Consider the following 111,710-nt stretch of genomic DNA (forward strand, 5'->3'; position numbering starts at 1 on the left):
GCCCCCCCCCGGCGGGTGGACCTCGCAAGGTGACCTTCAACTGGTGGACAGTACCCACGGTGCCCGCTGTGCCCACGGCGGACCTTCCCTCGATGTGTCCGGCGGTGGGCGCCACGGTAGTGGCGCCCACCCACGCTTCCCCGCCGAACACCACCAGCGGATCCGCCACTCCAACTTCATCGAGCGTACCTTCGGCGAGACCCGCCGCTACGCCAAGGTCATCGACCGGTTCCCGGGTGAGACCAGCTGCGTCAGCATCGCCTGGGCCGCCCTTGACCGTGCCTCTCGCGGCTGGCGCGGACCGACCATGACACCCGCAGGGCTCCGGCTCGTGCAGGACCTGCGCCACTCGCTCCTCGACCCGCCTCGCCGGCTCCGCCCCCGACACACCGCCCCACTCCACCCTGCCGATCACCAAGCCATCTCCGCGACCGCGTAACCAGCTCGCGGACGGTCAGGTGGTCGTGGCCAAGGACTTGAGGATCGTGCGCCATCCGGCCCTGGCCCGGCGCCGACTCGTTAGATCATGCCCCCGGCCGCGTTGATGGTCTGGCCGGTGATCCAGCGGGCGGCGTCGGAGGCCAGGAACGCGACGACGTCCGCGATGTCGGCTGGTTCGCCCAGGCGGCCCAGCGGTGTGCGGGCCTTGGCGTCGTCAATGACGTGCGGGGGCACGGTGGCGATGACGTCGGTACGGGTCAGGCCGGGCAGGACGCTGTTGACCGTGACGGATCTGGAGCCCACCTCCCAGGCCAGGGTACGGGCGAGCTGGTCACCGGCGGCCTTGCCGGCGGCCAGCAGCGCCATGCCGGGCAGCGGCGACACGGTCAGCGCGGAAGAGATCAAGATGATCCGGCCGTGATCGTTGATCCGCTGCGCGGCCTCGCGCAGGGCGATGAATGTGGCCCGCACGTTGGCGTGCAGGTACTGGTCGAAGTCGTCATCGGTGGCGCGGGCCAGCGGCCCAGCGGTCGCCGTGGCCGCGTTGTTCACCCACACATCCACCCGGCCGTACCGGCACTCGGCCGCATCGAACAGCTCCGTGACCGCCTCGGGGCGGGTGATGTCGGCGCGGACCGCGGTGGCCTGCCCGCCCGCGCCCTTGATCTGGTCCACCGCCTGCGCGGCCGTCTCCTGGTCGCGGGAGCCGATGACGACACGCATTCCCGCCGCGGCGAGCCGGTCGCTGATCGCCCGTCCGATGCCGCGCGATCCGCCGGTGACGACTGCGACCCGATCGTCGATACGCATGACCACTCCAATTAGTCGATTCTATGGATAGTCCACAGCATCGACTAGTTTGGTAGAGAGTGTCAACTGTCCAGGTAGTAGACTGCCTGCCATGGCCGCCACACCCGATGACGAACTCGTCGAGACGCTGATCGGCGTCTTCATGGAGATCGACGGCCTGTTCAGCACGGCGAGCCGCCGACTGGGACTAACCCCCCAGCAAGCGCAACTGCTGTGCTTCGCCCAACATCTGCAGCCATCTTTCGGCGAGCTCGCGACCCTGCTGCACTGCGACAAGACCAACATCACCGGCCTGGTCGACCGGCTTCAGCGACGCGGCTTGCTCACCCGCGAAAGCGACCCCAACGACCGCCGGATGACCCGCGTCCACCTCACCCCCCAGGGCGAGGCGGTCACCGGCCAGTTCCAGCAGGCCATCAACACCACCCTGACCACCCGCTTCAGTTCCTGGCCCAGCACCCAACGCGACAGCCTCGTCCGCTTGCTCCAATCCGCCACGACAGCACTACGTCCCTGATCTCAGCGGTCACCTCCGGCCCCAACACGCCACCAGCCCCGCAAAGCCGATCACGCCGAATCGCCACCGCACCGCGTACCTCACCATGAAGCCGGAACCACACCCCCTTTACACCGGACTCCGGACGCCACCAAGAAACGCGACCATCCAAGGTCTCGAGCAGAAGCTCCCGAGGGTTGAACCGAGGGCTCGCGGGGCCTGGTCACCGGGGCGTGATTTGCCGGGGGTAGTGCTGGGTCTACCTGAGTTCTCGCTCCTGCGCCCATGTGCTGCGATCCTCGCGCCGGTTGGATCAAGGCATGACATCGACAGATATGGTCCAGTTGTGGTCGGTGAGCAGGGTCTACGGCTCCGGCGACCAGGCCGTGGCGGCACTGGACGGCGTGACCACAGGATTCGCGCCCGGCACCTTCACCGCGGTGATGGGCCCGTCCGGCTCGGGCAAGTCCAGGTTGCTGCACTGCACCGGGCGCGACCGGCCCAGCGACGGCAACGTGGTCATTGACGGCACCGCGGTCATCGGCCTCTGCCTCCTGCTCGCCGTCGCCGCCTCGGTCATCCCGGCCAGAACCGCGCTCCAACCCTCCCGGTAGCGACGAGCCGTACTGGGCAAGCGAGCTCACTCAGAGGACGTCGTACATCACCGTGGCCTGAGAGCTGCCAATCGGGTCGTGCGCAGGCAACGTATCGATCCGACATGACACCTACGACGACACAGTCCCAGTGTGGGGCAGTGCTGCTACTTCTCACCGACGGAATCATGCTCCACGCGCGGCCGGCCGCCGACGCCGGCGGCGGCCAGGCCCTGGTGTACGACGGACACGCCGTCGACCGCCCGGGTGAACAGCGGCCGTATCGAGCCGCTGTGAGCGGGCCGATCAGCCCTGGACACACCCCTTGATCATCACACCGACCCCGCATCACCTCGATCCGGGGCCGGCCTCATGCAGCACCCCTGCTAGCACCCGATCGGGGCTCTGACCAGGCCGCCAGCAGCTAGCACCCGAGCTCGCGCGGCCCAGGCAGATGCGGCGGGCCGGGCCGAAGATGCCGCCGACCTTGCCCGGGTCTCCACGTCGACGCAGGTCAGCGGCATAGCCGTTGGAAATTTCTGCATTACTCCCGGGACCTCCTGTCCGCCGTGGGTTCACGGAGAGTGAAGGTGCTTCATCCAGGCCAGCACCGATCAGAGGAACCCGGAAACTCACGTGAACCGACACATCTGCCCCCAGCCTTCTGCTCCTCAGCGCGAACACGTATAGTGAGGCTACTTGCACTCAGTGTCACCATCGAGTGGATGTGGCCCGAATCTGGAGTACGCGCCGCGCCGGTCGGTGAACGTCCGGCGAGTGGTGTGTCCCGCCCGCCGGCGGAAGGTGATCATCGGAGAGGCGCACCCGAGGAAAGGGGATAGTTCGTGAGTCGTGCACTGATCATCGTCGATGTGCAGAAGGACTTCTGCGAGGGCGGCAGCGTTCCGGTGAAGGGCGGCGCGGATCGAGCCGCCGCCATCGCCGAGCTGGTCCGGCGCGCCGAGGGGCAGTACGCCTTCGTCGTCGCGACGCGTGACCACCACATCGATCCGGGCGCCCACTTCTCCGACAACCCCGACTTCCAGGACTCCTTCCCTGTGCATTGCGTCGTGGGTAGCGAGGGAGGCGAGTTCCATCCGGATTTCGCGCCCGCCGTCGAGTCCGGGCACGTCGACGAGGTCTTCTTCAAAGGCGCCCACTCCGCCTCCAAGAGCGGTTTCGAGGGCTCGACCCAGGACGGCACGACACTGTCCGCCTGGCTGAAGGCCCGTGACATCGCCGACCTCGATGTCGTCGGCATTGCGACCGATCACTGCGTGAAGGCCACGGCACTGGACGGAGCGCGCGCGGGCTTCACGGTGCGGGTCCTGCTCGACTACACCGCCGGCGTCGCTGCCGACACCACGCGCACCGCACTGGACGAACTGCGCAGGGCCGGTGTCGCTCTGAGCGGCGAACCTGTCGTCGCCTGAACGGGCCGGTCCGGCCTGTTCGCCGGCGGTTCAGATGACCCCGCAGATCAGTTCTTGGCGTTACCGCCCGCGAGGAGAGTCCCAGGGCCCTGGCACGCCTGGGCGTTCCGGCGTGGCCCGCATCCGCATGGGGTCTCGGCCGTAATGGCGGAAAATCCACCGGATATAGCCTCCTGACCTGCTCCGATGTGAGGGCGCCGCGGGATCAGTGTGCCGGTTGGCAGATGCGGCGGGCCGAGCCGAAGATGCCGCTGACCTTGCCCGGGTCTCCACGTCCACGGAGAAGCGCCTCGTTGGAGCCGGGCGGGCCGGGCCGCACGGTGGCGCGAGGCTGGAAGCCGTCCTGCTCGCGCATCACGATCTCGTGGATGAACGGCGAAGCCTGATCATCAGGCAACGGAAACGCGACCGGTGTCGCGTTCCTCCGCCCGGCGCCGACACCTCCACGGGACTGCTTGGTCCATGAGGCACGGACCCACTGAACCACTGTCTCCACCCCGTGATCATCGACCATGGCGGTCGGTAGGGAAAGCTCCGGAGGACGACGTGCTGATGTCGGGGTCGTTCCGATGGTCGCGGATGACGACGGTTCCAGGCCCGTCCGCCGCGGCACAGTACGGCCCGTGGACGTCGAGGCCGCCCAGGTCGGCCGGGAACGCGGCGCCCGGCGGAAGGCCCTGCGCGTCGAGGGCGAAGGTGATCCGGGTACCGCTTCCGGTGGGCGGATCGAACCGCTGCACCGCGGCACGAGGCCGGAGACCGGCGAGTCCTTGGCTGAAGCCCCGGCGGTCGCACCACATTTCGACGGTCGTCGTTTCGCAGAGCGTCGCGATGGCTGCCAGGAGCCACCACTCGGGGCCGATCAGGGAGTCGTAGTAGCCAAGGGGCGGCGAGTCCGGCCAGGTGTGCTGCTGGTTGATCGTCACTCTGAAGCGGAGTCCGCCGAGGATTTCGATCACAGAGGTCAGCGAGTGCTCCTCTGCAACGCTTGTCGCCGGGTGCAGTGCGTGCCGAGCCGCAGCAGACAGGAGCATGATCGGCAGTCTCGGGTCGTCCAGTCCGACGCCGAAGTACATGCCGGGCCACTCGCGGACCGCTGCGTCGAACTCGAGCACGGTGATGTCGGTCGCACTGTACTCATGCTTCACCACAGACCACACGCTACCCGTCGGCGGCCGATCAGCGCGTTCCATCGCCGAGTTGAAACGGACCTTCACCGCCGAACGGGCCGCCCATGCTCACACCGTCGCTGAAGCCCACGGCCGCCCGCCCCGTCGCCCACCCGCAGACAAGATCGAACACGCTCGGCTCCGCAAAGCCCAAGGCGACTCCCCCGGCGTCATCGCCACCAAGACCGGCATCCCCACAACCTCACTGCACCGCTAGAGATCTTTAACGGTGCGGGTTACGTCCGGTCGTGACGGGTGTCGTGGGCCGCGCTATGCCGGAAGAATGAGGTATCCCGATGGCGGTGGATTGACGGCCGTGGAACGGGCTCGGCGTGAGCAAGTCCGGCTCGCAGCCGCTGACCTGATCGAAGCCGGGGCCAGTGACCGGGAGGTCGCCCGGCGGTTCACGGTGACCCGGATGTCGGCGAATCGCTGGCGACGGGCATTGGCTTTAGGCGGTCGGCAGGCCTTGGCCTCCAGTGGCCCCGGCGGCGCCCGTTGCAAGCTCGATCCGGGACAACTCCGCGTTCTGGAGACGGTGCTGGATGCCGGACCGGTCGCGTCCGGCTGGAGTGACCAGTGCTGGACGCTGGTCCGGATCGCCGAGATTGTGCTCCGCCGGTTCGGCGTCGAGTACACCCTGGCCGGGCTCGACCTGCTGCTGCACCGCATCGGCTGGAGTGTGCAGGTGCCCTCCCGCAAGGCCACCGAGCGGGACGAGGCGAAGATCGCCGCCTGGAAGGACGAGCAGTGGCCCCTCATAAAAAGGAAGGCGGCGGACTTGGGCGCCTGGCTCTGCTTCGAGGACGAGGCCGGCCAGGGCCTGAGGCCGCCCAAGGGTCGCACCTGGGGCCGACGGGGCCACACCCCGGTGGTGCGGGTTTCGGCCGCAGGCACCAAACGCGTCTCCATGGCAGCGCTGATCTGCACCAAGGCCGGCCGCAGATCACGGCTGATCTACCGCATCCACCTCGACCGCGGTCCCGCTAAAGGCCGTCGCAAGGGCTTCACCGAGACCGACTACGCCCACCTGCTGGATGCCGCGCACCAGCAGCTCGGCGGCGCCATCGTCCTGGTCTGGGACAACTTGAACACGCACGTCAGCCGCGCCATGCACGAGCTGATCGCCGCCCGATTATGGCTGACCGTCTATCAGCTGCCGCCGTACGCTCCCGAGCTCAACCCCGTCGAGGGCGTGTGGTCGCACCTGAAGAGGTCGCTGGCCAACCTCACGAAACACAGCCTCGAGCAGCTCACCGCGCTGGTGAAGACACGGCTCAAACGCATGCAGTACCACTCCCGCCTCCTCCAGGGTCTCATCGCCAAGACCGGGCTCGACCTCCAACTGTGACTCAGCGCCGTACTTGGATCTGACCGCGCTTCGGTGCCTCCTACGCCGGGGCACGTACCTGGGGGCACCTGCACCAGGCGGAGGCTTCATGAAAGCGCGGCCAAGCCCCCGGACGGAAGGGCTCATCCGAGTGCGGGATCGAGACGCCCAGGCGGATCAGGTCTCGATGACCAGACGCTCGATCAGGTCGTCGCGGAGGGCGAACTGATAGCGCAGGTCGACACTGCCTCCAGGGAAGTTGCCTTCAAGGTGGTGTGTGGCGACGTAGTGGGTCGGATCAGTCTGCTGCGCATCGGTGAGCTCGATGGTGTAGGTGAATTCGGTGGCGGAGCGGTTCAGCCACTGTTCGATTGCCGTGGCGCCCTGGTACGTCCTGCCGTCGTCGGTCACGGTGGCGTCGCTGGTGAAGGCGGTGACTGCGGTGGCGGTGTCGTGGTCTTTGTGGGCCCTCAGGTAGCGTGTGATCGTCTTGGGCAAGTCGCTCGGGGCGATGGTGTGGGGCTGATGGCTCGGCATGACGGTCCTCTTGACTGGGGCTCAGACGGTGGGGGTGGTGCCGCCATCGATGACGTGTTCGGCGCCGACGATGGCCGAGGCGCGGTCGGAGACGAGGAAAGCGACGAGTTCAGCAACTTCCTCCGGTCGGTTGGGGCGGCCGAGGGGAATGCCGCCGAGCGAGTCCATGAGCCGCCCCAGGGCGGCTTCCTGGGTGACGCCGGCCTCCTGGGCGATCCGGGCGACCAGGTTGTCGGCGGCGGTGGTCTGGATGAAGCCCGGAGAAACGGTGTTGACACGGATACCATGTGGGGCGACCTCGTTGGCCAGGCCCTTGCTGTAGGTGGTCAGCGCCGCTTTGGCTGCTGCGTAGGCCAGGGTGCCGTTCCACAGTGGCATGCGGCGCTGGATCGAGGTGACGTGCAGGATCACGCCCTTGCCGCTCGCGATCATGCCAGGCAAAAGGCCGCGGTCCAGGCGGACGGCGGCCAGCAGGTTCACGTTGAGCTCCTTTGCCCAGTCCTCCTCGCCGAGCGCCGCGAATCCGCCGGCCGGCGCCTCGGAGCCGCCGAGTGTGTGGACCAGGACGTCGACACCTTCCAGGCGTGCTCCCACTTCGGCGATCACCCGGTCGGCCCCTTCGGCGGTCGACAGGTCGGCGGCGATGAAGGTCTTATCCTCGACCTTGTCGGGGCGGCTGCGGGCGGTGACAAGCACGTCGGCGCCTGCCTCGGCGAGCCGCCGGGCGATGGCGGCTCCAGTGCCCTTGGTGCCGCCGGTGACCAGGGCGCGGCGGCCTTCGAGTGATTCGTTGATGGGGCTGGTCATGGTGTCTTCCGATCCCTGGTGCGCACGTACGGCGCGACGCTCGGTTACTGCTAAACTAGAAGCTACTGACTTCGACTTTAGCAGTAACCGAAGGGATGGTTACCGTGGCGAGCCGCATCAGGCTGGAGGACCGGGAGTGCCCGCTGTCCACGACGGTGGAGCATGTCGGCGAGTGGTGGACGCTGCTGATCCTCCACGACGCCTTCGACGGCTACACCCGCTTCGATCAGTTCCATGAGAACCTGGGCATCTCCTCGAGCATGCTCTCGGCCCGCCTGAAGTCCCTCGTGACGGACGGATTGCTGGAGCGTCGGCCTTACCAGACCAACCCGGTCCGCCGCGAGTACGTGCTGACCGACCTCGGGCGCTCCCTGCGCCCGGTGATCGTCGCCCTGGCCGCGTGGGGCAATTCCCGGCTGGAGCCGCACGAACGCAGCATGATTCTCGTCGACGCGGAAAGCGGCGAGGAGGTCGAGCCCGTGGTCGTTGACGCCAGGACCGGCCGCCGACTCGACGACAGCCATGCCTACGTCTTCGCAGCGGGTCCTGCGGCCAGCGACGCCATGCGCAACCGCTACGCCCACGGGCGACCAGCGGTCCCAACGGCGGGTACGTAGGCGGGCCACGGACCGCTCGCCCGCATCCCGAGCCATCGCACAGCCTGTATCCGCCCGGTGCCGAGATCCGGGTATGCCGCGCGCCGTGCTCGTCACGCAACCGCGGTCAGGACCAGGTAGAACGCTCAGTCACGCCAACCGCTTTAACGTCAGCCGTTAAAGATCTCTAGCTCACCGCCGATCAGGATCATCCACGCCTCCCTGTCCACCGACATCCGCTACCAGTCGACCACCGAGGTCATCGACCCGCGCCGGCAGAACCACCGGGCCGAGAACGACGGACTCTGACCGGCACGTCCTTGGCGGCTCCGGCCAGGTTCCCGCCCAGGTCAGCTGTCCGCCATGGCCGGCCGTACCGGTGCGAAGGTCGCCTGACCGGCGCGGCGGAAGCACCAGAGGCGACGGCCGAGTGCGACCGCCCCGAGCACGCAGCAGGTGAGGCAGAAGAGCGCCAGCAGCGGCAGCAGCCAGGCGGTGATGATCCAGTACTGGAAGCTGAACGCCCCCCAGATCAGCGTCGGCAGCACGGCGCCCAGCACCGTCACCAGAGCAAGGGGCACGAGCCGCAGAACCAGCATCGGCCGGCGCGCCGCGCGGCGTCGCGAGGCCCAGCGACGCGCTCGGACGACTGCGGTGACCAGCAGTGCGGCCATCCCCACCGTGAGCCCGAGCAGGACCGCGTTCACGACGGTGAGCGGGTTGCTCATCGGCGTTGCCGGTGCCCCGATCCGTTCGGCGAGAAGGTTGGTCGAGAGCAGGCTGGGATCGCCGCCGCTGTTGGTGAGGACGAGGGCGGCCACACCGGTCTTGGGCGAGAAGACCATGTCCCCGGTCCACGTCGCCAGTGTTCCGCCGTGGCCGATCACCGACGGCGGGGCGCCTGCCGTGACGGGGCGGGCCTGCCAGCCGAGGGCATAGTCGCCGGCCTCCGGCTGGACGGTGTGCAACTCGGCCAGGGAGCCGGCACTCAGCAGGTCCGCACCGAGGCTTCCCTGGTTGAACCGCAGCCACCGCACCATGTCGTCCAGGGTCGAGATCACCCCGCCGTTGCCGACGCAGATCCCCGGCATCTCCGGTGCCGCGACGGCCACCCCGAGGACGACCTCGTACGCGGACGGCAGGCCCTCGGCACGATCGGAACACCCCAGCGTCGAGCTGGTGCCGGTCATGCCCAGCGGCGTGAACAGCTCGGTGTGGAGGAAGGCGTCGAAGGACTTGCCCGACACCACCTCGACGATCCTCGCCGCGATCGAGTAGTTGGTGTTGTGGTACTCCGAGCGGGTGCCCGGATCGGCGGCCAGGGTCTTGTCGGCCAGCCTGGCCACGACTTCCTGCGCGCCGCGCGGGGGCGGGAACACGTACTCGTTGTTCGTGCTGTTCGACAGCCCCGAGGTGTGGCTGAGGATCTGGCGCACGGTGATCCAGGTGAAGCGGGGATCGGCCATCCTGAAGTCGGGCAGGACCTTGACGACCGAGTCGTCCAGGGAGATGCGGTCACGGTCGACCAGCAGCATGATCGCCGCCGCCGTCATCGACTTGCTCATCGACGCGATCCGGAACCGTGTCCGAGCCGTCACCGCATTGCCGTCCCCGTCCCGGCCGCGGACGATCGCCTCGACCGACGACCCGTCGATCACGGCCGCCGCGACACCCGGCGTGCCGTAGACGGAGCGGTAGTCGTCGACCAGCCGTTCGCCGGTGGCATGGGCCGGTACCGTCCAGCCGAGCAGCACGGCGACGAGCACACCGCCGAGGACGATGAGGGAGGTGACACGAGCGAAGCGCAGACGTAGGAAATGCACGACGTCGAACCTAGGCCGGGCGTCACCGGCCGACATCACCCGAAGGGGTGAGCCGGGACCACCCGGCAGGATGGAATCTCAGTCAGGCAGTTCGCTGCGACCGACGAGCCCGTTCTCGTACGCGTGGATCACCGCGTGCACGCGGTCGCGCAGGTTCAGTTTCTGCAGGACGGCCCGGACGTGCGACTTCACCGTGTTCTCGCTCAGCACCAGTTCCGCGCAGATCTCGCTGTTGGACCTGCCGCGGGCGAGCAGGCCGAAGATCTCGACCTCGCGCGGGGTGAGGCCGTCCAGGGCTGCCGTCCTCCGCATCGGCACCTGCCGTACGAGATCGAGAATCGTCGCGGCCACCCCCGGGGCCAGCGCCGACGTCCCGGAGGCGACGTCACACACGGCCTGGGCCAGGGCGGCGGGCCGGACGTCCTTGGTCAGGTAGCCGCTCGCACCGGCCCGGATCGCAGCCACGACCAGTTCGTCATCATCGAACGTCGTCAGCATGAGCACCCGGGTCGCCGGTGCGATCCTGACGATCTCCGCCGTGGCGGCGACCCCGTCCATGCGCGGCATGCGGATGTCCATCAGTACCACGTCCAGGCGGTGCTGCCGGACGACCTCGATCGCGTCGCTGCCGTTCGCGACGTCGTGCGTGACCTCGATGCGTTCGTCGGCCGACAGCACCGTACGGAGCGAGGCCCGCAGCAACTCCTGATCGTCGACGAGCATGACGCGAATCCCGGTCATGTCCCCTCCTTCGTGGGGAGCCGCGCCCGCAGCACCCACCCGTCGTCCCCGTCGTCGATCGACAGGGTGCCGCCTGCGGTACGCACACGTTCCTCGATCCCCATCAAGCCGGTCCCCTGGCTGCCGACGTCGCGAAGCGCCTTGCCGCCGTCGTCGCGCACCTCCACCACCACCTCGGCCGGGGTCCAGCACACGCGAACGGTCACCGCGACCGGTGGCTCGAGGTGGCGCAGCGCGTTGGTGATGCCCTCCTGCACGGTACGGACCGCCGCGACCTCGGCACTGAGGCTCAGTGGCCGTCGCTCACCCACCTCCGCGAACGTCACCGCATGGAGCGGGCTCGCCGCCGAGGCCACGAGGTCAGGGAGGGCATCGAGCGAGATCGGGACATCTCTGGGCCGGGCGTCGACGCGCGGCGCCACGGTGGCCGGGCCCAAGGTGGCCAGCATCGCTCGCAGACCTTGGTGGGCGTCCCGGCCGGCCTCGGCGATGGCGCCGAGTTCGCTGCGGGTCGCCGGATCCGCCGTCGTCACCGCCGCGGCCTCGATCCGCGCGACCATGACGGTGACCGTGTGGGCGATCACGTCGTGCAGGTCGCGGCGGATGCTGGCCCGTTCGTCCGCGACCGCCGCGGCCAGTCGTTCGCTCTCGGCTCGTCGGCCGGCCTCGCGCCTGCGGCGTAGCAGCAGGGCCGCAAGCCACACACCGCCGACCACGAGCATCAGCAGCCCGCCCTCGACCAGGCGGGTCCATCCAGGGACGTCAGAGGGCATCCGGGACCACGCCACCAACTCGGTGAGGACGATCCCGAGAGCGGCGACGGCCAACGCGGCCACCGAGGCCCTGACCGAGACCCGGGTGGTCAGCCGCCACAACGTCAGGAGGAAGCACGCAGCCGAGGGCAGCATGGTCGGTGACCAACCCAGGAAGGGCGTCGTCACCAGGACGAGCATGGCCATTGCGCCGACCGCGTAACCTGCCCACGGCCGTCGATGGGCCACCGCCGCTCCCACATGCAGCAGGACGGCAGCACCCGCCGCGGCGAAGATCTGCCACAGGTCCACGCCGAGGTGCCAGACGCCCGCCAGGATGAGCACCGTCAGGAGAGCCATGACCACATGCGCCACCAGCGTCGTCGCCGCCCATGTGCTCCGGCGCTGGGAGGCTGTCACGGTCGTCGTCTCCCGGTGGGCTCGTGGTGGAGAGCCGTACCTGGCTCGACGTGCCACAGGATAGCCAGCAGCGGGCAGGCCGATCCTGGCGCCCCGCCACGAACCCGCCGGCGAAGCCCGTCGATGAGCTGCCTCATCGAACGCCGCGACATCCGCAGCCTTTACGACGCCGAGCTCGTCGCCTTCTTCATGCAGCAGCTCATGGGATGAGGCCGCGCCGGGATCCGGAGTCGGATCCCGGCGCGTCAGCTCAGTACACCTCGCTGTTGTTGTTGTTTATCTCGTCGAGGGCGCGGATCGCGTCACTGTAGGTGCCGGTGTTGCCCTCCACCGGGAGCGCCAGCGTGCTGATCCCGAACAGGGCGGCGCCGCGGACGTTGCGGAGGTCGTGCCGGTCGGCCGTCTCGGAACTGATGACCGTCGAGGCGTTGATCCTCCTGGTCGCCAGGTTGAAGTACGTCCCGAGCAGCTGAACGCGCAGGATGCCCACGTGCGGCGGCCCGGGCGAGAACACCGCCGTGACCTCGGCGGCCGACAGCGCGCCGTCGCCTCCGGTGTCGAAGCGCTGGTCGGTCGCCTGGATCCGGGCCAGGATCTCGGCGGTCCACTCCTGCTCGTGCGTCCTCCAGTACCCCTGGCTGCGCGGGTTGCGCGTGGCAGGCACCTCGGTGATCTCGGTGGTCGCCGACGCCTTCACCGGCTCGTAGGTGCAGCCGTTCCCGTTGGTGAAGGTCAGCGTCGCCGCGTTGGTGATCTCGGCGCCGGGCAGGAAGAGCAGGCTCGGCCGGGCGGTGTACTCGATCGTCTTCTCGCCCGACCCACCGGCCGCGGCGCCGATCTGCCAGGTGAGCGTGGTCGTACCGTCGGCGTTCCGCACCACCGTCGTCGGCTGGGGTCCCGCTCCGGTGTCCAGGGCCTTGCTGTAGTAGACGTCCTTCGGCAGTACGTCGGTGACGACGACCCCGGAGGCGTCCCCGCTGCCCGTGTTCTCGTAGCTGATCCGGTACGTGATCGCCTCGCCCGCGTTCACCCGGGCCGTGGCGGTCTTCCCGGCGGTCAGCTTCGGCGCGTGGACGGTGGTGGTCAGCGAGTCCTCGCCGGTGACCCGGTTGCCTATCATGTCCTCGCCGCCGGCGGACGCCTCGCGGGTCAGGACGGTCCCGTCGGCGGTGTCGCAGGGCACCTCGACGGTCGCGGTGCGCGAGAGCGAGCGGCCGACGACGAGCGTGTCCACGTCCTCGGTGCCCAGCCGGGTCTGCAGGGACGGGCCGCGGCCGGGGTTGGCGAGCGTGGTGGCGTAGGTCAGCGTGTCGCCGGGGGTGGCGTCGGCCGGTCCGGTGAGATCCACCTTGAGCTCGGGCTTCACGAGGGTGGCCAGGTTGGCGCGGGCCGCCTGGATGATGTCCCAGTCCGGCTCGTTCTCGGTGGGGGTGCCGGCCGTACGGAAGTTCTCCCTGGTGCGGAAGCCGTAGTCGAGCCGGTTCCAGTCCTCGAAGCCGTCGAGGCGGCTGAGGAGCGGCGGCTCGCCGGGGTCCCAGTCGCCGTCGTTGTTGAGGTCGTTGCCGGTGTCGTCGTTGATGTTGGCCGAGACGTTCGCGTTCGCCGGTGATGGGCAGGTCACGCCGGTCATGCCGCCGACGCCGTCCCAGTCCATCCAGCCCAGGGCGGGGATGCCGTTGCCCTGGCACTCGTCCAGCCCGGGGGGAAGCACCTCGTTCAGAGGGGCGACCGCGATCCGGGAGTAGTCGCAGCCTCCGGGCAGACCGGCCGCGGCCACCGCGGTGACGCTGCAGTCCTGCATGGTGTAGTTCATGACGCTCAGGTAGTTGGGCTTGTTGTTGAACTCGTCGCGGCCGCCGTGCTGGAGTCCCAGCGCGTGGCCGAACTCGTGCATGAGCGTGCCGGCCTGCTGGTTCTGGTTGCCGACGGACAGCCCGTTGGCGTTGACGCCCCAGCACTGGTTGCCCGTCGTGCCCCTGGTGCCGCCGAGCGTGACCATGAAGTTGACCGCGGGGATTCCCTTGGCCCAGCCGGTGGTGCAGTCGTTGGTCGCGGCGCGGTAATTGGTCTGGTGGCCGAACAACGCGTAGCGGAAGACGAAGTCGCGGGCGGCGTTCATGTTCTTCAGCGTGAAGAAGTTCGTCCCGGCGCGGCCCGCGGCGCCGTCCCAGTCGATGACCTGGTTGCCCGCCTCGTTGATCTGGTCGCCGCCTCCGCCGTAGTTGCCGAAGGTGCCGACGGCGCCGCCTCCTGCTCTGGGCACGTTCGTGGCCACGCCGGCGGCCTGGCCGTAGAAGCCGCCCATATCGATATGCAGTTGGATGCCCGAGGAGCCGTCGGCGTTCACCACCGGCGCGTCGGCGAAGGACTGCACGACCGCCTGCACCGCGCCCTGGACGGGGCAGTGGTTGTGGTTGGTGCCGAACAGGCAGTCGATCTCCAGGTAGAGGTCCTTGCGCCGGAAGTTGGCGCCCATCGCGGGCAGGTCCACGTCGATGGTGGCGTCGCCGTCAGCGTTGTAGCCCCAGCGCTCCCACCCGTCGAGCAGGAAGTCGCCGTCGGTGTCGCCGTTGCTGGAATCGATGCTGATGTCGAAGCACACCTTGACGCGGGGCTCGTCGTCATCGCCGCCGTCGCCGACCGAACAGGACTGCGGCCAGCTGACCTTGTCCTCCTGGCCGGTGTGGTCGATCCACTTGCCGGTGAGATGGTCCACCCGGAAGTCGAGGTTGTTGTCGCCGTTACGCGGGCTGATGTCGCCCAGGTCGTCACCCGAGGTGCTGTCGTGGTCCCAGATCTGGATGCTGACCGGGATGTTCAGCACCGTGTCCGGCACCTGCGCGGGCAGCACCCAGTACGGGGTGACGAGGGACTTGTCGTCCTCGTGCGGCGTCGAGGGATCGTCGTCGCTGCTTCCCGGCGGCTGTTTCTGCCCGTTGATCCACACCTTGGCGTAGAGATCGGCCGGGCCCTCTCCCGCGGCTTCGAGCCCTTCGTTCCTGCAGTTGTCGATGCATTCAACGTGGGTGATGGTGACGGTGACTGTTCGGGTGGCGACGGCCTGGGCCGCCGTGCCCGAGACGAGATTCACCGCCAGCAGGCTGATGAGTCCGGCGAGGGTTGCTAAGAATCTGCTGCTCATGGCGCCCACTGTCACACCCACGGGAAGTGAGCACATGAGTACGGGGTGCTCATTTTTACCGCCGCACGATGAACGGCAAGTCATTCAGCGTGGGCGCCTCCAGGAAACCGAACGCCTACAACCCCGGGCCGCCGCCGACAAGGAGCCCGAACCGTGGCGTGTAGAGGCGCTACGCCGGCTGCGCTCCCCCATCGTGCCCGCCCGGATGCGGTCGCGGGTCATGGCCGCGTCGCCGGAGAGGTCGCTCTTCAGACCGTGCGCCGACACGTTCATCCCGAAATGCTCGCCGAGGGCGTCGCGGCCGAACGGCAGGGTCGGGTTGGTGGAGGACCCGATCACGTTGGGCAGGCCGGCCATGGTGAGCACATCGGGGACGTGGCCGCCACCTCGAGGTGCCCGGAGGCCTCGACCTGGCGTGGGGTCCATCCTTTCCAACCGATGGAGCCTCCATCAATCCCGGCGCGACTCACAACGCCCAATCCGGCTGACCAGCCAAGCGGAGCCGTATCGATCACGAAATATGGGCCAGATCCCATTTTTGAGGCGATATTGACACTCTCTATTCTCCGAGCAAATCGCCCTGCTAATACTTGATCCATGGAGAGCAGCGGCCCCGCGGGCAGGAGCAACAAGTGGCAGGCCATCGCCGCCGTGTTGGCCGCGCTGGCCGCAGTAGCCACCGCTACAGTTGGCGTCTTTGCCTATGTGGATGGACGGCCGTCCAGTCCCACATCGTTTGAAGGCACCTGGCGGGCAACGGAGAATGACCGGCCCGGAGGGAGCAGCCTAGCCCTGACGATCAGCAAGGACGGCGACTCCTACGACATCACCCTCGACGACGATTTCGCAGGCGGGGAATGGTGTCATGGCCAGAAGGTACGTCTTTCCGGACACGGAAGAAAATCCGGTGACATGCTGGCGGTTGCCTATACCTTTCCCTGTCCAACCGAGTCCACCAGGTCGGTTGAGGCGTCCTACCGTCATCGTTCGGACAGTGACACTTTGGTGGACAATGACAACCTCGTGTGGGAGCGAGATTAGCGTGCCCGCGGCCCGAGCGACCTGCATCTGCTTAGCGGGCGGTTCGAGAGTCGATGTCCGGGATTCCGTCATTCTGGCTGGCGGGCTCGGTTGTGCTGGGAGGGCCGGGTGAGTGAGCGCACGCTGCTGGACCGCCTCGCCGCTCGGGGTGCGCGACTTCGAACACCACCCTGCCGGCTCCGAATGGCGCGTGTACCGGGCGATGACCGACGTGATGACCCGACGCCTGACCGGCACCTCCACCCCGACCTGGCGCGGCGCATGACCAGTCCCGACGCCGGCTCCGACCCGGGCACCTGGCTGCTCGGGTAGATCGACACGCGCGAGGCGGCCATCCCCAGAACACCGAGAACATCCGGTCCTAGCTGAAGCGCCCGATCAGCAAGGGCATCCTCGGTGAAGCCGGGCCGGGATTGTTCGCTCAGCCGCGTCCGTAGCCCGGCAGCGAGCCCCCTGATGAGCTCGCCTCACCCCACGCCAACGACGAAAGGAACGTCAACTCTCGAACCGCCCTCTCAGGAGTACCAGTCGCCGGCGATCTCGTGGATCATCTTGCCGTTGCCGCGGGTGGCCACGCCCAACGTGAGAACGGCCGTGATGGACTTGGGGTCGTTGAGCATGCTGAAGACGTGGAACGAACCGCCGTCCGCGGTGCGGAAGCCGTACGGTCGGCTGTAGGAGTGGTAACCCATGTACATCCCCTTGGAGACGATGCGGTAGGCGCGCCTGCTGTAGTTGTCCTTGGCCAGCCGGTAGCCGTTCCTGCCCTCCTGGTCGTGGATGTCGTAGTCCCAGAAAACCATGTACTCCTGGGCGACGAGCCTGCCGAAGACCCCCGGCATGGCCGTGACGTAGCCCTCGGCGTCCCGCCGCGGCTCGGGCATCCGCTGGCCGTAGTGCAGCGGGCTCTTGGCCGCCAGCCGGAACCCGCCGCCCGTGGGCCGCCAGAACGTCAGGATGTGCGCCCGGTCCTGGCCCGCGTAAGTGGCCTGGAGCAGGAACCACTGCCCGTCGGGCATGGTCTGCTCACGGGGCACGTAGTAGACCTGGCCGGTCAGCCGGATCGGCTTGCGGATCTTGCGCTTGTCGCCGTCCTCCACCGCCCCCCGGTCGATGACCGCCTCATGCCTGGTGCCGTCCCAGAACAGCTCGTCGATCGCGGCCGGATCGTCCCACCAGGCGCGGTTCCGCACCGTTCGGTTGTGCTTGGCCAGCCAGTCGGCGGCGGCCCGCTTGGCGTCGGCGATGGTGAGGCCTGCGGAGGGCGACGGCGACGGCGTGGCCTGCGGAGTGGCGGTGGAGGTGGCGGGGGATGACGTGCCGGCCGAGGCGGACGGCCGGTCCTTGCCGGTGGGCAGGGTCAGCGGCGGCAGCATTCCGCAGCCTGCGAGAGTTGCCGCCAGGACGGCGAGGACCGGTGCCGTGCGCACAGTGCTGGAGCCCTTCGTGGAACGGTGTTGGGGGTCAGCGACTGTCCGGACACCAGCGTGCCCTCGCGGACGGCGCGCACCGGATGCCTTGTCGCTGCCTCCGGTGATGACCGCCCCCGCGCGCCTCCCGTCGTGGATGGCCGAACCGTACCATCCCGATCTTTCACACATTTCAGGCACCCTGTGCGACTACCTGGCCAACTACGGCCTGAGCTGGCAGCCGGCAACCAACAAAAGCTTCAGTGACGGCCCTCTTCAATGAGCTGCAGCAAGAGGATCGCCTGCACGAGGGCGGTCGCACGATGCGGGCAACAGCGCAGCTTGGTCAGCACCTTCCAGGGCTTCAGGGTCGCGATGACACGCTCCCCGATGGCTCGGATACGGGCATGCGAGCGGTTCACATCCCGCTGCCCGCGAGACAACCAGGGCCGATGGCGATGCCGCTTGAACGGCGTCCGGACCGTGCCGCCCGCTCCTTGATAGCCCTCATGGGTTCCGAACGGGCTCGGTCCAGACGGTGGGCTCCTTTGATATCCCCGGCTCGAAGAGGCCTCAAGACAAGGCGGGAGTCGCCGCCGGGACTGCGCCCGTTCCTGTGTCGCAGACCAATTGTGCGCTTGGATCGGTTCCGTGGTTCGAGCCCGCCAGCGCGGAAGATCCCTCGGTTGTCTCAGGGCGTGCAGCCCTCAACGAAGACGGGGAGCTGTGATGGCCGCCGGGATCACGGACGACTCATCGGATGTCAGACCGCCAGGGCACGGACCGGTGACAACGCCAACACCCGCCCCGATCCCCCTCATGATCGAAACACCCCGCGGCCTCCTGGTCGCCGGGCTTCGTGCGGCCCGTCGGCAGATCTACCCGATCAATCCCATGGCTGTCGCCCGCTGTCGCGAGCGCCACTCAGCCTCGGGCAAGAAGTCCGACCATGCCGACGCGATGGTCCTGGCGAACATCTTGCGCACCGACGCGCACGTGCATCGGCCGCTGCCCGCAGACACCGAACTCGCCCGCTCGATCAAGGTGCTTGCCCGCGCCTGCCAGGACGCGACGTGGAGACGGACCCGTGCAGGAAACAAGCTGCGCTCCCTGCGACGCGAGCACTGTCCCGCGATGCTCCAACGCCGTCGCCGACCACGTGCGGGTGCTGGGTGACGCCGAGAGATGTCTCCTTGAGAACGCAAGTCAGAGCGAGGCTGAGAAGAGCGGACCAGGTAGGTCGTGGACCAGGAAGCATCCGCGCCCGAAGCAGGCAGACCGGGAAGCACGCCGGGGCGGGGAAGGGAGAACTGAGGTCAGGCGATCCAGGCCGGGACGCCGTAGTCTGCGCCGTCGGCGCTCATGGCGCGGGCGCCTGCGGCGGCGGTGACCACGGCGGTGTAACCAGCCTCCGCGTCGGCCGACACCTGGCGGACCGTGCGCGCGGGCATGATCACGGTGTCTCCCGCGGCGACGGTGAACGACTCGCCGCCCAGTTCGACGGTGGCGCCGCCGACGATCCAGGTCCACACCTGCTCGACGTCGAAGTCGTGCACAGGGCCCGCAGCGCCGGGCTGCGCATCGACCCGCCACACGGAGCGGCTCGCACCACCCTGGGTCGGCGAGGCGAAAGTGGTCATGACGCCGCTGGGGGTTTCGGAACGGCGGGCTTCGGCATTGCGGATGACGGTCAAGGCGATGACTCTCGTTAAGATGGACAATGAAGTTGTCTAAAACAGTAAATGAGGTTGTCTATCGTGTCAAGTGATCCGCCCGGCTTCGAGCTTCCGCTCCGCCTCCTGATGGGCTTCCGTGTGATCATCGACGAGCTGAACGCCGAACTGGCCCGCCAAGGGCACCCCCACACCCGTCCGATGTACGGCTTCGTCATGCAGTCCATCGGCAACGGCACCACGGCCGTGGAGCTCGGCCGCACCCTGGGTGTGTCGAAGCAGGCCGCGGGCAAGACGATCGAGACCCTCGAACGCCTCGGCTACGTAGAACGCAGCGTGGATCCCCAGGACACGCGTCGGAAGATCGTCCGCCTGACGCCGTGGGGCATCGACGCCCTCACCCGCTCCGCCCGCATCTTCGACCAACTACGCCAACAATGGGCGGACCGGCTCGGCGCCGACCGTCTCCGCGCCCTGGAGTCCGACCTCCGCAAGGTCACCCCGCCCGACTTCTTCCGCCTCGACCTCCCGGGCTGGTTCGGCACGATCTAGTGCTGCGGACCGGAATGATCACCGGGTTGCGTGATGGTTTCAGGCTGCGGGCGTGAGTGGTCGGCCGCCCCAGCGGATGCCCTTCTATTCAACGGTGACAGCCTGATGCTGAGCCGCGGTCAAGCGGCGTGGTGGTATTCGTTGATCGTGCCTGCGACGACGGGTCTTCTGCGGATGGATCGCAGGTCGTTGAGGTGGGTCACGTCGCGGGCGGGCTGCGTTGCGGTGTCCGGGCTAGTTGTTTCCGGGACTGGTGCGGCCGGTGCTCGTTGTAGTGGTTCAAGTACTGGCGGAGCACAAGGGCCAGACGGCGTTTACTGAGGATCAGGAGTTCGCGGCGCAGGGTGCCGATGCGCCCGTCACCGTTGCTGTGCAGGATCGTCGTGCTCTGCACCCAGCGATCCACGTCTTCCGGGCGAAGCCCTTCGCGCAGGTAGGAGTCCACGCGTACCGGCCACGCCTCCCCCGCCCTGTAGGGCGTACGGCTCCCCCAGGGATCGGCGATCCTGTCCACTCGTGACATACGCCCTCCGACGTCGCATGGTTCCGGAACGCATGCCCTGAGGTGCCGCGCCCATACCTACTTCCGGCCACGCGGCCGAGCCCAGCCACGCTGCCGGATGCCGGGCCAGATGTTCGACCTGTCCGAGATCGGTCGCCGTCCTATACGGCTCGCGCGCAGCCATGGTCACACGCCGCTACCCGGAGCGGTCCGGATGGCAGGCACCTACTGCTCCAAGTCGACAGGTGACAGCACGGCGCCGCGACGCAGATCGCCTGTGGATGCCGCCGCCGAAGCCCAGGTGCTCGTTGTGCTCGGGATCGGGGTCGAAGCGGTCGGGGTCGAAGCGGTCGGGATCGGGTTCGTCGCCGCGGCGCAGCCGGAACCGTGACCGGGAACGGATAGGCGAAGTCGTCGACGATGCCGACCCGAGCAGGGCGGACTTGCCGATCCCCGGCTCGCCGCGCACGACCAGGACGCCGCTCGGACCCGACCGCGCCTCCGCCACCAGCCTCGCGACCTCGGCCGGCTCCGTGTCCCGCCCCCGCAACCCGCCCAGAATCTACCGGCTGAGAGAAGGAACTACCGGGAGCCGGCCTCGGCCTGGTCCACCCCGTTGGCTTGGTTCGCAGCTCGTCCACTTGCCGAAGGTGGTCCACGGCGCGCAAGCCGCCGGCGACTGACGCGTGCCCGATTCTCCTGACGGCGCTCTGGCTACACGAGCGTCCCGCCGGAGACGTCCAGGTGGTGCCCGGTCACGTAGCGGCTGTCGCCCGAGGCCAGGAAGGCCACCGTGTCGGCGACGTCCTCCGGCGTGCCCAGCCGGCCCAGCGGCGAAAGTGACGACAGCCAGGCCAGGGCCTCGCCGACCAGGCGTCCCTGGTGCATGTCGGTGTCGATGACGCCGGGTGACACGGTGTTGACGGTGATGCCGCGCGACCCCAGTTGCTTGGCCAGCACCGAGGTGAGCACGTCCAGTGCCGCCTTGGACATGGCATAGTCGATCGCTCCGGGCATGGCCATGCCCCGCGTCAGCATCGTACCGATCGTGATGATCCGGCCGCCGTCACGCAGCCGCAGCAGGCCGAGCTGGGTGATGAAGAACGGCGCCGCGGTGTTGACCGCGAACAGCCGCTGGAAGCCCTCCCGGGTCACGCCCTCGATCTCGGCCTGGCCGCCGAGGATTCCCGCGTTGTTGACCAGGATGTCCAGGCCGTCGGCCTGCGTGTCGAACGCGGCCCACAACGCCTCGGCGTCTCCCGGCACGCCCAGCTCGGCCCGGAGTGCGAAGGCCTGTCCTCCTGCCGCCTCGATGCCCGAGACCGTCTCCTTGGCCGCCGTCTCGTTGCTGCCGTAGTGCACGGCCACCCGGGCGCCCTCCCGTGCCAGCCGAGCGGCGATGGCCCGGCCGATTCCCCTGCTCGCGCCGGTCACCAGCGCCGTCTTGCCGGTCAAGGTCGTCATGATCATGCCTTTCTGTCAAACGGTGTAGGGGGGTGGTGGCCTTGGCGTCGCGCAGCACTCGCGCCCACCAGGTCACCTGGTCCAGGAGGGTCTTGGCGGCGGTGGCGGGCCCGTGCGGGTCCTTGGGCTGTCCGTCACTCCTGAAGGACTCCCACACGCCGTGGAAACTGATCGTGTCCCGCGTGGTGACGGCGTGCAGCTCGGCGAAGACCGCGCGCAGGTGCTCCACCGCCCGTAGGCCTCCCGACCGGCCGCCGTAGGACACGAACGCCACCGGCTTGGCGCGGAACCGCCTGGCCGGCGAACCAGGTGGCCATGGTCGGGCCGATGCGGCCGTCGCGGACGCTGCCGACGATGACGGCCAGCCTGAGCTGCCTATCGGACATGGTGTTCTCCGTTCATCTGTGCGGCCTCTTTCAGGACCGCGAACAGCGTGTTCTCGCTCTGGGATCCGACCAGCGGAGGCAGTCGCTCGATCAGGAAGGCCGGGACGCCGGTGATGCCGAGCCGGCGTACACGCTCGAGCCGGGCGTGCAGTTCGCCGGTCGGCACGCTGTCCATGACGACACCGACCTCGGCGGCCAGCCGGGCCAGGACGGCGGGGTCGCCGATGTGCAGCCCGTCGGTGAAGTGCGCGCGGAAGAGGCGTTCCACCATCGACTCGGCCTTGTGTTGGAGGGCGGCGCTCGCGATCAGACGGTGCGCCTCGAAGGTGCCGGTGGCGATGGCTTTGCCGTACTCGAACCGCAGGCCCTCCAGTGCCGCGTGCGCGGCGAAGCTCGCCGTGCCGGCGGCGGCCTCGGGGCCGAAGGTCTGCTCCAGGACGGCGAGCAACGGCCGCCCTTCGGTGGAGGCACCAGGGGCGAGTTCAAAGGGCAGTAACTCGACCGTCACCGCGACGTCCTCGCTCCGAAGCCGGTCTGCCGCGCGGGTGAAGCGGCTGTAGCCGAGGTAGGAGTGCGCGCAGATGACGTCCAGGGCGATCCCCACATGCACGCTCTGTCGTGTGTCCGGCATGCGGGCCCTCACGCTGCCGCGGTGGCGGGTTCGGCGGGAGTCCGGTCGCGTAGCGGGACCTCGCGGATGAACCAGGAGAGCGCGAACGCGATGACTCCCAGTACGGCCGCGCCGAGCGCCATGGCATGGATGCCGCTGGAGACGGCCAAGTGAGCCACTTCCCGCACGGGTGCCGGGAGCTGCTGGAGCGCCTGTGCCGTCAGCTGACCGGAGGCGATCCGGCTACCGGATTCGGCGCCGAGGCCGGCGATGAGCGTGTCCTGCAGCCGGGTGGTGTACAGGGCGCCGAGCGCGGCCACACCCAGCGAAGCCCCCATCGTGTGCCACAGGGTGACCGAGCCGCTGGCCGCTCCCATGTCACGCGGCTCGGCGCTGTTGACGGTGATGATCGTGGTGCTCTGCATCAGCAGGCCCACTCCTACGCCGCTGATCAGAGTGAGACCCGAGGCGAGCGCCAGGTTGGTGCCGGGCCGCAGGAGGAGCAGCACGAGCATGCCGGCGGAGAAGGCGGCACCGCCGAGGATGGGATAGACCCGGTAGCGGCCGGTGCGGCTGATGAGCTGGCCGGTGCCGATCAGCACGACCACCATGCCGAGCATCGAGGGCAGGATCAGCATGCCGCTGGCGATCGGCGAGGCGCCCTGCACCAGCTGCATGTACTGGGGCAGGAAGGTGGCCGTGACCACCATCCCGACGCCGCCCAGGAAGCGCACGACCTGGGCGAGGGTGAAGTTGCGGTCGGCGAACAGCCGCAGGGGGACGATCGGCTCGGCGGCGCGCCGCTCCACACGTACCAGCGCCAGCAGCGCCACCAGCCCGGCCAGGGCCAGCGCGAGGATCGGAGCAGAATCCCAGGCGTACTGCGTGCCGCCCCAGCTCGCGACCAGACTCAGCGCCACCAACGCGACGGTCAGCAGCAGCGCCCCCAGGTAGTCGATCCTCGCCTTGATCCGCCGCGGCTCCAGCCGTACGGCGGTGCCGATGAGCAGCAAGGCGGCGGCCCCGATGGGGAGATTGACGTAAAACGCCCAACGCCAGCCGAACTGCTCGGCGAACAGGCCGCCGAGCAGCGGTCCGGCGATGAAGGCGATGGGCATCATCGTCCCGAACAGCCCCATCAGCTTGCCGCTCTGCCGGGGTGGCACCAATTCGGCGATGAGCGCCAGGGCGCCCACCATCAGCCCTCCCGCGCCCAGCCCCTGCAGCGCCCGGAAGCCCACGAGCTGGATCATGTCCTGCGACATCCCCGACAGCCCCGACCCCAGCAGGAACAGCACGATCGCGGCCATGTAGACCGGCTTGCGCCCGTACAGGTCACCGACCTTTCCCCAGATCGGCGTCGAGGCGGCCATGCAGATCAGATAGGCCGTCGCCACCCAGGAGAAGTACTCCAGGCCACCGAGATCTCCCACGATCACCGGCAGGGCCGGGCCGAGCATCATGCCGTCCAGCGGGGCCGTGATCATGCCGAGCATCACGCCGATCACGCCTGTGCGAAGCGATCTATCCACGCGTTCCTCCATTCGCGTACTGCGTACTTGAAATGGGACCATAACCATTCAGGTACCATGTACGCAAATGGGGAGAGGGGCGCATGTGGCCGACGAGAAACCGACCAGCATCTGGTTGCAGCCGGAGCGGCAGGAACGCTCCGGGCCGGGGCGGCGCCCCGGCTACAGCCGCGAGCAGATCACCCGGGCGGCCGTTCAGATCGCCGACGCCGAGGGAGTGGAAGCCGCGACCATGCGGCGTATCGCGTGCGAGCTGGGCACCGGCGCCATGTCGCTCTACCGCTACGTGCCCCGGCGCGACGACCTGTTCGATCTCATGATCGACATGGCAATGGGCGAGATCGAGCTCCCCGGCAGCCCCTCAGGTGACTGGCGCTCCGACCTGACGCTGCTGGCCCGGCAGATCCGTACCGCGGGTCTACGTCATCCCTGGCTCATCGCGCTGCTCACCAGCCGGCCGACGCTGGGCCCCAATCTGCTGCGCGTGCACGAGTTCGCGCTCGGCGCGCTCGACGGGACCGGACTCGACATCGACGACATCACCGGCTTCGCCGGCATGCTCAACGACTATGTCCACAGCGCGATCCGCCGCGAAATCGGTTGGATGGAGGAGGCCCGCCGCACCGGCCTGGACCCCGAGCGCTGGAAGCGCGACTACATCGGGCCGTACGTGCGCCAAGTCGTCGTGTCCGGTGCCTTCCCCCTGTTCAGCCGGTCCGTTCTGGACTCCCGCACCGCCCATCTCGCCCCCGTCGAGCGCTTCCAGCATGGGCTCGACCGCATCCTCGACGCCATCGCCGCGCTCATCCGCTCCCGTTGACCAGGAAGATCGTGGCCACCCCTCGGGAGGAGCGGCGGGACCAGGCGAGAGCGGACCGATCGCGTCGACGCCGACACGGACTCTCCTAGCGGGGTCCAAGGTCGCCTTGCCGTCGTCGACGGCGGCCCGTTCACCGTAGGTGAGCGGGACGGCGGCGAGCATACGCTGCAGGTTGTCTTTCGCCTCCACCAGCAGCACGCCGAGCACGAACGCCCCGGGCACCAAGCCGGCTCCGGCGGATGTGACCGCCGCGCTTTCGGTTGCGTGCCGTGCAAGGTCCGGCGGGGGCTGACAGAGCGGTCTCGTCACGCGCGCGCTGCTGCGGCTCGCGGTAACGTCGGAGGCGGGTTCTGAGCGGCGATGTCGCTTTCGGCCCTGGCATGTCGTGCGCGGAATCGGAGGTGATCACGATGCACCCGGTCCCATGACGGCCCCATCCTGGGGCGTCACGGAGCCGAAAGGTGACCGTATGAGCAAGACCGACAAGACCCGGCCCTGGTGGGTGCGGATGGCCGACCGGCCGATGGTGACCTGCCTGCCCGTGCATGATCATCGGTTCGGGCCGTGCACGTTGCCGGACGAGATCACCGCGGAGAGCGCGTCCCTGGGCCACCGCAAGGGCGGCTGCCACTGGGGTGCCCCCGCCTTCTACGTGTTCGGTTGCGGTACCAGGGGTGGGAATCGGGAGTGGTACTCCTTCCGACGGGAGGAGCGTCGGCGCAGCCGTCATCAGGCGCGCCGCGAGCTGCGCGCCTACGACAGCGAAGAGTGAAAGAAGGCGGCGGGCGCTGCTCCGTCCTCGTCGGGCCGATGTGGAACGGGAGCGTCGAGCCATAGCCGACAGCGCTTGATCTTGTGAGGTTTCGTGGGGGTTCCGCTTGGACCCTCCACGAAAGGTCCGCCGCCCTGCGCAACCGGCTCCGCGCCTGCCGATCCAGCTTGCACGGCCACCAACGGCACCTGGCCGATCTGCCTATCGGCGACGGCTGTGAAAGAGGCGTTCGTGTGCCTCGACGTCACGCCTTGATCGACCCTCTGGTCCACCTCTACCTGGTCCGCACGGCGCAACAACGTGACCAGCCCGTACGTGACAGTGAGTCCTCTTCGTGGCCGGCGACTTCCTCGTCCCCCGCCGCACACGAGGAGATCAACATGCAAGCCCGTTCTGGATGGACGCCGCCGAGCGCGGCGTCCGGGCGGCCGCGATCGCGGCCCTGGGCATCATCGGCGGAGAGGCCGTCGGCCTGTTCGACGTGGCGTGGGCTACGGCGGGCAACGTGGCCGCCGGCGCGGCCGTGGTCAGCCTGCTCATGTCCACCGTGGCCGGCTCCGGCGGCGACCCGACGACCCGACGACCCGACGACCGCAGGATTCACGACGAGCACGAGATGGCGGCGCGCTTCGGGCAAGAACACGATGACGCCTCGCTCATCCTCGCAAGGGGTGGATGGAGTGGTCTTTTGCCGCGCATGGGATAAATACGCACAAACGGGTTAAGGATCGACGAGTGGGGAACGAACCTCTCGTTCAGCCGCCTGCTGAGCGGCATCCCGTCGCTTCGTCACTCGATTAGGCCCCGGCTTGTCGGAGGGCGCACACAGGGTCGAAGTGACCCGGAATCGAGGTCATGGATCAGCCGAACGCATCGCCCGCCATACGGGCGTCCACGGCGATGCGTTGGGGGTCGGCACGATCACGTGTCGGCCATGAGACGTGCGGGCGACACACGTCTCCCCTCGAACAGAAGGAGGAGGTCATCCATGACCATCCTCACGGCCGACGTGCGCTTCCATGATGGCTATTCGGTGGTGCGTGTGGCCGGCGAACTTGATGTGAACACGACCTCGACGCTGCTGGACGCCATGGAGACGGCCTTGTCGAATCGGCCCCGCTTCGTCGAGATAGATGTTGCGGCGCTGACGTTCTGCGGCTCCGAGGGGCTGCGTGCGCTGTTGCACGTACAGCGTGCTGCCCTGCAAGCGGGATGCAGACTGCGCCTTTGCCACGTCCATGGTGTGCTCCAGCGGGTGCTGGACGTCACCCAGCTCTACAAGGCATTCACCATCGATCCCGTGCAGGTGCCGCGCTGACCGCGGCCCCGACTCGACCAGCGGTCTTCTGGGGTGAACCGCGTCCGCTCCTCAGCGATCAGGTCAGCCCGCGCGGGATCTCGCGGTCCTCCATGACGCCCCGGTTTACCGGGAGCCGGTGATCGTTTGCGTGAACGGCGCTTTGCCCCGATCTGGAGGACCTCGACGAGGTCGTCCAGCTCGACGTAGCGCGCGACCTCTTCGACCGTCCAGACGTAGGCCACGAAGAAGAGGGCGCCAGTGGGAGCGCGCCTTGAGATGCGCAACCGCCGGCTTCCGTTGAGGCTGATCGGCTCGATCTCGTGGCCATCCGGGGAGCACCACGTCGCATACATAGCGAACTGGACAAATCGTCATATTCTGGACTTAGTGGTGCCCTCGTCGGGGGGAAGCTGCGGGGGCACCGCCGGACCTTCGAGCGCCCCCGGCCAGCAGGGGGCGCTCACGTCCTGAGTCGAGCAGTAGGCAAGCATGTCTTCCAGCGTCACCGGACGAGCACGGCACACCCACCGCCAGTCGAGAGCGGCCCGTTGGAATCGGCGTTCATAGCGCGGTCTTTTCGTGGACGGCGGCTTGGGCGAAGGCGCTGACCCGGGTGGTAGCGCCGGTGGTACGCCAGACCAGCCCCCATTCGAACGGCGGAGCGTCGTCAAAGGGCACGTAGACGACATCGGGACGGGCGTAGTAGCGGACGGCCTGCGCGCCCACGACGAGCATTCCGGCGCCCGCCCCGACCAGAGCGAGTGCTTCCTGGACTGTTTCCGTGGCCTGGCCCTGGCGGATGGGCTTTCCTGAAGGGGTGGTCTGCGGCGCCCGGTCCAGACGCCAGTAGGCGGGCAGGGAGGTGGGCGGCTGCAGGAGGACGCCGCGGGCCAGGTCCTCCAGGCTCACCGAGGCGCGACCGCTGAAGGGGTGTCCGGCGTTGACCGCCAGCATGCGCTGCTCGGTGAACAGGACCGGGCCAGTGGTCAGATCGGGTTCCCTGACAGGAAAGCAGACAATCGCCACGTCCACCTCCTCGGTGCGCAGCCGCTGTAGGAAGTCGGACATGTGCAGTTCGTGCAGCCGGACCTGGCAGTCGGGATGGCGCCCGCGGAACGCGGTGACGGCTTCCAGCGCCACCTGGCCGGCTGCGGCTCCGGCGAACCCGAGGTGCAGCAGGCCGCTGATCCCTCTGGCCGCCGCGATGGCCCGGTCCAGCCCGACCTGGATCTGCGCGTGCGCCGGCGCGAGGTCGTCGTACAGCCTTCGACCGATCGAAGCGAGGGCTACCCGGCGGCTGGTCCGTTCGAACAGCGGGGCGCCGATTCGCCGTTCCAGCTTCTGGATGGTCTGGGTGACGTGCGAGCGCCTGACTTACGTGCCCTTCACCCCGGACGACGCCGCTGTGCTGCTGATCGATCACCAGGTGGGGACGATCGGCTGGGTCGGCTCGGCCGATCACGACGAACTGCGGGCCAACACCGTCCGCCTGGCCAAGACGGTCAAGGCGCTGGGCATGCCGACCGTGCTGACCACCAGCATGGAGGACCAGGTTCAGGGGCCGCTGATCCCCGACCTCGAGCAGATCATGCCCGCGGAGTACTTCGCGCGGATCCAGCGCACAGGAGTGGTCAACGCGATGGCCGACCCCACCTTCGCCGCCGCCGTCAAGAACACCGGTCGCCGACGTCTGATCGTCGCCGGTGTGACCACCGACGTGTGCGTGGTCTACCCGGTCCTCAGCGCGCTCGCCGACGGCTACGAGGTCCAGGTCGTCGTAGATGCCTCCGGGTCGCTCAGCCCGGTCAGCGACGAGATGGCGCTGCGCCGCATGGAACGCTCCGGCGCCGTGCTCAACACCACCCGTCCGCTGCTGGCAGAGCTCGCCGACAACTGGGCCGGCCCGGCCGGTCAAGCCGTCCTGGGCGTTCACGCCGAGCTTGAGGCACAGCGCTGATCCACCTCGGGCGCGTACTCGGCCGGAGCCTCGCACTCGGTCGAGCACGCGCTCGGAGCGCGAGCAGCGGATTGGGCGACCCCCACCGCCCCCTGAGCCGGTACGAAGGCTTGACCCCCAGTCCGGCGCCAGATCCACGGGCGGCCCCATCACTTCGGGCACCGCCTTGCCCAGGTGGACAGTGGCGGGAAGCGTTATTTGTCCATGATCCGCTTCAGCGCCTTGCGCCCCCGGGCCAGCGTGTCGCGCGCCTGGTTGAGGTCCCCGATCACGGTCGCCTTTTCCACCTGCTCCCTGGCCTGCTCGTAGGCGTCCAGGACGCGGTGCCAATCCGTGGCGCTCGCCTCCCGCGTGCGGTCGTCCGCCGCGTCGATCTCCTCGCCGAAGCGTGTCACCTCCTCAGTCAACTCGGACCTGATCTCAGCCAGCCGGACGGCAGCACGGGCCTCACGCTCACGGCGAGCGCGGCGGCGCTTGGCCGAGCCTCTCGCGATGCCGTAGGCGATCAGGAGCAGCAGCCCGGCGAGGATCCCCCAGAAGATCTTCCACCCGAGCGCGAGGGTAGCGTGCGAGCCGGACAGGTCGGCACCGGTGTCGCCGTGACCGAGGTCGAGGTCGGTGACGTCGGCCCCGGCGAAGCGGGCTCCAGAGAGCATCCCGCTCTGGAAGTCCGCACGGATCAGCGTGGCGCCGCGGAAGTCGGCATTGCGCGCGTCCGCGCTGGTGAAGCGGGCATCGGTGAGGTTGGCGTCGACCAGCCGCGCGCCGTCCAGCTTTCCGCTGGTGAACTGGGCGCCGCTGAGCTGAGCTCCGGTCAGGTCGGCGCGGCTCAGATAGCGCAGCGAGGCGCCGTTGGCCGAGACGCGCCGCAGGACCGTCTTGCGCAGCTTGACCGAGGACAGGTCGACGCCGTCCAGCCGGGCGCCGGTAAGGTCGGCGCAGCTCAGGTCGTCGGGGAAGGCGGTGACCTGAGTGAAGTCCTGCCCGGAGAAGTCGGGGCCGCTGCCCGGCGCGCAGTCCTCGGCCGGTTCCGGCAGGTCGGCGGGCATGCCTTTGCTCCCAGCCAGGTTGATCCCACGCGAGCGGCGCAGGTCCACCCGGCTGATGTTGGCCCCAGTGAAGGTGGCGCGGGTCAGGTCGGAGCCGTCCAGCCGGGAGTGGGTCAGCACGGCACCGTCGAAGACCGTCCCAGTCATCGTGGAGCTGTAGAGCATGACCTCGCTCAGGTCGGCGCCGCGCATGACCGTGTCGATGAGCAGACTGTCGTACATGATGGCCTGACCCAGCTTGGCCTTGCTGAAATCCGCCTTCCTCGCGTCCATGCCGTAGAGGGTGGCGGAGACCAGGCTCGCCCCGTTCAGGCGGGCGCCGTCGAGCTGGGCGGAGTGGAGGGTGGCCCGGTCCATCTCAGCCTCGCGGAAGTCGGCGCCCTCCAGGCGTGCGCCGTACAGCTTGGCATCCTGCAACTGCGCCTTGGTGAAGAGCGCGGAGCGGGCGTCGACGCCGGACAGGTCCGCCTCGGTGAGGTCGGCGCCGCGCAGGTCGGCCTGGTAGAGGTTGTGCGGCAGACGCACGCCGGCCAGCTTCGCGCCGCGCAGGTTCGCGCAGCTCAGATCCGGAGGGAGGGTAGCGCGGGTGAGGTCGCGGCCCGACAGGTCGGGGCCGCTGCCGCGCGAGCAGGTGGCGGCATGGGCGGTGCCGGTCAGGGAGCTGGTGGACACCAGGCCGGTGAGGGCCAGGGATAACAGGGCGAGCGAGGCGGCCAGACGCATGGCGGCAGCGTAGAATCGCCGACTTGCAGTCCGGTTGATCCAGCTCCAACGCACAGGAGAAGCCGGCCATGGCCCGTGGCGTGGCGCCCGGGCACTATTTCGAGAACCCACATGCGGAGACCGGTCGCCTACTCGGCCTGCTCGCGAAGTCGTGAATTCCTCACTGTCTCCGCCGCCGCCCCTGGCGAAGAATCAAGGCGTGCCAGCCATACAGGTGAACCACCTCGGCAAGAGCTACGGCAGATTCCAGGCGGTCAACGACATTTCGTTCGAGGTTGAGGCGGGAACGGTCTTCGCCCTGCTCGGCCGCAACGGCGCGGGCAAGACCACGACGATCGAGCTGCTCACAGGGTTCCAGAAGCCGGACACCGGTACGGTCAGGGTGCTGCGCCTCGACCCGATCAGGGACCGCGCCCAGGTGCGTGGCAACGTCGGCATCATGCTGCAGGAGGCCGGATTCTTCCCCGAGCTGACAGCCGGTCACACGGTCGAGATCTGGCGTGACTTCACCCCCGCCGCGCGCCCCGCGAGCGAGGCGCTGGAGTTGGCGGGCCTGACGGCGAAGGAGAAGACGAAGGTGCGGCAGCTGTCCGGCGGCGAGAAGCGCCGCCTGGACCTGGCACTGGCCCTGCTGGGCCGACCCGACGGGCTGTTCCTGGACGAGCCGACAACCGGCATGGACCCCGAGGCCCGCCGCAACATCTGGCAGGTCGTCCGCGACCTCGCCGCACGAGGCACGACCGTGCTGCTGACAACCCACTACCTGGAGGAGGCCCAGCAGTTGGCGACGAAACTGGCCATCATGGACAGGGGTGAGATCGTCATCGGCGGTGACATGGCCGAGACGCTGGCCGCGCGGGTGGGGCGGGTCTCATTCGAGCTGCCGTCCGTGATCCGTCCCGGAGAGCTGCCGCTGCCCGCGACCGTGCGGGGCAGCCTCGCCGTCGTCCAGGCCGCTGACCCCGACCTGGCCGCCCAGACGCTGCTGAGCTGGGCGAGCGAACGCGGCCTGCGCCTACGCCGCCTGGAGGCCCGGACGGCGTCACTGGAAGACCTGTTTCTGGAACTGGCCCAAAGCTACGAAATTCCCCAAAACGATGTATCTGCCGGAAGCGACCGCCCTGGCCGGAGTGGTGACGCCCGTGCGTGAGGTGTTGGCCGTGGCGCGGCTGGGCGGGCGGCTGTTCTGGGGCGACGGACGGGCCGTCGGTGGCATCGCGCTGCTCAGCGTCTTCCTGGGCGCGGGCCTGCCGCTGCTGATCGCCGCCTCACTCCGAAGCCGCGACATGGAAGTGGTGCTCGGCATGCATCTCGGCATGCTCGCCATGGTCCTGACCATCGTCGCGACCACCCAGACGGCCGTGGCGCTGTCGACCAGGCGGGAGCTGCTGGTTCTCAAGCGGCTACGCGCCTCGGGCCTGCGCGGGCGGGCCATCATCGGTGGCGAGCTGGTCAACATCGTTACGCAGGCCACTCTCCTGTCGGCCCTCGTCTCGGTGATCCTCTACATCTGCACCTACCTCCCGCCACCCAAGCTGCCGGTGCTGTTCGCGGCGTGCGTCGTCGCAGTGGCCGGGGTACTGGCGCTGATCGGGGTCGTCTTCTCGATCGTGACCCGCCGCCCCGATCTCAACGCCCCCGCCACGATCCCGTTCATGCTGGCCAGCGTGGTCGGAGCCGGAGGATATGGGCCGTTCGTCACCGGACTCCTGCCCGGCTGGGTCCAGTGGACACTCGACCTGCTGCCGACCGGAGCGATGGTCGAGATCGCCGGACTCGCCTACCGGGGCGGCGAGCTCACGACACTGACCGGGCCCGTCCTGAACCTGACCTTGTGGGCCCTCCTCACTCTGGTCACCATTCGCTTCCGCTTCCGATGGGACCCACGCCGATGAGCCTCACGGCCACCTACAAGCTGAGCGCTCGGCTGTTCTGGCGCGACAAGGGCATGCTGCTCGCCTCCGTGATCACCCCGTTGGGGCTGGCGATCGGGATGCCGACGCTGATGCGCAACGTTCAGGCCGACGGCACCACGGCCGCGGCGCAGATGTTCGTGGGGACGCTCGCGCTCATCCTGTCGGGGACCGCGTTCCTGAACATCACCGTCGCCCTGACCATGCGACGCGACCAGCTCCTGCTCAAACGGCTGCGCACCACCCTGCTCACCGACCGGCAGATTCTCCTTGGCGAGGTCGCAAACACCGTCACGCAGACGGTCGCCCTGATGATCGTGTCGGCCGTGGCCGTACACCTCCTGGCCGATCTGCCGCTGCCGAGGAGTCCGGTGCTGTTCGCGATGTTCGCGGTCGCGGGTTCGGCGGTGCTGGCGACGCTGGGGGTGGCGTGGACGGCTGCGATCCCACGCGGGGAACTCGCGGCTGCCATGACGATGCCGCTTTTCTTCCTGGCGGGATTCGCCGCAGGGGCGATGGGCCCGATCATGAACCTGCTGCCTTCCTGGCTGCACCCACTCCTCGCCGCCCTGCCCACCACCGCGGTGGTGGACGCGGTCCGCCCCGCCTACGGGGCTGGAACACTCGGCTCCGACCTAGCGGCGGCAGCTGTGCCGACTCTGGTTCTGGCGGTGTGGGCGGCGGTCGCGCTGTTCTCGATCAGGAGGTGGTTCCGCTGGGAGCCCAGGAAGTCGTAATGGGCCGATCATGAACTCCATCCTCGCGCGGCGGCTCGGGATCGCGCTGATCGTCCTGGTCTCGGTCGGCTACACGATCATCCCCCTCGTGGCTTCCCTCACGACCGCCTCCACCTCGGTCAACGCCGGGCGGCTCGTGGCGCTGACCGCTTTCTACTGGCCGCATCTTCTTCATGTACGGCAGGCTCTCACTGGCACCCGGTCCCGGTGGCTCCCCGCGACACTGGCGGTGCAGGTGCTCGCCACCTACCTGCCGGAGGCCCTCGGGTTCACAGGCTGGTCGGCCGGAACCGCGCCGCTGCTGGCCGGGCCGATGCTCCTGCTGCTCCCGCTGCGCTGGGGCGGCGTCCTGGTGATGACGATGATGGCGGTGGAGTTCTGGTGGCTACAAAGCATCTTCCACAACGTGACCGGCTCGTACTTCTACGCCCTTACCATCCTCATCACCGGCGCCATGATCTACGTCGTCGTGCGACTGGCCCGGGTCACCGCCGAATTGGAACAGGCGCGGGCCGACCTGGCGGAGGCGGCGGTGCTGAAGGAGCGCTTGCGGATCTCCCGCGACCTGCACGACGGACTGGGCCACAGCATCACCGCGATCGCGTTGAAGGGCGACCTGGCCACCCGGCTCATGGACCGCGATCTCCCCGCCGCGAAAACCGAGATCGGCGCGCTGGTCCAGGTGGCGAGGGAGGCCGCGCAGGAGGTGCGTCAGGTGGCTCGCGGCTACCGGCGGATGTCGCTCGCCGGTGAGGTGCACCGGGCCGCGGCGCTGCTGGAATCGTCCGGAATCAGCTGCCGGGTCAACCTCGCCGAGATCACCCCGTCCCGCGAGCCGGACGAGGCCCTCGCCTGGGCCGTGCGCGAGGGCGTCACGAACATCCTGCGGCACAGCCGCGCCACCACCTGTTCGATCACCACCTCGAACCGCGCGGGACGCACCCAACTGGAGATCGTCAACGACGGCCTCCCACCTAATGACGCGCAAACAGCTACCGAGCCGGTCGGCGACGGGCCTGTTGGTGCCCAATCTGTTGGTGGCGGGCTGGTCGGACTGGTGGAGCGGGCCGCGCAGGTGGGGGGTGCGGTGGAGGCCGGGCGCACGTCCCAGGGTGGGTTCCGGCTGATGATGGAGGTACCCACCTCCTGACCGAGGACATGCACAAGATCCGGGCCGCACTCACCGCTCTGCTTCGTCTGGAGTCCGGCCTGGAGGTACGGGCGAGGTGACCTGCGCACGCACGGCACCCACGCGGGTTGATCGTCTGCAATCCCTAAGTCGCCATCAGTGAGGCAGTCAGGTGGTCGCGGAAGCGGCGGGCCGCCTCGGACACGTAGGCCCCCTCCCGCCAGAACAGCCGCAGTACCCGCTCGGCGCCGGGAGCGGCCAGCCGTACGGGAGAAAACGGCGCCCGCGATGCCGCCAGCGGCGAGCGGAGATACCATGCGGGCCCGAACCCTACACCGAGCCCGGCGCTGACCATCTCGATGGCCGTGGTGGCCTCGTCGATCTCGCACGCGACCACCAGCTCCAGCCCGGCCTCGGAAAACAGCCGCTCGGCCAGCGTGCGCTGCCATATCCCCGGCCGGGTGGTGACGACGGGTTCGCCCGCGAGGTCGGCCATGGTCCCCGTCGACACTGTTCGTCGCGGGCAGCTCAGCCAGCGCGCACATGGCGGCGCTGGCCGCTCTCACCCAGGACGATCCCGCCCTCCAGCCGGGCTTCGAGGACGCCGACACCTCGGTCACCGGTGCCATCTGCCTGAACGCCTGGTACGGCACCTACTACGGCCAGGGCCCCGAGTCCTCGCCGCTGTCCCACATCGCACCGGACGCACCGCCGTTCCTCAGCTGCGCTCCGCCGCGGAGCCGAGGTGCTCCGCGGCGACTTGAACGCCCTGCGCGCCCGGGGCGACCGGGCCGTGACGAGGTCGTCCATCTGGCGTTCATCCACGACTTCACCCAGTCCGAGGCCTCGATCCGGCCTCACGCGACCATCTTGTCGACATGCCGCCAAAGCTCAATGGACGGATGGCGACATGTAGGGGAACATGACGCAGGCTGAGACCGGGTCGCCGGCAGTGTCGCTGGCGGGGTTCCGGCCGAGGTGTCCTCATGAGGGGCCAGGCGTCCGACCGACGCAACGCCGCTTCAGCGTTCGGCAGGATGGAAGTCGTAGGGCTGGGAGTCGTACACGTAATAGACGCAGTCGGCACCCGGGGCGCACTTGCCCCAATGCGTCGCCTTCGACGGGTAGTAGAGGTAATCACCTGCGCCGACCCGGTAGGTCTTGCGCCCTTCCAAGTGCCACAGCATGACACCCGAGACCCCCACGACGCGTTCTGGGCTGGTGTGCCAGTGAGGGGAGAAGGGGGTACCGGCCTTGAGGGTGAACATCGCCTCCGAAGGGCCGGTCTTCGGGTCGCCCTTCAGCTGGACGAAGGTGCATCCCTCCAATCCTTCACAGGGGGAACCTTTCTCCTTGTGATGGTGGTAGATGACCTGGTCCGCGGCCTGTGTGGGGCGTGACTCGGCGAGCGAAACGGCCGTTCCGCCCGCCATGACGGCCAGCGCGCCGGCCATCATGGCGAAAGGCAATGTCTTGCGCATGCTTCATCTCCTGCTGCGAGATCCGGCTCAACCGGACCCTGGTCCGAATATGCTGCGAAATTATCGGACTACGGTCCGGTTAGTCAAGGGTGTGCTGGAAGTGGCCATCCGCTCCCCCACGCTCGACGTGTCCATGGCCGGCAGTCAGGGCCGGATCCACCCGCCAGGGGCCCTGTACAAGATCGAACGCGGGCCAGCTGACCGGCTGGATGACGCCGACCATGCCGATCGAGCAGGCCGAAGATCCTGCGCCGCCCGTGCGGCTCGAAGGTCTGGATCGCGCTACAGCAGGCATTGACCGCCGAGCTCGCGCGCGTGGATACCCCTTCCAGCGGCTCCCCCAGCTGAACCACCACGACCTCCGGCGAGGCCGGCCGCACCTGCCCCGCCTGCGACGCTGTCGTCGACGTGCCGCTGGACGCTGACGGTCATCCTTGGCTCCCCCACGCCGGCAACCCCCGTCCGCTGCGGCCCGAGAGCGGACGCCTCGCCCGGCTCGGCGCCTGGGAGAACAGCGGCGCCCAGTGACGCCCGCCTGTCTGGGCGCGGAGTAGCAGGCGGGTGAGCTCGCCTTTCCCGACGAGGTCGGCCATCCCTGGCGTACAGGCGCCCGCGGGCTCCGTACCGGCCGCCGTTCTCTACGTCCGGCCGGTGCGCGATGGGGCCCGGCCTCGCCGGCACAAGGGTCTCCAAGGTGAGGGCGGGAGCGGCGACGCCACCGGTCGGCCGGCGCTTCGGCGGCGACAGCGCCGCCGGGATCACGCCGCGGCACGCTCGCGCTGGAACGTGCGCACGCCGGCCACCGCGAGCGGGAGGAACAGCATGCTGAACACGCCGCCCACCACGTACGTCAGGTGGATCGGGATGAACATCATCGCGACGAAAGCGCCTAGATAGACGGCGGTCTGCCACCAGCCGGCGACACCGGCGCGGGCGAGCCCGGCGCTCAGCGCCAGCAGGCCCACGAAGGCGAACATCTCGGTGCCGCTCCACAGGGGCATGAACGCCGACCCGTCCACGGTGTCCGAGATCCGCCCTGCGATGTCCATCGGGAGCTGCTGGCCGATGACCATCCGCCACCAGTCGTCGCGCACGGCGCCGGAGACGTTCAGCAGCCCGAGCGCGGCGGCCAGCGCACCGAACATGGTCAGCCACCGCCCCTTTCGACCGCGTATGAGCCCAGGCACGACCATCGCGCCCAGCGCGCCGACGATCAGGCCGTAGTGCAGGAGGATCGCCGACAGCTCCGTCAGGACACTGTCGCGGGCAAGCGAGGTGACGTAGTCGACCGTCGAGTCGGAGCTCTGCGGCGGGCAGGTCATCATGCCGGCGAACATGAGCAGGGGGCCGGCGATCAGGGCGCAGCCGCCGACGCGACGCAGGAACCGGCCGGCTTGATCGGCGGTTTCGGGGACCACGTCCGTGATGGCCGTCGCGGTGTGGGCAGGGGCGGTCATGTCGTACCTCCGGGGTTGCGTGTCGTTGGCGAAAGAACTCTCCCGCCGGGACACCGGGCGGCGCGTCAGCCGTTGCGTACCGTGATCGCTCCACGCTTCGACGGACCGGCTCTCCCGTGGGTCAACCGTTCGAGGGACCCGGTACGCGGCGGCGGTCCGCCATTTGGCGGACTCGGCGGGCACCGGGCATGGTTACCATCGGTGGCCATGACGATGACCAGGCTGAAGGACCCCCGCCTCGTCCCGCTGGTGTTCGGACCGCTGATCGGCATTCTGTCCGTCCTGGAGACGAACCTCGACGACTTCTTCGGCGCCAGTTCCGCGGCCATCTCGGTCTCGGGGATCGTCTTGGGCGTCGGCGTGGTGGTGGCGACCTGGTACCCGCTCGTCGGTGCGGTCGTCGCGGCCGCCTGCTTCCCCGTCGGCGTGGTGGCGTTCGACGCGCCGGGTGCCGGCGGCGCGGCGATGATCGGTCTCATCGGGGCGGTCGCCTGGGCCGGATGGCGGGAGCCGCCGCGGCGTTCGGCCGTCGCGCTGTGCGTCGCGGCTGTGTCCTTCGCGGGCACGTCGGTCCTCGGCGGCGAGTCGTTGTGGGAGCTGTTCTTCGTGCCGGCGATCCTGCTGCCGGGTTGGTACATGGGGCTGCTCGCGCGGCGCAGCGGCGAACGGGCGGTGAAGCTGGCCGAACTGGCCGCGGCGCTCGACGCCGAACGGGAGGCGAACGCCCAAACCGCGGTCGCGCAGGAGCGCACGCGCATCGCGCGGGAGGTGCACGACGCCGTCGCGCACTCGGTCAGCGTGATGACCCTGCAACTGGGCGGCTTGCGCCGCCTGCTCGCCAACCGCCCCGCCGAGCAGGAGATCGTGGCCGGGCTGGAGCGGCTCGGGCGGCAGACGGTGGAGGAGATGCGCGGCCTGGTCGGCATCCTGCGCGAGCGTGTCGACGGCGAGCGGCCGACGCCCGTCCCGTCGCTGGCCCGGGTCGACGAGCTGATCTCCGACGTCCGCGCCGCCGGTCTCGTGGTACACCTGGACTCCCCGGCCGACCTGCCGCGGCTGCCGCCGGTACTGGACCTCACCGCCTATCGCGTGCTGCAGGAAGCGCTGACGAACGTGCTGCGGCACGCCGGGGCGGCTCCGACCGCGGTCGTCATCGGGTACACCGAGCAGGCGCTGACCCTGGAGGTGTGCAACGAGCCGGGACCGGTGGCGCGCGAATCGGCTGGAGCACCCGCGAAGCGCGGCGGCCACGGGCTGGTCGGCATGCGCGAACGGCTGGCGATGGTGCACGGCAGCCTGCATGCCGCGCCCGAACCGGACGGTGGCTTCGCCGTCCGGGCCCGATTCCCGCTCCCCCGAACACGGTAGGAATAATGATGCGACACGGATGAATCCGGGGATTCCCGTTCTCACGGGTCGGATCTTCCTGCTTGACAGGCGACTGCCACCGCACACCCGTCCTACGTGGCCTCGACAGGCTTCACCTCCCGTCGGCCCGGCGGTAGGCCCGGGCCGGCCGGCCTGGTCATCACCAGCCCATCCGAACAGCTGAACCACGCCAAGAGAGGGGTTGCCGTCATGCGGAACAGCACTGCTCGGTTCTTGAAGGCCCTCCCGTGCTCCCGATTCCGCTTCAGGTCTGAAGCTCGGGAGCTCCTCGGGAGTCACCGATGACCATCTCGGTGGCGCTCGTCGACGACGAGGCGATGATCCGGGTAGGCCTGCGGATGGTGCTCAGCGGCGAGCCGGACATCGAGGTCGTCGGCGAGGCGTCCGACGGCGTCGAGGCTCTCGGCCTCATCGCGCGTACCCGCCCCGACGTCGTCCTGATCGACGTACGCATGCCGCGCATGGACGGCTTGGAGGCATCGCGGCAGCTCGTACGGGAGCACCCGCAAAGCAAGGTCATCGTGCTGACCACGTTCGACGAGGACGAGCACGTCGCGGCCGCACTGCGTGCCGGAGTCAGCGGCTTCCTGCTGAAGGTGGCCCCGCCCGAGGATCTGATCGAGGCGGTGCGGACGGTCGCGGCCGGCGGCGGCCTGCTGGACCCGGCGGTCACCCTCCGGGTGATCGCGGCGTTCGCCGGGCAGCCGGACCCGACCCGTGTGACGAGCCGGGCGGCCGAGCTGGAGTCGCTCACCGGCAGGGAGACCGACGTGCTGAAGCTGCTGGCGCAGGGACTGACGAACACCCAGATCGCCGCCCGGCTCTACCTGGGAGAGGCGACCGTCAAAACGCACCTGTCCCGGATCCTGATGAAGCTGAACGTGACCACCCGTGTCCAAGCGGTCGTCTTCGCCTACGAGAGCGGGCTCGTCCGCCCTGGGACCGGTTGATCGGCCCGCGCCTCCACCGTGGGCGAGTCATGGTCGCGCCGCCTTGACCACGCGAGGACGGCCCGCGTCCCATCGGGCGCGGGCCGTCAACGACTGATCGGTGCGCGGAGCACGGCCGGGCCGCCGGGTACGGTGCTCAGGCCGAGCGCGACCGCCTCGTCACCCTGCACGGCCGCCGACAGCTCCATGGTCAGGCCCATGCCCCTCGCGGTGAAGCTCCCCGCAGGGATCCGGCTGCCGTCGCGGTGCTCCAGCCAGACGAGGTAGCGCTGGCCGGTGGTCAGGCCGCTGACCGACAGGTCCACGGCCGTGCCCCACTGGCGGGCGTCCAGCTGGGCGGAGACCCGCATGCCGCCCGATCCGTACGTCACCATCGGCCTGTCCGTGCCGGACAGCCCGGCAAGCAGCGCCACGCCCGCGATCGCGGCCGCCGCCAGGCCTCCGGCCCAGGCCAGCCTGCGCAGGCGCCTGCGCGCGTGCCGGGCGCCGACGGCGGTCAGCACGCTCTCGCGCAGCCAGGGCGGCGGCGCGGGCGGCAGGGACACGCGGTCGGGGTCGGCGTGGCCGAGCGCGCCGGCCACCGCGCGCAACCCGTCCAGCTCGGCCCGGCAGCCGGGGCAGCCGTCGGCGTGTGCGAGCAGCGCGGCGGTCTCGCTCTCCGGCAGGCGGCCGAGCGCGTACATCCCAAGAAGGGGCTGATAGTCACGGCAGCTAATCACCGTCCCACCCCATCTCCTCCATGACCAGGCGGAGCGCCTTGAGCGCGTAGAACACCCTGCTTCGCACCGTACCTGGAGGAATCCGCAGTTCGGCGGCGACCTCGGCGGGCGCCCGGTCACGCAGATGGACCTCCACCAGGATGTGCCGCTGCTCCGGCGACAGGCGCCACAGCGCCTCCTCGACCTGCATGCCGAGCAGCAGCCCCTCCAGATCGTTGCCCGCCGGCAGATCCTCCCCCTGCTCGGCCGAGGGCTGCGGCCGCACGGACCGCGCCCGCATGAGGTCGATCACCACATTCCTGCAGATCGCGAAGAGCCAGGTGCGCGGGGACGACTGCCGGTGGTCGTAGCGGGCCGCGGTACGCCAGGCGCGGACGAAGGTCTCCTGCACCGCGTCCTCGGCCAGCCCTGTGTCGCCGAGCGACCGCCTGGCGAAGGCGAACAGCTCGCCTCCGTGATCGTCATAGACCGCCCGCAACGTGGCCTCGTCATCCAGCCGCACCTGTCCTCCTCTCGTTCCCTGGGGCATACGGAACGGATCGCTGCGGCGTTCATCCGTTTCACGTGAACGCGACGCGCGGTGGCACCGTACCCCCTCCTGATATCAGCGACATCAGCAACCGACGGAGGAGACGACATGCGTAGAGGTGTTCGGGCGGCGGCGCTCGGGGCGGCACTCTCGGTGACCGCGGTGTCAGCGGTTCCCGCGCTGGCGGGCACGGCGTCAGGGTCCGAGCAGCGCGCCCACGTGCGGATCCAGTCGCCGAGGGCCGACGCGTCGACCGGGGTGGAGGGAGCGGCCTGGACGATGGAGCTGTCCATCCACTACCGCGACGGCCTCAAGGCGGCGGGGTGGAGCGGGCCGCAGGTCACCGGTCCCCAGGGCGGCACCGGCACGTTCGGGCCTGGCAAGGACGACAAGCTGCCCGGCGTGGTCGTCCTGCTTTCCACCACGACGGGCTTCTCCGGGCCTGGTACCAACCTGGCGAACCTGTTCAACGTCACAGGGGTGGCCCAGCGGGACCAGAGCGGGGCCAGGATCTGGGACTCCTGGCTGGTCGGCAAGGCGCTGTTCGGCAAGGACGTCGACAGCGTGGTAACCGTCGCGGTTGTGAAGGACCTCGACGGCAACGGCGTGCTCGACGACGCCCCTGACGTGGTCAAGGACGTCACGGGCGACGGCCGGGTCGACGCCCGTGACCTGCGGGAGCTGGGCGTGGCGTCGAACGTCGCCGTGCTGCCGTTCCACATCAGCGGCGCGGCCGCCTGACCGGCTCGCCACCGGACCGGCCGGCCACGAGGTGACACCGGCCACACCGGATGGCGTGTAGGCCCGCGCCTGCGGGGACGGAAGTCCCCGGGGCGCGGGACCTCGGTCGATGTCCCGACATCCCGCTTCCGGGCTGCGCTGGGGTACCTCCAGGTGGTCGGGGAGCCCATGATCGTCGGCACACTGGTCGGCGCCCTCATTAGCGGATCGAGCCCGGTCGGGGTTGAAGAACGCCACGTTTCAGCGGAACGGCGAGCTCGACGTCGTCGACATCCGCGTCAACCTCGATCCACCGGGGTTCCGAACGTGGCGAACTCGTTCGTGACCACGTTGTAGGTGATGGAGTGTCGCTCGGCGATGACGGTCCGCCGGGCGATCTGGTCCATCCGACCGGTGCCTGGGCGGCCCAGCAGGCACCTACACCGTTTCGACCGTGAATACGCCAACCGGCTCCCCAACGACTGGAAAGTACCCGGCGTCTACCTGCTCCTCGACCGGCCCGACGCCGTTGGCCACTGGGGCGCCTATGCCGCAAAGGCCACCTCGCCGACTGGGCCGGGTGCTACCTGAGGTAGCCGTGCCCTCTGTCGCCGGCAGGCGAGCTCCTCCTCAGCCGGTGGCAGGACGGCGGCTTGCGCAGGCGGTGCCGGCCGTCGATGATCAGCACGGCCGCCAAACCACGGGTCGACCGTATTGGTCGAGTTCAGGCGCAGGGTTCGATCGGCAGGGGCCGGCTATCGGCCAATGGGCCTCTTCGCTGGACTGTCACGGCTTACGGGCGATGCCGCAGACGGCGCTCACGACATTCGTCGGCTCGTCCCAGCGGTCAGGGTTGGGCCGCCATTGCGGCGTCGGCACTACGCCTGGGTCCACCAGGTCGAGGCCGGTGAAAAACGCCGCGATCTGTGCTGGGCTGCGTAGTTGGTAGGTGTTGGCCGCGGTGCGGTTGTAGCTGGCTACAGCCCGGACCAGCGCCGGGTTGGTGTTGGTGCCGTCGCTCAGCGCGAGATAGCTGCCCGACGGCAGGCGTTCCAGCAGCTGGTCGATGATGGCCGCGGGGTTGTCGTCATCGGTGATCTGGCCGGCGATGCTGAGCATCATCACGGCGACGGGTCGGGTGAAGTCGAGAGTCTTGGCAGCTCCGTTGAGGATCACGTCGGGGTAGCGGACGTCGGCATCGATGTAGTCGGTGACGCCGGGCTCCGCGCTGGTGAGTAGCGCGCGAGCATGCACCAGGACAATGGGGTCGTTGTCCACGTACACGACGCGGGTCTCGGGTGCGATGCGCTGGGCGACCTCATGGGTGTTGTTGGCTGTGGGCAAACCGGTGCCGATGTCCAGGAACTGTCGCACTCCCGCCTCGCTCACCAGGTACTGCACAGCGCGCATGAGGAACTCACGCTGGAGCCGGGCAACCATCGCGAAGTCGGGGAACAGCCGCAGCAGGGTCTCGCCGACCTCGCGATCAACGGCGTAGTGATCCTTTCCACCCAGCAGGAAGTCCCACACCCGGGCGGAGTGCGGGATGGTCGTGTCCACGCGCTCCCATGCCGCCTGCGCGGCAGAGCTCTCGTCGCTCATGTCAATCCTTGAAGATGGAGGGTTTCCGACCGTACAACGCAGCTACCGGGCTGACCATTCTTGGGGCCCGGCGAGGCGAACAGGCCAGCGTAGGCGCACTCAAGATCTGCAACCAGCAATCCGGCCGCACCCGAAAACAGAGGGGTGTGGACATTTGGCCGCTGCCGAGGCCCAGCGGTCTCGCTGTGATTCCGCACCGGGTCAGCTGTGCTCCATCCGCGCTCGTCCGCCCCGACATGCTCCGTCAGGGCACGTCACGGCGGGGTACCGAAACCAATCCAGCATGAAACGGAGGGTCACCAACCGGCACGCCGATACACAAAAGGATCTTACTTCTCATCCGACGGCCGCAGGGTCGAATTCTGCAGGGTGCGCTTTGATCACGGCACTGGCCCGCGAGAATGCGCGAGTAGAGCCTCTTCGGAATGAAGTCCCGTCTCGACCGCGCTCGCGCCATGAAGGCCGACCTCCCGACTCCGATCGGGCGCGAGCCCGTCCAGGTGCGCGAGTTCGAGTCACAGCGCCGCCTAATGGGTGTTCGATCCCGCAGCTTCTATCTGCTCGGCGTTCAGGCGCCTCGCCACGTCGGGGTCGATTCGCCCGTGAGGTGGCGGCTCATGAGGTCGATCATGGCGACGTGGATCATGACTTCGGAGCGGGCCGGAAGGGCTTCGTAGTCGCGGGCAAGACGGCGGTGGAACAACAGCCAGCCGCGGGTGCGCTCGACGCCCCATCGGCGGGGCAGGGCGGCAAACCCCTTGGTGGCGGGGTCGCGGCGAACGACTTCCGCATCGATGCCGAGGGCGGCGGCGCTCTCGATGACCTTGGTGCGGTAAGCGCTGTCGGCCCTGGGCCGCGACGAGCCATGCCTTCGGATCACGCGGTGGATCGTCCGGCCGGGTGTCCAGCGCCCGGATCAGGGGCTTCCTGCACGGCATCCTCGGCCGACGCGAAGTCTGCTCCGCGCCGGACGAGGAGATCGCGCTTCCACGGCCGCCCTCGGCGACCGGCTCGGCGCACCGATCACCGCGGTTGTGACACCTGGAGGCCTTGGCGCCAGGTGGGATGTGCCGGGTGCCAGCCCAGTTCGCGCTTGGCCTTGGCGTTGGATGCGCCGCGCAGTTCGGTCATGAGCACGACGCCGGCCTGTCCGGCGGCCAGCCGTCCGATGAACCGCGGTACGCGCATCGGCTTCTTGGCGCCCAGCATCGCCGCCAGTTCCGGCAGCCATTCGGCGACCGGGGCGGGGTCGTCATCGACGATGTTGTAGACACCGCGGTCGCCGTTCTCCACGGCTGCGACCGTGGCCTCGGCGGCGTCGGCGATGTGGACGAACGACCACACCCCGCCGCCGTCGCCGACGACCGGGAACTTGCGTTTGCGGATCATCTCGAACTGCTCGGACCCTGGCGCCATGGAGGTGCCGGGTCCGTAGAACGCGCCGTAGCGCAGCACGATCCCTTCGGTCCAGGCGGCGCCCAGCACGGCCTTCTCCAAGTGCTCGATCGCGGCGATCATCGAGGCCATCTGGCTGACCGGTGAGCGATCCAGGGGGTCTTGTTCGTTCTTGACCGGCCCGCCGGTCCGGGTGTAGGTGAACGCGCCGTTGCTCTGGGCGACGAACCGTCGTACTCCTGCGGCGCGTGCGGCCGCGAGCAGGTTGTCGGTGCCCTCGATCCGCAGCCGGTCGGTGGCGGCGAAGCTGCGTTCGAAATGGCGGGTGTCGATGTGCCCGATCGCGGTCAGCTGGTGAACGATCACCTCCGGCGCGGCCTGGCGCACGGCCGCCTCGACCTGGGCGCGATCCAGCGCATCGGCGATGACCGGTACCGCGCCCAGCTGTGATGCCCTGGCCTTGTCCGACTCGCTGCGGATCATGGCGAACACCTCGTGTCCCGCATCGACCAGACGGGGCACCAGTTGCTTGCCCATCGCTCCAGTCGCTCCTGCAACCAGCACTCTCATCGTCAGCTCCTGTCCGGTTCGGATTCGTCATTTGAACCGGATAGCCCGCCGTTTCCTGACAGGAGCCATAGGTGATACACGTCACATCACGAGCAGGGGCTCCCCATGGTCGGCCGCCGCCCATTGCTCGGTCGCGCGTTCGAGCTTGTCGGGGTTTGCCTGGGTACGGCAGGCAGTGATGCCCTCGGCGGTGACCTCGAGGCACATGATGGCGACGACCCGGTCTTCCACGACGGCCACAACGGCGGGTTCGCCATTGGCGGTCCAGGCGTATATCTCGGGCGAGCCGCCGACGATGACGCGCTTAGCCTCGGCGGGCTTGAACATGCCCCACACGAACTTCGCGACCGTGACGGCTCCCTCGAACGCCTTGGTGCGTGCCGGAACCTTCCCCCCGCCGTCGCCGATGGAGATGGCGTCCTTGGTCAGCAGGCGTACGAGCTCATCGGTCTGGCCACTCGTGGCGGCTGCGAGGAACTCCTCGACGATCCGCTTGGCGGCGGCCTCGTCGATTTCGGTGCGGGCTTTGCCGTACGCGACATGCTTCTTAGCCCGGTGAAAGTTCTGCTGGCTGGCGGCCTCGGTGATGTCGAGGATTTCAGCGATCTCCCGGTGCGGGTAGTCGAAGGCCTCCCGCAGCACGTACACCGCTCGTTCGTTGGGGGACAGGCGCTCCATGAGGGTGAGGACCGCGTACGAGACCGCTTCGCGCTGCTCAGCGGTGTCGGCCGGGCCGAGCATCGGGTCCCCGGCGAGCAGCGGCTCGGGAAGCCATCGGCCCACGTAGGTCTCGCGGCGTGCCCGCGCGGAGGCGAGCTGGTTGAGGCACAGGTTGGTGAGTACCTTCGTCAGCCAAGCCTCGGGGACCTCGACGCGGTCGACGTCGGCGGCCTGCCAGCGCAGGAACGTCTCCTGCACGACGTCCTGTGCCTCGTCCGCGGAGCCGAGGAGACGGTAGGCGATGGCCTCCAGACGCAGCCTCGACAGCTCGAACCGGTCGACGTCGTCCACCGTCAAAGGCATGACCTGATCCTATCTCCCGCAGTGCCTCCAGCCGGTCACGGCCCTTCTTGCGGGGATCGAGGCCATCCGCGTACGAAAACGTCGTCGACGCGCTCAGATCAAGCTCCTGCTGATCGAGGTGTCCGGTAGCCAACACGTCAAGAGCATCATCATCCAGCGGGTTCCGACCACGAAGAAACCGGTCAAGACGGCCCTGCGGCTGGATGGAGCTGACGCGGAACGGCTGCTGGAGCTCATTCGAAGGGAGAAGTCCAGGGCGTTCGCACCGCGGAGTTCGGCCAGGAGGACCTCGTGCAGCCTGGGCCACACCCCGGCTACGGCCCACTCGGCCAGGCGGCGCCAGCAGGTCATGCCCGAGCCGAAGCCGAGTTCCTGCGGCAGGTGTTCCAGGCGATCCCGGTCTGCAGCACGAACAGGATGCCCTTGACCACCAGCCGGTCCGGATGCCGCTTGCGCCCGGGGTGGCGGGCCCGGCGTTCGACCTTGGGCAACAGCGGATCGATCACTGCCCACAACTCGTCATCGACTTCCCACGGCTTCGGCCGCGCCACCTGCACACCTGCTGATCAGCAGTCTGAAGTGATCCAACCACCTCGGAAATCGTTTCGTTAGGAGTTCTAAGAGCTCGCTGGCGGGAAGGACGCGACCTTGGACCGACGTCAGGGGAGCCGGCTCGAATACGACCATATGATCAACGACTCATGCCAGCCCAACCCTGAACTTCGACAGCAGCTCGAACCCGAGCTGCGTGTCGCGGTGCTTGACCCGACCAGATCCTGCCCGGCATGACCAGCGTCCAGTGCCCAACCAGGTCCCCAAGGTTCAACGAGGATCGATTCACAGCCGCAGATCATTACGGCAGTCACAACCCCGACAACAGCCCCAATAACGTGATCAACTATTCAGCTGCTGGCGTCACGGTTCCGACCAACACCCTTGCGAAGCAGGCTCCATCGCGGCGATTGAGCGGATTTGAACGGGCTTTAACCACATGAGCGGTTGAACCCGCCACTTCGCCGAAAGGATTCGAGACATGAGCAAGCACGTACTGGAACCGGAAGCGCAGGAGATCGCGGATGCCACCGCGAACCCGCCTTTCCTCTATGAACTCGGACCTGAGGGCGCCCGCAAGGTACTCGACGATATTCAGTCCGCTCCGATCGACAAGCGCCCCGTCGCCGACGACAAGTGGATCACCGTTCCGGCGGAGGTCGGAGATGTCCGGGTGCGCATCATCAAGCCTGAAGGGACGACCGGCCTCCTGCCGGTGATCCTCTACATCCATGGCGGCGGGTGGATCCTCGGCAACTCGGCCACGCACGACCGGCTTATCCGTGAACTCGCCAACGGCGCGCGTGCGGCCCTGGTCTTCGTCGAATACGACCGCTCCCCGGAGGCGCACTATCCCGTCGCCATCGAGCAGGCGTATGCGACCGCGCAGTGGATCACCAAGAACGGCGCCAGCGAAGGGCTCGACGCCAGCCGCATGGCAGTTGCCGGCGACTCGGTCGGCGGCAACATGACCGCCGCGGTGGCGATCATGGCCAAGCAGCGCGGTGACGTGCGGTTCGTGCATCAGTCGCTCTACTACCCCGTCACCGACGCGGCGCAAGACACCGACAGCTACCGTGAGTTCGCCGACGGGCCGTTCCTCACCGCAAGGGCGATGGCCTGGTTCTGGGACGCGTATATCCCGGGCGACGGAGCACAGCGCAAAGAGATCACTGCGTCACCGCTGCGCGCTTCCCTCGAGGAACTCGAGGGCCTCCCGCCGGCGCTGGTCATCGTCGACCAGAACGACGTCCTCAGGGACGAGGGCGAGGCTTACGCCGCCAAACTCACCCGGGCCGGTGTTCCCACGGCGTCTGTCCGGTACAACGGCATCATCCACGACTTCATGATGCTGAACCCGGTGCGTTCCACCCAGGCCGCCACAGCGGCCATCGAGCAGGCTGTCCACGTGCTGCGCAAGGCACTTGGCACGCTTTAACACTCCCGTGACGCTTGCGATCTTCTGACCAGATCGGTCGTGCCGGGAGAAGACCGCCCTTCTGCGATGAGTTTCGGCCCGGGCGTTCGGGGATGAGTCGGGCTGCTGGGAACTGATAATGCGAGCGGAGCATGTTTGCCCTGTGCGGTGCGATATCTCGTCCGTGAGATCTGGCCTGGCCTTCTATCCTCAGCGCTCGTGTTCCTGGCCTAGGCCTTCTCTACCTGCTGGTGGTCCGGGTGCGCGCCTGGTTGACGCTTCTCGCGCGGGGCGACGCCTCCAAGGAGGTGGAGATCTTGGTGCTGCGTCATGAGGTCGCCGTCGTGCGTCGTCAGGTCGCCCGGCCGCGACCGGACTGAATGTGCAGGCGGCGGTGGTTGAACCAGTCGAGGTACTCCAGCATCGCCAACTCGACGTCGTCCAGGCCCCTTCCAGGGGCCATAACGGCGGATCAGCTCCGTGCGGTAGATCAGCTTCTGCGTGATGCTCGACCAGTCGAAGGCGCGGCCGACACCGAACGACGACAGCCACGAAGGACGGGAGGCGCCCTCGTCGGCACCGTCACTCCGCATGCGATTGCAGTACTGAATCCTCGACGAACGTGACAGTCTCGTCGAGCGGCGCCCGGCCCGTGCGGATGTAATCCACCGTGACGTCCTCGAATCCGATCGACATGCCGCAGAAGAGGATCAGCTGGTCCGGGGGTGACAGGATCTCCGCGACGGTCTTGCGATACACCGACCACGCCATCTGAGGGCAACTGTGCAGCCCTTCGGCGCGCAGCAGCAGCATGACGGTCTGCAGATACATACCGACGTCGGCCCATTGGGGCCGGCCCAGGTCGCGGTCGATGTAGCAGAACAGGGCGGCGGGCGCGCCGAAAGCCTGCCAATTGTCGGAAGCGGCCCTCTGGCGCGCCTCCCAGTCCTCGCGCGAAACACCGAGTGCGCTGTAGCGCTCCTTGCCGAAGCGGGATCGGCGCTCACGGTACGGGGACTTCAATGCCGATGGGTACATCTCGTACTCCCGCTCGTCCCAAGGATCGCCTGCGACCACGCGCTTGCCGGCACGCTTCTTGAGCTCAGCCAGCGGCCCGCCGGTCAGCACGTAAGCGCGCCACGGCTGGAGATTCGATCCGGACGGCGCCCAAGCCGCGGCGGACAGCACACGCTCCAGCACCTCCCTCGGGACAGGCCGGTCGGTGAATCCGCGCACCGCCCGTCGACTCGTGACCGCCTCATATACGTCCATGATCGCTACCTCCCTATCCGCTGAACGTGCCAACCATCCCCCGCCACCTGCTCGGCGGATCGTGGAGTCCCCGCGGCTTCGGCTGCATCGTCGCCGCCCTCCGCGGACGCGGCGGGAATACCGGCGACCACAAGCGCCGCCGCGAATATGAGCGCCCCTGCGCGACGTCGGCGTTCACCCATAGGTCGGCCAGCAGTTCGGTGAGGGCGTGCTCGGCCTCACCCAGTAGCGCGTATTGGTTGGTTGCCGGTCACCCGTTCTTCTCTTCTTACAGTCCCTGTTCTGGCCCGAAGGGTGGGCGCTATCTCGTGCTGGTCGTGAACCCTGCGGTCGTCGGGTCGCCGCCGGTGCCGGCCACGATGGACATGGGCAGGCTGACCACTGCCGCTCCTGCGGCCACGTTCCCGACCGTGGACTAGGCCACGTCGAACAGGCCGATGGTCTCGCCGCCGATCATGCCCAGGGCCGCGCTCGCGGCCGCCCGGACGCCGCCACGACTGGCGGATGGGATCACGGGCAGCCTCAGACCATTCGCCCTCAGGGCACCCTGAGTTGCAGTTTCATACTCAGCCACCTAGGTTGTGATGACATACCCAGCTCTCAGGAGGAGTGACCCATGGACATCCAGAACGCCGTCGCCCTGGTGACGGGCGCCAATCGCGGCCTGGGGCGGCACCTGGCCGCCGAACTGCTCGGCCGCGGGGCCCGCAAGGTCTACGCCGCGGCCCGGCGTCCCTCGACCGTCGACCTCCCGGGAGTCGTGCCGCTGCAGCTGGACATCACCGACCCCGCCTCGGTGGCAAACGCGGCGGCGGTCGCGTCGGACACCACGCTGCTGATCAACAACGCCGGCGTCAGCACGAACGCCGGTCTGATCCACGGCGACATCGCGGACATCAGGCTGGAGATGGAGACGAACTTCTTCGGCTCTCTCGGCGTCACCCGCGCCTTCGCCCCTGTCATCACCGCCAACGGAGGTGGTGCGGTGCTCAACATCCTTTCCGTCCTGTCCTGGGCGCACTACCCGCGGCACGGCGGGTACAGCGCGGCCAAGGCCGCCGAGTGGGGGATGACCAACGTGATCCGGCAGGAACTGGCGCCCGCCGGCATCGACGTGACAGCGCTGCACGTCGGCTACATGGACACGGACATGGCCGAACATGCCGACAGGTCGGAAAAGGTCGACCCCGCCTGGGTGGCGGGCCTGGCTCTGGACGGCGTCCAGACGCGAGCCCTCGAAGTGATCGCCGACGACAGGAGCCGCGCCGTCAAGGCCGCTCTCTCCGGCGGGCTGGACCGGCTCTACCCCGCACTCCCCGTGGCACACTGAGTAGGAAAACGCGACGTAGGAAAACACGACGCAGAAGGAGGTCGTCGGTATGGCCACCCCCCATCTCGGCCAGAAGGCAGAGCCGGTCTGCTCGATCGCTCGCGCGCTCGACGTCGTGGGCGACAGGTGGACCCTGCTGATCCTGCGCGACTCCGCCCTCATGGATGTGACCCGCTTCGCCGACTTCAGGGAACGGCTCGGCATCGCTCCCGACATGCTCAGCAGCCGCCTGGGCGCTCTCGTGGACGCGGGCGTCATGGAGAAGCGGCCGTACCGCGAGCCGGGCACCCGGACCAGGTACAGCTATCACCTGACGCCCGCCGGCGAGCAACTGCGTCTGATCCTCGCCGCGCTGCAGCAATGGGGCGACGAGAACAGGCCGCTCCCCACGGGTCCGAGCGCGCTGAGGCGTTCGGCGGACCGCGGAAGGCCGGTCCGCGTCGCCTTCGTCGACGACGCGGATGTCGTCATCCCCTCGGACGAGGTGCTCTTCACTCTGGCGGCCTCCGCCTCCTGATCGCGCCCCAGGGTGAGGTTTGTCTGCCTGCGGATGGCGCAGGGTGATCACCTGATCATCACCCAGCTCGGGCCCTGCCCCCGATGTGTGGACACCTTGAGTCGACCGCCGGAACCCGCCACCGAGCGTCATCGCGGGTCGCCGTAACCAGGTGATGGCCGCGCTCGCCCGTCGCCTGGCCACGCGGCGGCAGGTCATCCGCGCGATCGGCCGACTCACCGCTCGAGAGGCGTGACCGTGGGCGCCACGGGAGTCGTCCTGGGCGAAGGCGACACTGTGGGATGCGGATCGCAGCGGCCGGACTCCCCGGCAGGCCCCGGTACCCCCCGGCGACGAGCGCGCCGCCACTGTTCCAACGGCGGCGCCGAACAGGCCGAGTGCCTCGCCGGAGGCTGGTTCACGCCTCTCTCCGCCTTACGTACGGACTACCGCCACAGCGCAGCGAGCGTTGCGCAGAACGCCGCGGCTGACCGAGCCGAGCAGCATCGAACGGATGGCACCACGCCCGTGCGAGCCGACCACGATCAGGTCGCAATGGATGGAGGCGTCGGCGAGTGCCTCGACTGGGTCGGCGCAGCGCACATCCTCCACGTTGGGCACCTCCGGGTACCGCTCGCGCCATGGGGCGAGCCGCTCCGCCGCGACCCGGGTCCGGGCGGCGCGGACCTCGTTCATGTCGTAGGCGATTCCGGAGGCACGAACCCCCAGTTGCCAGGCGTGGACCGCACGCAGTCGGCTATCGCGCAGCCTGGCCTCCTCGAACCCGTAGCCGAGTGCGGCGTCGTCAGCTTCGGAGCCCTCGATGCCCACCACGATCTCCCGGTGCGGGACACTCTGTTCGGGGCGCACCACCACGACCGGGCAATGCGTGTGCCCGGCCACGTGGAGGGGCACCGAACCGAGCACCGTGCCAACGTGCCCGCCGAGCCCTCTGCTGCCGAGGACGATCTCGGTGGCGTCTTTGGCCTGCTCGCGCAACACCACCACGGGGTTGTCTTCGATGAGCTGGGTGGTGACATCGAGGTCCGGTTGCCGAGAACGCACGGTGGCCTCGGCCTCCGCCAGTATTTCGCCCCCGGCCTTGGCCGGGGCATCGTGCAAGTCGGGGGCAGCGAACCTTGAAGCGTCATCCGGCCGGCGATGGACCGCCGTAACGATTCGCAGCGGCGCACGCATCCTGAAGGCGTCATCGGCGGCCCACTTCACCGCGGCCGTGGCGGTCGTCGAGCCGTCAGCACCTACAACGATCAGTCCAGACATGGTGCCCCCTCCTTCCCCCATTTGACCTCACCTGGGCGCGATATCCCAGGTCCACAGGTCCTGGATGACCTGCGTGAGGCCGCGGTTGAGGAGGGACGTGCGGCTTGACCACGGTCTGCAGGACGTAGCGCGCCGAGGTGGGGCCGGCCCCCTCGAATGCCCGGTTCCTCAAAGGAGGTAGGTAAAGCGGTGTGGACGTTGACGAGGCTCGGGAGCCGGACGGCCCCAGATCCAGGTACGGGCGCGGGCGTTGAGCTGGGTCGTCTCTACGGTAGTGGCGTAGGCGATCTCGCTGGGGTCGGCGAAGGTCTGCCCGGCTAAGGCCTGACGTCGAAACAGGTGCCACCAGGCTTCTTGCAGGTTGAGCGAGGCCGGGTCTGCTGACCCGGTGTGACAGTGAGTCAACTTGACCCGCCAGTGACCGTACGTTGCGCGCGGTTTGCGGAGCGCTGCCCCAGAGAGGGACAACGTCTTCATAGCGTCGGTTGTGTGCCGAAGTTGACAGCAACCGTCGGATGCGTCGCGCTGGCGGCACTCGCCCTGACCGCCTGCGTCCCCGACTCGCGCCAGAATGTGGTGGCGGCCGGCGACATCGCCACCATCCGCGGTTCTGGCTCGTCGGCGCAGCTGGGCGCGATGAACGCGTGGCGCTCTGACTTTCACAAGGCTTATCCCGGAGTACGGATCGACTACCAGGCCAACGGCTCGGACGCGGGGGTGCGCGACTTCATCAACGGCGTGACCGTGTTCGCCGGCTCCGACATGCCGCTGAAGCCCGAAGAGCAGGTGCTGGCGGACAAGCGCTGCGGCAGCAGGGCACTTCACCTGCCGATGGTGGTGGGCCCGATCGCCGTGGCCTACAACCTGCCGTCGGCGCCCGGCCTCAAGCTCTCGCCCGCCACCATGACCGGCGTGTTCAATGGAAGGATCACCAAGTGGGACGCCCGTGAGATCGTCGCAGACAACCGGGGCGCCCGCCTGCCTCACACGGACATCAAGGTCCTCTACCGCTCTGACAACTCGGGCACCAGCCACAACTTCACCGCCTACCTGAGGGCGGCGGGCGGCTGGCCGTACAAACCGTCAGGCACGTGGCCCGCGCCGGGCCGCGGCGTCGAAAGCTCCGGCGGCATCGTCAACGCCGTCCAGGAGACCGAAGGCTCGATCGGCTACCTGGAGTACGGCTTCGCCAGCGATGCCAAGTTGCAGATCGCGAAGGTGCGGAACGGCGCGGGCGAGTTCGTCGCGCTGACACCCGAGAGCGCGAGCAGGAGCCTCAGCGGCGCCAAGGTGGTCGGCGAGAACGGCGACCTGGTCATGAGGCTGGACTACAGGACCAAGAAGACGGGCGCGTACCCGATCATCCTGGTCACCTACGAGATCGCCTGTCACGAGGGCTCGGACCCGCAGCTGCGCAACTTCCTTCGCTACACCGCCGGCAACGCGGGCCAGTCGTACCTGTCCCTGTTCGGCTATGCCCCGCTGCCCCCGGAAGTGATCGTCAGGGTACGCGCCCAGATCGCCGCCATGACATAGCTCCGTCCTGACAGGGCCTCCGTCGTCCGGATCGACGACTGCCAACCGCCAGGTGAGCAAATCAGGCCCTGGTTCGGTTCAGCCGGACGGTTTCAGACGACGGAGCTGGACTGGTTGATGATCGCGGCTCTGCTGCTCGTGCGATTCCTTCTGTGAAGCCGGGTGGGACGAACGGCCATCCTGGCCGCTCTGCGTCAGCGCGTCCGGTTGGATGAGTGGATCGGTGTGTCTCGGAGTTCTCTGCGCGAGCTGATGCCGAGCTTGCCGAAGACCTTGCTGAGATGCCACTCGACGGTGCGGACGCTGATGTACAGCTCGGCGCCGATCTCGGTGTTGGTGCGGCCGTCCTTCGCCATCCGGGCGATCTGCTCCTCCTGCGGGGTGAGGTCGTCGGCGGTGTCGGCGGTGCGCTTGCGGACCTTCTCCCCGGTCGCCAGCAGTTCGTGCCTGGCTCGTTCTGCGAAGCCGTCGGCGCCCATCTCGACGAACTCCTCGAATGCCTGCTTCAGGTGCCGGCGCGCGTCCACCCGGCGGCGTTCGCGGCGCAGCCACTCGCCGTACACCAGCCGGGTCCTGGCCAGTTCGAACCTCAGGCGAGTCCGGCTGAGGTGGTCGACAGCCTCGGCGTAAAACCGGTCGGCCTCGTCTCCGCCGCTGACGAGGGCGCGGGCGCGGGCTTGCAGGCCGGTCGCCCACGCCAGTTCGGAGCCCGCGGTGTACGTCCCGAGACGGGCGAGGGCCGCTTCCGCGATCGCGGTCGCGCCGCTGCGCACCGCGGCCTCGACCAGATCGGGCAGCGCCTGGGCGGTGAACGGGCCGAGGTCGCCGCTCGCGGCCCGCTCGGCGGCGGCCGTCGCCTCGGCGTAGTGCCCCAAGCCCAGGTGGAGCAGTGCCGTGGCGCGCTCGGTGAAGTACAGGCCGAGCCCTTCGCCTCGCGCGGTGGCCTCGGCGGCCGCCTCCGTGAGCAGCGGCAACGCTTCCGCCGCGTGCCCCTGGTAGGCAAGGAGGAAGAAGTCTCCGTAGGAGGCCCTGCGGGTGCCGGTGGCCTCCTTGACCGTCGACTCCTCCAGACCCAGCTCCTTGGCGTGCGCCACGTCGCCCCGCCACAGCGCGATGACCCGGCGGACGTTGAGTGCGTTGATGAGCGGTACGAGTGCGCCGCTGGCGCGGGCCAGTTCGGCGTGCCGGGCGTTCGACGCCTCCCAGCGGTCGTCATCCCACAGCGACAACGCGGCGTTCGCGACCAGCACACCGTAGCGCAACCACAGGTCGGGCGGCACCGTGTCGTCGAGGAACCCGGTGACCGCTTCGCGCAGCAGCGGGCGCCCGGCCTCGGTCCCGCTGGTGATGAGGGCGGCCAGGCCGTCGAGAAGATGGTCGGCAGCGGTCGGCGTGCCGGGTGCGGGTGGCGTCGTGCGAGCGGCGGCGGAAACGGCGGCCAGATCGCCGCCGGCAGCCGCGAGGCGACCGGCGACGAGGGCTGCGCTCCAGGCGTCGAGCAGGGTGTGCCGGGCGAGCCTGCCGTCCAGGGGCTCAAGCCTCTGGGCGGCGCGCAGCAGCGCCGCCGGTGCTTCTCGTCCGGAGTGGGCGGCGCGGTCGGTGAGTCCGCGGATCAGGTGGATCCGGGCGCCCTGCAGATCGTCGACCGGGAGGGCTTCGGCTCTGGCGAGCAGGCCGAGCGCGGACTCGAAGTCGCCCGCGTTGAGGCCGGCCTGGGCCGCGGCCAGCGTGCGCTCGATCTTCAGGCCTGGGTCCGTGGTCAGCTCGGAGGAGCGCCGCAGGAGCGCCGCCGCGGCCGCGATCCCGCCGCGGGACTCCACCCCCTCGGCGACGTCGGCGAGTTCGGCGGCGAGCCGGTCGTCCGGACCGGCCGCCGCCACGGCCAGATGCCACACCCGGCGCTGCCGATCGCTGCCGCTGTCCAAGGCATCGGCGAGCGCGCGATGTACGGTACGGCGGGCCTCACCGCTGCCTGCGGCGTAGGCGGCCGAGCGCACCAGCGGGTGCCGGAATCGGACGCTTCGGCCGATCTCAACGAGTTGCGCCTCCTGCGCCGGGGCCGCCTGCTGTGGTCCGAGGCCGAGGCCGTTCGCGGCGCGCCAGAACAGGGCTGCGTCACCGGTGGGGTCGGCCGCCGCCAGCAGGAGCAGCAGCCGGGTGGAGTCGGGCATGGCGCGGATGCGTTGCTCGAATCGGTCCTGCAGGGCGCCGGTTCCGACCGCTGGGAGGGCGAACCCGCCGAGGAGTTCGGCCCGGCCGCTGCGGGAAAGCTCCAGCAGGGCCAGGGGGTTGCCGCGGGTCTCGGCCACGATGCGGTCGGCGATCCGGGCGTCGAGCCGACCCGGGGTCGTCGCGGCCAGGAGCGCCCGGGCGTCCGCTTCGCCCAGGCCGCCGACGGTCAAGGCCGGGAGGCCGGCCAGGAGCGTGTCCTGGTTCGGCTCCCTGACGGCGAAGACCAGGAGGACCGATTCGGCGAGCAGGCGCCGGGCGACGAACCCGAGCACCTGTAGGGTGGCCACGTCGAGCCATTGGGCGTCGTCGATGAGGCAGACGAGCGGCCGCTCCGCGGCCGCCTCCGCGAGCAGGCTCAGCACCGCCAGGCCGAGGACGAGCTTGCCGGGGGTCGCTCCGGTGGTGTTGCCGAACGCCACGTCCAGCGCCTGCCGCTGGGGCACCGGGAGCGCGCCGGCCGAGGCGAGCATGGGGGCGCAGAGTTGGTGGAGGGCGGCGAACGGCAGGTCGAGTTCCCATGTCCGGCATCGGAGAAGATCCGCAGGCGCGCGTTCGGCAGGTGGTCGGCGAGCACCTGGGAGTTGACCGTCGGGATCATCGTGTCGTTGTCGCCTGCGGCCACCAAGGTGGGCTGCGTGATCCCGGCGAGGCGGGCGAGCCGGCTCGGATCCGGGATGCCCCACTCGACGATCGCGTCGTACTGGGCGCGGGCGGCCTCGGGACCGGTGGGCTTGTCGGGATTCTCGGTCCGGCTGAAGACGCGCTGAGCGTACTGCATGCCGAGCGCGCGGCTGGTCTCGGTGACGCCGAAGAAGATGTGCAGGAGTTCGTCGAGGCCGGCCTCCGCCTGGTTCGCGACGCGCTCGATGTCGAGAGTCCAGCCGTGCATCTGCTTGCCGCCTCGGGGACCGGTCCCGGCCAGAACGATCCGTCTGACCCCGCGCGGCCGGAGCAGGGCGATCTCCTGGGCGACCATGCCGCCGAGTGAAAACCCGAGCAGGTCGACCCGAGCGAGGTCCAGCGCGTCGAGGAAGGCGATGACGTCCCTGGCCATCCGCGTCACCGTGACGGGCACCTGGCCCGAGGACAGCCCGACCCCGGTGTTGTCGAGCAGGATCACCTCGCGGCCCGCGGCGAGCGTGTCGACCAGGAAAGGGTCCCAGTTGTCGAGGTTGCCGCGGAAATGCTGGAGGAACAGCAGGGGCGGCGCGCCCGTGCCGGCGACGCCGAAGCGGCGGTAGGCGTAGGTCACGCCGTTGGCGGCGGTGACGTCGAGGATGGGTGCGGTGAGCTGGGTGAGCTCCTGGCCACGGAAGAGAGTGCTCATGATGAGGTCCGTCCTTATCGAGGGAGTTCGTCGCCGTGGTGCTCGGCGACCATGTAGGCCGCGTACCACTCCGGCCAGTTCTCGTCGTAGGCGCCGCCGTTGCGCGCTTCGTGCTCGCCATGCGCGACCGCCGCCCTCTTGAGCGCTTCGACCAGGTCGTTCAGCGACGCGTACGCCGTGGCGGCGGTGTCGACGCGCCCGGGGAACCGGATCGTCACCTCCTGGATCAGGTACGCGTTGCCGTCCGGGTCGCGGAAGGTCGCGAAGGATCCGTAGCTGGCGCGGTCGGTCGCGGGACCGTCGGCCTGACCGTCCGGGATCTGGCCGAACTGGGCTCCCGGGGCTTGCGGGTGGAAGATCTCACTGACGTCGGCGCCGAGAGCCACGAGCTGGTCCCGGGCCGCGGCGATGTCCGAGACCACCAGGTAGATGCCTTCAGCGGTGCCGGGCCGCTGGTTGGTGATCAGGGTGCCGAACTGGATGGACGCGGGGGAACCTGGAGGCGTCACCTGGACGACGCGAAAGCCGTTGTCGAAGGCGAAGTCGGCGTCGAGACGCCAGCCGAGGTCTTGATAGAACCGCTTCGAGCGGTCGACGTCGGAGACGGGGATCACGACGGCTTCGAGCTTCAGGTCCGCCTGCGTCGTGGCGGTCGGCTCGGTGGCGTGCGTGGTGCTGGTCATGGTTTTCACCTTTCAGTGTTGGTGCGGTGGCGGTCCCACCAGTCGAGGACCAGGGCTGCGTAGGTCTTCGGGGCCTCTTCCCAGACGAAGTGGCCCGCGTCGACGATGTCGAGGCTGCTGTTGGGCAGCCGGGCGGCGAGGAACTCGCCGTGCGCGGGCGGGACGACCTGGTCCCGCTCCGGAGCGATGATCCGGACCGGCGTCCGGATAGCCGGGAGCACCTGCTCCAGGGCTCTGAGCTCGGTCGGGTAGGTGCGGACGTACCGCATCGACTCGGCGAAGCGGCGCCCGCCGTACGACGCGAGATAGTCCTCTCGCACGTGATCCCCGAGCGGTGCCGCCGGGAAGACGTTGTCCAAGGTCGTCTGCATGACGGCATGCGCGTTCTGCTCGTACCAGGTGATATCGGGGTCCGACACCCAGCTCGCGAGCGGCTCGCCGAGTTCGAGGTCGGCGGACGCCCCGCCACTGCCTATGACGACGCTGTGGAAGCGGTCCGGCTGTTGCGCCGCCGCGAACAGGGAGGCGCTGGTGCCGATGTCCGGGCCGACGATATGCACCTTGTCCAGCCCGAGCGCGTCCAGAATCTTGTGTACGAACGCGCCCGCGGTGCGCGGGTTGAGCACGTCCGGATGGCCTTGCGACTGTCCGAAACCGGGCAGGTCGACGGCCACGATGTGAACATCGGCCGCCAATTCCGCCCAAGTGGGCTCGAAGGCATACACGCTCTCGGGCCAGGGGCTGAGCAGGAGCGCGTGCGTGTCGCGTCGCTCGCTCTCGGCGTAGCGGACGGTGAGCCCGTCCACGGTGACGGTCTTGGGTTTGATGGGCGAGTCGTTCATGCCCGCTCCTTCGGAAGCTCTTGGAGGTGTTGCGGTAGTGCTGTCAGCCTCGTCCTGCGGCGATGTCGTCGCACCAGGGACAACCCCTGGCCCAACCCCCAGGGACACGTGGGAGTCACAGGTGCGAGGCCCCGGGGACGTGCGACAGGGTCGGAGAACAAGACGACACGAGCGGAAGGTGCACGGACATGAGCGAGCCCAGGGGATGCGATGTCGTGGTGATCGGCTTGGGCCCCGGCGGTGAGCACGTGGCCGGGAGCCTGGCCAGGGCCGGGCTGTCGGTCGTGGGCGTGGACGAACGCCTGATCGGCGGTGAGTGCCCCTACTTCGGGTGCGTCCCGACCAAGCTGATGATCGCGGCGGCCGACAAGCTGCGCACGGCCCGGCGAGTCGAAGGTCGCGCCGGATCGGCGGCCGTAACTCCGGACTGGAAGCCGGTCGCGGACCGGATCCGCGACGAGGCCACCGACGACTGGAACTCTGCCGGCCTCCCTGGCGGTGCTCGGCGGGGGCGCGATCGGCTGCGAGATCGCGCAGGTGTTCGCCGCCTTCGGCGTGGAGGTGACCGTGATCGAGGCCGCCGACCGGTTGCTCGCGGTCGAGGAACCGGATGCCTCCGCGGCGGTGGCGAAGGCGTTCGCGGCCGAGGGCATCACGGTGCGCACCTCGGCGCGGGCCGAGTGGGTCGAGCACGACGGCGACGGCTTCCGCATCCTGCTCGCCGACGGTACCGTCACGGCCGAGCGGCTGCTGGTCGCCGCGGGCCGGCACAACAACCTGCGCGATCTCGGCCTGGAGCACGTCGGTCTGGATCCGCAGGCGCGGGTGCTGGACCCGGACGAGCGGATGCGGGTGGCCGAGGGCGTCTGGGCCATCGGCGACATCACCGGCAAGGGCGCGTTCACGCACATGTCGATGTACCAGGCCGACGTGGTGATCAGAGACCTCACCCGCGCCGACGGCCCGTGGGCCGACTACGGGGCGGTCGGTCGCGTCACCTTCACCTCCCCCGAGGTCGGCTCGGTCGGGTTGACCGAGGCCGCGGCCCGCGAACGCGGTATCGACGTCCGGACGGCGACCGGCGATCTGGGGACCCGCGGCTGGATCGCCGAGGAGTCTGGCCCGATCAAGCTGGTCGCGGACGCGGAGCGGGGCGTGCTCATCGGCGGCACCGTCGTCGGAAGTTTCAGGGGGCGAGGTGCTCGCCGCGCTCGTGACCGCGATCCACGCCGAAGTCCCTATCAGGAGCCTGGCCGAGATGCACTTCGCCTACCCGACCTTCCACCGCGCGCTCCAGCCTGTCCTTCGCGCCCTGACCTGATGTGTTTCGTCCGGCGGTGGGCTTCGGGTAGGACGGACGCAAGGTCCCTCGACCAGAGGCCCATTGCGACCTCGCTGCTGAGCGGGCACGTTGCGATTCGGTGTTCGCCGAGAAGATCAGCAGCCGGATCCAAGCATCGTGAAACCTATTCTGACCTGGCAGGTAGCAGGCGTGCAGGGAGATGCCCGCTGAGGCGTCCGGGCGGCCTGCCGCGCGAGCGGGCTCGTGCTGCTGCCAGTCTGCTGCACGCCGACGGCCGCACGGACGTGATCAACTTTCCGAACAGAGCAGGAGGACGGATACAGCACACAGGCGGTTTTCGGCACGTTGAAAGAGTTTCGTCCTAGTCGACGCAATCACGATCGAATCTGCATGTATCGCGCGAGAAGACTCCGACCGGATCACCGATCCGGTGGGTGCGCGTGCCGAAACTCCGTCCATGAGGACTCCGCCGAGCCGATCCCGTCGGCGGGCCTTAAGATCGACGATTCTGGCTGGATCGCTGCTCGGATCCGGGACCGCGCGGGTCGCGGGAGCGTCCGCCCGCCTCGACCTCCAGGCGGGTCGCTGCCGATGGTGCCCGCCCGCCGCGCGCTGGGGAGATGGCGCGGCGGGCGGGTGGTCAGGCGAGGGTGATGCGGTCCAGGTTGGGGCCGCCGTTGGCGGTGCTGGACGTCAGGCGGATCGTGTTCGGCCCGGCGGTCAGCGAGACGGTCACGGTCGTCTCCACCCAGGCGGTCCACGCGCCCGTCCCCGGGAACGACACGCTGCGCACAGCGGCGCCGTTGACCGTGAGGTCCATCGGTCGGTCGGTGGTAGTGCCGTTGGCGAAGCGCAGGGTCATCTGGCGTTCGCCGGCCGCTGCGGCGTCGACGGCGAACTCCGCCGAGGAGCCCACCACGTTGTCGAAGTTGACGAAGCCGGTGCCGGTGAACCCGGCGTGGTTGGACTCCACCATCCCTTGCGAGATCGTCGCGTTCTCCGCCTGGTACTCGGTGCTGGGCGGGGTCGTGGCGGGCACGTCGAGGTAGTCGATGTTCGGGCCGCCGTTGGCGGTGGTGGCGGCCAGCTTGATCGAGTTGGCTCCGGCGTTCAGCGGCACCGTGAAGGTGGCGTCTGCCCAGGTGCCCCAGGCGCCGGTGCCGGGGAAGTCGCGGCCGACGGGAGCTCCGCCGTTGACGGAGATGGTCATCGGCCGGTTGGTCGTGGTGCCGTTGGCGTAGCGGAGGGTCAGGGTGGCGGTGCCGGCCTGAGCCGCGTTGGCGGTGAACTCGATGCCGCTGCCCACGACGTTGTCGAAGTTGACGAAGCCGGTGCCGGAGTAGCCGGGGTGGTTCGACTCGACGACGCCCTGAGTGATCGTCGCGGACTCGGCCTCCAGGCGGGTGACCGTACCGGAGGCCGGCCTGGCCCTGATGAGGCGCGTCTCGCCGGGACGGAGCGTTGCGCTGTAAGAGGAGGTGACGGTGCCTTCCGAGGCGCCCGACCAGAGATTGGTGACCTGGGCGGCGCCGGTGAAGCCGACCTGCGACCAGGTGACGCTCACCGTGGAGTTTCCGGTGGTTCCGGTGTTGAACAGGGCCACGATGTAGTCGCCGTTCGACTCACGTTTACGCCATACCTGGTTGACGCCGCTGTTCACGATGCGATCGGCGGCGACGCCGTCCTGGTTGACCGCGATCAGCCGCTCGTTGGTGAGCATGGCCAGGTCCGTGGAGGTGAGCGCGGTCAGGTCGCTGCCGAGCAGCAGCGGCGAGGCGGCCATCGCCCACAGCGTCAGGTGCGAGCGGCGCTGGTCGGCGTTGATGCCCATCTGGTCGCCGTTGCCGATCTGCAGCGAGTCGAGGTCGTTCCAGCCGCCGGGCGCGGCGTACGGCTGCCAGGAGGCCGCCGAGTTGAACCGGCTGCTGATCTTGGCCCAGGTGGTCAGCGGGTAGCCGCTGCCGTTGGGGCCCGGCCCGCAGTAACACTCCACGTCGCCCTGCGTGCGCCAGCTGTTCGCCAGGCGCTTCCAGGTGGTGGCCTGGGCGATCGGCAGGTTGTTGGACAGCGCGAAGTTGATCGGCCGGCCCGTCTGCCGCAACGCCCTGTCCCAGGCCTCGACGTCGGCGATGGTCGTGGCGTCCACGCCGTCGATCTTGAGGTAGTCGACGCCCCACGAGGCCATCTGGTTCGCCCACGAGTTGATGAACGCCTGCGCGCCCGGGTGCGACCACTTCAGCCGGTACATGTTCTTGCAGTTGTAGTTCTTGTGCATGGTCGCGGCCGTGTCGGCGATGTCGGCCGCGTGGTAGGCGGTGCCCTCGACGGGCGTGTTCCTGGTGACGGCGTTCTTGGCGATGCCGGGCGTGACGTAGAAGCCGAACTTCAGTCCCTTGGCGTGCACGTAGTCGGACAGCGCCTTGATCCCGCCAGGGAACTTGGCCGTGTCGACCGCCCACCGGCCGAAGCCGTCGACGACGAAGCCGTTGGCGTCGCACTTCTGGTAGAAGTCGTCCAGGTTCACGTACACGTAGCCCTTGGCCGATAACCCGCTGCCGACCAGGGCGTCGGCCTGCGCCCTCATCTTGGCCTCGTCGGGCCAGCGGCGCACGAAGCTCCAACTGCTCCAGCCCATGGCGGGCCGGATGGACAGGCCGTTGTCCGAGGCCGCCGCGGGCGCCGCGGGTGTCAGGGGTACGGCCAGCACGAGCGCGGCCACGGCGGCCGCGCACCACCTTCGCACGTTCAACGCGTCCTCCTTCAGCCGATGCTGATCCGGTCGAGGTTGGGCCCGCCGTTCGCGGTGGTGGCGGTGGCCCTGATCGTGTTGGCCCCCGCGGCCAGCGAGACGGTCACGGTCTTCTCCACCCAGGTCGTCCAGGCGCCCGTGCCGGGGAAGCTCACGTTCGTGGCCGCTCCCCCGTTGACCGTGAGGTCCATCGGCCGGTCGGTGGTGGTGCCGTTGGCGAAGCGGAGCTTCACCTCGTGGGTGCCGGCCGTGGCCGCGCTTACGGTGAACTGCACGGAGGAGCCGGCGACGTTGTCGTAGTTGACGAAGCCGGTGCCGGTGAACCCGGCGTGGTTGGACTCCACGACGCCCTGCGAGATCGTCGCGTCCTCGGCCTGGTAGTCGGTGGGCGCGGGTCCTGCCGCCTCGACGTCGAGGTAGTCGAGGTTCGGCCCGCCGCCGGCGGTCGTGGCGGTCGCCCTGATCGTGTTGGCGCCCGCGGCCAGGGCGGCCTCGACGCCGGCCTGCCGCCAGTCGGTCCACACCCCGGTTCCGGGGAACGGCAGGCTGCCCAGCCGAACGCCGTTCACCGTGATGTCCATCGGCCGGTCGGCAGTGGTGCCGTTGGCGTAGCCGAACCTCAGCGTGGCGTCGCCCGCGGTGGCGGCGTTGACGGTCCACTCGACGTACGGGCCGGCGGCGTTGTCGCCGTTGACGAAGCCCGTGCCGGAGAAGCCGGCGTGGTTGGACTCCACGACGCCCTGCGAGATCGTGGCGTTCTCCGCCTCGTGCCGGTTCTGCGGTGGTTGCCCGCCGCCGCCCGGGTAGGCACCGCCGACCCAGGCCTCGTCCACGCGCAGCCTGGCGACACCGTGGCTGCTGGTCTTCTCCAGCCGCACGTGCCTGGCGGTGGTGGCGGGGATGTCGATGATCTGCACGCCGCGGTGGTTGGGCAGGTTGCCGGTCTTGACCGGGCTGCCCCAGGTGGTGCCGTCGTCGCTGACGTAGACGCGGTAGCCGTTGATGCGCGCCGAGCCGCTGGCCGGATAGGTGGTGGAGTCTTCGCGCTGATTGATCCCGATGTAGCGGACGGGACGGGGGGATCCGAGGTCGAAATGCAGGGACACGGTGCTCGCCGAGGTGGCGTCCCAGTACGTCAGGTAGTCGCCGTCACCGGCGTGCGCGGCGGGGTGGCCGCTCGCCGACGCCGAGGCGGACATCGTGACGCCGGTGTAGATGCCTTCCCTGCCGCTGGAGACGACCTTGAAGACGGTGTCGTACTGGTCCCACGAGGAGATCCCGCTGAGCGTCAGCGTGCCGCCGTCCTGGGTGAAGCTCACCGGCGCCCCGGTGCGCAGGTTCGTCACCGAGGTGATCTTGTAGCCGTTGTCGCGCAGCGACAGCGTGCTGCCCGACGGGCGGGTGATGACGTGGACGTAGTGCAGGTTCGGATTGGCCTTGCTGATCATGGTGACGCCGTGCGCGCCGCTGTTCCAGAAGCCGGGATCGAGGCCGCCGTACATGTAGCCGCCGCCCTCGGTGCCGTTGAGCGACTCCCAGATCGCCTCCAGGTAGCCGTTGGCGAAGGTGTTGAACGTCTCCTGAGCGGGCGGCATGCGCCCGGCTTTCATCGGCGTCTCGGCCATCAGCGCCTTGACCGACGAGCCCGCGTTGGTGATGAGCCGGCCGAGCGTCAGCCGGTAGTCGACGGCCTGGTCCGACCCGCCGTACCACCAGGGCCCGTTGGTGGGCAGCTTGAAGTCGGCCTCGATGAGCCGGGGCGCCGCGGTGTAGACCGCCTGCGGGTAGTCGTAGCTCGGCGTCATCCCCGTCTTCTGCTCGTTGCTGATCATGTCCATGATCGGCGTGTCTTCGTTGTTGTTCGACAGCGTCATGTCGGGCCGCTCGGCGCGGATGCGCTCGTACAGCCCGTTGCGCTCCCAGTAGGCGTTGTCGTTGTCGATCCAGAACCCGGCGAGCTTCGGATAGCGCGCCATCTGCTCGACGAACAGGTCGTAGCTGAACTCGCCGAAGCCGTCGCGCGTGTGCAGGTCGACGCTGTGGCCCTTGTAGGCGGAGTAGGCCGAGGAGTTCAGCCACGACTGGCCGGAGGGCAGCCCTTCGTTCCACCACTGCGGGTCGTCGGTCATGTAGTGGATGACTTTCAGGCCCTGCGCGTCCGCGGCGTCGATGAGCTCGCCGAGGAAGTCCCTGGAGGTACGGCAGGAGCCGGGGACGGCGCTCGGGTACGGCCGGGCGTAGCCGAGCCGGGAGTGGAAGGTGGCCAGCACGATGTACTGGGTGTGCAGCTTCTTGGCCTCCTGCACCCAGTAGCCGGCGTTCCAGCCGCCGCCGGTGACCGCCGACTCCCACGCGCTGCAGCTGGTGTGCTGGGGCGAGGTACGCATGCCCCAGTGCAGGAACAGGCCGCCGATCGAGGAGCGCAGGAAGGCCTGGCGCGGGTGTTGCAGCTCGGCGCGGGCCGGGGGGGCGACCAGCATGCCGAGGACGAGGGTGAGCACGGCGAGCAGCGCCGCGCGCGGCGCACGGGACATGTGCGGCCTCCTGTTACGGGCCGGTGACGGCGAGGTGGTCCAGGTTCGGTCCGCCGTTGGCGGTGGTCGCGGTGGCCCTGATCAGGTTGGCGCCCGCGGTGAGGGGAACGGTGATGCTCCGGGTCGACCAGGTGGTCCACGCGCCGGTGCCGGGGAAGTCGACGAGGGTGCCGGCGACGTCCATCGGGCGGTTGGCGGTGGTGCCGTTGGCGTACCGCAGGGTGAGGGTGGCGGTGCCCGCGGCGGCCGCGTTGACCGTCCATTCGACGTAGGAGCCGGCGATGTTGTCGCCGTTGACGAAGCCGGTGCCGGTGTAGCCGGCGTGGTTGGACTCGACGACGCCCTGCGAGATCGTCGCGTTCTCCGCCTCGTAGACGGTGGGCGGCGGGCCGTCGGACGGGGTGAAGGCCGGGTCGCTGGAGATGGCCACCCGGTCGAGGCGGGCGCCGTCCTCGCGGTAGGCGAAGGTGACGGTGTGCGTGCCCGCGTTCAGGTCGTAGGTGACGGGCAGGCGGGCCCAGTGCCACGCCGAGCCGAGCGGGATGCCGTTCCAGCTCGTCCAGGAGCCGCCGTCGGAGCGCACCCAGAAGGAGTCGTCGCTGGTCGTGGGCGTGATCACCCTGGCCCACACCGTGAACGTGCCGGGGTCGGGCACGGCGAAGGTGAGCGTGGCGTGGCCGGTCGGCGGGGCCGCCGTCTGGCTGTTGTTGCCGGGGGCGACGCTCACGTAGGAGCCGCCGGACGCGGCCGGGTCCTGCAGGGTCTGCATGGGGGCGGTGACGGTGCCCGACTCGGCCTCGCCGTACAGGCTGACGGGGTTGCCGGGGACGGGCGTGGAGTTCGTGGCACGCACCCGCAGCGCGCCGCCGGTGGTGTTGGCGCCGGTCACCGCGTAGCCGCTGATGCCGCTGACGCCGACGTCGTAGGCGCTGCCGGAGCCGCGCTGGGCGATCACGTCGAGGCGGACGTTCGAGCCGTCGTCGACGATGAACGCCGGGCGGTTGTCATTGCTGTCGAAGCGCATCTCGCTCTTGATCGACAGCCCCTGGACGTGGCGGGCCCAGATGCCGAACGAGGGGCGGGTGCCGTAGTCGCGCGGCGGATAGGTGGTGGGGAACTCGCCGGGCACGCGGGTGGCGTCGGAGGCGGGGTGGCCGCCGGGGACGGTCAGCCTGACGCCGTCCAGCGTGATGTCGGGGCCGATGTCGACGGCGGGCGTGCCGGTGATGGTGCTGGTCAGCTCGGAGCCGCCGGTGGTGCCCGACGGCTCGGGTGCCGTCAGGTTCGTGCCGGTCACGTTGGTGAGGTGGATGTTCCTGATCCGGCCGGCGGGCGGCGAGCCCGGGCAGCGTTTGCGTTCGCCGATCTTCATGAAGATGGGCGTGGTGGTCTTGGTCAGCGAGATGTCGGTGTAGTGGACGTCCTCGATGATCGCGCCGTCCATGGAGACGATGCCGATGCCCGCCTTGCCCCCGCCCAGCACGGTGATGTCGTCGAAGCGGATGTCGCGGAAGTTGCCGCAGGTCTCCGAGCCGAACTGCAGCGCGTTGTTCTCGTGGGAGTACACGGTCGTGTCGCGCACCCGGACGTTCTGGCTGGTGTAGGTGTGGCCGAGGGCGTAGTCGCTCTTCAGCGCGATCGCGTCGTCGCTGGATTCGATCCGGCTGTTCTGCACGGTGACGTTCCAGCTGTTGATCAGGTTGATGCCGTCGCGGACGCCGTTCTCGGCGTAGTACGTCCTGAGGTTGTCGATCAGCACGTCGTGGCAGCCGTTCAGCAGCGCCATGAAGTGGCCGCCGCGGCGGATCGAGATGCCGGTGATGCTGACGTCGGCGCACTCGGTGAGCGCGATGGCCTTGTTGCCCGCGCCTGACGGCGGGGAGTTGCTGGTGGACAGGTTGCCGTCGCCGTCGATGGTGCCGGCACCCGTGAAGTGCACGTTGCTGACGTTCCTGCCGACGAACAGCGAGTTGTTGAAGTGGCTGTGGCCGAAGTCCTGGTAGGCGTCGTACGGGTTGGACTCGGGGGCGTCCATGCCGCTCGCCGCCGCCTTGACCGTCGCGCCGGAGTCCAGGCGGAGGGTGACGTCGCTCTTCAGGTGGATGGTGCGGGAGCGGTAGGTCCCGGAGGGGAAGACGACGGTGCCGCCGTCGGCCGCGCTGGCGGCGTTGATGGCGCGGTCGATCGCGTCGTCGTCGTTGGTGCCGCCGTTGCCGGTGGCGCCGTAGTCGCGCACGTTGAACTCGGCGAGCGCGGCCGCGGGCGGCGCGGTCAGTGTTTGGGCGGCCAGGAGGAGGACCGCGAGCCAGGCCAGGCGCTTGGGGCTCATGGGGCCACCTCGATGTAGTCCAGGTTGGGGTTGCCGTTGGCGGTGGTGGCGGTGATCCGGATCGCGTTGCTGCCCGCGTTGAGCGTCACCGGCAGGGACGCGGTCGCCCAGGTCGACCACGCGCCGGTACCGGGGAAGTCCCGGGTGACGGTGCTGCCGTTGACCGCGATCGTGGCCGGACGGCTGGTGGTGGTGCCGTTGGCGTACCGCACCCGCAACGTCGCCGCCCCGGCGACACCGGAGACCGTCCACTCGGTGTAGCTGCCCGCCACGTTGTCCCCGTTGACGAAGCCCGTGCCGGAGAAGCCCGCGTGGTTGGACTCCACCGCCCCTTGCGAGATCGTCGCGTTCTCTGCCTCGTAGCGGGTGCCCGGCGGGGTGGTGTTGGAGATGTCGCGGCCGTTGTACGACACGCCGATCAGCTGGAGGTTGTCCACGTAGTTCGCGATGTTGCCCGCGTTGGTCATGCCGGTGAACGTGCTGTTGGAGATCGTCACGTTCTGGATGTGCTGGGCGGAGCGGCCGTCGAGGTTGTAGGCGGAACGGCCCCCGCTGACCGTCATGCCGTCGACGGAGAAGTTGCGCACCGTCGGCGGGATGCTGCCGGACGTCTCGTAGTTCATCGTGATGTAGACGGCGTCGCGTTCGAGGTTGCGGCCGGTGAAGCGGCGCAGGTGCACGTCCTCGACGTAGCCGCCGCGGTTGAAGCTGGTCTTGACGTACAGCGCGTACTTGACCGGGTAGCGGCCGGGGAAGTCGGCGGCGTTGCAGGCGCAGTCCTCGGCGAAGACCTTGCGCACGCCGCCCGACATCTCCGAGCCGATGGTGATGCCGCCCCAGCGGCCGGAGAACTTGCAGTTCTGGACCACGATGTTCTGCGAGGGCCGGTTGACGCGGCGGCCGTCGCGGTCGCGGCCGGACTTGACCGGGACGCAGTCGTCGTTGGTGTTGAATCTGCAGCCCGTGATGAGCACGTCGGTGCAGGAGTCGGGGTCGCAGCCGTCGCCCTGGGAGTTGGTGCTGTAGAAGGTGACGTTCCTGACCGTGACGTTGGCGCAGTAGACCGGGTGTAACGTCCACATGGCCGGATTACGCAGGTTGAGGCCCTCGACAAGGACATTCGTGCAGTTGTAGAGGCCGATCATGTTGGGGCGCAGCTTGTGTCCCGCGCCGAACTGGCGCCGCTCGACCGGGTAGTCCGACGCGCCCCACGCGCGGAGCTGGTCGCGGTCGGCTCCGCCGCCGCCCCATGACGACCACTCCCCCGCCGGGGCGTTGCCGTCGATGGTGCCGGTGCCCGTGATGGCGATGTTGGTCCTGCCGTCGGCGTAGATGAAGGGCGAGTAGTTGTAGCACTCGATGCCCTCCCACCGGGTGAACACGTTCGGCAGGTAGGAGCCGGGGTCGGTGCGGAAACGGATGGTGCCGGTGACGCTGAGGTTCACGTTCGACAGCAGGTGGATCTTCCCGGTGCGGAAGGTGCCGGCGGGGACCAGCACCTGGCCGCCGCCGGCGGCGTTGCAGGCGGCGATCGCGTCGCGGAAGGCGGCGGTGCAGTCCGTGCTGTTGTCGCCGACGGCGCCGTAGGCGGTGATGTCGAACGTCCGGTCGGGGAAGGTGGGCGGGACGATGCGGGCCAGGATCTCCGGCACCTCGTCCCACGGCGACGCGGCGGCAGCGGCATCGGCTCTGGCCGGCGCCAGGCCGGCGAGCGCGACCGCGCCGGTCGCGAGTACGGCGGCGCGCAGGACTTCCCGCCTCGAGGGCGTGTCCCCGGTCATTGGGTCACCTCGATGTAGTCCAGGTTGGGGTTGCCGTTGGCGGTGGTGGCGGTGATCCGGATCACGTTGCTACCGGCGTTGAGCGTCACCGGCAGGGACGCGGTCGCCCAGGTCGACCACGCGCCGGTACCGGGGAAGTCCCGGGTGACGGTGCTGCCGTTGACCGCGATCGTGGCCGGACGGCTGGTGGTGGTGCCGTTGGCGTACCGCACCCGCAACGTGGCCGCCCCGACGACGCCGTTGACCGTCCACTCGGTGTAGCTGCCCGCCACGTTGTCGCCGTTGACGAAGCCCGTGCCGGAGAAACCCGCGTGGTTCGACTCAACGACGCCCTGGGAGATCCTCGCGTTCTCGGCCTCGTAGCGGGTGGTGCCGCCGCCTCCCGGCACGGCCTGGTAGGCCTTCAGGTTCGTCAGCAGCAGGTGGCAGTTCTGCAGCGACCCGGACGTGTCGCCCAGCGACCGGTAGATGCCCCACTTGGGGCGGACCCGGTCGCCGAGGAAGGTGTCCACTCCCGTCTTCGTCGCGTCCACGATCGTGGTGCCGCCGCTCCTGACCACCCAGCGCACCGCCCCCGACGAGCCGTCGCCGATCCTGATCTCGTAGTCGATGTCGATCCACTTGTCGTGCAGCGGCACCAGGTCGGTCCGCGCGACCAGGATGTCGACCTGGTGGATCTTGTGCTCGATGGTCTGGGCGCCGTTGACCTGCCGCAGGGAGGTGACCGTGATCGGCAGGCTGCCGGTGCCCGGCATCTTGGTCTGGAAGATGTGGGTGAAGCTGGTGGTGGCCTTGAGGGTGCTCGGGATGAACATCGAGTACGTCACGCGCCACAGCTCGCCTGCCTTCCACTGCAGGTAGCTGCTGCTGGAGGTACGGTTGCCCGTCACCTCCTGGCGTTGCCTGTCGGTGCTGGTGTCGCGGTCGACCGTGTGCATGACGAAGCGGTAGTTGTTCCCCTCCGGGTAGATGTGCGGTTGCCCTGCGGGATGGGAGTCGGCGCGGTCGTCCTCGACGGTCTCCCACGCCCCCATGCCGTCGGCGCTCGCCGACGGCGACCACAGCAGCCGCCAGGTCATGCCGGGCGGCAGCAGGGTGGGAGCCGCGAGCGCCGGGCGGGCGGGCAGGAAGGGCGTGGCGGCGACGGTGCCGGCGAGCAGTGCGAGCTGGCGACGTGACAGTTCCATGGGTCCTATCCGATAGTGATCTTGTCGAGGTCAGGCCCGCCGTTGGCGGTGCCCCTGAACGTCGCCGGTCATGCCGTCACCTCCAGGTGGTCGAGGTTCGGGCCGCCGTTCGCCGTGGTGGCCGTCGCTCTGACCGTGTTGGTTCCGGCCGCGAGCTGGGCCGAGACGGTGGTGGTCTGCCAGGTGGTCCAGGCGCCGGTGCCGTTGAAGGCCTTGTTCGCGGCCACCACCGCGCCGTTGACGGCGATGTCCATCGGACGGTTGGCGGTGGTGCCGTTGGCGAAGCGGAAGGCCAGCGTGGCGGTGCCCGCCGCGGCGGCGGTGACGGTGAACTCGACGGAGGAGCCGACGAGGTTGTCGTAGTTGACGAAGCCGGTCCCGGAGTAGCCGGCGTGGTTGGACTCCACCACGCCCTGGGAGATGGTGGCGTTCTCGGCCTCGTAGCGGGTGGCGTTCGGCGGCGTGCCGTACAGCGTGCCGTTGATCCTGACGTTGTGCAGCTGCACGTTGTCGGCGTTGCTGAGCTGCGGGGCCGGCGTGTCGATGGCGGTGAAGGTGCTGTTGGAGATCGTGACGTTCCTGACGTGACTGGCCGGGGAGCCGGAGAGCTTGATCGCGAACGGTGAGTCGGCGATGTCGAGATGGTCGACCGTGAGGTTCTGGATCACCGGGTTGACGATGGGGCCGTGGCCTGGCCCGGTCAGGCTGTAGTTCATGTCGACGTAGAAGGCGCCGCGGTCGCACGGGCCGCCGGTCAGGCCGCGCACGTGCACGCCGTCGACCACGCCGCCGCGGCGGTTGTTGGTCTTCAGATAGAGCGCGTAGAACGACCGATAGCCGGAGCCGGGGAAGATCTGGTTGTCCTCGGCGAAGACGTTGCGCACTCCCCCGGACATCTCGCTGCCGACGGTGACGGCGCCCCAACGGCCGTAGTACTTGTTGCCGCGGATGACGATGTTCTCCGACGGGACCCCGACGCGGCGGCCGTCGGTGTCGCGGCCGGACTTGATGACGGTGCCGTCGTCGCCGGTGTCGAAGGAGCAGTTCTCGATGAGCACGTCCGAGCAGCACTCGGGGTCGACGCCGTCCACCATGGCGCCCCGGCTGTAGATCTTGATCCGCCTGACGGTGACGTTCCGCGACAGGACGGGGTGGACGGTCCACATCGCGGGGTTCCTGATGTCCAGGTCCTCGATGAGGATGTTGGCGCAGCCGTACAGCTGGACCATGTTCGGCTTGAGGTAGTGGCCGTCGCCGAACTGACGCTGGTCGACCGGCACGCCGTCGACGGCCATCTCCTGCAGGCGCTCCCAGTCCGGTCCGCGCTGGGAGTCGAAGCCGAACCACGGCCCTGCGGCGGCGTTGCCGTCGATGGTGCCCTGGCCGGTGAGCGCGATGTTGGTCTGGCCGCGCGCGTAGATGAACGGCGAGTAGTTGTAGCACTCGATGCCCTGCCAGCGCGTGAAGACGTTCGGCAGGTACGAGCCCGCGTCGGAGCGGAAGCGGACGGTGCCTCCCGCCTCGACGTGCAGGCGGACGTTCGACAGCAGGTGGATCTTCCCGGTGCGGAAGCGGCCCGTGCCTGGCACCAGCACCGTGCCGCCGCCTGCCGCGTTGCAGGCGGCGATCGCGTTGCGGAAGGCGGGCGTGCAGTCGGTGGTGTTGTCCGGCTTGGCGCCGTAGTCGGTGATGGTGAACGTGCGGTCGGGGAAGGTCGGCGGCACGATCCTGGCCAGGATCTCCGGCACCTGGTCCCAGGGGGAGGCGGCGCCTGCCGTGGCCGATGCCGCTGAAGCCGTGCGGGGCGGCAGCAGCGCGCCGCCGCCCGCCAGGCCCGCGACCTTGAAGAGGTCACGTCGTGAGGGTGTCGTCACCGGATGCTCCGCTCGGGGGGTGACCCGCCCGGCGGCGGCGCGGGTCGCGCGCGCCGCCGGGCGGGGGGCTGGGGCGGTTACTGGATGGCGGAGCGGCGGATCACGTCGGCCGCGCCGCTGCCGTTGTTGTCGGAGTTGGTGGAGCCGAACCAGATCGCGCTCGCGCCCGGCACCTTCTCCACGGCGCGCAACCGGCCGTACGTGCCGTTGAAGTAGGAGTTGACCGTCGAGACGCTCTCGCCGTTGAGCACGATCCGCCACAGGCGCTGCCCTCGCAGGGCCGCCATGAAGATCGTGTTGTTGACGATCGCGATGCCGGACGGCGAGGCCTCCGAGACGCTCCAGGTGTACTTCGGGTTGGTCATGCCGGAGACGCTGCAGTTGCCCTCGCATTGCGGCCAGCCGTAGTTCTTGCCCGCCTGGATGAGGTTGAGCTCGTCGCGCGAGGAGTTGCCCAGCTCGGAGGACCACAGGCGGCCCGCCGAGTCCCAGGCGATGCCCTGCGGGTTGCGGTGACCGTAGGTGTAGACGCGGCTGTTGAACGGGTTGCCGGGAGCGGCGGCGCCGGTCTTGGCGATGCGCAGGATCTTGCCGTTGAGCGAGTTGAGGTTCTGCGCGTTGCTGGTCTGCTGGGCGTCGCCGGTGGTGACGTACAGGTAGCCGTCGGGGCCGAACTTGATCCGGCCGCCGTTGTGGTACCGGTTCTTGGCGATGCCCTGAAGGATCGAGGTGTAGCCGGACAACGTGGTGCCGTTGAAGCTCATCTTCGCCACCCGGTTGCCCTCCGAGGAGGTGTGCATGAAGAACACCTCCTGGTCGCTGCCGCCGTTCCAGGTCGGCGACATGGCCACGCCCATCAGGCCGCCCTCGCCGTCGGTGGTCTGGCTGTTGGGCACGGTGCCGACCTGCGTCTTGGTGCCGCTCGGGGTCACCTTGAAGACCCGGAAGGTGTCCCGCTCGGTCACCAGGGCGAAGCTGCCGTCGGGGGCCCAGGAGATGTCCCAGGGCACGTCCCAGCCGCCCACGACGGTGGTCGGGGTCTGCGGCACGGTGCCGCAGCCGCCGGTGGTGAAGGCGGCGCCGGCCGTGCTCGGCGTGGACAGCTGTCCCGCGGTGTCACGCGCGATCACCCGCAACTGGTAGGTCTTGTTGCACTCCAGTGGCACTGTCGTGGTGGTGGCGGGCGGCGTGCCGGTGACCTCCTTGAGCAGGGCGTTGGTCTGGTCGACGATGCGGTAGGCGGTGACGCCGTTGTCGTCGGTCGAGGCGCCCCAGGTGACGCTCGCCTGCGTCGGCTGCACGCCCGACACGGTCGGCTGGCCAGGCTGGCTGGGCGGGTCGTCCGCCGGCGCCGGCTGGGTGCGGCAGCTCACCTCGGGGCTGCTGGCCGAGACGTTGCCCGAGGCGTCCCTGGCGAACACCGAGATCTGGTAGGCGAAGTCCGGGCTCAACCCCGTCAGCGTGTACGGCGGAGCGGGCGCGGTGCCGATCTGGGTGCCGAGGTGGAAGATGTCGTAGGCGACGACGCCGATGTTGTCCGTCGAGGGACCCCAGTCGAGCTTGAGGCTGTTGTGGGTGATCTCGCTGCAGGACGGCTGGCCAGGCGCCGTCGGCTTCTCGGTGTCGCCGGGTCCCGTGACGCTGAGCCGGTCGAGGTTCGGCCCGCCGTTGGCGGTGGCGGCGGTCGCTCTGACGGTGTTGGCGCCGGCGTTCAGCGTGGCCGTGACCGAGGCCTCCTGCCAGGTCGACCAGGCGCCGGTGCCGGGGAAGTCCTGGTTGACGGCGGCGCCGCCGTTCACCGTGATGCTCATCGGCCGGTTGGTGGTGGTGCCGTTGGCGAAGCGGAACTTCAGCGTCTGCGGCCCCGCCGTCGCGGCGCTGACCGTGAACTCCACGGAGGAGCCCACCACGTTGTCGTAGTTGACGAAGCCGGAACCGGTGAAGCCCGGGTGGTTGGACTCGACCACGCCCTGCGAGATGGTGGCGCTCTCCGCCTGGTAGTCGGTGCTGGGGGCGGCGACCTCCACGTCCAGGGAGTCCCAGTTGGGGTTGCCGCCCGCCCCTGCCGCGGTGGCGCGGATCTTGTTGGTGCCCGCCTGCAGCGGCGCGGTGAGGGTGCTGGTGGCCCAGGTGGACCAGGCGCCGGTGGGGTTGAAGGCGCGGTCGTCGGCGACCAGCGCGCCGTTGACGGAGATGTCGCTGGGCCGGTTGGCGGTGGTGCCGTTGGCGTACCTGAGAGCGAGGGTAGCGGTGCCTGCCGCGGGGGCGGTGACGGTCCACTCGACGTAGGAGCCGGCGACGTTGTCGCCGTTGACGAAGCCGGTGCCGGAGTAGCCCGCGTGGTTGGACTCGACGACGCCCTGGGAGATCGTGGCGTTCTCGGCCTCGTAGCGGGTGGGAGCGGCGTGGGCCGCCGTATCGGTCAAGGCGGTGAGCGTCCCGGCGGCGAGCAGGATGGCACAGGCTGCCCGGGACCGACGTAAGTTCATGGCGCTCCTTGAAGCGGGGTGGCGAAAGATTGGAGCTTTTCCCCGTGTTCCCACAAAAAGTCACAACCGTCAACAGATTTCAGGATATGGAGCGGTCCATTTTTTAGGAAGCTTTCCTAACTCGTATCTCGGTCGACCGGAACAGAGATCCGATGTGTTAGCAGACTCTGGACTCCTGCAAACAGTTGCTGTATCTCATAGGTAGATCTCTCCTGGCGAAAGATTGGATCTGTCTCCCGGACTTCGCAGCCTCCAGTGGCCCGGGAGACCTCACCCTCCCCTGCGCAGAGCCGGTGAGACATGGGATGTCTCACCGGTACGAGGAGACTTCACCGTGTTCACCAGAACCCTGGCGGTGATCGCCACCGCCGCCCTGCTGCTCCAGCCGGTGCCCGCCGCTTCCGAAGCGGCCACCGTCCACCAGGCCGAGAACGCCACGATCTCCCAGGGCGTCGTCGAGTCCAACCACGTCGGTTACACCGGCACCGGCTTCGTCAACTACGACAACCTCATCGGCTCCTACGTCGAGTTCACCGTCGACGCGACCGCCGCGGAGACGACCCCGCTGACCTTCCGCTTCGCCAACGGCACCACCGCCGACCGGCCGATGGCCATCACGGTGAACGGCACGCCGTTACGCACCGTCTCGTTCCCCGGGACAGGTGCCTGGACCTCGTGGCGCGAGGTGAGCGCCGACGCGCCGCTGAACGCCGGCGCCAACACCATCCGCGCGACGGCCACCACTGCCAACGGCGGCCCCAACCTCGACGCGCTGACCGTGGGCACGCCCAGCGGGCCCGACTGGTCCGTCTCCGTGGTCGAGTCGACCATGGCCCGCTACTCCCCCGGCACGCTCGGCGGCTGGGGTTACACCCGAGGTCTGTACCTGTGGGGGCAGTACCTCGTCTGGCAGCGCACCGGCGACCCCCGCTACCTGCAGTACATCAAGGACTGGGCTGACCGCTTCGTCGACTCCTCCGGCAACATCTCCAACAGCTTCAACAACCTCGACAGCATGCAGTCAGGCAACGTCCTGCTGGCTCTGTACAAGGAGACCGGCCAGTCGCGTTACCGCACCGCCGCCGCGAAGATCAGGAACCGGCTGAACACCTATCCGCGGACCTCCGACGGCGGCTGGTGGCACTCCACCTCCTCCAGCCGGATCGACCAGCTGTGGGCCGACGGCGTGTTCATGGTCAACCCGTTCCTGGCCCGCTACGGCGCCTGGGTCGCGGCCGACACCTTCACCCGCACCGAACCGGCCAAGCAGATGGAGGTCTACTTCAGCCACCTGCGGCGGAGCAATGGCCTGCTCTACCACGCCTACGACGAGCCGGGCGAGCCCACCGCCTCGTGGGTGAAGCCCTCGCTCGGCAACACCAACGGCATCTCCTGGTGCCGGGCGATCGGCTGGTTCGGCATGGCGGCCATCGACATCCTGGAGATCATCCCGGCCGACCACCCGCGGCGGCAGGCGCTGATCGACATGCTGCGCCAGCTGGTGCCCGCCTACGCCCACTCGCAGGACCCGGCCACCGGCCGATGGTTCCAGGTCGTCACCGAACCCGGCGACTCCGCCAACTGGACCGAGACCTCATGCTCGGCCATGTACACCTACACGATCTCCCGCTCGGTCGAGCGCGGCTACGTCGACGCCTCCTACCAGGTCAACGCCGACCGCGGGTACGAGGGCGTGCTGCGCAAGGTGTCGGTGGGCTCGGACGGGCGCACGAACATCGTGGACATCAGCGAAGGCACCAACGTGGACGACGTGCTCAGCTACTACTACAACCGGGCCAGACCGGCCAACGACTTCCACGGGCTGGGGGCCTTCCTCATCATGAACGAGCAGATGATCCGCACCCGCCACTGACCCGACCCGCCGCTCCCCACCTGCGTGGACGGCGTAACGGGGCGGGGAGCGGTCAGGTCAGCGGTACGCGGTCGCGGGGCGCGGTCAAGGTTTGCTGCCATCAACCGACGCGGCCGTGGCGGCACAGCTACGCCGATCGACGCCGCGGCCGACACCACCACGCCCCGGTCGATTCCCGACCAGCGCACTGGAGCGGGTCGGTCGCGTCCGGCTGGCCGAGCGCCGTCCCTGGACTGGCCGGCTCGAGGCGCCCGCAGGCGAACCTCGACGCATCCGGCCCTTCGCCCGCCATTGCGCCTGCCGAAAAGCTAATCCACGCAGTTCAGCCGGCATGGGAGTACTCGTGGAGAACCCTGCGCATGCCGAGAATTCCATCCACGCAGGTCAAGCCGCCACGCGATGATGAGGCTGGAGGCGCTCTATGCGGCATTCGCCCGTGAGATGATCAACATCATGACTGGTCTACCTGACATGCGCCAGCGTGGTGTGCCCGGCTCTCCGGAGATGCCCAATGCCATCGTCAGGACTTCCGCATCGGGCGGATTCCCGGGCTGCGGCCGCGTCGCAGTCCTGGTGGCGGCACGGTGAACGGTGCGGACATCGACGTGGTCGACGCCTTGGATGAACTCAGTCGGCAGACGGTAACTGCATGGCTGCAGAGCGCCCCCTCTCACGGTCTGAGGAAGACCCGCTTGCGAGTGGTAGCCGCATTCCTGCGCTGGTTGCACGCCGCCGAGCCGGCTCTCGGCCTGCTCGCCGTCACCGGGGCCGAAGTGGATCATTACTGCGCGGCGCTCGCCGGTGGGCTCGCGGGAGGCCAGGGCGTGTCCAGGCCATTGGCGAACGCGACGGTTACGAGGAAGCGCGCCATTCTCACCTCGCTGTATGCCTTCGCTTGGCGAAGCGGGGCTCTTCGAACCTCTCAACGCGCTGCAAAAGCCGCCGAGGACAGCAACAGCGGCACGAGCGGAGGATTCACTCGGGACGAACGCCGGCTGCTGCGTCGCGGTATCGCACGGCTGGCAGCCGACGGCCGATCGACCGAGGCGGCCGCGGTCGCGCTGCTGGAGGCGACAGGCGCCTGCGTCGACGTACTGGCCACCGTCGCGCCGCAGGACTTTCGCCTCGTCGCCGACGGCGACCGCGAGCACCTAGTCATCGTGATCCACACCAGTCATGACGACTTCGTCGCATACCCGGTGCCTTCGGCAGTCCACTCACTGGTGAGGGCGCTATGCCACGGCCGGCCAGCTGCGGAGCCGATACTTCGCCGCGACAACAGCAAAGCCATTGACCAGGAATGGGTCAGCACCGCGCTCATCCAGGCCGCCATTGCGGGCGGGTTGCCTGAGTAGCAGGCTATCTGCTTGGACCCGCGCATGTTGCGCCTACATACCTCCAACGGTTGATGTGCAGCAGCTTGCGCAATCGAATGGACGTGGTCGCGCGACCAGAGGGGGTCGCGGGCGGGCGCGTCCGAGCGGGCCGGCCGCCAGCCGCGCCCAGGCCGAACAGCCAGCGCGGGCGGCGGCACCGGCCAGCGAGGTGACGAAGAGGGAGTCCAGCGCGGCACTCACGGTTGTGTCGACGCGTGAAAACTGGGTTCTGGCCCACATTTCGTGATCGCAACGGCTCTCACGTCACTTCTGTCCGGTGACAACGAACCTCGAGCTTGCGACATCGAGGCTTCAGCGGCTCAAGGTGCGCTCCGATCGTGGGTCTCGCCATGATCGGTGTCCGGCGCCATGGTCTGGATACGCGCCTCCGCGACCTGCCGCATGATGCGGCGGGCCCCGCACCCCTCGGCGGTGGCGTACGCCTCTGCGGCCAGCGCCACCGCGTCGTCCCGTCGCCCCTGCGCGGCGGCGATGTAGATCAGCCCTACCTGGTTGGCGGCGACAGCAGCCAGCAGCCCGAGCTCCCGGCATAGCCGTACCGATGCCTCCAAATGCTCCCGGGCGGCGTCCAGCCGGCCCGCGGCATGGTCCGCGATCCCCAGGTGCCGGAGCACTTCCCACTGGGTGTATCGGTCGCCTGCCGCAGTGGCCAAGTCGTACGACTGCTCAAGGAGAGGAACGGCGCGGTCGGGGTCGCTCCGTACGACCTGGTGGAAACAGCCTTCCCAGAACACTGAATCCGCCTCGCCCGCGGCATCACCCAGCGTCCGGTACAGGTGTGTCGCACGCTCGAACAGCGCCAGCTCACGTGGGTCTTCGCGCCGGTCATCGAGGAACCGCGCGTGCAAGATCCGTCCCCGTGCCACAGCGAGATCGGCTTCGAGCTTGTCCAGCTCCCGCTCCGCCGCTGCCAGCTCACCGACATCGCCGACGAAGACAGCATGCTCATAGGACAGCTTGGCCTTCTCGATGCGTCCCTCCATGCCTGCCCCGCTCATCTCGGTGATGCCCCTCGTTGCGGTCCATGAGACCGTACGCCGGCGATCTCAACAAGCTCTCAGACCCATCCAACCTTCGATGGCACGAACGCAAGGTTCGGTGTCACAGGACAACGTCACCATGGCCATGAGCAGGATGCGCTTGCGGAGGAGCGCGGTCCCAGCTCGCCCGGACATCTGCCGCTTGATCATTTTGATCTTCATGTGGAACCAGCGATGTCAAGCGATGTGCTTGTGGATCACTCCGAGATAGAGGCCTTCGCGGTCCGTCACGTGCTCATCCTTGCGTGATGGGAAGAAAACCGCGCAGACGTCGGCGGGCTGGGTTCGGATGCTGAACTGGGTCCCGAATGTCAGGCTCTGCTCGACCTCGTGTGCGCAGCCGCTGACTTCCAGCGCGGAGACGAATGCCTCGCGGCGCACGGTAGCTGAGTGGGAGTGGGAGTCCGGCAGGACGATCGAGGGCAGGTGTGCGTTGGAGCCTGCCCGGAGCCGAATCCAGATGCCGCTGACGGATTGTTGGGTGACGACCAGGTCCAGACTGCCCCACGAGTAGGGATATCCGTCGAGGTCGTGCCCCTTCATCACGATGGCAGGGTGGGGCCGTCCAGGGCCGAGGATTTCCTCGGCCTGATCCAGGGGCATGCCGCAGTGGAGCGGACCGACCTGCCCGGTGAGGCCGAACTCGACGACAAGGTTCAGCAGGGTCATGGGATCGAACTGTGGCATTGGGTGACTTCGACCGCATCCTCATGTGATCGTGATGATCGGCAGAAGTGCTGTGCCGGGCGGGATGGCGAGTTGTCGAGGTGTGGGACCGGAAGGGGTCGGCACGTCGGCCAGGCGGTCGAGCAGCTGATCCAGCGCAGCCTGGCCATCGTCTACTGCAGCGCGTTCCTCGTCGGTGAGCGGGATGCTCATCGACATGCGTTGCAGGTTGCCTTTCTGCCAGGCCTCCCCACCGGCCGCGGCCTCGGAGGTGACGGCGTCGCGGTCGAGAAGGACTTCGATGGTTCGGACGTTGCGGGCGAAGTAGCCAGCATTTGTCATAGGCCTTGGTCAGCGTAGCGGGGGTGATCTTGGCGTAGGACTGGGCGGACTGCGGGGTCCCGCTCTGGAGCGTTCGCGCAGAGGCGCTCGGACGGCTGGCCATCGTGATGTGGGCACTGGCCGCCGCCGGGCTCGTGGTGGCTCAGGCTGTACGTGCGAGAAGGCAGCCGTCAGCGAGCGACCGGCTCGCGATGTGACCTGTTTCTCCCCTGTACGGCCCGCACCACCAGCAGAATCCCGATGACCAGCGCCCACGCGCCGAGCGTGAACCTGGTGGTGATGACAATCGTGTACCTCAGGACGGAGATCGAGCCGTCCATCAGCATGGCGGCGAGGTGCGTGAGGGTCTCCAGCGACAGCAGCAGGCCCCCGATCCCGCCGGTTATCGCTGCCACGGGGCCCAACCGCCACAGCAGGAGCGAGGCCGCCGCGATCACCAGACCGAGCAGCAGGGCGGGGATGATCGCGAGCAGCACACCTGGCATGTCGTCTTCGCCGGGCAGAACCAGCCCCCAGGCCAAGAACAGCAACGCCAGCGGGATGACGAGCCCCATGCTGATCGCCGAGGCCACGCTGTGCCGCCACACGGCCACACAGAAGGCGGGAACCACCAGAATCAGCAAGGCCATGCTGATCATGATCGACCTGGGCATGATCGCCTCGACGACAAAGACCTCGACGCCATTGAAGAACAGGGTGAGCGCGAGCAGGCCCATCAGGACCATGGTCACCACGGAGGCGGCCAGCTGCGGGGCGGCGGGCCGGACCCCACTCCCCCGCGCCTGGAATCCGGGACCTTGCGCACCGGGAAAGCCCATCACCGGCGCGCCGCCAGGACCCCCATGACCAGGCCAGGCCACCCCATACCCCGGCACCGCGGGGCCTTGTGGGCCCGATCCCGGCATACCGGGGCCCTGCATCGCCGGGCCGTGCGGGCCTGAGACCGGTATCGCCGGGCCTTGTGCGCCCGAGGCCGGGTCGGGCAGGAGCAGCGTGCCCGAGGGCTGGGGCGCCGGACCGCCTGGCGCGGGGAGGGTCGGCAACGCGCCCATCTCCCTCGCCACGCTCACCCCGGCCTCCTGCCCGGTCAGCAGGCCAAGCAGTTCCTCGATGCCGGGGCGTACCGCAGGATCCTTGGCGAGGCAGCGCGCGAGCAGCGGTCGCAGCGACTCAGGCACCCCCGACAGGTCCGACTCTGCGGTGAGGATCGCGTACATCAGGGCGGGCATCGTGTCGCCCTTGAATGCCTGCTGCCCGGTGGCCGCGTACACCATCGTGCTGGCCCAGCTGAACAGGTCCGCCGCGGGCCCGACCATCGCGCTCTCGAACTGCTCGGGGGCCATGAACGCGGGCGTGCCCATCACGCTGCTGGTGGCGGTCTGGTCGAGGGCGCGGGCGATCCCGAAGTCGATCACGACAGGCCCCTCGGCCCCCATGATCACGTTGCCCGGCTTGAAGTCCCGGTGCACGACCCCGGCCCGGTGGATGGCGGCCAGCGCGGTCAAGGTGGCCACGCCCAGCCGTTCCAGCCCGCTGCCGAAGCGCTTACCCTCGCCCTTCACCAACCGCTCCAGCGAGGGCCCTGCGATGAACTCGCTCACAATGTACGGGCGGCCATCGGCCACCCCGACATCCAGCACCCGGGCGGTGCAGAACGGCGCCACCCGCCGGGCGGCCTCCGCCTCCCGCATGAACCGCCGATACGCCTGCTCGTCGCTCACCTGCGCATGGAGCACCTTGACCGCCACCTTGGCGCCGTCGGCGTTCTCTCCGAAGTACACCGACCCTTGCCCGCCCCGGCCGAGCACGCCGCTCAGCTGGTAGGAGTCGATCTGGCTCGGATCAGCGGAGGCGAGAGGAAGCACGAAATGACCATAGTGCGCCCTTCACACCTCCGGCCACCGCCTCCAAGAGAGCGGCCCCATGGCGTGGATCATGTTTGAGACCACCACCGCGTGCTCGGCCCAGTAGTACCGATCGAGCGCGCCTGACGTGGCAAACATGCCTGAAGACCCCCGGATAGATCTTCAGGCGGGTTGGAGGCTTCGGATCCACAAGATTGTGCGCCCAGGGAGGCGTACTTCCGGGAGCTCGCCGACATCGTCGCTTCCGGTCGCCGGCTCAGCGACGAGGAATGGACCGCGCTGTACGCCAAGCACGACCAGTACACCGCACCGTGAACCACGCGCGGCTCTGGCAAGTGCCGCATGTCGTCGCCTGAACACCGGCGAGGGTCCCGACGGCGGTCACCGAGACCGTGTACCGCAAGCGACCGCGCCCGGTGCACCTCGAAGGAGCCGAAGCCATGGACCGGAAATTCGAGGACACGTAGTCACCCGGATACGAAAAGGCCGCCTCTGATCGCTCAGAAGCGGCCTTCGACCTGGGCGGAGATGAGGGGGTTCGCCCCTCTGACCCTTCGATGCGAACTGCGGGCGGCATCAACGTCGATGCCTCGTCGGCCTGCTCAAGCGAGTGATGACGAGTGATCGCGTAGGCCCTTGCACGCGGCTGTCCGCGCGTCACATCTCCTGGGATGCCGGCTTCAGCAGCTCCTCGCCGCGCTGCCAGGAACGCAGCCAATTGGCGCGGGCCGCGTCGGCCGCGGCCTTGGCGTCGCCGGAGCGCAGCGCGGCGAGCAGGACGCGGTGCTCCTCGTAGGCCTCCTCGTGGACGGGGACGTAGCCCCAGATGTGTCGCTCGATGCGGCGCAACTGCTCGTCGAGCGATTCGAGCATCTCGATCAGCACCGGGTTGCCGGCTCTGCGGTAGTAGACCCGGTGGAACTCCTCATCGAGCGCGCTGAGCCGGTCGGGAGCGGTGGTGCGGGCCATCGACTCGAGCAGGCCTTCCATGAGGTTCAGGTCGGATTCGGTCATCAGGGGCGTGGCCAGTTCGGCGGCCAGCGCGTCGAGCGGCGCGCCGGCCTGGAACAGGTGGGGCGCCCGGTCGAGGGGCAGACCGGCGACCCGAGTCATCCGGCTGGCGCTGGCCTCGACGAGCCCTTCCTGGCCGAGCCTGATCAGCGCCTCGCGCACGGGTGTGCGGCTCACGCCGAGGAAGTTCGCTATCTCGACGTCACGCAGGACCTCGTGGGGCTGCAGGACTGCATTGAGTATCCAGCTGCGCAGCTCCTCGTAGGCGAACTGCTGGGCGCTCGTGTAGCGCCTGGCTGACTTCACTAGCGGCAGGGGCACCCTTCAAATATATCGGCTAACGCCTCGTGTCGCGATCCCGGCAAGGGATGAACCGCGGGAAGCCCTTTGTGTAGGGCCGATAACAGGGGGGCTTGTCGGGAAACGGCAGACCGATATACTGGCTGTCCAACCCGCGACGAGCCCCGGTGATCCCCCAGGCCGACATGGCCTCCGCCGGGGTACGGCCCCGGCCCACGCCCTTGACCTCGCGTGCGGCCCGAGCCTCGTGTGGGCGCGGAGAAAGAAGGCAAGACGGTGAAACCTCAGACTCGGATCGCCGCGTTGTCCCTGGTCGGTCTCCTGGTAGCGGGGTGCTCCGGTGGTCAGAGCCCTGCCTCCTCTGCCGTGGGGAAGGGCGGCGGCGTGCTGCGGATCGGCACCACGTTCACCTGTAACTCGATCAACCCGTTCGCGTCCACCGGGACGACCTGCGCGATGATCTTCCGGTACAACTACCCGTTCCTCGTCCAGTACACCGGTTCCGGCGCCTTCGAAGGCGACCTGGCGACGAAGTGGACCACCTCACCCGACGGCCTCACCTGGACGTTCGACCTGCGTCCGGGCGCGAAGTGGTCGGACGGCAAGCCCCTCACCGCGGCCGACGTGGCCTTCACCATCAACACGATCGTGAAATACCGCAAGGGCGCGACCGCCTCGGAAGCCGGGTCGGTGAAGAACGTCAAGAGCGCCGCCGCCCCCAGCCCCACCCAGGTCGCCGTCACCTACGAGAAGCCGACGGCCAACGTGCTCGGTCGCCTGGTGAAGATCCCCGTGCTCCCCGCCCACGTGTGGCAGCAGCACGCCACCGGCGACGGGATGCGGCTCAAGCAGACCCCGAACGCCGCGCCGCTGGTCGCCGGTGGACCGTTCCGGCTGGCCAAGTACACCAAGGACCAGATCGCGCTCATGGAGCCCAACCCCCACTGGTACGGCGACGAGCCCAAGCTGTCCGGCTTCGGCCTGCAGTTCTTCAGCAGCCCCGACGCCATGGTGAACGCGCTCAAGACCAACAGGATCGACTACGCGGCGCCGCTGCCCATCACCGCGGCCAAGCCCGTCGAGCAGGCCGGGTTCACCGTGACCCGACAGCCCGGCTTCCGCATGCACGACCTCATCATCAACCAGTCCCCCCACCAGAAGGCCCACCCCGAGCTGCGCGACCCGAAGGTGCGTGAGGCGTTCGAGGCCGCGGTCGACAGGAAGCGCATCATCGAGGTCGCATACCTCGGCTTCGGCACGCCGGGCGGTTCCATCATCCCGCCGGTGAGCGGCGACTGGTACGACCCGTCGGTCACGCCCGACGCCTTCGACCTCACCCGTGCCGCCGCGCTGCTCGACGAGGCCGGCTATCGACCGGGTCCGGACGGCGTCCGCGTCGCCGACGGCAAGCCGATGTCGTACGAGGTGATCATCCCCGACGTCGAGGGTGGCGAGGGAGAACGCGCCCTGCAGATCGTCACCGAGGACTTCAAGAAGATCGGCGTCCAGCTCAAGCCGCGACCGGCCGACAATGCCACCGCCTTCGACCAGATGACGGGCACGGACAAGAAGTACGACCAGTACACCGTCGCGCAGTGGGGCTGGATCGCCCAGCGTGACCCCGACTTCCTGCTCAACGCCATGACATGTGACCAGTGGGGCAGCTGGAATGACACCGCCTACTGCGACAAGAAGTACGACGAGATGTACGAGCGGCAGGCGAGCACGGTCGACGCTGGAGCCCGCAAGGAGATCGTCTGGCAGATGCAGAAGATGATCAAGGACGCCCGGCCGTACGTCATCACGCACTACGACGACGTCGTCGAGGCCCACACCAAGAGCTGGAGCGGGTTCGCCACCTCCGCGCTCGGCATCCTCGACTCGCAGTCCCGCTTCGGCCTGCTGTCGGCCGGCTCCGGTTCCTGAGGATCACCTGTGTCGCGTACCAGCCATCTGATCAGGCGCCTGCTGGCGACCCTGGTGACCGTCTACGCGGTGGTGACGCTGAACTTCCTGCTCTTCCGCGTGCTGCCGGGAGACGCCGTGGCGAACCTGTCACGCGTCCCCGGCGGCTCGCCGGAGCTGACCGCCGCGCTCCGCCGGCAGTTCGGCCTCGACCTGCCGCTCTGGGACCAGTACTGGATCTATCTCGGCCGTCTGGCGCACGGCGACCTCGGTGTGTCCTTCGCCACGCAGGAACCGGTCGTCGACCGTCTGGCCGAGGCGTTCGCCAACACGCTGCCCCTGGTCACCATCGGGCTGCTGCTGGCCCTGCTGCTCGGCCTGGTCAGCGGCGCGCTGGCGGCCTGGTACCGGGGCGGGTGGGTGGACAGGCTCAGCACCAACACCGCGATCGCCTTCTACTCGGTCCCCACGCACTTCCTCGGGCTGCTGCTGATCCTGCTGCTCGGCGGCTACCTGCCCGCGCAGGGGATGCGCGACGAGTTCCTGATCGACCCGTCGGGCACCGAGGTCCTGGCCGATCTGGTCAAGCACATGACTCTGCCGGCCATGACCATCGCGCTCATCGTGTTCGGCCAGTACACGCTGGTGGTGCGCTCCTCGATGATGGAGACGCTCGGCGACGACCACGTGCTGACGGCACGGGCGCTCGGCGCCGGACCCGTCCGCACGCTGACCAGGCACGTGCTGCCCAACGCCATGCTGCCCATCACCACACTTGTCGCGCTCTCGCTCGGCGGCCTCATCGGCGGCTCGATCCTGGTGGAGAGCGTCTTCTCCTGGCCTGGCGTCGGCCGGGCCATGTACGAAGCGGTGGTCCAGCGCGACTACCCCATGCTGCAGGGAGTCTTCCTCGTGCTCACCGTCTCCGTGGTCACCCTCAACCTGCTGGCAGACCTGCTCTACGTCCGGCTCGACCCGCGGGTGGCCCGATGAGACGCCTGCGCGCCAACCCGCGGGCCACCGCGGGCGTGGCCGTCCTGCTGCTGCTCACCGCGGTCGCCCTGCTGGCCGGATGGCTCGCGCCGTACGACCCGGCGGAGCAGGTCGGCCCCGTCTTCGGCCCGCCCGAGCCGGCCCACCCGCTGGGTCTCGACGACGGCGGTCACGACGTCCTCAGCCTCCTGCTGTACGGCACCCGCCCGACACTGTTCGTCGGCGCGGCGGCGGCCCTGGTCGCCATCCTGGTCGGCGGCGTCGTCGGGGTGGTGGCCGGCTACTTCGGCGGCTGGGTCGACGGGCTGCTCATGAGGATCACCGACTACGCCATCGTGATCCCGGCCCTGCCACTCGGCATCGTCATCGCGGCGGTGTGGGGCAGCAGCATCGGCCATCTCGTCGTGGTGATCGCGCTGCTGTTGTGGACGTCCACGGCCCGTGTCGTCAGGGCGGAGACCGCCTCCCTCAGGAACCGGCCGGCCATCCGGCGCATCCTCGGGCTCGGCGCGAGCCACGCGCGCGTCATCGTCCGCTTCCTGGTGCCGCAGCTGGCGCCGCTGCTGAGCGCGATGGCCGCGCTCACCATCGCGCTGGCGATCTTCACCGAGACCGCGCTCACCTTCCTCGGCCTCGGCGATCCCGACACCATCACCTGGGGGACCATGATCCGCTTCGCGTTCCAGCGGACGGCGATGACGCAGGGCGCCTGGTGGGCCTTCGCGCCGCCCGGCATCGCCATCTCGCTCGTCGTCATGTGCTGCTACTGGGTGTCCCAGTCGATCGAGGACACCCTCAACCCCCGGCTCAAGGTCGCGCACGTGTCCCGCGCGTACTTCCAGGTGGTGAACAGATGAGCCTGCTCAGCATCCGCGACCTGGAGGTCGCCTTCTCCACCCGCGGCGCGCCTGTGCGCGCGGTGCGCGCGGTCAGCCTCGACCTCGCGCCAGGCGAGCGGATCGCCCTCGTCGGTGAATCGGGCTGTGGCAAGACCACGACCATGCTGGCCATGATGGGCCTGCTTCCCGCGAGCGCCACCGTCTCAGGGCAGGTGCTGCTCGACGGCACCGACATCCTGGCCGGCGGCGAGACCACGATGCGGCCGCACCGCTGGACCGACATCGCGATGGTCTTCCAGGGCGCGATGAACGCGCTCAACCCGGTCCGCAGGGTGGGTGCCCAGATCGTCGAGGCGGTCCGCATCCACGGCGGCTCCAGGCAGGAGGGCAGGCTACGCGCCCGCGAGGTGCTCGACCTGGTCGGCCTGCCGGAGGACGCCGTGTCCCGCTACCCGCACGAGCTGTCGGGCGGCCAGCGGCAGCGGGCGGTCATCGCGCTCGCGCTGTCGTGCCGGCCCAGGATCCTGCTGGCCGACGAGCCGACCACGGCGCTCGACGTGATCGTGCAGGACCAGATCGTCACCCTGCTGAGGCAGCTGAGCGACTCGCTCGGCCTGGCCATCGTGCTCGTCACCCACGACCTGGCGCTGGTCCCGCGACTGTGCGACAGGGCCGCCGTGATGTACGCGGGTTCGGTCGTGGAGAGCGCGCCGTGCGTCGACATCGTGCACAGCCCTCGCCACCCGTACACCAGGCGCCTGGTCGACGCGACACCCGACCTGGCCGGCGAGCGGCCGCTGACCTCCATCCCCGGCGCGCCGCCCAGGCTCGACGGGCCGCTGCCTGGCTGCGCCTTCCAGCCCCGCTGCGGCGAGGCGGTGGACCGGTGCGCGACCATCGCGCCACCGCTGCTCCAACTGGCCGGCGGCAGGTCCTGCGCATGCCACCTGGCGGAGGTGGTCGCGTGAGCCTCGTCGCCGAAGACGTCGTCGTCACCTACGGCCGTCGGCTGGGGTCCGGCATCCTTTCGCGCAGGCGGACCCCGGCCGCCCCAGCCCTCGACGGGGTCGGTCTCACCCTCGGCAAGGGGTCCATCGTCGCGCTGGTCGGCGAGTCGGGCTCGGGCAAGAGCACGCTGGCCCGCTGCCTGGTCCGCATGCAGGAGCCGGGTGCCGGCCGCGTCAGCGTGGACGGTACCGACCTCACCGCCCTGCGGGGCAGGCGGCTCAAGGACTTCCGCCGCCGCGTCCAGATGATCTATCAGGATCCCTACGAGTCGCTGATCCCGCGCCAGCAGGTCAGGGACATCGTCGCCGAGGGGCTGGCCATCCACGGCGTCCCGAGAGCCGAACGCGACGAGCGGGTCCGCGAGGCGCTGACGGCGGTCGGGCTCACCCCGGTCGAGTCCTTCCTCGACCGCAGGCCGTTCGAGCTGTCCGGCGGACAGCGCCAGCGGGTCGCCATCGCCGGCAGCCTCGTCCTCGAACCCGCCTACCTGATCGCCGACGAGCCCGTCTCGATGCTGGACGTCTCGGTCAGAGCGGGTGTGCTCAGCCTGTTCGGCGAACTGCGCCGCACCAGGGAGCTGGGCATCCTGCTCATCACCCACGACCTGGCCACGGCCGTCCACGTCGCCGACCGGATCGTGGTCATGCATCGAGGAAGGATCGTGGAGGAGGGTCCGGCCAGGCAGGTGACGGCGGAGCCCGCCCACGATTACACCCGTGCGCTGCTGGCGGCCACGCCTGACCTCGGCCGCACGTGAAGCCACGTCAAGAACGGAGATCCATGCGCATCGCCATGGCCCAGATGTCCTCGGGGCAGGACAGGGCCGACAACCTCCGCCGGATGGCGGCCACGCTCGACCGGGCGGCCGGTCAGGGCGCGGAGCTCGTCCTGTTCCCCGAGGCGTGCTCCTACCGGGGCCCGCTCTCGGCCGAGCATGTCGAGGACAGGACGGGGCCCACGCTGTCGCTGCTGTCCGAGCGGGCGGCCAGGCACGGGATCGCTGTCCTGGCCGGCGGGCTCTGGCTCGCCTCCGGCGATCCGGGCAGGCCGTACAACGCCTCCGTCTTCGTCGGCCCCGGCGGCGAGCCGGCCGCCGAGTACCGAAAGGTGCACCTGTTCCGGCTGCGGACCGCCGAGGTGGACGAGGACGAGGGTGCCTACACCACCCCGGGCGAGCGCCTGGTCACCGTCTCCTACCGCGGGTTCACCTTCGGCCTGTCGATCTGCTACGACCTGCGCTTCCCTGAGCTGTACCGGGCGCTGGCCCGCTCGGGCGCGGATGTGCTGTGCGTGCCGTCCAACTTCTCCGCCGTCACCGGCGCCGTCCACTGGGAGCCGCTGCTGCGCGCCAGGGCGATCGAGAACCTCTGCTACGTCCTGGCCCCCGCGCAGGAGGGTGTCAGCCCCGACGGGTTCGTCACCCACGGCCACAGCCTGGCCGTCGACCCGTGGGGCCGCGTGCTCGCGTGCGCGGAGGACGGCACCGGCCTGGTCATGGTCGAGCTCGACCGGGGCGCGCTCGACCAGGCCCGCGGCGCGCTCAACGCGCCGAACGAGACCGTCCCTGCCGTGTACGGCGGGCAGGTCGCGCTGGAGCCGGCCCATGGGTGACCTGGCGACGGCCGTGCGGGTGCCGGCGGGTCCACGCCGGTTCGCCTACGACAGCGGCGAGCCCGCAGTGGTCGAGGTCGGCAGCGGGACCAGCCTGGTCTTCGAGACACTCGACTGCTTCTCCAACCTGCTGAGCTCGCCCGAGCAGCGCTTCCGCACCGAGGCCGAGCTGATCGAGCTGGTCGGCGCGTTCAACCCGGTGTCCGGCCCCGTCGCAGTCAGCGGCGCCGTCCCTGGCGACGCGCTGGCGATCACCGTCGGGCAGATCAGCCTCGGCGCGCGGGCCGTGACGGTGCTCCACGCCGATCCCGAGCTCGACCTGCCGTTCGGGGACACCCGCGTGTGCGCCGTGGAAGGCGACACCGTGTGGTTCCCGACCTCGCTGGGCCGTCTGGCGCTGCCGGCCAGGCCCATGGTCGGCACGCTCGGAGTGGCCTCCGCGGGTCCTGCCTTCCCCTCGCTGCTGTCACACGCCCGCTGCGGCGGCAACATGGACTGCCAGGCGCTGCGGCCCGGCAGTGTGCTCGTCCTGCCGGTGGAGGTGCCTGGCGGGCTGGTGTCTCTCGGGGACGTGCATGCGCTCATGGGCGACGCCGAGATCACCGGCACCGCGCTGGAGGCCGGCGCCGAGGTCACCGTGAGGGTCGACCTGCTGCCGGGGACGGGCCGGGCGATGGCCGGGCCGTACCTCGACGAGCCGCACCGGATCGGCACCGTAGGCTGTGCCCACGGCGTGAGCGTCGACCAAAACCTCCGCTCGGCCATGACCGAGCTCCGGCGCAGGCTGGTCGAGGAGTGCGGCTACCGGCCCGGTGAGGCGTACGAGCTGCTCGGCGCGGTCGCCGAGGTCACCGTGAACCAGTGCGTGCACGGCGGCTGGTCGTCCGTGCACGCGGCGGTACCCCGCTACGTGCTGCCATCCCACCTGTCCCACCCCTCTCCCTGATACGAGGGATCATGCACCGATCGCGCAAACTCTCCGTGTACGACATAGGTCGCACGCCGCTGTACGCGTGCCAGTACGACCAACGCTTCTCCTACTGCCTGTACGTCCCCGACGACTACGCGCCAGAAGGGGACACTGTCTACTCGCTCGTCGTGCTCGTCCACGGCACCGAACGGGACGTCCAGTCATACCGGGACTCCTTCGAGGACTTCGGCAGGGCCAACGACTGCATCGTGCTCGCGCCACTGTTCCCCGTCGGCATCCCCGACCCCGGCGAGTTCGACGGCTACAAGTACCTCGAACACCGGGGGATCCGCTTCGACGAGGTCCTACTCGCCATGGTCGAGGAGATCTCCGCCTGCTACCGGGTCAACGGGAGCAGGTTCCTGCTGTTCGGCTATTCGGGCGGCGGCCAGTTCGCGCACCGGTTCGTGTACCTGCATCCGGAGCGGGTCCGCGCGGCCTCGATCGGCGCGCCGGGCGCGGTAACCCTGCTCGACGAGGACCTACCGTGGCCTGCGGGCGTTGCGGGAGCCGAGGCAACGCTGGGCAGAAAGGTGGATCCGGCCGCGCTCAGCGGTACGGCCATGCACCTGGTGATCGGCGCCGACGACACGGGGACCCAGTCGAACAGCGTGCCCGCGGGCCATCCCGCCTGGATCCCCGGCGTCAACGACGAGGGGGTCCCGCGCACCATACGGCTGCAGGCTCTGCGGCGCAGCCTCGAACGGCACGACATCCCGGTCCGCTACGACGTCGTGCCGGGCGTCGGCCACTACGGTCCCGGCGTGGTGAGCAAGGTGAAGGACTTCTTCACCCACGTGCTCACCGTCGACGCCGACCAGCCGCCGCCCGAGCGGGCCTTATCGGGTGCACGGTGACCTGCGCCGGCCTTCTAATCCGACGATCGCAGACATCCGATCTGCCTAAGGTGTCAAGCTGTACCAGTGCCAGCGTTCGGCATTTGATCACGAGTGTGGCTCCGTCACGCTTGAAATCCATTCGCGGTGGATCACAAGCGCCGCCATGCTCGGCTGAGGAGTAGCCGGCATCCAGGTAGTGCTCGGCGGGTAGCAGGCCGCGCCGGGCCAGGTGCTGATGGATGGTGGCGGTCATCGCCGTGTCGGGCACGGTGGCGTCGGTGGTGGCCACGTTCGTGATCAGGTTCGCGGCCTCGTGCCGGGGTCGGTGCCCCCGGGGTCGGCGAGGATGTCTTGGGTGTCGGGGCACGCCGATTTCCTCAGGGACTTCAGGGGTGACACCGTCCACCCCTCCACGCTGGAGCTCATCTCCGAGCTGGGGTGGATCGAGGAGTTCCTGCGCCTGCCACACACCAAGATGCCCGACGTCACCGTGAACCTGGGCGGCCAGGCCGTCACCTTCGCGGACTTCAGCCGGTTGAAGGTGCGCTGCCCCTACATCGCCTTCATGCCGCAGTGGGACGTGCTCGACTTCCTGGCCGGCAAGGCGCAAGCGTATCCCTCCTTCCGCCTGCTGCGCAGCACCGAGGCGACAGATCTGATCACGGCGGACGGGCGAGCGGTCGGTGTGCGGGCGACCACCGCCGAGGGGCCAGTCGAGGTGCGAGCCGACCTGGTGATCGCCGCGGACGGCCGCCACTCCACCATCCGCACGAAGGCCGGCCTGGAACCCGTGGCCGGCTCGCCTCCCATGGACGTGCTGTGGTTCCACCTCCCCCGTCGCGAAGGCGACGAGATGCCCTTCTTCCAGGGCGGCAGGGGCGCACTGATCTCCATCGACCGGGGCGAGTTCTGGCAGCTCGCCTACGCGATCCCAGCGGCCGCGTTCGCCACGATCAAGCAGGCGGGACTGCCCGCCTTCAGGGAACGGGTCGCCGGTCTGGCGCCCGCCCTGCGCGATCGCGTCGAGCAGATCGACAGCTGGGACCAGGTACATCAGCTGACGGTGAGGGTCGCCCGGCTGCCTCGGTGGCATCAGCCGGGAGTGCTGTGCATCGGTGACGCCGCGCATGCCATGTCACCGGCGGGCGGCGTGGGGATCAATTTGGCGATCCAGGACGCGGTGGCCACCGCCAACCTGCTTAGCCCCGCTCTCCTCCGTCCGGGGGTCCCCAGCGAGGACGACCTGGCCGGCGTCCAGTCGCGCAGGCAGCGCGCCGCGCAGATAACGCAAGCCTTCCAGCTCGGCATCCTGCGCGATCTGTACCCCAAGGACCTTCGCGACGACACGTCCGAACACGTGCCGCCGATCTTCACCGCTTTCAGGGCCCTACCGCCGCTGCGCCACGTCATGGGCCGTTTCATCGGCATGGGCGTACGGCCGGAGCACCTCGCCGGTTGACGCGAGGCGGGGCTCAAGGGCCTTTCGTTCACGCGCCCAGCCCCGTTCATGCAGAACGTAGGGGACACACGTGTCAGGCATGATCAGGCAGCGACCCTTGAGGTGACCGGCGCCCGGGCCGCGGCGTCCGCGGCGCGGGAGTGGAGTTCAGCGATCTCGGGGTGTGGTGGCGGTTTGCCGAGGAAAGGAGGGTGTTGAGCCTGGATCCTACGAGGGTCGATTGCATGCCGGCGCTCTCCAAGGCCTGGTGGTCGGCGGCAGCGGCCCGTTCGAGGTCGCCTTCGTCGAGTAGTGCGGCGGCCAGGCCGATTCGGTCCATTGTCCGTACCCGGTCGAACCCTGGTCTGCGCAGCCGTAGCGCGGCTCCGAAGCGATGGCTGGCGGGGTGCCGGCGGTGGCCGAGGTGGGTGAGGTCACGGGCACTGACAGCCCTGGCACCGGCGTGGTCGGCGGCGTCGAAGTAGGCGACCCGGGCTCATGCAATGGAACTGGATCGCACGCTAAGCCGCGGTTTGGGGAGGTCGGGATGGGGCGGCGCAGGAGGAAGCTCACGGGCGCCTTGCCCATGGTGCGCGGGCTGTGGCGGCTCGTGGACCGGCGGCTGGGGTGTCGTCGGTCCACGGGCCGGCCAGAAGCAGGTGGTGATGACGGGGATCTACTCGCTGTGCAGAACCTTGGCGATCGTCAGGCGTGCCGCCGACCTGGCTGGGAGCAGCGCGCCGAGGACGGCGATCGTGACGCCCGCCGACGCCAGCAGGACCAGTTGCGGCACGTGCTAGACGGCCTTCACGGAGTCGGGGAAGACGACTGAGCCCACGTTGTCCACGACGATGCGGTGTCCAGCCATCCCGAGCGGGATGCCCAGCAGCCCGGAGGCCGCGCCCAGCAACGCCATGGAGGTCGTCGTCATCGCCGTGACCTGCCACGGCGTCATGCCGATCGATTTGAGCATGCCCAGGTCGCGGCGTCGTTCCCTGGTGTTCAGCAGGACGGTGTTGAAGACGCCCAGTGCCGCCACAAGCGTGAGCAGTACGGCGAATACCGAGGAGAAGCCGACCACGGTGGCGGTGTCGATGGACTCGCCGTTGTCCGCGTCGATCTCCGCGCGCAGGCCGGGGTCGGCGGCCTTGACCGCCTGGGCGTAGGCCTTGGCGTCGGTGCCGGGCTTGAGCCGGACCTGATAGAGGTCGGCCTGGAGCCGCGGGGCGAGCGTACGTGGAGACGGTGTTATGCCACAGCGGTCCGCACCAGGGCCGATGAGGCTTTCCTCTTCTCGATCATGTGACGCTCGAATGTGATGGGCGCCAGGCCGTCGTTGGCACTGTGCCGCCGGGTGGTGTTGTAGAAGTCCGCGATCCAGGTCGCAATCTTTAGACGAGCCTCGGCCCTGGTGCGGAACCGGTGGCGGTGCACGTACTCGACCTTGATGGTGCTGTTGAGCGCCTCGGCCGCTGCGTTGTCGAGCACGCGGCGCGCACCGGCATCACCGAGCAGCCCGCCGCCCATTCCAGTGCTCCCGCGATCTGGGGAGATGCCGAGGTCAGCAAGGAGCTGCGCCGACTGGAGAGTGCCTACCAGGGCCGCATCGGCGCGCTCGCGATCGACACTGGAACGGGCAAAACCATCAGCGGAGCGCATCCGAGCCGGGCTCCCCAGAGACTGGACCATCGGCGACAAGACCGGAGGCGGCGCCGTTCCTTACGCTGCCGCCAGCGGCATCGCGATCGCCTGGCCGCCGTCCGGTGCACCCCTGATCATCGCGATCTACACCCACCGGAACGTGGTCGACGCCAAGCACGATGACCGCGTCATTGCCTCCACCGCGTCGGTGCTCGCACGCGGACTCGGCAAGATCTCCTGACGCTTACGGAACGGGAAGGCCCGCGGCGAGCTGGCCGAACACCTCGCGCAGCAGCGGCGCGAGCGGAATCGGCGGATCGGCGCTCAGGCAGTGCTCCACGGCCACGGCCATGCCCGCGCCGATCACGGCGGCGACCAGTTTCGGGTAGACGTCATGTGCCACGTTGGTGCCGGTGCGCTCGGCGATCGCCTTGGCCAACTCATCCTGTGCGGCCGCGTTCGCCTTGAGGACCTCGCCCTGCAGCGTCGGCTCGGCCAGCAGGAGCCGGAGCGCATCCCGCCAACGCTAGTCGTGGGGAGGCCCGCCATCGTTGCCCTCGCCCGGTGCGAGTTGGGCCTGCACCGCACTCACGATCGAGTCCCACAGATGCTCGGTGACCGGCCGGACTCGCAACTCGTCGGCGATCCGCAGCACGCGTTCCAGGTGGCTGGCGGTAATCGCCTCAGCCTTGCGCGAGAAGTAGTTGCGGAAGGTGCGGACGGACACGTTCGCCGCCGCAGCGATGTCCTCCACCGTCACGTTGCTCCACCCGCACTCGACACACAAACCCGTGGTTCATCCGCCTCGCATCCGGGCCAACCGCGTCTACAACGGCGACTCGCCCGTACCGATCGACCCGAGCAGCTCGATCGCCATGTCCGAGCCGATGCCCGCCACCACACAGCGCCCAGCCATGTCCACCGCCCACTCGGCAAACCGTCGCGGCTCCGGATCCATGGCCAGCCAGCGGAACACCGAATCCGCGATGTCGTCCCGGGTACGCCTGATCAGGTTCAGCATGACGGCCTCGATGTGCGACAGCGCCCGCTCCTGAAGGACGTACAGCCCGCCTCGTTCCCGCTTCTCCCTTACGAGCAGATCGACACCACTCCAGGTCACGGCCCCGGTACGGGGCATGCGCGCCCAGACCTCCCGCTCCAGTTCCTCCCACGCGTGGAGCAGCAGACCAGGGGAGGGAGGCTCGGGCACGGACGGCGCGAGCGCGGGGTCGTCGAGGAGCACGGTCAGTACGTGCTGTGCCTCGACGAGCCGCTCCGGCGTCCGGTCCGACCGCTCGATCTCGGACCAGGGCCCGTCCCAGGGAAGAGGCAGGGAGCGGAGGGATGCCGGCAGGACGTGGTCGCCCTCGCCCCGCCAGCGCTCCACCCCGGGATCCCATGTCTCCTCCTCGCCCAGCTCGCTCACCGCTCGCCCCGCTTCACTCGACATACAGATACCGCTTCGCGCTCATGACTGCCCCGGTTCGGCCAATTTGCTGGGCATGAGTCCTGGGCCATCCCATTCGAGTTCTCTCTGATGAGCAGGCCGCCCGGTATCGCCGCTTCTTCGAGGAACCCTCGGCCACGAACCTGGAGTAGTTCCTCCGGCTGGATCGCGCCGTGCCGAACGCGGCCGGCCGGCGTGGTCGCCATCCCGGCCCAGGTGTTCAACGACCATCCCGACCGGGACGCTCGCTTCGTCCGTTCGTGGAACGGGACGCCTCGGACATGGGGCGTCCCGTTCCATCGTCTACTCCCAGTCGACCTTCGGCCGGTTCTGCGCGTCGTACGTGGTGACCGACTCCAGCTTGTCGCCGCTGCCGCTCTGCAACACGAACCAGCGCTGGTTGAGTATCGGCACCTGGACGATCCTCGCCTCGACGTCCCCGCTCCTCCAGTTGTAGACGATCCGCTTCACGTCCTCGGAGACGTTTCCCCAGACGAGGTAGCGCGAACCCACCTTCTTCGTATAGCTGAAGGAGCCGGAATCCCTAGCCCCTACACCGTGGCTCAGCATCTCTCGCTTGCCGCCCGAGGCGTCGGACATGTAGACGAGGTGCCAGACGTCCCCGATCTTGTGGGGGTCGTACCTTCGCTCATCCCACAATCCCTTCTCGATCAGGCGCGCCTTCTGCACGCGCAACTCCGCGTCGGTGCGCGGCGCGCCCCAGACCTCCATGAAGACCCGCTTCTTGCCGACATCGGCCAGATGCATCACCAACGGCGAGTAGACGTGCCGCTCCTCGGGCGGACCCGTGACCTGCGTGGCCACCTGTTCCTGCCCCTGCAGCCGGGTGGGCGCCAGGTTCGCGGCGAGCAACCCCGCGCATCCCGCCAGCGCCAGCGCCGACACCGCTGTGGCCGCCCAACGGCGCGCCTTACGGCGCTTGCCTCCACGCACCACTTCCGCGTACGGCACCGCCCCCAACTCGACCTCGTCGGCCGCCTCCCTCAGCAGCAGGGCAATGCCCTGGCCGGTCATCTCGCGCTCGCCGCCCGTCATCTCCGCCCTCCGCTCATCATCGTGTCCATCAGGCCGGGTACCTCCCGGAGCTTGGCGATGCCCTTGGCCGCGTTGCTCTTGACCGTGCCGACCGAGCAGCCCATCGCCGCGGCCGCCTGCGTCTCCGTCAGGTCCTCCCAATAGCGCAGCACCACCGCCTCCCGCTGCCGCGTGGGCAGCTGAGCCAGGGCACGCAGTAACATCGACCGGTCCTCGGCCTGCGCCATCGTGTCCCCCCGCGCAGGTCCGTCGCCAAGCTCCCCGAGCGAGGCGTCATCTCGCGCGGACAGGAACTCCTTGAGGCCCCTGCGGTGGCGCCGGGCGTGCAGGTTGATCAATATGCGGCGCACGTAGGCATGAGGGTCGTCGGCGGAGCTCACCGTACGCCACGACGCGTACGCCCGTTCCAGCGACGACTGCACGAGATCCTCGGCAGCCTGCTGCTGGCCCGTCAGCAGGTACGCCATACGCATGAGCCGCGACCAGCAGCTCATCACAAACCCGCGGAACTCCTCGTCCCGGGCCTGCTTGCGGTTCCCCATGGAACACCTCCTCGCTTCATAGAGTCCACGAGCGCCCCGGACCGTTGCCTCGACCTTCGCGGCCCACCAGATGAACGCTGGACGGGACGCCCTCGCTGTACGGCGTCGCCGCCGTCGGCGAGGACGACGTCCAGCGGTGGCGGAAGAGCCGGAGATCGAGGAGGGGGGCGATTCTGGTCCGCAGGACGGTCACCTCGACCCCGGCACGGGCCAGCAGGAGGCCGACCATCATCCCGGCCGGACCACCTCCGGCTATCACCACACTCATGCGCCCTCCCTAGGCTGCGGGAGCAACGCCTGCGCGGCGGCCCAGACCCTCGGCATGCCGAACTCGGCCACACCACGGAGCAGATCGCGCAGGGTCTCGTCGGTGGCCCCGGCCGACCTGGCCAGCTCGGCGTGCAGGCGCAGGGATTCGCCGAGCGTCTGGTAGAAGACGTCCACGACCAGGCAGGCGAGCGCGCGTTCGCGGACGCTGAGATGCGGGCGGGCCCAGCGCTGGGCGAACTGGTCCTCGGTGAAGGCGGCCAGACCGGGGTCTATGTCCTCCAGGGCGCGTACGGCTCTCGCGAGCGGTCCGGTCAGCGGGGTGGGTTCGACGGGCTTGTCGTCCTGCGCCGCGGGCAGGCCGAGCTCGGTCAGGCGTTGGAAGGCGGTGACCACGATCGGGTAGCCCACGTAGGGCGCCAGGTGCCGGTAGAGCTCCCTGACGGCCTCCGGCTCGACGCCATTGGCCAGAGCCATCTGCACGTGCATCGCCAGGGGCAGGTCGAGGTGGGGGTGGCACAGGTCGGCGGTCAGGCAGGTGAAGGCCTTCTCTCGCGTGGTGAGGTGGGCCAGGCCCCAGAGGTTATGGCCGGCGCCGACAGCGCACTGGGCGAAGACGGGGTCGAGGGCGGTCAGGGCGTCGGCTCCGGCGAGCTGGGTCATGGGGTGCTCCGTTCAGGACAGTCCGAGCGCGCGCAGGCGCAGGCGGTCGAGGGTGTATTGAGGGACGATGCGGCCGAGCGTGCTCATCAGGCGTGACTTCTTGCCGACCGGGTAGCGGGAGCGGGGCTTGCGGGCGGTCAGGGCGTGCAGGACCGCCTGGGCGACCACGTCGGGGCTGGAGCCGGAACGCTCCTCCTTGAGCCCGGCGGTGGTCATGGTGCGGTAGGCGGTGCCGTACAGGCGCCTGCCCTCGGGGCCGAGGGAGGCCAGGCGGGGTTCGACCTCGTCTTCCAGCTTGTCGACCGCGTCGGTGTGGATGGAGCCGGGTTCGATGAGGACCGCGGCCACGCCGTACGGCTTGAGCTCCATGCGCAGCGCGTCGTTCAGCGAGCGGATGGCGTGCTTGGAGGAGCACAGCGGCCCGCCGAAGGGCAACGTGATCCAGCTGCCCACCGAGCCGACCGTGATCACCCGCCCGCGCGAGGCCCGCAGCTTCGGCAGCATCGCCTGGGTGACGGCCACCTGGCCGAACACGTTGACCTCGTACTGCCGGCGCAACGCGTCCAGCGGGACGAACTCCAAGGGCCCGGTGACGCCGATGCCGGCGTTGTTGACCAGGGCATCCAGGTGGCCCAGGCGCTCGGCGGCCGCGGCGATCTGGCCCGCGTCGGTCACGTCGAGAATGATCGGGGTGACCGTGGGGCCGAGCGCGGCGCCATCGGCCTCCTTGCGCACTCCGGCGTAGACGGTGACGCCCTCGCGGGCCAGCAGCAGCGCGGTGGCGCGCCCGATTCCGGTGGAGGCGCCGGTCACCAGGACGGTCTTCGACATGAAGGGCTCCCTAAGATCGTTGACATTCGGGCTCAGTAATAGGCGCGCATCAGCTCGGTCGCCCACTCCGGCTGCACCGTCTCGCCCTGCGGGCCGAACTCGGCCATGTAGGGCTTGATGTCCAAGACCGGGCTGCCGTCGACGGCGTCCAGGCCGCGGACATGGATGTCCAGGCCGTCCACGGCAAGCAGTCGGCAGCGGGAGACGCCCAGCAGGTTCGGGCGGTTCCTGCCCCGCTGAGCAAAGATGCCGACCTTGGGCCAGTCCGAGTTGCCCCGAGGGTGACGGGCGGAGGTGTTGATCGAGGACGGGTCCACAAGATGGAACTGGAACACCACCTCCAGGTGCGAGAAGGCATCCAGCCCGGCGAGCGCCTCCGGCCCGAAACGGGTCCCGTCGAGGCGGATCAGCGCCTTCTCGGTGTTCCAGTCGTCGTCGAACGCCTCAGCGCGTCCACCGACGACCGTTCCCACCGGCTGCACGACGATTCGTTCCATATCTCCTCCGTAGTCGAGTCATGGTCATCGAGTGCTTTCTTCCCGGAGGCCGACGGCCAGCAGCCGCATCAGCGTCCGCCGAGCCGGGCCGACGCCCGCATCAATGTGGCCATCCTGGGCACGTTCGCGACCTCTCCTTGCAGCGTGGGCTCGACCAGCCGCCGCTGCATCAGGAGCTGGAGCCGCTGCATCACGGCGACGGGCAGCTCGTGTCTTCTCTGCATGGCACGTAGCAGGTCCACCGGCACTGATCCACCGCGCACGAGGGCGCCGGACAGGATGTTGGCGGTCCAGCCGTGTCCTGGATGGCGTAGTCGGACTGAGGAGGTGATCGATTGGCTCGCGCCGACCCTTCGGCACTACCTGACCAGCGACTGAATCGGGCCGGCCGCTCGCTCCTCGGCCTTGAGCAGGCGGTTCTCCTTGATGAGGAAGTAGATCAGCAGGCCGCTCATGATGAAGTGGCCGCCGGCGGTGTACAGGCCGGGGAAGTAACCGCCCTTGAGGATCGGGAAGACGAAGTGGGCGATACCGTTGAGCAGACCGGCGCCCAGGGCGTACCACCACAGGAAGAAGTTGGCCACCCGGATCCGGTAGAGCGCGCCCGCGCCGGCGAAGAAGTAGAGCGCGCCGAAGCCGAAGACGAAGACAAGCAGGAATTCCTTCTCCGGCCAATCCCGTGGCGAGTCGAACAGCTCGACGATCTCGTGGGGGAAGCCGCCGGTGTACTCCTCGGCCATGTGGATGAGCTGGAAGCCCACTGCGCACAGGTAGACAGCGATCACCTTCCTGGACTTCACCGGGCGGGCGTAGCTGAAGGCCATCCAGCCGCTCCAGCCCAGCACGCTGGCCACCACGAGGATGACGGCACCCTGGATGGGTAGGGTCAGCAGCGCCCATGCACAAAAGGCGGCGGCAAGGATCGCCATCACGGTCGCCGAATAGGGTTCAGGTCGTTTGGTCATGGCCGGAACCCTAGGAGGATGGCGCTGTCGCTCGCCTCTGTCAGGCGACTGATCGGCGCCCGTGGCACATCAGTCACCTGACAGAGGCGATACACAAGAGCCGCTGCCTCGCGGTTCCTGATGGCCGTCTGCCTGCTCGCGGCGGGCGTGCTGTTCGCGGTCACGACCGGCTGGTTCCGCGGCAGCCCCGAGAGACTGGAGGCGGCGGGCACGTCCAGCACATCAGTCAGGTGACGGAGGCGATCCGCGAGGACCCTGGCTAGCGTCGACGCCATGCAGCTGATCAACGACCAACTGGCCGTCAAGGCTCGCGTCCTGCCCAATACCGGCGATGGTTTCCTCATGCTGGCCGGCGAGGTCGGCACCTGGCGTGGCGGCTACTTCGCCTCTCCTCCCACGCAACTGCCTGCCCATCTGAAGGCCCTGGCCGCGGGCATCGAGGTGCGCGAGGCCAACGTGTTCCGCGCCGTCTTGCGCACGCCGGGGGAAGGCGACGAGTTGCTCGCCGCCAGAGGTATCCGGCCGGCGCGTTACGACGTCGTCGTGCTGATCCGCACCGAGTCCGTGGAGGCCGCGCTGGCGGTGCGCGAGAGCGCCGCCTACGAAAAGCTTGCCGACACCATGGCCACGGCGTCCCGCCGCACCCACCAGATCGTCGCCGGCAACGCCGGGCGCCTCGGCGATGTGGACCACAGCCTGGACCATTGCTTCCTGTTCAACTACTTCTACGCCGACGACCGCGAGACCCTACTGAAGGTGTGGGAATACACCGCCGGGTGGTTCCAGGCCAAGACCGCCCTGCCCAACTCCGCGCTGATGCAACCGCTGGAGGGCGAACCCGCCGGCTACGGACTCGTCAACCACGCGAGCTGGCCGAACTGGCGAACCTTCCTGCCCAGCCTGATCTTCCGGCCCACCTTCCGCAGCTTCGTGCTGGCCAACTTCAAGGCCAACGGCGTCGCCGCGCAGCCGATCATCTACCGCCGGGTGTGACCTACCCTCAGGTCAGTCCCGGGAGCCTGGTCAGCTCGGCGCGCGAGGAGACGCCCAGCTTGGGAAATGCCTTGTACAGGTGAGAGGCGACCGTGCGGGAGCTCAGGAACAGCTGCGCGCCGATCTCGCGGTTGGACGCGCCCGTGACGGCCAGCCGTATCACCTGGAGCTCCTGCGGGGTCAGCATGGCCAGTGGATCTCCGGCGCGGGTGCGGTCCGGCAGGGAGAGCCCTGTGGCGCGTAGCTCGGCGGCCGCGCGGGCAGACCATGGGGCAGCGCCGAGCCGGTCGAAGGCCTCCATGGCGGCCTGGAGGTGAGTGCGTGCCTCGGCGCGGCGCTTGTGGCGGCGCAGCCACTCCCCGTAGACCAGGCGGGTGCGTGCCTCGTCGAAGGGCTGCTCGCCCTTGGCGTGCAGGGCCAGCGCCCGCTCGTACAATCCTGCGGCCGCGCTTTCTGGAGCCAGCAGCGCATGGAGTCGATGCAGTACGGCAAGCGGCCTGGCCTGCCCTGTGGCCCGGGCCCACTCCGCGTACCGGCCCAGCGGTTCCGTCGCGCGCTGGGGATGTCCCGCCCGCGCGGCGGCCTCGACGTAGTCGGGCCAGGCGTACCGCCAGAGGAAGGCGTGGCGTGTGGGCCCCGTCGCTGCCTGCTCGATCCGCTCGAGCACCGCCTCGTAGCGCCCCGCTCCGAGGTCGAGCATCAACCGCGCGTACTCCACCCAGTAAGCTCCCGGCATCCACCTGCGGTGGCCGGCGTCGCGGATCGCCTGCTCGGTCATCGCCGCGCATTCCTCTTCCGCGCCGGCGACCGCGGACAGCCAGGCGTGCACGCCCGCCAGGTAGCTGCTCCACTGCGGCTGGCCGACGTCGGCGGCCAGGGCCAGACCCGCGGCCACGGTGGCTCGCGCCGACTGGTGGTGTCCGCTGATGAGCTGGGCGATGGAGAAGCTCGTCATTGCCTGGGGCATGCGTCCTAGTCGTCCCTCCGCCCGGCAGTCCTCGACGAGCCGGGCCGAGCCATCCAGCATGCCGTCGAGGTCGGCGCGGACGACGGCCTGATAGGTGAGAATGAAGCGCACCTCGAACGGTATGCGATCAGACAGATCCGGCATCGGGTAGGTGAGCGTGGTCACGGCATCCCCCTCGAGGATCAGCCGGAAGGCGTGGTTGAACGTGTGCACCACAGCGGCCAGCCCGTCGCCGTCCGGGCACAGTTCCTCGGTACGGCGGGCCAGCGCGACCCGGTCGGGGTGCGTTGCACTGGCCCAGGTGTAGAAGCCCGCCAGGCTCAGCAACGACAACTTGGCAGTCATGTCGCCGACCGCTTCGGCGCCCTCGTGGAGCAGGCGGACACCCTCCAGCGGCCGGCCCGCCTCGATCTCCAGCTTCGCTCTCACCTGGGCCAGCTCGGCCAGCACGGCCACGGCCGGCGTTGCCTCCTCCGCCAGCCGCCGCGCCCGGTCCACCAGCTCACGCGCGCGCTCCCACAGGCCCGCCTCGGCCGCGGCCGAGGCGGCGGCCGTCCACCGGCGTGCGGCCTCGGCGGGATCGGCCGACAGCTCGGCCGCCCGCGCATAGGCCGCCGACACCGCTGCCTGCCCGCCCCGCTGCCGGGCGCGCAGCGCCAGGCTCTCCAGTTTCCCGGCGATCTCTTCGTCGGGTTGCAGGGTGACGGCAGCCAGGTGCCAGGCTCGCCGGTCGTCGTCGACTGCCTCGGCCAGCGCCCGGTGCGCGGCCATCCGGGCGGCGATGTCGCAGGCCAGCAGCACTGCGGTACGCACCAGCGGATGGCGGAAGAGGACGCCCCCCAGGCCCACCCGCACCAGGCTGGCTCGCTCGGCTGCGGCGAAGTCGGCCAGCGAGGCTCCGAGCAGGCCGACGGCGCGTTCGAGCACGTCCAGCTCGTCGTGGTGATCGAGGGCCGCCACCAGCAAGCAGGAGCGGGTGGCGTCGGGCAGCGCCGCGATCCGATCGCGGAAACCGGTCAGCACCCTGTCCGTCACCGGCTGCGCCGTACCGAGGGAGAAGGACAGCGGGACCAGGGCGCCCTTGTGCTGCTCGGCGGTGAGCATGCGGGACAGCTCGACCAGCGCCAGCGGATTGCCCTGGGCCTCAGCGACGAGCCGGTCGCGGACGGCCGGCGGTAGGTCCGCCGCCTGCTCGGCGAGAAGCTTCTTGGCGGCCTCGGTGTCCAGCCCGCCCAGCCGCAGCTCGGGCAGCCCCCTCGAAGGGAAGGCCCCGTCGCCCTCCCGCGCGGCGAACAGGACGGCGACGGGCTCGGCATGCAGGCGGCGTGCGGCGAACAGCAGCGCGTCGGCCGACTCGCCGTCCAGCCACTGCGCGTCATCGACCAGGCACACCACCGGGCCCGCCACCGACAGCTCGACAAGGAGGCTCAGCGTCGCCAGTCCGACGAGGAAGCGGTCTCCCCGAGTGGAGCTGCCGAGGCCGAGCGCGCCGCGTAACGCCTCCGCCTGCTGCGGCGGCAGCGCCTCCACGTGATCGAGGACCGGACGGAGCAGCAGGTGCAAGGCGGCGAACGGGAGATCGGCCTCGGATTCGACACCGGTCACCCGCAGCACCCGCGCCCGCGCTTTCGCCGCGGTGTACTCCAAGAGTGCCGACTTGCCGATGCCCGCCTCACCGCGCACCACCAGAGCGCCACACCGGCCCTCCAGTATCCCGCCGATGACGGCCTGCTCTGTCTGACGCCCGTGCAGCATGGCACTCCAAGAACGTCTTGTCCCTGATGTGACCTGTGGGAACGTTATCGCTTGCCGAGGGTTGAGGACGATGCGGGGAACCGTCAATTTCCGCCCTTTCCGATCGTGAGGACCCTATGGAGGGGGTCGGTGACCACGGCGGGGTCGTCGATGCGCAGGGCGATGTAACCGTCGGGGCGGAGACGGCAGTGCCCTCTTGGATGCGCTGAGGAGTCCGACCGACATCGAAAGCCGCGGACGAGCCTGTCGGCAATTGATTTCAAAATCAAAATCAATGTCGCACAACCTAGGTTTTGAGGCAGCGGTAGACGGTGGCTCGTGAGACTTCGAGACGTTCGGCTATCTCCGCCACCGGACGCCCGGTCTACACCGACTCCGCCACACGCGAGCATGTCCTCACCGACCAGATCGCGTTCCTTCGCCGCTGCCTTCAGCTTCAGCAGAGCTGAAATCACCTCTCGGAAGCGCAGAACACCCTGGAGAGGCGGAGGGAGCGGACGTCGCTCCGGCTGCAGGTTCGCGATGCCGTACGCATGAGGGCAGCCCCAACCGCCGGGTGCCCTCACCCATGCCCGTCGGGCTACTTCGGCACTGCTCACCTTAGCGGCGCACCCTCTGGCGACGCCGCCCGGCGTTCTCAGACCGCGCTCGGTGTGGCCGCGCGGGTGGGGAAAGAGTCCGGTCGAGGTAGTCGGCCACGACCCGGGCGTCGTCGCTGCGCACGGCGATGTATCCGTCGGGGCGGATCAGGACCAGGGTGCCGGGCCGAGCCCGGTAGAGCCGGGGTGCCTCCTGGCCGATGAGGGCCTTCGGGCAGCCGGTCTGGCCGGAGTCGGCGACCTGCAGGACGCTGACGTGCGTGCCGTGGAGGGTGGCGAGGGGATGGGTGGTTTCCACGCCGAAGCCCAGGAGGGTCCAGTGCGGGCCGCGGGTGACGTCGAAGAGGCGGAGCGGGGCGCCGTCGGGGGTGGTGCCGCGGGCGTCGGGCGCACGGTCACCGGCCTTGGGGCCGCGGCGCGGGCCGCCGGCCACGGTCAGGGGTGAGTCGGGGTAGGCGATGTCGAGCTGGCTGGTCTTGGCCAACATGCGGCTGATGATGGCGGGCCGTTTGATGAGCGGGAAGAGCACGTGGTCGCGCAGGAACCGGCGTAAGCCCTTGAGCACGAAAACGGATTCGAAGCCGCGGGAGCTGTCGGCCAGGACCTTGGCCGCGACAGGGATGCGCTCGGCCCCGTAGCTGTCAAGGATCTCCTCGGACGCGCCGGCGAGGGCCGCGGCCAGCTTCCAGCCGAGGTTGTAGGCGTCCTGGATGCCGGTGTTCATGCCCTGGCCGCCCGCTGGGGAGTGCACGTGCGCGGCGTCACCGGCCAGGAAGACGCGACCGTACCGGTAGCGGCGGACCATCCGGGCGTTGAAGCGGTAGCGCGAGAGCCAGGTGGCGTCCGTCAGCGTCACCCCGGTATGGCCGGACCGCGAGCTGAACTGCTCCCGGAAGATCTCCAGGGTGGGCTCGGGAACGGAGCCGTCGGCGCCGGGCAGCACGCTGGCCTGGTACTGCCAGGCGCCGCCGGCGTTCGGCAGCGGCGCGACCGCCAGGTAGGAGCCGTCCTCGCCGAACCAGGCGGAGGAGGCGTCCGCGGCGAGGCCCTGGATCTTCACGTCGCCGACCAGGAAGAACTGGTCGTCGTGGGTGCGCCCGTCCATCGTCGCGTCGAGCAGGTGCCGGACGGTGCTATGCCCGCCGTCGCTGCCGACCAGGTAGCGGGCCCGCACGATCTGGCCGTTGGCCAGCGTGGCGGTGACGCCGTCCTCGTCCTGGGTGAAGGCGCTCAGTGCGGCGCCGTAGAGCACCTGTCCCCCGAGAGCGGTCAGCCGGTCGCGCAGGATCTGCTCCACCCGCCACTCCGGCAACATCACCAGGTCGGGATACGGCACGCCCGGCCGTGCTCCCGTGGCAGTGGCAGTGGCCAATTCCACGGCGAGCTCGTGTCCCTGGTAGACCCGCAGAGGCAAGCCGACGGTGCCGTTGGCCAGGATCTCATCGATCACGCCCAGATCGTCCAGCACCTCCAGACTGCGCGGCTGGAGCCCCTTCCCGCGCGATCCAATCGCGGGCGCCTGACCGGCATCGACCAGCAGGTGATCGATGCCCCGGCGGGCGAGGTCGACGGACAAAGTCAGACCGGTCGGGCCGGCGCCTGCTACCAGGACCTGAGTGGTGCCGGTTGTCATCGGCGTTCCCTTCACTCGACAACAGTCCACTACGGCGTAGTACTACATCGTCGTACTACGTTGTAGTACGACGATGTAGTAGAGTCAAGGCGTGCCGAGGGAAAGTGATCGACGCGAAATGCTGGCCGACACCGCGATGCGACTCATCGACGAGGTCGGCCTCGCGGGAGTGACCCACCGCGCCATCGACGCGGCCGCCGGCGTCCCGGTCGGCACCACCTCCAATTACTTCCGCACCCGGTCCGCCCTCTACGAGGCGATCGCCCACCGGATCCTGGACCAGCAGCTCGCCGCCCTGCAGGCCGCACCGACGACGCCACCCGACCGCAAGGACCTCGTCGACAGCCTCACCGCCGCCATTGACGATGGGACCGGCCCGGCACGCAACCGCTATCTGGCCCGGTTCGAGCTGTCCCTGGAGGCCGCCCGCAACCCTCGGCTGGCCGCTCTCATGCGCGAACTGCGCGCCGTGACCTTGCGCATCCGCACCGCCCAGATCCGCGCCGTCCACCCCGCCGCCACCGACGAGCAACTCGACGCCCTCGGCTCCCTGTTGACCGGAGTGACCTTCGACCGCATCACCGTCGGCGTCCCCGAGATGGACACCCGGGCCCTCGTCCAGGCCCTCATCGCAGGGTTTCTGCCGGCAGAGGGTAGGAGTGAACCGTAAGGCACCTCCGTGGACACGGCCGCCGCGAGATCCGCCGGCGCCGGGCAAGGTCGGTCTACACCGCCGGCAACGCGGGCCAGTCGTACCTGTCCCTGTTCGGCTACGCCCCGCTGCCCCCCGAAGTGATCGTCAGGGTACGCGCCCAGATCGCCGCCATGACATGGCTCCGCTCCTGACACGGCCTCCGTCGTCCGGATCGACGACTGCCAACCGCCGGGTGAGCAAGTCACGGCCCTGGTTCGGTTCAGCCGGATGGTTTCACTGCCCTGGCGGCCGGAGCTCCCACAGCCTAGGCGAAGCTCTACAAGGCTGACCGCGCAGACTGCCATCATCCTGGAAATCCGTACACCCAGGTCGGCCAGCTCGGCGCCGACCTGCTTGAGATGCTCTTCCGCGCTCATCGTCAGCGGCCTGGGCGGTCCACGAGCCTGTGGGGTTGGCGGTGACGGCGAGCAGGTGGGCCCGGCGGCTGCCATGTTCGAGCATGATCAGGGCAAGCTCCGCAGGCGTTTACCCCGACGCTGGATGGGTCTGGCTAATACGCCTGACGCAGCAGCAAGGTGACGAAGCCGAGCTTGCCGCGGTAGCCCTTGAGCCACATGTCACGGTGCTCCAGCGCGGCGGCGAGCGCGGTGTCGCCGTCGGGTCCCGGGTTGTCCACCGCCCATCGGATCAGCGAGCCGGTCCACGACCATTCGTACTCGTCCCACTCGCCCAACGAGCTGGTGTGCGCGTAGACGGTGCGATACCCGGGCTCCTCGGCCTGGGCGACAAGCCCGGCCAAGTCGGGGTATTGGCCGATCTCGGCCTCCAGCTCCGGCGATGGGGGCGTCTCCCAGAAGCCCTCACCCACCAGCACCAGCCCATCCGGCCGGGTCAGCTGCCTGATCGCCTGCAGGCTCGGCGTGAGTCCGTCGAAGGCGTGCGTGGAGCCGACGCAGAGCACGAGATCGTACGGCTCGGCAGCGCTGAAGTCCGCCGCTCCCATCTCGTGCAGCCGGATGCGCTCGCCCAGCCCGCGCGCCTCGGCGTGCTTGGCCGCGGCGGTCAGGGCGCTGGCGGAGATGTCCACACCGTCGGCGGTCGAGCCGGGAAACAGCTCCAGCGCCCGCAAGGTCCACATCGCCTCGCCGCAGCCGAGGTCGAGGATGCGGGCCCCCTGGCGGAGCTTGGTCCGCTGTAGCAGCTTGTCCAGGCTGGCGGCGCTTACCGGGGCGGCGATCGGGTGGTCGGAATGGGCGATGCTGCTGATCAGGGAGCGGTCCATCGGTTCCTCGTTCACGGCGTGGGCGTCCGGGTGTAGGTGAGGAACAGGACGCCGCTGGGCAGGGCGGTGCTGTCGGTCAGGGTGTGGTGGTGTGGACTGAAGGGCGTTTTGTCGCCGAAGAGCGGGATGCCCGCGCCGACGGTGACGGGGTTGACCTTGAGGATCAGCTCGTCGATCTCCGAGTGGAGCGCCCCGGCCAGTTCGCCGCCGCCAACTAGCCAGATCCCGAGGCCGTCCTGGGCCTTGAGTTCCCTGATCTTCGCCACGGGGTCGGTGGCGACGATGTCCACCGATGGGTCCGGGCTCGGGCCGAGGGTGCGGGAGAAGACGTAGTGCCGCAGGTGCGGGTAGGCGTTGGTGACACCCATGTCCAGGCCAAGCTGGTAGGAGCGGCGGCCTTCGACGACGGTGTCGAAGCGGGTGCCGGGCGCGGTGATACCGAGTGCCTGGCGCGCCATGACCGGCAGGGTCTCGGGGTAGTGCGCGATGATCTGCTCGACGTAGTCGGGGGTGGGGGTGAGGATCCCGCCCGGCCCGGACGGGTCGGCGCCTGTGGGGTCGGCGATGAAGCCGTCGAGGGTGGTGGCGACGTAGTAGGTGAGCTTTCGCATGGTCGTGCTCTCTTAAGCGTCAAGGGGTCGTTCGTGGCCGACCGCGTCGAACAGGAGCTTCGCGGCGACCATCGCACCGTCGGTGCGGATCGTGTCGGCCACAGCGGTCGCTCGCGCGCGGATCTCGGGGGTCAGGGCTGTTGTGAGTGCGGCTGAGAGCGACTGTGTGGTCGGGGTCGGGCCGTTGTGGGCTACGCCGATGCCCAGGTCTGCCACCCGGCTCGCAAAGTAGGTCTGGTCCACTGTCTGCTGGGGAACCACCACCTGCGGCACGCCCGCCCAGGTGGCCGTCGTGGTGGTGCCTGCCCCGCCATGGTGGACGACAGCAGCCACGCGGCTGAACAGGGCCTGGTGGTTGGCCTCGCCGACGGTGAAGCAGTCGTCCTGGTCATCGATCAGGGCCAGGTCGGCCCAGCCACGGGACAGGAGCGCGCGGTGGCCCTGCGCGCGGATCGCCTCGATGGCCGCCCTGGCCATGTCGTGCGAGCCCGTCGTGGGCATACTGCCGAAGCCCACGTAGACCGGTGGTGTGCCGGCGTCCAAGAACGCCTCCACCTCGGGCGGGAGCGGGCGTTCGTCCGGCAGGAACCATGCGCCGGTCTGCACAACGTCCAGGTCCGCCGGCTCCTGCCACGGGCCCAGGATCGGATCCGCAGCAAGCCACGGCCTGTCGGTGAAGGCGTAGTCGCGGACGTTGCCCACCGGTGGCAGGCCGATCGAGGCTCGGTGAGTGTTGACTATCTCGGCGAACAGCACGTTCGAGCTCTCCGCGTCCAGGTCCCACAGCGCCTGGTGGTCGGTCACCTCAGGCGGCAGCGGCCGAAACGGCCGCGGGGCCGGCGGATGGTGCGGCGAGGGCAGGGTGACCGCCTGGTAGCAGGCATACACGTAAGGGATGCCGAGCTTCTCAGCCACCGACCGTGCGGAGGCCACGGCCGGCAGCACACCGGTCGCCAACATCACGTCACATCCCTCGGCCGCCTCGGTAAGCGTGCCGAAATGCGCGGCGACCAGCTCGGCCACGATCTGCTGGAAACCCGCAGCCCCCGGCGGTCGCGCCTCGGTCGCCAGCGAGCGCACCGCCGGGCCGACTGGCACCATCTGCACGCCCACGCCAGCCAGCCGCTTCGCGAACTCCTCATCCGGCGGCGCGCACACCCGCACCTCCGCACCGAGCTCCCGCAGCCGCACCGCGAGGCCCACTATGGGTTCGACGCCCCCACGCGAGTCGTACGTCGCCAACAACACCCGCATTTCGCGGCTCCCCCAAGTCCATCCCACACCACGCCATAAATGACCCATTTTGTGGCAGAATCATCACGTATGTGATGTTCTGCCCGTGGGAGATCTTGGCGTAGTCCTCGCCGAGCCGCAACTCACACGCGCCCGATCGTCCGCCGGTCACCGTGGCCCATCTCGCCGGTAGATGTGCCGATTTCCGAGACGATCCATTGTCGGCCTGCGGTCCGTGTGGGTGTGTTGCTCCCGTGCTGTGGGGTGG

General features: G+C 69.0%; 103 protein-coding genes and 8 pseudogenes. 43 read left to right on the forward strand and 68 right to left on the reverse strand.

What is annotated here, in order from left to right; genetic code table 11:
* Positions 1-133: 133 nt before the first annotated feature.
* Positions 134-439: pseudogene (locus ACFSKW_RS54965) on the forward strand (transposase); the annotation flags it as partial.
* A gap of 80 nt (positions 440-519) precedes the next feature.
* Here the strand turns inward: ACFSKW_RS54965 and ACFSKW_RS28495 are convergent.
* Complete coding sequence (locus tag ACFSKW_RS28495; protein ID WP_379575540.1) at positions 520-1,251, reverse strand: SDR family NAD(P)-dependent oxidoreductase; 732 nt, start codon at positions 1,249-1,251, stop codon at positions 520-522.
* A 91-nt stretch (positions 1,252-1,342) separates the two neighbouring features.
* Between ACFSKW_RS28495 and ACFSKW_RS28500 the strand changes: the two genes are divergently transcribed.
* From ACFSKW_RS28500 to ACFSKW_RS28510, 3 genes are all read left to right on the forward strand, one after another.
* Entirely contained in the window at positions 1,343-1,768 is a 426-nt protein-coding gene (locus tag ACFSKW_RS28500) for a MarR family winged helix-turn-helix transcriptional regulator (protein WP_379575541.1), read from the forward strand.
* Positions 1,769-2,067: 299 nt separating this feature from the next.
* Positions 2,068-2,361 carry an ATP-binding cassette domain-containing protein gene (locus ACFSKW_RS28505; protein ID WP_379575542.1) on the forward strand — a complete coding sequence of 98 codons (294 nt, stop codon included), beginning with the start codon at positions 2,068-2,070 and terminating at the stop codon, positions 2,359-2,361.
* Between the two features lie 824 nt (positions 2,362-3,185).
* The gene (locus ACFSKW_RS28510) at positions 3,186-3,773 is read left to right on the forward strand and encodes an isochorismatase family protein (protein ID WP_379575543.1); all 588 of its coding nucleotides are present in this window, start codon (positions 3,186-3,188) and stop codon (positions 3,771-3,773) included.
* A gap of 205 nt (positions 3,774-3,978) precedes the next feature.
* On the opposite strand, the gene ACFSKW_RS28515 is transcribed toward ACFSKW_RS28510, so the two are convergent.
* On the reverse strand, positions 3,979-4,287 hold the full coding sequence (locus ACFSKW_RS28515; RefSeq protein ID WP_379575544.1) for a hypothetical protein: 309 nt from the start codon (positions 4,285-4,287) through the stop codon (positions 3,979-3,981).
* On the reverse strand, positions 4,277-4,990 hold the full coding sequence (locus ACFSKW_RS28520; protein WP_379575545.1) for a hypothetical protein: 714 nt from the start codon (positions 4,988-4,990) through the stop codon (positions 4,277-4,279). The genes ACFSKW_RS28515 and ACFSKW_RS28520 overlap by 11 nt, the downstream gene beginning before the upstream one ends.
* Positions 4,991-5,225: 235 nt before the next feature.
* On the opposite strand from ACFSKW_RS28520, the gene ACFSKW_RS28525 reads away from it, so the two are divergent.
* A complete protein-coding gene (locus ACFSKW_RS28525) occupies positions 5,226-6,293 on the forward strand; it encodes an IS630 family transposase (RefSeq protein ID WP_379575546.1) in 1,068 nt (355 codons plus the stop codon).
* Positions 6,294-6,449: 156 nt separating this feature from the next.
* Here ACFSKW_RS28525 and ACFSKW_RS28530 read toward each other — a convergent pair whose 3' ends face one another.
* Together ACFSKW_RS28530 and ACFSKW_RS28535 are read right to left on the reverse strand one after the other, a co-directional pair.
* On the reverse strand, positions 6,450-6,809 hold the full coding sequence (locus ACFSKW_RS28530; protein WP_379575547.1) for a nuclear transport factor 2-like protein: 360 nt from the start codon (positions 6,807-6,809) through the stop codon (positions 6,450-6,452).
* A gap of 21 nt (positions 6,810-6,830) precedes the next feature.
* Positions 6,831-7,616, reverse strand: a complete 786-nt coding sequence (locus tag ACFSKW_RS28535; RefSeq protein WP_379575548.1) for an SDR family oxidoreductase — start codon at positions 7,614-7,616, stop codon at positions 6,831-6,833.
* A gap of 104 nt (positions 7,617-7,720) precedes the next feature.
* Here ACFSKW_RS28535 and ACFSKW_RS28540 point away from each other — a divergent pair, with 104 nt between their 5' ends.
* A complete protein-coding gene (locus tag ACFSKW_RS28540) occupies positions 7,721-8,233 on the forward strand; it encodes a winged helix-turn-helix transcriptional regulator (protein WP_379575549.1) in 513 nt (170 codons plus the stop codon).
* A 329-nt stretch (positions 8,234-8,562) separates the two neighbouring features.
* Here ACFSKW_RS28540 and ACFSKW_RS28545 read toward each other — a convergent pair whose 3' ends face one another.
* From ACFSKW_RS28545 to ACFSKW_RS28565, 5 genes are all read right to left on the reverse strand, one after another.
* Complete coding sequence (locus ACFSKW_RS28545) at positions 8,563-10,035, reverse strand: serine hydrolase domain-containing protein (protein WP_379575550.1); 1,473 nt, start codon at positions 10,033-10,035, stop codon at positions 8,563-8,565.
* A gap of 78 nt (positions 10,036-10,113) precedes the next feature.
* The gene (locus tag ACFSKW_RS28550; RefSeq protein ID WP_379575551.1) at positions 10,114-10,776 is read right to left on the reverse strand and encodes a response regulator; all 663 of its coding nucleotides are present in this window, start codon (positions 10,774-10,776) and stop codon (positions 10,114-10,116) included.
* Positions 10,773-11,948 carry a sensor histidine kinase gene (locus ACFSKW_RS28555; protein ID WP_379575552.1) on the reverse strand — a complete coding sequence of 392 codons (1,176 nt, stop codon included), beginning with the start codon at positions 11,946-11,948 and terminating at the stop codon, positions 10,773-10,775. The genes ACFSKW_RS28550 and ACFSKW_RS28555 overlap by 4 nt, the downstream gene beginning before the upstream one ends.
* A 250-nt stretch (positions 11,949-12,198) precedes the next feature.
* Positions 12,199-15,090: a hypothetical protein gene (locus tag ACFSKW_RS28560; RefSeq protein ID WP_379575553.1), complete on the reverse strand. Its 2,892-nt coding sequence runs from the start codon at positions 15,088-15,090 to the stop codon at positions 12,199-12,201.
* Between the two features lie 84 nt (positions 15,091-15,174).
* Positions 15,175-15,447, reverse strand: coding sequence for a hypothetical protein (locus ACFSKW_RS28565; protein ID WP_379575554.1), 273 nt, complete (start codon positions 15,445-15,447; stop codon positions 15,175-15,177).
* Positions 15,448-15,687: 240 nt separating this feature from the next.
* Here ACFSKW_RS28565 and ACFSKW_RS28570 point away from each other — a divergent pair, with 240 nt between their 5' ends.
* Entirely contained in the window at positions 15,688-16,131 is a 444-nt protein-coding gene (locus ACFSKW_RS28570; RefSeq protein WP_379575555.1) for a hypothetical protein, read from the forward strand.
* Between the two features lie 112 nt (positions 16,132-16,243).
* Positions 16,244-16,396, forward strand: coding sequence for a hypothetical protein (locus tag ACFSKW_RS28575; RefSeq protein WP_379575556.1), 153 nt, complete (start codon positions 16,244-16,246; stop codon positions 16,394-16,396).
* Positions 16,397-16,646: 250 nt separating this feature from the next.
* On the opposite strand, the gene ACFSKW_RS28580 is transcribed toward ACFSKW_RS28575, so the two are convergent.
* Positions 16,647-17,561: a DUF8094 domain-containing protein gene (locus tag ACFSKW_RS28580; RefSeq protein ID WP_379575557.1), complete on the reverse strand. Its 915-nt coding sequence runs from the start codon at positions 17,559-17,561 to the stop codon at positions 16,647-16,649.
* A gap of 239 nt (positions 17,562-17,800) precedes the next feature.
* Positions 17,801-18,049: pseudogene (locus tag ACFSKW_RS28585) on the reverse strand (transposase family protein); the annotation flags it as partial.
* 298 nt (positions 18,050-18,347) lie between these two features.
* Between ACFSKW_RS28585 and ACFSKW_RS28590 the strand changes: the two are divergent.
* Positions 18,348-18,680, forward strand: a pseudogene (locus tag ACFSKW_RS28590) (IS110 family transposase); the annotation flags it as partial.
* A gap of 176 nt (positions 18,681-18,856) precedes the next feature.
* Here the strand turns inward: ACFSKW_RS28590 and ACFSKW_RS28595 are convergent.
* On the reverse strand, positions 18,857-19,234 hold the full coding sequence (locus tag ACFSKW_RS28595; RefSeq protein ID WP_379575558.1) for a cupin domain-containing protein: 378 nt from the start codon (positions 19,232-19,234) through the stop codon (positions 18,857-18,859).
* Between the two features lie 63 nt (positions 19,235-19,297).
* On the opposite strand from ACFSKW_RS28595, the gene ACFSKW_RS28600 reads away from it, so the two are divergent.
* The gene (locus ACFSKW_RS28600; protein WP_379575559.1) at positions 19,298-19,765 is read left to right on the forward strand and encodes a MarR family winged helix-turn-helix transcriptional regulator; all 468 of its coding nucleotides are present in this window, start codon (positions 19,298-19,300) and stop codon (positions 19,763-19,765) included.
* A 199-nt stretch (positions 19,766-19,964) separates the two neighbouring features.
* On the opposite strand, the gene ACFSKW_RS28605 is transcribed toward ACFSKW_RS28600, so the two are convergent.
* Positions 19,965-20,210: an integrase core domain-containing protein gene (locus ACFSKW_RS28605; protein ID WP_379575560.1), complete on the reverse strand. Its 246-nt coding sequence runs from the start codon at positions 20,208-20,210 to the stop codon at positions 19,965-19,967.
* 187 nt (positions 20,211-20,397) lie between these two features.
* Between ACFSKW_RS28605 and ACFSKW_RS28610 the strand changes: the two genes are divergently transcribed.
* Positions 20,398-20,658, forward strand: a complete 261-nt coding sequence (locus ACFSKW_RS28610; RefSeq protein WP_379575561.1) for a hypothetical protein — start codon at positions 20,398-20,400, stop codon at positions 20,656-20,658.
* A gap of 323 nt (positions 20,659-20,981) precedes the next feature.
* Here the strand turns inward: ACFSKW_RS28610 and ACFSKW_RS28615 are convergent, their stop codons facing one another.
* The 4 genes and pseudogenes from ACFSKW_RS28615 to ACFSKW_RS28630 form a co-directional block, all read right to left on the reverse strand.
* Positions 20,982-21,731 carry an SDR family oxidoreductase gene (locus tag ACFSKW_RS28615; RefSeq protein WP_379575562.1) on the reverse strand — a complete coding sequence of 250 codons (750 nt, stop codon included), beginning with the start codon at positions 21,729-21,731 and terminating at the stop codon, positions 20,982-20,984.
* Positions 21,732-21,897: 166 nt separating this feature from the next.
* A pseudogene (locus ACFSKW_RS28620) lies at positions 21,898-22,182 on the reverse strand (NAD(P)H-dependent oxidoreductase); the annotation flags it as partial.
* A complete protein-coding gene (locus ACFSKW_RS28625) occupies positions 22,107-22,748 on the reverse strand; it encodes a DsbA family oxidoreductase (protein WP_379575563.1) in 642 nt (213 codons plus the stop codon). The pseudogene ACFSKW_RS28620 and the gene ACFSKW_RS28625, both read right to left, overlap by 76 nt.
* Positions 22,749-22,756: 8 nt before the next feature.
* Positions 22,757-24,259, reverse strand: coding sequence for an MDR family MFS transporter (locus tag ACFSKW_RS28630; protein ID WP_379575564.1), 1,503 nt, complete (start codon positions 24,257-24,259; stop codon positions 22,757-22,759).
* Between the two features lie 67 nt (positions 24,260-24,326).
* Here ACFSKW_RS28630 and ACFSKW_RS28635 point away from each other — a divergent pair, with 67 nt between their 5' ends.
* The 4 genes from ACFSKW_RS28635 to ACFSKW_RS28650 all read left to right on the forward strand — a co-directional run bounded on the left by ACFSKW_RS28635 (position 24,327) and on the right by ACFSKW_RS28650 (position 27,169).
* Entirely contained in the window at positions 24,327-25,079 is a 753-nt protein-coding gene (locus ACFSKW_RS28635) for a TetR/AcrR family transcriptional regulator (RefSeq protein ID WP_379575565.1), read from the forward strand.
* Positions 25,080-25,548: 469 nt separating this feature from the next.
* Complete coding sequence (locus tag ACFSKW_RS28640) at positions 25,549-25,851, forward strand: hypothetical protein (RefSeq protein ID WP_379575566.1); 303 nt, start codon at positions 25,549-25,551, stop codon at positions 25,849-25,851.
* A 397-nt stretch (positions 25,852-26,248) separates the two neighbouring features.
* On the forward strand, positions 26,249-26,557 hold the full coding sequence (locus ACFSKW_RS28645; protein ID WP_379575567.1) for a holin: 309 nt from the start codon (positions 26,249-26,251) through the stop codon (positions 26,555-26,557).
* Between the two features lie 282 nt (positions 26,558-26,839).
* The gene (locus ACFSKW_RS28650; RefSeq protein ID WP_379575568.1) at positions 26,840-27,169 is read left to right on the forward strand and encodes an STAS domain-containing protein; all 330 of its coding nucleotides are present in this window, start codon (positions 26,840-26,842) and stop codon (positions 27,167-27,169) included.
* A gap of 543 nt (positions 27,170-27,712) precedes the next feature.
* On the opposite strand, the gene ACFSKW_RS28655 is transcribed toward ACFSKW_RS28650, so the two are convergent.
* Entirely contained in the window at positions 27,713-28,498 is a 786-nt protein-coding gene (locus ACFSKW_RS28655) for a LysR family transcriptional regulator (RefSeq protein WP_379575705.1), read from the reverse strand.
* Here ACFSKW_RS28655 and ACFSKW_RS28660 point away from each other — a divergent pair.
* Complete coding sequence (locus ACFSKW_RS28660; protein ID WP_379575569.1) at positions 28,497-29,108, forward strand: isochorismatase family protein; 612 nt, start codon at positions 28,497-28,499, stop codon at positions 29,106-29,108. The two genes, ACFSKW_RS28655 and ACFSKW_RS28660, sit on opposite strands and share 2 nt — an antisense overlap.
* 194 nt (positions 29,109-29,302) lie before the next feature.
* Here ACFSKW_RS28660 and ACFSKW_RS28665 read toward each other — a convergent pair whose 3' ends face one another.
* Positions 29,303-30,880: a pentapeptide repeat-containing protein gene (locus tag ACFSKW_RS28665; protein WP_379575570.1), complete on the reverse strand. Its 1,578-nt coding sequence runs from the start codon at positions 30,878-30,880 to the stop codon at positions 29,303-29,305.
* 199 nt (positions 30,881-31,079) lie between these two features.
* On the opposite strand from ACFSKW_RS28665, the gene ACFSKW_RS28670 reads away from it, so the two are divergent.
* Genes ACFSKW_RS28670 through ACFSKW_RS28685 form a run of 4 tightly spaced genes read left to right on the forward strand, consistent with a single transcriptional unit; the run spans position 31,080 to position 34,680 of the window.
* Positions 31,080-32,030 (forward strand): ABC transporter ATP-binding protein, encoded by a 951-nt coding sequence (locus ACFSKW_RS28670; RefSeq protein ID WP_379575571.1) that lies wholly within the window; start codon positions 31,080-31,082, stop codon positions 32,028-32,030.
* Positions 32,023-32,775 carry an ABC transporter permease gene (locus ACFSKW_RS28675; RefSeq protein ID WP_379575572.1) on the forward strand — a complete coding sequence of 251 codons (753 nt, stop codon included), beginning with the start codon at positions 32,023-32,025 and terminating at the stop codon, positions 32,773-32,775. The genes ACFSKW_RS28670 and ACFSKW_RS28675 overlap by 8 nt, the downstream gene beginning before the upstream one ends.
* Positions 32,772-33,530 (forward strand): ABC transporter permease, encoded by a 759-nt coding sequence (locus tag ACFSKW_RS28680; protein ID WP_379575573.1) that lies wholly within the window; start codon positions 32,772-32,774, stop codon positions 33,528-33,530. The genes ACFSKW_RS28675 and ACFSKW_RS28680 overlap by 4 nt, the downstream gene beginning before the upstream one ends.
* A gap of 10 nt (positions 33,531-33,540) precedes the next feature.
* Complete coding sequence (locus tag ACFSKW_RS28685; RefSeq protein WP_379575574.1) at positions 33,541-34,680, forward strand: sensor histidine kinase; 1,140 nt, start codon at positions 33,541-33,543, stop codon at positions 34,678-34,680.
* A gap of 124 nt (positions 34,681-34,804) precedes the next feature.
* Here the strand turns inward: ACFSKW_RS28685 and ACFSKW_RS28690 are convergent, their stop codons facing one another.
* The 3 genes from ACFSKW_RS28690 to ACFSKW_RS28700 all read right to left on the reverse strand — a co-directional run bounded on the left by ACFSKW_RS28690 (position 34,805) and on the right by ACFSKW_RS28700 (position 37,597).
* Complete coding sequence (locus tag ACFSKW_RS28690; RefSeq protein ID WP_379575575.1) at positions 34,805-35,155, reverse strand: LysR family transcriptional regulator substrate-binding protein; 351 nt, start codon at positions 35,153-35,155, stop codon at positions 34,805-34,807.
* Positions 35,156-35,681: 526 nt separating this feature from the next.
* Complete coding sequence (locus ACFSKW_RS28695; protein WP_379575576.1) at positions 35,682-36,140, reverse strand: cupin domain-containing protein; 459 nt, start codon at positions 36,138-36,140, stop codon at positions 35,682-35,684.
* A 758-nt stretch (positions 36,141-36,898) separates the two neighbouring features.
* The gene (locus tag ACFSKW_RS28700) at positions 36,899-37,597 is read right to left on the reverse strand and encodes a hypothetical protein (protein ID WP_379575577.1); all 699 of its coding nucleotides are present in this window, start codon (positions 37,595-37,597) and stop codon (positions 36,899-36,901) included.
* A gap of 207 nt (positions 37,598-37,804) precedes the next feature.
* On the opposite strand from ACFSKW_RS28700, the gene ACFSKW_RS28705 reads away from it, so the two are divergent.
* Positions 37,805-38,965 carry a sensor histidine kinase gene (locus ACFSKW_RS28705; RefSeq protein ID WP_379575578.1) on the forward strand — a complete coding sequence of 387 codons (1,161 nt, stop codon included), beginning with the start codon at positions 37,805-37,807 and terminating at the stop codon, positions 38,963-38,965.
* A 302-nt stretch (positions 38,966-39,267) separates the two neighbouring features.
* Entirely contained in the window at positions 39,268-39,936 is a 669-nt protein-coding gene (locus tag ACFSKW_RS28710) for a response regulator (protein WP_379575579.1), read from the forward strand.
* A gap of 86 nt (positions 39,937-40,022) precedes the next feature.
* Here ACFSKW_RS28710 and ACFSKW_RS28715 read toward each other — a convergent pair whose 3' ends face one another.
* Together ACFSKW_RS28715 and ACFSKW_RS28720 are read right to left on the reverse strand one after the other, a co-directional pair.
* A complete protein-coding gene (locus ACFSKW_RS28715) occupies positions 40,023-40,655 on the reverse strand; it encodes an anti-sigma factor family protein (RefSeq protein ID WP_379575580.1) in 633 nt (210 codons plus the stop codon).
* The gene (locus ACFSKW_RS28720) at positions 40,648-41,157 is read right to left on the reverse strand and encodes a sigma-70 family RNA polymerase sigma factor (protein WP_379575581.1); all 510 of its coding nucleotides are present in this window, start codon (positions 41,155-41,157) and stop codon (positions 40,648-40,650) included. Before ACFSKW_RS28720 ends, ACFSKW_RS28715 begins: the two co-directional genes overlap by 8 nt.
* Before the next feature lie 135 nt (positions 41,158-41,292).
* Between ACFSKW_RS28720 and ACFSKW_RS28725 the strand changes: the two genes are divergently transcribed.
* On the forward strand, positions 41,293-41,925 hold the full coding sequence (locus ACFSKW_RS28725; protein WP_379575582.1) for a hypothetical protein: 633 nt from the start codon (positions 41,293-41,295) through the stop codon (positions 41,923-41,925).
* A 765-nt stretch (positions 41,926-42,690) separates the two neighbouring features.
* Here ACFSKW_RS28725 and ACFSKW_RS28730 read toward each other — a convergent pair.
* From ACFSKW_RS28730 to ACFSKW_RS28750, 5 genes and pseudogenes are all read right to left on the reverse strand, one after another.
* Entirely contained in the window at positions 42,691-43,506 is an 816-nt protein-coding gene (locus ACFSKW_RS28730; protein ID WP_379575583.1) for an SAM-dependent methyltransferase, read from the reverse strand.
* A gap of 568 nt (positions 43,507-44,074) precedes the next feature.
* Positions 44,075-44,386, reverse strand: a complete 312-nt coding sequence (locus ACFSKW_RS28735) for a transposase (RefSeq protein WP_379575584.1) — start codon at positions 44,384-44,386, stop codon at positions 44,075-44,077.
* Positions 44,387-44,529: 143 nt separating this feature from the next.
* Complete coding sequence (locus tag ACFSKW_RS28740) at positions 44,530-45,471, reverse strand: NAD-dependent epimerase/dehydratase family protein (RefSeq protein WP_379575585.1); 942 nt, start codon at positions 45,469-45,471, stop codon at positions 44,530-44,532.
* A gap of 81 nt (positions 45,472-45,552) precedes the next feature.
* Positions 45,553-46,494, reverse strand: a complete 942-nt coding sequence (gene sigJ, locus ACFSKW_RS28745; RefSeq protein ID WP_379575586.1) for an RNA polymerase sigma factor SigJ — start codon at positions 46,492-46,494, stop codon at positions 45,553-45,555.
* Positions 46,495-46,671: 177 nt separating this feature from the next.
* Positions 46,672-47,045: pseudogene (locus tag ACFSKW_RS28750) on the reverse strand (transposase); the annotation flags it as partial.
* A 482-nt stretch (positions 47,046-47,527) separates the two neighbouring features.
* Between ACFSKW_RS28750 and ACFSKW_RS28755 the strand changes: the two are divergent.
* Complete coding sequence (locus tag ACFSKW_RS28755) at positions 47,528-48,484, forward strand: alpha/beta hydrolase (protein ID WP_379575587.1); 957 nt, start codon at positions 47,528-47,530, stop codon at positions 48,482-48,484.
* Between the two features lie 331 nt (positions 48,485-48,815).
* Here ACFSKW_RS28755 and ACFSKW_RS55005 read toward each other — a convergent pair whose 3' ends face one another.
* Both ACFSKW_RS55005 and ACFSKW_RS28760 read right to left on the reverse strand, forming a co-directional pair.
* Positions 48,816-48,926, reverse strand: coding sequence for an integrase core domain-containing protein (locus ACFSKW_RS55005; protein ID WP_465264726.1), 111 nt, complete (start codon positions 48,924-48,926; stop codon positions 48,816-48,818).
* A gap of 119 nt (positions 48,927-49,045) precedes the next feature.
* Positions 49,046-49,735 carry a nitroreductase gene (locus ACFSKW_RS28760; protein WP_379575588.1) on the reverse strand — a complete coding sequence of 230 codons (690 nt, stop codon included), beginning with the start codon at positions 49,733-49,735 and terminating at the stop codon, positions 49,046-49,048.
* Positions 49,736-50,351: 616 nt separating this feature from the next.
* Here ACFSKW_RS28760 and ACFSKW_RS28765 point away from each other — a divergent pair.
* Together ACFSKW_RS28765 and ACFSKW_RS28770 are read left to right on the forward strand one after the other, a co-directional pair.
* A complete protein-coding gene (locus tag ACFSKW_RS28765; RefSeq protein WP_379575589.1) occupies positions 50,352-51,065 on the forward strand; it encodes an SDR family oxidoreductase in 714 nt (237 codons plus the stop codon).
* 49 nt (positions 51,066-51,114) lie between these two features.
* Positions 51,115-51,582, forward strand: coding sequence for a winged helix-turn-helix transcriptional regulator (locus ACFSKW_RS28770; protein ID WP_379575590.1), 468 nt, complete (start codon positions 51,115-51,117; stop codon positions 51,580-51,582).
* Between the two features lie 414 nt (positions 51,583-51,996).
* Here the strand turns inward: ACFSKW_RS28770 and ACFSKW_RS28775 are convergent, their stop codons facing one another.
* A complete protein-coding gene (locus ACFSKW_RS28775) occupies positions 51,997-52,842 on the reverse strand; it encodes a universal stress protein (protein WP_379575591.1) in 846 nt (281 codons plus the stop codon).
* Between the two features lie 489 nt (positions 52,843-53,331).
* On the opposite strand from ACFSKW_RS28775, the gene pstS reads away from it, so the two are divergent.
* Positions 53,332-54,378 carry a phosphate ABC transporter substrate-binding protein PstS gene (pstS, locus tag ACFSKW_RS28780; RefSeq protein WP_379575592.1) on the forward strand — a complete coding sequence of 349 codons (1,047 nt, stop codon included), beginning with the start codon at positions 53,332-53,334 and terminating at the stop codon, positions 54,376-54,378.
* A 194-nt stretch (positions 54,379-54,572) separates the two neighbouring features.
* On the opposite strand, the gene ACFSKW_RS28785 is transcribed toward pstS, so the two are convergent.
* Genes ACFSKW_RS28785 through ACFSKW_RS28800 form a run of 4 tightly spaced genes read right to left on the reverse strand, consistent with a single transcriptional unit; the run spans position 54,573 to position 59,462 of the window.
* Positions 54,573-57,080, reverse strand: a complete 2,508-nt coding sequence (locus ACFSKW_RS28785; protein ID WP_379575593.1) for a helix-turn-helix transcriptional regulator — start codon at positions 57,078-57,080, stop codon at positions 54,573-54,575.
* A complete protein-coding gene (locus ACFSKW_RS28790) occupies positions 56,966-57,937 on the reverse strand; it encodes an alpha/beta fold hydrolase (RefSeq protein WP_379575594.1) in 972 nt (323 codons plus the stop codon). Before ACFSKW_RS28790 ends, ACFSKW_RS28785 begins: the two co-directional genes overlap by 115 nt.
* A 14-nt stretch (positions 57,938-57,951) precedes the next feature.
* Positions 57,952-58,620, reverse strand: a complete 669-nt coding sequence (locus ACFSKW_RS28795) for a VOC family protein (protein WP_379575595.1) — start codon at positions 58,618-58,620, stop codon at positions 57,952-57,954.
* A 5-nt stretch (positions 58,621-58,625) separates the two neighbouring features.
* Positions 58,626-59,462 (reverse strand): alpha/beta fold hydrolase, encoded by an 837-nt coding sequence (locus ACFSKW_RS28800; protein WP_379575596.1) that lies wholly within the window; start codon positions 59,460-59,462, stop codon positions 58,626-58,628.
* Between the two features lie 188 nt (positions 59,463-59,650).
* On the opposite strand from ACFSKW_RS28800, the pseudogene ACFSKW_RS28805 reads away from it, so the two are divergent.
* Positions 59,651-59,803: pseudogene (locus ACFSKW_RS28805) on the forward strand (FAD-dependent oxidoreductase); the annotation flags it as partial.
* Positions 59,804-59,960: 157 nt separating this feature from the next.
* Positions 59,961-61,130, forward strand: coding sequence for an FAD-dependent oxidoreductase (locus tag ACFSKW_RS28810; protein WP_379575597.1), 1,170 nt, complete (start codon positions 59,961-59,963; stop codon positions 61,128-61,130).
* Between the two features lie 275 nt (positions 61,131-61,405).
* Here ACFSKW_RS28810 and ACFSKW_RS28815 read toward each other — a convergent pair whose 3' ends face one another.
* The 7 genes from ACFSKW_RS28815 to ACFSKW_RS28845 all read right to left on the reverse strand — a co-directional run bounded on the left by ACFSKW_RS28815 (position 61,406) and on the right by ACFSKW_RS28845 (position 75,708).
* Positions 61,406-63,508 carry a CBM35 domain-containing protein gene (locus ACFSKW_RS28815; RefSeq protein ID WP_379575706.1) on the reverse strand — a complete coding sequence of 701 codons (2,103 nt, stop codon included), beginning with the start codon at positions 63,506-63,508 and terminating at the stop codon, positions 61,406-61,408.
* A 17-nt stretch (positions 63,509-63,525) separates the two neighbouring features.
* Complete coding sequence (locus ACFSKW_RS28820; protein WP_379575598.1) at positions 63,526-66,048, reverse strand: CBM35 domain-containing protein; 2,523 nt, start codon at positions 66,046-66,048, stop codon at positions 63,526-63,528.
* A gap of 13 nt (positions 66,049-66,061) precedes the next feature.
* On the reverse strand, positions 66,062-68,377 hold the full coding sequence (locus ACFSKW_RS28825) for a glycosyl hydrolase family 28 protein (protein WP_379575599.1): 2,316 nt from the start codon (positions 68,375-68,377) through the stop codon (positions 66,062-66,064).
* Positions 68,374-70,158 carry a glycosyl hydrolase family 28 protein gene (locus ACFSKW_RS28830; RefSeq protein WP_379575600.1) on the reverse strand — a complete coding sequence of 595 codons (1,785 nt, stop codon included), beginning with the start codon at positions 70,156-70,158 and terminating at the stop codon, positions 68,374-68,376. The genes ACFSKW_RS28825 and ACFSKW_RS28830 overlap by 4 nt, the downstream gene beginning before the upstream one ends.
* Entirely contained in the window at positions 70,155-71,345 is a 1,191-nt protein-coding gene (locus ACFSKW_RS28835) for a carbohydrate-binding protein (protein ID WP_379575601.1), read from the reverse strand. Before ACFSKW_RS28835 ends, ACFSKW_RS28830 begins: the two co-directional genes overlap by 4 nt.
* 68 nt (positions 71,346-71,413) lie before the next feature.
* Positions 71,414-73,219: a glycosyl hydrolase family 28 protein gene (locus ACFSKW_RS28840; RefSeq protein ID WP_379575602.1), complete on the reverse strand. Its 1,806-nt coding sequence runs from the start codon at positions 73,217-73,219 to the stop codon at positions 71,414-71,416.
* Positions 73,220-73,296: 77 nt separating this feature from the next.
* Positions 73,297-75,708 carry a PQQ-dependent sugar dehydrogenase gene (locus tag ACFSKW_RS28845; protein ID WP_379575603.1) on the reverse strand — a complete coding sequence of 804 codons (2,412 nt, stop codon included), beginning with the start codon at positions 75,706-75,708 and terminating at the stop codon, positions 73,297-73,299.
* A 334-nt stretch (positions 75,709-76,042) separates the two neighbouring features.
* Here ACFSKW_RS28845 and ACFSKW_RS28850 point away from each other — a divergent pair, with 334 nt between their 5' ends.
* Complete coding sequence (locus tag ACFSKW_RS28850; RefSeq protein WP_379575604.1) at positions 76,043-77,581, forward strand: glycoside hydrolase family 88 protein; 1,539 nt, start codon at positions 76,043-76,045, stop codon at positions 77,579-77,581.
* Between the two features lie 584 nt (positions 77,582-78,165).
* On the forward strand, positions 78,166-78,936 hold the full coding sequence (locus ACFSKW_RS28855; protein WP_379575605.1) for a hypothetical protein: 771 nt from the start codon (positions 78,166-78,168) through the stop codon (positions 78,934-78,936).
* Positions 78,937-79,277: 341 nt separating this feature from the next.
* Here the strand turns inward: ACFSKW_RS28855 and ACFSKW_RS28860 are convergent, their stop codons facing one another.
* The 5 genes from ACFSKW_RS28860 to ACFSKW_RS28880 form a co-directional block, all read right to left on the reverse strand.
* On the reverse strand, positions 79,278-79,961 hold the full coding sequence (locus tag ACFSKW_RS28860) for a hypothetical protein (RefSeq protein ID WP_379575606.1): 684 nt from the start codon (positions 79,959-79,961) through the stop codon (positions 79,278-79,280).
* A 234-nt stretch (positions 79,962-80,195) separates the two neighbouring features.
* Entirely contained in the window at positions 80,196-80,687 is a 492-nt protein-coding gene (locus ACFSKW_RS28865; protein ID WP_379575607.1) for a hypothetical protein, read from the reverse strand.
* A gap of 39 nt (positions 80,688-80,726) precedes the next feature.
* The gene (locus ACFSKW_RS28870; protein WP_379575608.1) at positions 80,727-81,026 is read right to left on the reverse strand and encodes a hypothetical protein; all 300 of its coding nucleotides are present in this window, start codon (positions 81,024-81,026) and stop codon (positions 80,727-80,729) included.
* Between the two features lie 170 nt (positions 81,027-81,196).
* Positions 81,197-82,891 carry a serine/threonine-protein kinase gene (locus ACFSKW_RS28875; RefSeq protein WP_379575609.1) on the reverse strand — a complete coding sequence of 565 codons (1,695 nt, stop codon included), beginning with the start codon at positions 82,889-82,891 and terminating at the stop codon, positions 81,197-81,199.
* A 657-nt stretch (positions 82,892-83,548) separates the two neighbouring features.
* Entirely contained in the window at positions 83,549-84,223 is a 675-nt protein-coding gene (locus ACFSKW_RS28880; RefSeq protein WP_379575610.1) for a GntR family transcriptional regulator, read from the reverse strand.
* 255 nt (positions 84,224-84,478) lie between these two features.
* Here ACFSKW_RS28880 and ACFSKW_RS28885 point away from each other — a divergent pair, with 255 nt between their 5' ends.
* The 9 genes from ACFSKW_RS28885 (at position 84,479) to ACFSKW_RS28925 (ending at position 93,826) form a co-directional block, all read left to right on the forward strand.
* Positions 84,479-86,128: an ABC transporter substrate-binding protein gene (locus ACFSKW_RS28885; protein WP_379575611.1), complete on the forward strand. Its 1,650-nt coding sequence runs from the start codon at positions 84,479-84,481 to the stop codon at positions 86,126-86,128.
* Positions 86,129-86,137: 9 nt separating this feature from the next.
* A complete protein-coding gene (locus ACFSKW_RS28890; protein ID WP_379575612.1) occupies positions 86,138-87,100 on the forward strand; it encodes an ABC transporter permease in 963 nt (320 codons plus the stop codon).
* Positions 87,097-87,957 (forward strand): ABC transporter permease, encoded by an 861-nt coding sequence (locus ACFSKW_RS28895; RefSeq protein WP_379575613.1) that lies wholly within the window; start codon positions 87,097-87,099, stop codon positions 87,955-87,957. The genes ACFSKW_RS28890 and ACFSKW_RS28895 overlap by 4 nt, the downstream gene beginning before the upstream one ends.
* On the forward strand, positions 87,954-88,907 hold the full coding sequence (locus ACFSKW_RS28900) for an ABC transporter ATP-binding protein (protein WP_379575614.1): 954 nt from the start codon (positions 87,954-87,956) through the stop codon (positions 88,905-88,907). Before ACFSKW_RS28895 ends, ACFSKW_RS28900 begins: the two co-directional genes overlap by 4 nt.
* Positions 88,904-89,704, forward strand: coding sequence for an ABC transporter ATP-binding protein (locus ACFSKW_RS28905; protein WP_379575615.1), 801 nt, complete (start codon positions 88,904-88,906; stop codon positions 89,702-89,704). The genes ACFSKW_RS28900 and ACFSKW_RS28905 overlap by 4 nt, the downstream gene beginning before the upstream one ends.
* Before the next feature lie 23 nt (positions 89,705-89,727).
* Entirely contained in the window at positions 89,728-90,558 is an 831-nt protein-coding gene (locus ACFSKW_RS28910; RefSeq protein ID WP_379575616.1) for a carbon-nitrogen hydrolase family protein, read from the forward strand.
* Positions 90,551-91,504, forward strand: coding sequence for an acetamidase/formamidase family protein (locus ACFSKW_RS28915; RefSeq protein ID WP_379575617.1), 954 nt, complete (start codon positions 90,551-90,553; stop codon positions 91,502-91,504). The genes ACFSKW_RS28910 and ACFSKW_RS28915 overlap by 8 nt, the downstream gene beginning before the upstream one ends.
* Positions 91,505-91,539: 35 nt before the next feature.
* Positions 91,540-92,385, forward strand: coding sequence for a hypothetical protein (locus ACFSKW_RS28920; RefSeq protein ID WP_379575618.1), 846 nt, complete (start codon positions 91,540-91,542; stop codon positions 92,383-92,385).
* 337 nt (positions 92,386-92,722) lie between these two features.
* Positions 92,723-93,826, forward strand: coding sequence for an FAD-dependent oxidoreductase (locus tag ACFSKW_RS28925; RefSeq protein WP_379575619.1), 1,104 nt, complete (start codon positions 92,723-92,725; stop codon positions 93,824-93,826).
* A gap of 775 nt (positions 93,827-94,601) precedes the next feature.
* On the opposite strand, the gene ACFSKW_RS28930 is transcribed toward ACFSKW_RS28925, so the two are convergent.
* Together ACFSKW_RS28930 and ACFSKW_RS28935 are read right to left on the reverse strand one after the other, a co-directional pair.
* A complete protein-coding gene (locus tag ACFSKW_RS28930; protein WP_379575620.1) occupies positions 94,602-94,886 on the reverse strand; it encodes an FtsX-like permease family protein in 285 nt (94 codons plus the stop codon).
* Positions 94,887-95,053: 167 nt separating this feature from the next.
* On the reverse strand, positions 95,054-95,464 hold the full coding sequence (locus tag ACFSKW_RS28935) for an integrase core domain-containing protein (RefSeq protein ID WP_379575621.1): 411 nt from the start codon (positions 95,462-95,464) through the stop codon (positions 95,054-95,056).
* On the opposite strand from ACFSKW_RS28935, the gene ACFSKW_RS28940 reads away from it, so the two are divergent.
* A complete protein-coding gene (locus tag ACFSKW_RS28940; RefSeq protein ID WP_379575622.1) occupies positions 95,358-95,687 on the forward strand; it encodes a serine hydrolase in 330 nt (109 codons plus the stop codon). The two genes, ACFSKW_RS28935 and ACFSKW_RS28940, sit on opposite strands and share 107 nt — an antisense overlap.
* A 3-nt stretch (positions 95,688-95,690) precedes the next feature.
* On the opposite strand, the pseudogene ACFSKW_RS28945 reads toward ACFSKW_RS28940, so the two are convergent.
* The 11 genes and pseudogenes from ACFSKW_RS28945 to ACFSKW_RS28995 all read right to left on the reverse strand — a co-directional run.
* Positions 95,691-95,957 (reverse strand): annotated as a pseudogene (locus ACFSKW_RS28945) (acyl-CoA-like ligand-binding transcription factor); the annotation flags it as partial.
* A 15-nt stretch (positions 95,958-95,972) separates the two neighbouring features.
* Positions 95,973-96,233, reverse strand: coding sequence for a TetR/AcrR family transcriptional regulator (locus tag ACFSKW_RS28950; protein WP_379575623.1), 261 nt, complete (start codon positions 96,231-96,233; stop codon positions 95,973-95,975).
* 39 nt (positions 96,234-96,272) lie between these two features.
* Positions 96,273-96,896 (reverse strand): hypothetical protein, encoded by a 624-nt coding sequence (locus tag ACFSKW_RS28955; protein WP_379575624.1) that lies wholly within the window; start codon positions 96,894-96,896, stop codon positions 96,273-96,275.
* 300 nt (positions 96,897-97,196) lie between these two features.
* Positions 97,197-97,949, reverse strand: coding sequence for a hypothetical protein (locus ACFSKW_RS28960; protein WP_379575625.1), 753 nt, complete (start codon positions 97,947-97,949; stop codon positions 97,197-97,199).
* Positions 97,946-98,491, reverse strand: coding sequence for a SigE family RNA polymerase sigma factor (locus ACFSKW_RS28965; RefSeq protein WP_379575626.1), 546 nt, complete (start codon positions 98,489-98,491; stop codon positions 97,946-97,948). The genes ACFSKW_RS28960 and ACFSKW_RS28965 overlap by 4 nt, the downstream gene beginning before the upstream one ends.
* 16 nt (positions 98,492-98,507) lie before the next feature.
* Positions 98,508-98,759 carry an FAD-dependent monooxygenase gene (locus ACFSKW_RS28970; protein ID WP_379575627.1) on the reverse strand — a complete coding sequence of 84 codons (252 nt, stop codon included), beginning with the start codon at positions 98,757-98,759 and terminating at the stop codon, positions 98,508-98,510.
* Positions 98,756-99,421: a carboxymuconolactone decarboxylase family protein gene (locus ACFSKW_RS28975; protein ID WP_379575628.1), complete on the reverse strand. Its 666-nt coding sequence runs from the start codon at positions 99,419-99,421 to the stop codon at positions 98,756-98,758. The genes ACFSKW_RS28970 and ACFSKW_RS28975 overlap by 4 nt, the downstream gene beginning before the upstream one ends.
* 12 nt (positions 99,422-99,433) lie before the next feature.
* Positions 99,434-100,252: an SDR family oxidoreductase gene (locus tag ACFSKW_RS28980; protein ID WP_379575629.1), complete on the reverse strand. Its 819-nt coding sequence runs from the start codon at positions 100,250-100,252 to the stop codon at positions 99,434-99,436.
* A gap of 32 nt (positions 100,253-100,284) precedes the next feature.
* Complete coding sequence (locus ACFSKW_RS28985; protein ID WP_379575630.1) at positions 100,285-100,749, reverse strand: SAM-dependent methyltransferase; 465 nt, start codon at positions 100,747-100,749, stop codon at positions 100,285-100,287.
* Between the two features lie 68 nt (positions 100,750-100,817).
* Positions 100,818-100,973, reverse strand: coding sequence for a hypothetical protein (locus ACFSKW_RS28990; RefSeq protein ID WP_379575631.1), 156 nt, complete (start codon positions 100,971-100,973; stop codon positions 100,818-100,820).
* Between the two features lie 135 nt (positions 100,974-101,108).
* Positions 101,109-101,714 carry an HXXEE domain-containing protein gene (locus tag ACFSKW_RS28995; protein ID WP_379575632.1) on the reverse strand — a complete coding sequence of 202 codons (606 nt, stop codon included), beginning with the start codon at positions 101,712-101,714 and terminating at the stop codon, positions 101,109-101,111.
* 273 nt (positions 101,715-101,987) lie between these two features.
* Between ACFSKW_RS28995 and ACFSKW_RS29000 the strand changes: the two genes are divergently transcribed.
* Positions 101,988-102,707 carry a hypothetical protein gene (locus ACFSKW_RS29000; protein ID WP_379575633.1) on the forward strand — a complete coding sequence of 240 codons (720 nt, stop codon included), beginning with the start codon at positions 101,988-101,990 and terminating at the stop codon, positions 102,705-102,707.
* A gap of 7 nt (positions 102,708-102,714) precedes the next feature.
* On the opposite strand, the gene ACFSKW_RS29005 is transcribed toward ACFSKW_RS29000, so the two are convergent.
* The 3 genes and pseudogenes from ACFSKW_RS29005 to ACFSKW_RS29015 form a co-directional block, all read right to left on the reverse strand.
* Positions 102,715-105,429, reverse strand: a complete 2,715-nt coding sequence (locus tag ACFSKW_RS29005) for a LuxR C-terminal-related transcriptional regulator (RefSeq protein ID WP_379575634.1) — start codon at positions 105,427-105,429, stop codon at positions 102,715-102,717.
* A 286-nt stretch (positions 105,430-105,715) separates the two neighbouring features.
* Positions 105,716-105,784: pseudogene (locus ACFSKW_RS29010) on the reverse strand (helix-turn-helix domain-containing protein); the annotation flags it as partial.
* Between the two features lie 245 nt (positions 105,785-106,029).
* Complete coding sequence (locus ACFSKW_RS29015; RefSeq protein ID WP_379575635.1) at positions 106,030-107,661, reverse strand: FAD-dependent monooxygenase; 1,632 nt, start codon at positions 107,659-107,661, stop codon at positions 106,030-106,032.
* A gap of 118 nt (positions 107,662-107,779) precedes the next feature.
* Here ACFSKW_RS29015 and ACFSKW_RS29020 point away from each other — a divergent pair, with 118 nt between their 5' ends.
* Positions 107,780-108,331, forward strand: a complete 552-nt coding sequence (locus tag ACFSKW_RS29020; protein ID WP_379575636.1) for a TetR/AcrR family transcriptional regulator — start codon at positions 107,780-107,782, stop codon at positions 108,329-108,331.
* Between the two features lie 535 nt (positions 108,332-108,866).
* Here the strand turns inward: ACFSKW_RS29020 and ACFSKW_RS29025 are convergent.
* From ACFSKW_RS29025 to ACFSKW_RS29035, 3 genes are read right to left on the reverse strand one after another with little or no spacing between them, the layout of a single operon-like run.
* Complete coding sequence (locus ACFSKW_RS29025; protein ID WP_379575637.1) at positions 108,867-109,598, reverse strand: SAM-dependent methyltransferase; 732 nt, start codon at positions 109,596-109,598, stop codon at positions 108,867-108,869.
* 11 nt (positions 109,599-109,609) lie between these two features.
* Positions 109,610-110,209: a dihydrofolate reductase family protein gene (locus ACFSKW_RS29030; RefSeq protein WP_379575638.1), complete on the reverse strand. Its 600-nt coding sequence runs from the start codon at positions 110,207-110,209 to the stop codon at positions 109,610-109,612.
* Positions 110,210-110,221: 12 nt separating this feature from the next.
* Positions 110,222-111,463 (reverse strand): glycosyltransferase, encoded by a 1,242-nt coding sequence (locus ACFSKW_RS29035; protein WP_379575639.1) that lies wholly within the window; start codon positions 111,461-111,463, stop codon positions 110,222-110,224.
* Between the last annotated feature and the right edge of the window lie 247 nt (positions 111,464-111,710).

Source organism: Nonomuraea mangrovi, assembly GCF_042681425.1.
In the GTDB taxonomy this organism is placed as follows: domain Bacteria; phylum Actinomycetota; class Actinomycetes; order Streptosporangiales; family Streptosporangiaceae; genus Nonomuraea; species Nonomuraea mangrovi.

Coding starts and splice junctions, on each gene's coding strand:
- ACFSKW_RS28495 (WP_379575540.1), bottom strand. CDS start 1,251: ATGCGTATCGACGATCGGGTCGCAGTCGTCACCGGCGGATCGCGCGGC.
- ACFSKW_RS28500 (WP_379575541.1), top strand. CDS start 1,343: ATGGCCGCCACACCCGATGACGAACTCGTCGAGACGCTGATCGGCGTC.
- ACFSKW_RS28505 (WP_379575542.1), top strand. CDS start 2,068: ATGACATCGACAGATATGGTCCAGTTGTGGTCGGTGAGCAGGGTCTAC.
- ACFSKW_RS28515 (WP_379575544.1), bottom strand. CDS start 4,287: ATGGTCGATGATCACGGGGTGGAGACAGTGGTTCAGTGGGTCCGTGCC.
- ACFSKW_RS28525 (WP_379575546.1), top strand. CDS start 5,226: ATGAGGTATCCCGATGGCGGTGGATTGACGGCCGTGGAACGGGCTCGG.
- ACFSKW_RS28530 (WP_379575547.1), bottom strand. CDS start 6,809: ATGCCGAGCCATCAGCCCCACACCATCGCCCCGAGCGACTTGCCCAAG.
- ACFSKW_RS28535 (WP_379575548.1), bottom strand. CDS start 7,616: ATGACCAGCCCCATCAACGAATCACTCGAAGGCCGCCGCGCCCTGGTC.
- ACFSKW_RS28550 (WP_379575551.1), bottom strand. CDS start 10,776: ATGACCGGGATTCGCGTCATGCTCGTCGACGATCAGGAGTTGCTGCGG.
- ACFSKW_RS28560 (WP_379575553.1), bottom strand. CDS start 15,090: ATGAGCAGCAGATTCTTAGCAACCCTCGCCGGACTCATCAGCCTGCTG.
- ACFSKW_RS28565 (WP_379575554.1), bottom strand. CDS start 15,447: ATGGCCGGCCTGCCCAACGTGATCGGGTCCTCCACCAACCCGACCCTG.
- ACFSKW_RS28570 (WP_379575555.1), top strand. CDS start 15,688: ATGGAGAGCAGCGGCCCCGCGGGCAGGAGCAACAAGTGGCAGGCCATC.
- ACFSKW_RS28610 (WP_379575561.1), top strand. CDS start 20,398: ATGTTCGACCTGTCCGAGATCGGTCGCCGTCCTATACGGCTCGCGCGC.
- ACFSKW_RS28615 (WP_379575562.1), bottom strand. CDS start 21,731: ATGACGACCTTGACCGGCAAGACGGCGCTGGTGACCGGCGCGAGCAGG.
- ACFSKW_RS28625 (WP_379575563.1), bottom strand. CDS start 22,748: ATGCCGGACACACGACAGAGCGTGCATGTGGGGATCGCCCTGGACGTC.
- ACFSKW_RS28635 (WP_379575565.1), top strand. CDS start 24,327: ATGGGGAGAGGGGCGCATGTGGCCGACGAGAAACCGACCAGCATCTGG.
- ACFSKW_RS28640 (WP_379575566.1), top strand. CDS start 25,549: ATGAGCAAGACCGACAAGACCCGGCCCTGGTGGGTGCGGATGGCCGAC.
- ACFSKW_RS28645 (WP_379575567.1), top strand. CDS start 26,249: ATGGACGCCGCCGAGCGCGGCGTCCGGGCGGCCGCGATCGCGGCCCTG.
- ACFSKW_RS28650 (WP_379575568.1), top strand. CDS start 26,840: ATGACCATCCTCACGGCCGACGTGCGCTTCCATGATGGCTATTCGGTG.
- ACFSKW_RS28660 (WP_379575569.1), top strand. CDS start 28,497: ATGGTCTGGGTGACGTGCGAGCGCCTGACTTACGTGCCCTTCACCCCG.
- ACFSKW_RS28665 (WP_379575570.1), bottom strand. CDS start 30,880: ATGCGTCTGGCCGCCTCGCTCGCCCTGTTATCCCTGGCCCTCACCGGC.
- ACFSKW_RS28680 (WP_379575573.1), top strand. CDS start 32,772: ATGAGCCTCACGGCCACCTACAAGCTGAGCGCTCGGCTGTTCTGGCGC.
- ACFSKW_RS28685 (WP_379575574.1), top strand. CDS start 33,541: ATGAACTCCATCCTCGCGCGGCGGCTCGGGATCGCGCTGATCGTCCTG.
- ACFSKW_RS28690 (WP_379575575.1), bottom strand. CDS start 35,155: ATGGCCGACCTCGCGGGCGAACCCGTCGTCACCACCCGGCCGGGGATA.
- ACFSKW_RS28695 (WP_379575576.1), bottom strand. CDS start 36,140: ATGCGCAAGACATTGCCTTTCGCCATGATGGCCGGCGCGCTGGCCGTC.
- ACFSKW_RS28700 (WP_379575577.1), bottom strand. CDS start 37,597: ATGACCGCCCCTGCCCACACCGCGACGGCCATCACGGACGTGGTCCCC.
- ACFSKW_RS28705 (WP_379575578.1), top strand. CDS start 37,805: ATGACGATGACCAGGCTGAAGGACCCCCGCCTCGTCCCGCTGGTGTTC.
- ACFSKW_RS28710 (WP_379575579.1), top strand. CDS start 39,268: ATGACCATCTCGGTGGCGCTCGTCGACGACGAGGCGATGATCCGGGTA.
- ACFSKW_RS28725 (WP_379575582.1), top strand. CDS start 41,293: ATGCGTAGAGGTGTTCGGGCGGCGGCGCTCGGGGCGGCACTCTCGGTG.
- ACFSKW_RS28730 (WP_379575583.1), bottom strand. CDS start 43,506: ATGAGCGACGAGAGCTCTGCCGCGCAGGCGGCATGGGAGCGCGTGGAC.
- ACFSKW_RS28740 (WP_379575585.1), bottom strand. CDS start 45,471: ATGAGAGTGCTGGTTGCAGGAGCGACTGGAGCGATGGGCAAGCAACTG.
- sigJ (WP_379575586.1), bottom strand. CDS start 46,494: ATGCCTTTGACGGTGGACGACGTCGACCGGTTCGAGCTGTCGAGGCTG.
- ACFSKW_RS28755 (WP_379575587.1), top strand. CDS start 47,528: ATGAGCAAGCACGTACTGGAACCGGAAGCGCAGGAGATCGCGGATGCC.
- ACFSKW_RS55005 (WP_465264726.1), bottom strand. CDS start 48,926: ATGGCCCCTGGAAGGGGCCTGGACGACGTCGAGTTGGCGATGCTGGAG.
- ACFSKW_RS28760 (WP_379575588.1), bottom strand. CDS start 49,735: ATGGACGTATATGAGGCGGTCACGAGTCGACGGGCGGTGCGCGGATTC.
- ACFSKW_RS28765 (WP_379575589.1), top strand. CDS start 50,352: ATGGACATCCAGAACGCCGTCGCCCTGGTGACGGGCGCCAATCGCGGC.
- ACFSKW_RS28770 (WP_379575590.1), top strand. CDS start 51,115: ATGGCCACCCCCCATCTCGGCCAGAAGGCAGAGCCGGTCTGCTCGATC.
- ACFSKW_RS28775 (WP_379575591.1), bottom strand. CDS start 52,842: ATGTCTGGACTGATCGTTGTAGGTGCTGACGGCTCGACGACCGCCACG.
- ACFSKW_RS28785 (WP_379575593.1), bottom strand. CDS start 57,080: ATGCTCGCCTCGGCCGGCGCGCTCCCGGTGCCCCAGCGGCAGGCGCTG.
- ACFSKW_RS28790 (WP_379575594.1), bottom strand. CDS start 57,937: ATGAGCACTCTCTTCCGTGGCCAGGAGCTCACCCAGCTCACCGCACCC.
- ACFSKW_RS28795 (WP_379575595.1), bottom strand. CDS start 58,620: ATGACCAGCACCACGCACGCCACCGAGCCGACCGCCACGACGCAGGCG.
- ACFSKW_RS28800 (WP_379575596.1), bottom strand. CDS start 59,462: ATGAACGACTCGCCCATCAAACCCAAGACCGTCACCGTGGACGGGCTC.
- ACFSKW_RS28820 (WP_379575598.1), bottom strand. CDS start 66,048: ATGTCCCGTGCGCCGCGCGCGGCGCTGCTCGCCGTGCTCACCCTCGTC.
- ACFSKW_RS28825 (WP_379575599.1), bottom strand. CDS start 68,377: ATGAGCCCCAAGCGCCTGGCCTGGCTCGCGGTCCTCCTCCTGGCCGCC.
- ACFSKW_RS28830 (WP_379575600.1), bottom strand. CDS start 70,158: ATGACCGGGGACACGCCCTCGAGGCGGGAAGTCCTGCGCGCCGCCGTA.
- ACFSKW_RS28835 (WP_379575601.1), bottom strand. CDS start 71,345: ATGGAACTGTCACGTCGCCAGCTCGCACTGCTCGCCGGCACCGTCGCC.
- ACFSKW_RS28845 (WP_379575603.1), bottom strand. CDS start 75,708: ATGAACTTACGTCGGTCCCGGGCAGCCTGTGCCATCCTGCTCGCCGCC.
- ACFSKW_RS28860 (WP_379575606.1), bottom strand. CDS start 79,961: ATGGAGGGACGCATCGAGAAGGCCAAGCTGTCCTATGAGCATGCTGTC.
- ACFSKW_RS28865 (WP_379575607.1), bottom strand. CDS start 80,687: ATGACCCTGCTGAACCTTGTCGTCGAGTTCGGCCTCACCGGGCAGGTC.
- ACFSKW_RS28870 (WP_379575608.1), bottom strand. CDS start 81,026: ATGACAAATGCTGGCTACTTCGCCCGCAACGTCCGAACCATCGAAGTC.
- ACFSKW_RS28895 (WP_379575613.1), top strand. CDS start 87,097: ATGAGACGCCTGCGCGCCAACCCGCGGGCCACCGCGGGCGTGGCCGTC.
- ACFSKW_RS28900 (WP_379575614.1), top strand. CDS start 87,954: ATGAGCCTGCTCAGCATCCGCGACCTGGAGGTCGCCTTCTCCACCCGC.
- ACFSKW_RS28910 (WP_379575616.1), top strand. CDS start 89,728: ATGCGCATCGCCATGGCCCAGATGTCCTCGGGGCAGGACAGGGCCGAC.
- ACFSKW_RS28915 (WP_379575617.1), top strand. CDS start 90,551: ATGGGTGACCTGGCGACGGCCGTGCGGGTGCCGGCGGGTCCACGCCGG.
- ACFSKW_RS28940 (WP_379575622.1), top strand. CDS start 95,358: ATGCCGAGGTCAGCAAGGAGCTGCGCCGACTGGAGAGTGCCTACCAGG.
- ACFSKW_RS28935 (WP_379575621.1), bottom strand. CDS start 95,464: ATGCGCTCCGCTGATGGTTTTGCCCGTTCCAGTGTCGATCGCGAGCGC.
- ACFSKW_RS28955 (WP_379575624.1), bottom strand. CDS start 96,896: ATGTCGAGTGAAGCGGGGCGAGCGGTGAGCGAGCTGGGCGAGGAGGAG.
- ACFSKW_RS28960 (WP_379575625.1), bottom strand. CDS start 97,949: ATGACGGGCGGCGAGCGCGAGATGACCGGCCAGGGCATTGCCCTGCTG.
- ACFSKW_RS28965 (WP_379575626.1), bottom strand. CDS start 98,491: ATGGGGAACCGCAAGCAGGCCCGGGACGAGGAGTTCCGCGGGTTTGTG.
- ACFSKW_RS28970 (WP_379575627.1), bottom strand. CDS start 98,759: ATGAGTGTGGTGATAGCCGGAGGTGGTCCGGCCGGGATGATGGTCGGC.
- ACFSKW_RS28975 (WP_379575628.1), bottom strand. CDS start 99,421: ATGACCCAGCTCGCCGGAGCCGACGCCCTGACCGCCCTCGACCCCGTC.
- ACFSKW_RS28980 (WP_379575629.1), bottom strand. CDS start 100,252: ATGTCGAAGACCGTCCTGGTGACCGGCGCCTCCACCGGAATCGGGCGC.
- ACFSKW_RS28985 (WP_379575630.1), bottom strand. CDS start 100,749: ATGGAACGAATCGTCGTGCAGCCGGTGGGAACGGTCGTCGGTGGACGC.
- ACFSKW_RS28990 (WP_379575631.1), bottom strand. CDS start 100,973: ATGCAGAGAAGACACGAGCTGCCCGTCGCCGTGATGCAGCGGCTCCAG.
- ACFSKW_RS28995 (WP_379575632.1), bottom strand. CDS start 101,714: ATGACCAAACGACCTGAACCCTATTCGGCGACCGTGATGGCGATCCTT.
- ACFSKW_RS29000 (WP_379575633.1), top strand. CDS start 101,988: ATGCAGCTGATCAACGACCAACTGGCCGTCAAGGCTCGCGTCCTGCCC.
- ACFSKW_RS29005 (WP_379575634.1), bottom strand. CDS start 105,429: ATGCTGCACGGGCGTCAGACAGAGCAGGCCGTCATCGGCGGGATACTG.
- ACFSKW_RS29015 (WP_379575635.1), bottom strand. CDS start 107,661: ATGACAACCGGCACCACTCAGGTCCTGGTAGCAGGCGCCGGCCCGACC.
- ACFSKW_RS29020 (WP_379575636.1), top strand. CDS start 107,780: ATGCTGGCCGACACCGCGATGCGACTCATCGACGAGGTCGGCCTCGCG.
- ACFSKW_RS29025 (WP_379575637.1), bottom strand. CDS start 109,598: ATGGACCGCTCCCTGATCAGCAGCATCGCCCATTCCGACCACCCGATC.
- ACFSKW_RS29030 (WP_379575638.1), bottom strand. CDS start 110,209: ATGCGAAAGCTCACCTACTACGTCGCCACCACCCTCGACGGCTTCATC.
- ACFSKW_RS29035 (WP_379575639.1), bottom strand. CDS start 111,463: ATGCGGGTGTTGTTGGCGACGTACGACTCGCGTGGGGGCGTCGAACCC.